Raw genomic sequence first — 111,342 nt, forward strand, 5'->3', positions numbered from 1 at the left:
TGTGCGCCCTGGGGCCCAGCCCGCGTCACCGCCGGCACCCGGCGGGGGCCGGCGGCGCCCGGGCGGCCCGGGCCGCCCTCGACGGCGTACGTGAGCTGTCGCTGATGCTGGCCGGTGCGCAACTCGGCATCACCCTGTGCACGCTGGGCCTCGGCGCCCTGGCCGAGCCGGCGATCGAGCGGCTGCTCAGTCCGCTGCTGCACGCGGTCGGCCTGCCGTACGGCGCCAGCCACGTGATCGCGTTGATCTTCGCGCTGAGCCTGGTCACCTTCCTGCACCTGGTGGTCGGTGAGATGGCGCCGAAGTCCTGGGCGATCACCCACCCGGAGCGCTCCGCGCTGCTGTTGGCCCTGCCGTTCCGGGCCTTCGCCCGGGTGGCCCGCCCGGTGCTGTCGGTGCTCAACGCGGTGGCCAACGCCATGCTGCGGCTGGTGAAGGTGAACCCGCAGGACCAGTTGGCCCAGGTGCACGGCCCGGACGAGCTGCGCATGCTGCTCGAACAGTCCCGGGAACACGGGCTGCTCGGTGCCGCCCAGCACGAACTGCTCACCAGCATGCTGGAGTTGCAGGGCACGACGGTCGCCCAGGTGATGGAACCGTTCGACCGGATGGTGACCGTGCGCCGGGACGATCCGGCGGGCCGCATCGAGCAGGTCAGCCGGGACAGCGGCCGGTCCCGGCTGGCGGTGCTGGACGCCGCCGGTGACGTCTGCGGTCTGGTGCACGTACGGGAGGCGGTGCGGGCCACCGCCGGTCGGCCCGGCGCCACCGCGGCGGACCTGATGAACGACGCCATCACGCTGCCCGACACCGCCACCGTGACCGAGGCGGTGGCCGTGATGCGGGCCCGCCAGTCCCAACTCGCCCTGGTCCGCAACGGCGGTGGCCCCACCCGGCCGGTCGGCTTCGTCGCACTGGAGGACCTGCTGGAGGAGGTCATCGGGGAGTTCGACGACGAGACCGATCCGATCCCGCGCGCGGTACGCCGGCTCAGGTAGGGGTAACGGGTGCGGCTGACGGGGGTGTCACCGGGATCGGGCGGAACGGGCCTGACGGTGCAGACCGCGCTGGCCAACCCGAGCACCCGTCCCGGCCTGCGCCTGCCGGGGCGGGTGAACCTCATCGCCGACTCCGTCGACGTACCGGTCCGGCACGTCCGGCTCGGCCTGGTCAGCACGGTCGAGCCGGACGACCCGGAGGCTTCCCGCCGGCTGGTGCAGTTCCATCAGGCCCAGGTGGCGGGCGCGATGGTGCTGCGGGCCGGACGAGCCCGGTCGATCCCGTTCGAGTTCCCGGTGCCGTGGGAGACGCCGGTGACCACGCTGGGTGGGGTGCCGTTGCTCAGCCTGCGGATGGGGCTGCGTACCGAGGTGGCGATCGACGCCACCCTGGACCAGGGTGCGATGGTGCCGGTTCTGGTCCATCCGCTGCCGACCCAGCAGCACATCCTGGCCGCCCTGGACACCCTCGGCTTCCGCGTCCGCCAGTCCGGCCTGGTCGACGGCCGGCTACCCGGCGTGGCGCAGGCCCTGCCCCTGCACCAGCGGTGGGGCTTCTGGGTCGGTCCGCTCTACGCCGGGCCGATCACCGAGCTGGAGGTGATCTTCGTGACCAACTCCGCCGGCCTGGAGGTGATCCTCTGGTGCGACCGGCGGCTGGCGCTGGCCGGAATCACCCACACCAGCATCAGCCGGTTCCGGATCTGGCACGTCGGCGTCGACCAGCGGGACTGGGTGAGCACCGTGGACGGGTGGCTGCGCGAGGCGATCAACCGGCACGCCGCCGCCGCGGCCCACGCCGACTGGTCGGCCCCCGTCCCCGAGTCGGCCCACGTCAGCCGTCCACCCGACCGGCCGCTGCCGCCCGGCCCGACAGTTGGTGGCGACGCGGGCGGCGCGGGTGTCGGCGGCGGTGAGGGCGGTGGTGGCGGTGGCACGTGAGGTCGCCGCCCATCCGCCACTCACCCCTGGGCGAGCTTGAGCCCGAAGCCGAGGAAGAGTGCACCCACCGCGCTCGTCGCGCCGGCCGCCAGCCGGCGACGCCGACTGAACTGGGCGGCCAGGAAGGTGCCCGCGAAGATCAACGCGGTCAGGTAGAGCGCGCTGGTCACCTGGGCGATCAGACCGAGCAACAGGAACGACAACGCCGGCCAGGGATAGGTCGGGTCGACGAACTGGATGAAGAACGAGACGAAGAACAGGATCGCCTTCGGGTTGAGCAGACTGATCACCAGGGCCTTGCGGAACGGGCTGCGCATCGCGGCCGGCTCCGCGGCGTCGATCAACCGCGGGGTGGCCGGGTCGTTGCGGTCCCGCCAGCGTCGCCACGCCCCGCGCAGCATGGTCAACCCCACATAGCCCAGGTACGCCGCGCCCGCGTACTTGATCACAAGGAAGATCGGCGGGTACGCCTTGAGCAGCGACGCCACTCCGGCGGCGGAGAGGAACATCAGGATCGCGTCACCGACCCAGACGCCGCTCGCCGCCTGGTAGCCGACGCCGACGCCACGCCGCGCGGCGGTGGAGAGGACGAACAACGAGTTGGGGCCGGGCAGCAGCACGATGGCCACGGTGCCCAGCACGTACGTCCAGAGGTCGGTGATTCCCAGCACGTCCGACATCATCGGGCCGACACGGGCTGGGCACGAAGCCTTTCCCGCAGGCTGACCTGTGCTTTCGGCCACTCGTCGACGGTCATCGAATACTGCACGGTGTCCCGCCAGGAGCCGTCCGGCCGCAACCGGTGCATCCGCAGCACTCCCTCCCGGGTCGCGCCGAGCCGCTCGATGGCGCGCTGCGACCGCTCGTTGCGGATGTCGGTGTGCCAGACCACCCGCACCGCGTCGAGTTCGTCGAAGGCGCGGGTGAGCAGCAGCAGCTTCGCCTCGGTGTTGATTCCGGTACGCCACCACGGCCGGCCGAGCATGGTGTGCCCGATCGTCACCGACCGACGCGCCGGATCGATCTCGTAGTACGAGGTGGAGCCGACCACCGCGCCGGTGGCCGCGCACCGTTGCACCCAGGCGACCCGGTGCTGGTCGGTGAGGGCCTCGGTGATCACCTCACGCACCTGTCCCGGCTCGGTCGGCAGCGGTCGGGTGAGGTGCCGCCAGACCTCGGCGTCGGCGGTGGCGGCGTACAACTCGTCGGTGTGCGCCAGGTCGAGCGGCTCCAGCAGCACGTGGGCGCCGCGCAGCACCGCCGGTTCGTGCCAGGGCGAGCGGCGCGGGCGCAGGTAGGCCGGCAGCGGCGCGGTGACCCCGGCGTCCGGCTCCGGCCGGCCGTGGGTCAGCCGCAGCGGCACCACCCCGGCCCAGTGCGCCAGGTCGAGATCGGCCGGGTCGTCGCGTACCCCGCCGGTGCGGGTGCGCAGCGACACCTCCGTCAGCGGCAACGCCAGCACGGCGGTCTCGGCCAACTCCCGCCGGCTGGGCGGTCGGCTGTCCGCCGCGCGGCCGGTGCCGACCTTCTCCACCAGGGCGGTCAGCACGTCGGCCTTCTCGATCTGGTCGGTGACCAGGTGTGCGGTGCCGTGCGCGACCACCGACCGGTAGTTGGCGCTGTGGTGGAACTGGGAGCGCCCGTAGACCAGCCCGTCGAGCAGGGTGACCGCGACGCACACCGCAAGGCCGTCGGCACGGGCCGCGAGCAGCGGCCGGCTGCCGGTGGAGCCGTGCAGGTAGAGCGTGTCGCCGACGCGCACGTGCAGGGTGGGCAGCACCCGGGGCTCACCGTTCACGGTGAACCCGAGCGCGCAGTGGTACGCCTCGTCGAGCACGGCGTGCGCGGCGGCGCGGTCGTAGCTCATCCGGTCCCGGGAACGGCTGGCGGTGGTACGGGTGGTCTGCGGATACATGCCTCGACCTTTGTTCTAGTACAATCTCATCTTTGTGTCAGCACGCTATCAGGTCACCGGTGCGACGGCCGTCGAGATTTCGGCCAGCATCGAATCCGCCATCCGCGACGCCGCCCTCGCCCCCGGCGACCCACTGCCACCGGTGCGCACGCTCGCCGCCGACCTGGCCGTCAGCCCCGCCACCGTCTCCCGTGCCTACGCCGAGCTGCGCCGTCGCGGACTCGTCGTCACCGCGGGCCGGCACGGCACCCGGGTACGCCCCCGCCCGCCGGTCGCCGCCCGCCGAGCCGCGTTGCGCCCGCCGCCCGCACCCGGCCTGCGTGACCTGTCCCGAGGTCAACCCGACCAGCGGCTGCTGCCGCCACTGCGTCGGCACCTGGCCGTCCTCGCCGACACCGTCGGCGACCCCGTGGGCTACCCCGACCTCGGTGTGCTGCCCGAGATGACCGAGGCGGCCGGGGCTCGACTGGCCGCCGACGGGGTACCGGCGCCCGGGCTGACCCTCACCGGCGGCGCACTGGACGGCATCGAGCGTCTGCTCGACGCGCACCTGCGCCACGGTGACGCGGTCGCCGTGGAGGATCCGGGCTGGGCCGGCCTGCTCGACCTGCTGGCCGCCCTCGGGCTACGGCCGATCGGCATGCCCGTCGACGACGACGGGCCGATCGTCGCGGGCGTCGCCGCCGCCCTCGACGCCGGAGCACGAGCGCTCATCGTGACCAGCCGGGCCCAGAATCCCACCGGCGCGGCGCTCTCCGCCGACCGGGCCGACGCCTTACGCGCCCTGCTCGCCGGCCGGGCCGACCTGCTGCTGATCGAGGACGACCACGCCGCCGAACTGGCTCGCGTACCGCTGCACCCGCTCGCCGGAGCCACCACCCACTGGGCCTTCCTCCGCTCGGTGAGCAAGCCCTTCGGCCCCGACCTGCGCCTGGCCGTGCTGGCCGGAGACGAGACCACGGTGGCGCGGGTGGCCGGCCGGGCGAGGGTCGGCACCGGCTGGGTCTCCACCGTGCTGCAACGGCTCGTGCTCTCGCTCTGGGCGGACCCGGAGACGACCGCCCTTGTCGACCGGGCGGCGCAGAGTTACGAACGACGGCGTCACGCCCTGGTCACCGCCCTCACCGACGGTGGTCTGCCCGCGCACGGCCGCACCGGCATCAACGTCTGGGTACCGGTGGACGACGAGACCAGCGCGCTGACCGTCCTGCGCGACGCCGGCTGGGTGGTCGCGCCGGGCGCGCTCTACCGGATCGCCGGCCCACCCGGACTGCGCATCACCGTCAGCGACCTGCACGAGGAGGAGATCCCGGCGCTCGCCGACACGGTCGCCCGCGCCGCCCGCCCCACCCCCTCACCGGGCTTCACCGCCTGACCCACCCCGCACACGGACGCTGACGCGCGGAGGCGGCCGCGGCAACTTCCCTGATGTTGCTGCCCTGGCCGGGTTCGAGGCGGCAACTTCCCCGATGTTGCTGCCCTGGCCGGGGGCGAAGGCGGGCTGGACCTGCCGTTCCTGGGTGTGGCTGCGCTGAGCGGGGGGCGGAAAAGATGGCCGACTCGCTTCTCGCTGGCTCGCGTGGGTCGCACCACACCGGGTAGAACAGTCGCCATGGCCGACACCGACACCGCACCCGGCGCACAGCGGTTCATTCCGCCGCAGGCCGACACCCTCGACGAGCTGCGGGCGGCCGCCACCGGCTGCCGGGGCTGCGAGCTGTACCGGGACGCCACACAGACCGTCTTCGGTCGGGGCGACGCCAGCGCCCGGGTGGTCTTCGTCGGTGAGCAGCCGGGCGACATGGAGGACCAGAAGGGGTTGCCCTTCGTCGGACCGGCCGGCCGGCTGCTCCGCAAGGCGGTCGACGACGCCGGCCTGGACCCTGGACACATCTACCTCACCAACGCGGTCAAGCACTTCCGCTTCGAGCTGCGCGGCAAGCGGCGCATCCACCAGACCCCCGACCGGGTGCACATCACCGCCTGCCGGCCCTGGCTGGTCGCCGAGTTCGCCCAGCTGGCCCCCGAGGTGATCGTGGTGCTCGGGGCGACCGCCGCGAAGGCGCTGCTCGGCCCGACGTTCCGGGTCACCCGTCAGCGCGGCGAGCTGCTGCCCTGGCCGGCCGCCGCCCAGCACCCCGAGGACTTCCACCAGGTGCCGGTCGACAACGCCGGCCACGCCGCCGACGCACCACCGGCCCAGCTGCTGGCCACCATCCATCCGTCCGCCGTGCTCCGGGCCGACAACCAGGACGTGGCGTACGACGGGCTGGTCGCCGACCTCACCGTCGTCTCCCGCGCGCTGACCGGCCGCCCCGGCCGCTGATCGTCCCCAGTGGAGATTGGCCGCGCTGCCGGCGGGGTAGAACCAGCAAATGGCAGGTGATCGGACCGGACCGGTGGCGTTCCGTCGCATCCCGCCGATCCTGCGGCTGGTGGTGCTGTGGGCAGCCGCCATTCCGCTCGCCGTCGGGTTCCGGCTGCTGTTCCGCGACCCCTTGGCCGAGGCGGTGCTCGCCGGTGCCATGTTCGTCCTGTTCCTGCTGCCAGTCTGGTTGTGGGTGTCGGTCCAGCCACAGTCGCGCGCGAAGCAGCCGACGTCGTCCGGTGCCGGGCCGGTGCCGGACGCGATCCGACGCCAGGACGAGCGCGACCGGTGCCGCGCGGACGAGCAGGCCCTGAACCGCGCCCTGCGGACGGGTGAACCACCCCAGGACGAGAGCCTCCGCGCCGAACTGCCGGCGTACCTCCGCTGGCGCGTCCGGGGCGCGGTGCTCGCGCTCGTCGCGGGCCTGCCACTGCTCGCCGGGTTGATCCTGCTCGGCTGGTACGGCGGGGCGGAGCGGGCCTGGCCGGTGATGTACGCCCTGTTCGTGCCACCGTTCGTCGGTTGGGCCGGCTGGGTGCTGGTCAGGGCTGGCCGCCTCGGCCGACGGTTGAACGGCGATCACCACCCGCACGACCCGGCAGGCCCGCAGCGACCGGAGGAGGCCGCTGGGCGGTCCGCATGAGCGGTGCCACACTTGCCGCCATGCAGCAGCACCTCTACCAGCCCGACCACGACGAGTTCCGGGACCTGTGCCGGCGCTTCCTGGACCGCGAGGCCGTGCCGCACCACGACCGCTGGGAGGCCGACGGCATCGTCGACCGCGAGGTGTGGCGGAAGGCCGGCGCCGCCGGACTGCTCGGGCCGGACGTCGACGAGACCTACGGCGGCGGCGGGCAGCGGGACTTCCGGTACAACGCCGTCCTGGTCGAGGAGATCGTCAACTCGGGCTGCTCCGGGCTCGGTTTCGGCCTGCACAACGACGTGGTCGCGCCGTACCTCACCGAGCTGACCACCGAGGAGCAGCGCCAGCGCTGGCTGCCCCGGTTCTGCTCCGGCGACCTCGTCACCGCCATCGCGATGAGCGAACCCGGCGCCGGCTCCGACCTGGCCGGCGTCCGCACCACCGCCGTCCGCGACGGCGACAGCTACCTGCTCAACGGGCAGAAGACGTTCATCACCAACGGTGAGCTGGCCGACCTGGTGATCGTGGTGGCCCGTACCGCCGACGAGGGCGCCCACGGCGTGAGCCTGATCGCGGTGGAGACCGGGACCGCCGGCTTCACCCGGGGCCGCCGGCTGGCCAAGGTCGGGCTGAAGGCCAACGACACCGCCGAACTCTTCTTCGACGACTGCCGGGTGCCGGTCGCCAACCTCCTCGGCACCGAGAACCACGGCTTCTACCACCTGATGGCCAACCTGCCCCGGGAACGGCTCAGCATCGCCGTCGCCGCGGTCGCCGCGGCCGAACGGCTGCTCGCCCTCACCCTCGAATACGCCCGCACCCGGGAGGCGTTCGGCCGGCCGATCGGGAAGTTCCAGCACAACCGGTTCCTCCTCGCCGAGCTGGACACCGAGGTCACCATCGCGCGGACCTTCGTCAACCACTGCGTGGCCGAGTTCAACGCCGGCCGGCTGTCGGTGACCGACGCGGCCAAGGCCAAGTGGTGGACCACGGAGTTGCAGAACCGGGTCGCCGACCGGTGCGTGCAGTTGCACGGCGGCTACGGCTTCATGGCGGAGTACCCGGTGGCGCGGGCCTGGCTGGACAGCCGGGTGCAGACCATCTACGGCGGCACCACGGAGATCATGAAGGAGATCATCGGCCGCGGCCTGGGGCTGTGACGAAAACCGGGCTGCCGACCGTCGGTCGGGTGCGAAAGGATGGTCACCCCTTACCAAGGAGCCTCCCGTTGGCCACTGACCTGACGACCACACCGGCGCACCCGGACGTCGCGCCCATCCAGCGGCGCACCCTGCGGCTGCTCTTCACCACCCAGGTCGTCGGCGGCATCGGCGTGACCATCGGCATCGCCGTCGGCGCCCTGCTCGCCGCCGAGATCGCCGGCACCGCGGTGGCCGGCCTGGCGCAGAGCGCCGCCGTGGTCGGTGCGGCCCTGCTCGCCGTCCCGGTCACCCGGATCATCACCGGGCACGGCCGCCGCCCCGGCCTGGCCGTCGCGTACCTGGTCGGGGCGTTGGGTGGGGTGCTTGTCGTGCTCGCCGCGGCGACCCGGTCGGTTCCGCTGCTCTTCCTCGGCATGCTCCTGTTCGGCGGCGGCTCCGCCGCCAACCTCCAGGCCCGCTACGCCGCTGTCGACCTCGCCGAACCGGACCGACGCGCCCGGCAACTGTCGCTGATCGTCTGGGCCACCACCATCGGCGCGGTGGCCGCCCCGAACTTCGCCGCCCTCGCCGACCGCACCACCAGCGGCTGGGGGCTGCCGGCACTGTCCGGCCCGTTCGCGTTCAGCGCCGTCGCGTTCGTGCTCGCCGCCGGCGTACTGCTGCTGTGGTTGCGGCCCGACCCGCTGCTCACCGCGCGCCGGCTCGTGGCGGCCCGGGCCGGCGCGTCCGAGCCGACCCCGCCCGCTCCGCCACCGGCACCCGCCGAGCCGGCCCAGGCGGCGTCCGCGCTCGCCCCGGCCGGCCCGATCCCGGCACCGGCGGCGCCGGCCCGGCGCGGCGGGGGCATGCGCGCCGCCTGGTCGGTGGTACGCGGCCGCCCGGCCGCCCGGCTCGGCGTGTCCGCCGTGGCCGTGGGCCACCTGGTGATGGTGGCGGTGATGGCGATGACCCCGGTGCACCTGCGGGAGTACTACGCCGTCGACGAGGTGCTGCCGGTGGTCGGGCTGGTGCTGAGCCTGCACATCGCCGGCATGTACGCGCTGGCACCCGTGGTCGGTTGGCTCGCCGACCGGTTCGGCCGCCGCCCGGTCATCCTCGGCGGGATCGCGACGCTGCTGGCCGCCTGCGCGGTCGCCGGCACCGCCGGGCACCACACGCCCCGGCTCACCATCGGGCTGATCCTGCTCGGGCTCGGCTGGTCGGCGACCATGGTGGCCGGCTCCACCCTGCTGTCGGAGTCGGTGCCGGACGAGGTGCGGCCCAGCGCCCAGGGGCTGTCCGACCTGCTCATGGGGCTGGCCGGCGCGTTGGCCGGAGCACTCAGCGGGTTTGTCATGCAACTCGCGGGCTATCCCGTGCTCACCCTGCTCGCCGCGGTCGCGGTGGCACCCCTGCTGGCGCTAGCGTTGCGTCCGGTGCCGGTGGGTGCACCGGACAGGAAGGACTGATCACGTGCGGCTGACCGACTTCTGGGCGCGCCTGGCCGAGGCGTTCGGGCCCGCGTACGCGGCCAGCATCGCCAGCGACCAGGTGCTGTCGGAACTCGGTGGGCGGACCATCGAACAGGCCCTCAAGGCCGGCGTGGAGACGCACGTGGTGTGGCGTGCCGTGGTCGCGGCCTACCCCGACCGGGTCCCCGCCCGGCTACGCTGAGCAGCTGATTCGTTACTTCCGCGTGTCTCTTGCCGAGTCGTACACCTGTTCGGCTATTGTCCACAGCGGGGTGCTCGTCCACAGGCCACGGCCAGTCGGCTGGTTTTCTGTCGGACCCAGCGCCTAGCGTGTCCCGCGTGACGCGAAGCTCAGGAAAGACGCCGGCGAAGGCAGGGGTGGCAACGATGGCGGCAGGACCTGACCGGGAGAAGGCGCTCGACCTTGCTCTCGCTCAGATCGACAAGCAGTTCGGCAAGGGTTCGGTGATGCGGCTGGGGGAGCGACCGGTCATCCAGACCTCGGTCATTCCGACCGGCTCCATCGCGCTCGACGTGGCGCTCGGCGTGGGCGGTCTGCCCCGTGGCCGGGTCGTCGAGGTGTACGGCCCGGAGAGCAGCGGTAAGACCACGGTCGCCCTGCACGCGGTGGCCAACGCCCAGCGGGCCGGCGGCATCGCCGCCTTCATCGACGCCGAGCACGCGCTCGACCCGGAGTACGCCAGGGCCCTCGGTGTCGACACCGACGCCCTGCTGGTCTCCCAGCCGGACACCGGCGAGCAGGCGTTGGAGATCGCGGACATGCTGGTCCGCTCCGGCGCGATCGACATCATCGTGATCGACTCGGTCGCCGCGCTGGTGCCGCGCGCCGAGATCGAGGGCGAGATGGGCGACAGCCACGTGGGTCTCCAGGCCCGGCTGATGAGCCAGGCGCTGCGGAAGATCACCGGCGTGCTCAACAACACCGGCACCACCGCGATCTTCATCAACCAGCTCCGCGAGAAGATCGGTGTCATGTTCGGCTGCATGTCGTACTCGACCCGGGTCACGCTGGCCGACGGCACGCAGGAGAAGATCGGCAAGATCGTCAACCAGCGGATGGATGTCGAGGTCCTCTCCTACAACCCGGACACCGACCGGGTGGAGCCGAAGCGGATCACCAACTGGTTCAACAACGGTCCGGCGGAGCAGTTCCTCCAGTTCACCGTCGCCAAGTCGGGTGGCAACGGGCGGGCACAGTTCGCCGCCACCGCCAACCACCTGGTACGCACGCCCGGCGGTTGGCGGGAGGCGGGCGAGTTGATCGCGGGTGACCGGGTGATGCTCGCCGAGTCACGCCGTCTCAGCGAGCAGCAGTGGCAGGTCGTGCTCGGCTCGCTGATGGGCGATGGTGCCCTGTCGCCGAACCGCCAGGACCGCTCCGGTGTCCGCTTCCGGCTCGGCCACGGCGCACAGCAGGTCGACTACCTCGACTGGAAGGTCTCACTGCTGGGCAACATCGGCCACTCCCGGCGCACCGACGCCCGGGGCGCTGCCTTCGTCGACTTCACTCCACTGCCGGAGTTGGGCGAGCTGCAGCGCGCGGTCTACCTGGGCGACGGCAAGAAGCACCTCAGCTGGGACTATCTCAAGGCGCTGACCCCGCTCGCCCTCGCCGTGTGGTACATGGACGATGGTTGCTTCACCGTCCGCTCCAAGGGCTTGCAGGAGCGCACGGCCGGTGGCTCCGGCCGGATCGAGATCTGCGTCGAGGCGATGGCGGAGGGCAGCCGGGATCGTCTGGTGGCGCATCTGCGCGACGCGTACGGCATGGATGTGAGGCTGCTCGCCCGGGGCGCTCGGCAGACGGCGTCGATCGTCTTCACCACCGAGTCGTCGGCGAGGTTCCAGGAACTGGTCGCCCCCTACGTGCCGGTGGCGATGGAGGCCAAGCTGCTGCCGCGCTTCCGTGGCCAGTGTGGCGTCGAGCCGCAGTTCGTGCCGGCGGAGCTGATGCCGGTGCCCGCCCGGATCGTCGATGTCCGGGTCAAGCCGAAGACCCGCTCGATGAACCGGTTCGACATCGAGGTCGAGGGCAACCACAACTACTTCGTCGACGGCGTCATGGTGCACAACAGCCCTGAGACCACCACCGGTGGGCGGGCGCTGAAGTTCTACGCCTCGGTCCGGCTCGACGTGCGGCGCATCGAGAGCCTGAAGGACGGCACCGACGTGGTCGGCAACCGCACCCGGGTCAAGGTCGTGAAGAACAAGGTCGCGTCCCCGTTCAAGCAGGCCGAGTTCGACATCATGTACGGCAAGGGCATCTCCCGTGAGGGTTCGCTGATCGACGTCGGTGTCGAGCAGTCGATCATCCGCAAGTCCGGCGCCTGGTACACCTACGAGGGCGACCAACTGGGCCAGGGCAAGGAGAAGGCCCGCGAGTTCCTCCGGGAGAACCCGGACGTGGCCGCCGAGATCGAGAAGAAGATCCTGGAGAAGCTCGGCGTCGGGGTCGGCGCGGGCGACGCCGCCGGTGGCCCGGAGCTGCCGCCGGTCGACTTCTGATCCTGAGTCGTGGCAGGACGACGTGCCCGCTCGGGGCGGGGCTGGGATGCCAGCCCGCCCCGCGCGGGTGACGCCACACCACGTCCCCGCCGGGGCCGCCGCGCCGCCGGAGGCCCCGCTGACCCGGGTGACCCGGCGTCGGCCGATTCTCCGGACGCGCCGGCATGGGATACCTCTCGGGGCGGGGCCGGTTCCGCCCGACGGGCCGGCGGTTCGGCACGCGACGGCGCGGCAGCCGCGCCTCGTGACGAGGCCGAGGTGGCTCGGGAGATCTGTCTGCGGCAGCTCGCGGTGCGCCCGCGTACCCGTGCCGAGCTGGCCACCGCGTTGGCACGGCGGGGCATCTCCGAGGAGACCGCCGACCAGGTCCTCGACCGGTACGACGAGGTCGGCATCATCGACGACGCCGCGTTCGCCCGAGCCTGGGTGAGCAGCCGGCACGCGGGCCGTGGGCTGGCGCGCCGGGCACTGGCCAACGAGCTGCGCCAGCGCGGCGTGGACGGCGACACGGCCAGCGAGGCGTTGGACGAGCTGGACGAGACCACCGAGGCGGAGACCGCCCGCGCGCTGGTGGAGCGGAAACTGCGGACCGCCCGGGGTGAGCCGGACGCGGTGTTCCGGCGGCTGGTCGGCATGCTGGCCCGCAAGGGCTACCCGGCCGGCGTGGCGATCCGGGCGGTGAAGGACGCGATCGCCGCGCAGAGCGCCGAGGCGGCCGAGTTCGCCGAGCAGATCGACGCCGACGCCCTCGCCGACGCCGAGGGTGAGATCGACCGCTGACCGCGCGTTCGTGCCGTCGTGCTGTCTCACCAATTGTGATCTCGCCCGGGCCGTGCCGGGGCCGCGGGCGATGCGACGAGCGCGGGTGCGACGCCCACCTCCGCGACGTGACCAGCCCCGATGAGTCAACTCGGCGTCGGTCGTTCGTCTTTTTTGCCCGCTGGCGTCCGAGTGTTCATTGGCGGAGGGTGACGAGTCAACTTCTCTCCGTCCGGGTGGTTTGATCATCTGTTCTTGACCGGAGGCCGGTTGAGACCTAGCCTCGCCATAAAGGCTCACATTGCCCGACCAAGCGCAGGCTAAGCGCACAACATAGATCCCGTAACAGAACAGCATCACTTTGGCCGGCACCTTCGGCCGCGTACGTCAGCTCCGGACGGGCCGGTCCGGGCTCGCGTGACACTGCACCCGGCCCGCCCACGGCCGTCAGGACGTCGGCGGAGGAAGCCAACCCACGGCCATGCGCTCCGGTCGGGCGTCCAGAGTCGCAGGAGCGTGCCCACCCGGCAGGCTGTTGCGGCGCGACGGTTCAGGGGAGGCGCGCCATGGCGAGGCGGCACAGGTTCACCGGAGTCCCGGCATGAGCGAGCGGAGCGGGCCGACCGTGAGGCTTTGTTCGGCGCTGCCCGCCAAGGGTGCGCGGCGGAACGGAGCGTCGGCATGAGCGCGGGGGCGGGTGCTCCCGGCGCGGCGGATTCCGGTGCCGGCGACGACGGTGAGCAGAGTCCCGGTCCAGCTGCCGTTGCCGTGGTGACCGGTGACGGCCCGGACGGAGCCGACCGGTGAGCGCCTTCGACGTCGTCATCCTGGTCGCCGTGCTGGTGCTGACCCTCGTGGTGCTCGGCGCGGTGCTGTTCGGGGTGCGGATGATGCGGGGGTTGATGACGCGTCCGGCACCGGAGGATCCGGCGTACGTCGCGGAGAAGGACCGGCAGGAGCAGTCGCTGGCCGCCCTGCGTACGGCCGCTGACGAGGTGAACAGCACCATCGACGTGGCGAAGTCCGCGGCGGCGGCGGCACGTGCCGAGGCGGCGGCGGCCAAGGCGGAGGCGAAGGCCGCGCGGGCGGAGGCGCGTCGGGTCCTCGACGACGCCCGTGCCGAGGCGGACACGGTGCTGGAACGGGCGCACAAGCAGGCCGAGGCGGACGCCGAGCAGTTGCGCACGGCGGCCCGGCGCAGCGGTGAACGGGAGGTGGCGGTGTTGGCCGCGACCACCCGGGAGCAGGCGGCCGAGGTGGAGCGGCGGGCGACCCGGATGGACGAGCGGGAGCGGCTGCACACCGAGGAGGTGGAGCGGCTCGCGGAGCGGGAACGCCAGCTCACCGCGGCCAACGCGGCGCTGGCGGCCCGTGAGGCGGCGCTTGTCGAGCGGGAGGCCGATCTCGCCGAGGTGGAGAACCAGCGGCGACGCGAGTTGGAGCGGGTCGCCGGGTTGACCGCGGACGCCGCGCGGGCCGAGTTGGTCGAGGCGATCGAGGGCCAGGCGAAGCGGGAGGCCGCGCTGCTGGTCCGGGACATCGAATCCGACGCGAGGTCGACCGCCGAGCAGCGGGCCCGGCACATCGTGGTCGACGCCATCCAACGGGTGGCCAGCGAGCAGACCGCCGAGAGCGTGGTCAGCGTGTTGCACCTGCCGGGCGACGAGATGAAGGGGCGGATCATCGGCCGGGAGGGCCGCAACATCCGCGCCTTCGAGTCGGTCACCGGGGTGAACCTGATCATCGACGACACTCCCGAGGCGGTGCTGCTGTCCTGCTTCGACCCGGTGCGCCGGGAGGTGGGCCGGTTGACGCTGGAGAAGCTGGTGCTGGACGGCCGGATCCACCCGCACCGCATCGAGGAGGTGCACGAGCTGGCCCGCCAGGAAGTCGACCAGCTCTGCCACCGGGCCGCCGAGGACGCCCTGGTGGAGGTCGGCATCACCGAGATCCACCCGGAGCTGGTCACGCTGCTGGGCCGGTTGCGCTACCGCACGTCGTACGGGCAGAACGTGCTCAAGCACCTGGTCGAGACCGCGCACATCGCCGGGGTGATGGCGGCCGAGCTGCGGCTGGACGTGCCGTTGATCAAGCGGTCGGCGTTCCTGCACGACATCGGCAAGGCGCTCACCCACGAGGTGGAGGGCAGCCACGCCATCATCGGGGCGGACGTGGCCCGTAAGTACGGGGAGAGTGAGGACGTGGTGCACGCCATCGAGGCGCACCACAACGAGGTGCCGCCGCAGACCGTGGAGGCGGTGCTGACCCAGGCCTCGGACGCCTGCTCGGGCGGGCGGCCGGGAGCGCGGCGGGAGAGCCTGGAGGCGTACGTCAAGCGACTGGAACGGATCGAGGAGATCGCCGCCGGCAAGGTCGGGGTGGAGAAGGTCTTCGCGATGCAGGCGGGCCGCGAGATCCGGGTGATGGTCAAGCCCGACGACGTCGACGACATCGGTGCGGCGGTGCTGGCCCGGGACGTGGCCAAGCAGGTCGAGGAGGAGCTGACCTATCCGGGTCAGATCCGGGTGACGGTGGTCCGCGAGTCCCGGGTCACCGAGATCGCCCGCTAGGTCTGAGGAAGGGCCCCTGCTCGACGCCTAGTGGCGAGCAGGGGCCCTTCCTTGACACCGCTCAGCCCTGCGGCTCGGAGACGGTGGCGCCGCCCTCGGGGGTGGAGTCCGCCGCCCCGGCCGGCGCGGTCTGCTTCGGCACCCGGAAGGCCCGGGCACCGGTGCGCCGGTCCAGCCAGCCGGCGAACCAGGTGAGCATCGAGTTGATCACGATGTAGATGACGGCGGCGACGATCGCGCAGGCGATGATGTTGCCGTAGTTGGCGGAGAGGTCGTTGACGCCGCGCTGGAGCAGCTCCGGGTAGGCCACGATGTAGCCGAGCGCGGTGTCCTTGAGCAGCACCACCAGTTGGCTGACGATGATCGGCAGCATGGCGCGGGCGGCCTGCGGGAGCAGGATCATCCGCATCACCTGGTTCTTGCGCATGCCGATCGCGTACGCCGCCTCGGACTGCCCGCCGGGCACGGCTCGGATGCCGGCCCGGAACGCCTCGGCGAGCACCGAGCCGTTGTAGAGGGTCAGGCCGATCACCACGGCCCAGAAGGCGGTGACCGGGCCCTGGATGAGGAACGGCACGCCGTAGAAGATGAAGAAGATCATCAGCAGCAGCGGTACCGCGCGGAAGAACTCCACCACCATGCCGGCCGGCACGCTGATCCACCAGCGGTCGGAGAGCCGGCCGAAGGCGAAGACGATGCCGAAGGCGAGCGACAGCGCCATGCCGACGCCGGCCGCCTTCAGGGTCGCCCACAGGCCCGGCAGGATGAACTGGGTCCAGGTGGCCGACCGGGTGAACGGCTCCCACAGCCGGGGCTCCCACTGGTTCGCCTGGTCGAACTTCGTGTAGATCCAGTAGAGCAGGGCGAGCAGCGCGACGCCGAAGACGACGCTGAGCACCGCGTTGCGTACCTTGGCCCGGGGCCCCGGGTGGTCGTAGAGGACGTTGCTGGTGCTCATCAGCGCTTCACCGCCAGTCGGTTGGCCAGCCAGCCGAAGAAGTAGCCGGTGGGGATGAGCAGTGCGGCGAACGTGCCGGCGAAGACCAGGAAGATCAGAATGACGGCGTTACCGTAGCTGTTGAGCAGGTCCTTCATGACGCTGGAGGCCTCGACGAGCCCGATGGTGCCGACGATCGTGGCGTTCTTGCAGAGCGCGATCAGGATGCTGCCGAAGGGCGCGATCACCGAGCGGGCGGCCTGCGGCAGCACCACGATCCGCAGCGTCTGTGCGAACGACAGCCCGATCGCCCGGGCCGCCTCGGCCTGGCCGGTCGGCACGGTGTTGATGCCCGAGCGCACCGCCTCGCAGACGAAGGCGGCGGTGTAGGTCGACAGGCCGATCACACCGAGCCAGTAGATGTTGACGTCGAGCTCCTGGGACAGGCTCAGCCCGAGGGTGGCGTACAGCCCGAAGTAGCAGAAGAAGACGACCAGGGTCAGCGGGGTGTTGCGGAAGATGTTGACCCAGGCCGCGCCGAAGCCGCGCAACACGGGTACGGGGGAGACCCGCATCGCGGCCAGCAGCACGCCGATGACCAGCGCGCAGACCGCGGACGCGCCGGTCAGCTTGAGGATCCAGACGAAGCCCGACACGAATGCGTCGAAGTTCTCCGGATCGGTGAATACGTCCATGCTTCGGCTCCCGGGGCACGTGATGAGGGCCGGTGACAGGCCGGAGCCGGCACCCGTTACGGGTGCCGGCTCCGGTACCGGTCAGACAGCGCCGCAGTGGGTCATCTTGGTGGTGTCCAGCTCGGGCGCGGGGGTGCCGCTCTTGCCCAGGGTGGCGTCCCAGGCGGCCTTGTAGCTGCCGTCCTCGGCGGCGGCCTTGAGGATCTCGTTGACCTTCTCGCAGCCGTCGGTGTCGTCCTTCTTCAGGCCGATGCCGTAGGGCTCGTCGGAGAAGGTGTTGCCGACCACCTTGAACTTGCCGGCGTACTGGTCCTGCGCGGCGTAGCCGGCGAGGATGATGTCGTCGGTGGTCACCGCGTCGACCTGGCCGTTCTCCAGCAGCGGCAGGCACTTCGAGTACGCGTCGAACTGCTGCAGCTTGGCGTCCGGGTAGTTCTCGGTGATCCGCTTGGCCGGCGTCGAGCCGGTCACCGAGCAGACCGTCTTACCCGCCAGCTGGTCCGGGCCGGTGAGCGTGGAGTCCGCCTTGACCAGCAGGTCCTGGCCGGCGATGTAGTACGGTCCGGCGAAGTTGACCTTCTGCTTGCGCTCGTCGTTGATGGTGTAGGTGGCCACCACCAGGTCGACGGTGCCCTGCTCGATGAAGGGCTCCCGGTTGGCCGACACGGTGGTCTTCCACTCGATGCCGCTCTCCTCGACGCCGAGGCCCTTCGCGATGATCTTCGCGATCTCGATGTCGAAGCCCTCGTACTGGCTGCCCGTCTGCAGACCCAGGCCAGGCTGGTCGGCCTTGACGCCGATGACCAGCTTGTCCTGGCTCTCCGCCTTGCCGACGATGCCACCGGCGCCCGTGCCGGAGCCGCCCTCGTCGCTGTCCCCGCCGCAGGCGGTCATCGCGACCGCGAGGCCGGCAACGGCGGCAACCGCCGCCATCCGCTTCATTCGCATACCTGATCTCCTTCTTCGACTGGAGCCGGCCGGGTCACGGCCCGCCCCACTACCGGACGCCTAGTGGGTGAGGATCTTGGAGAGGAAGTCCTTGGCGCGCTCGCTGCGCGGGTTCGCGAAGAACTCCGTCGGAGCGGCGTCCTCGACGAGCTTGCCGTCGGCCATGAAGATGACCCGGTTCGCGGCGTGCCGGGCGAAGCCCATCTCGTGGGTGACCACGACCATGGTCATGCCGTCGCGGGCCAGCGAGGTCATCACGTCCAGCACCTCGCCGACCATCTCCGGGTCCAGCGCGCTGGTGGGCTCGTCGAAGAGCATCGCCTTGGGCTGCATGGCCAGCGCGCGGGCGATCGCGGCGCGCTGCTGCTGGCCGCCGGAGAGCTGGGCCGGGTACTTGTCGGCCTGGTTGGCGATGCCGACCCGGTCGAGCAGGGCGAGACCTCGCTCGCGGGCCGCCGCCGGCTTCTCCTTGCGGACCTTGATCGGGCCGAGGGTGACGTTCTCCAGGATCGTCTTGTGCGCGAAGAGGTTGAACGACTGGAACACCATGCCGACCTCGCTGCGCAGTCTCGCCAGGGCCTTGCCCTCGGCCGGCAGCGCCTGCCCGTCGAAGGTGATGGTGCCGGAGTTGATCGGCTCCAGCCGGTTGATGGTGCGGCACAGGGTCGACTTGCCGGAGCCGGAGGGGCCGATCACCACGACCACCTCGCCCCGGCCCACCGACAGCGAGACGTCGTCGAGTACGTGCAGCGGCCCGAACCACTTGTTGACCGAGTCCAGCACGATGAGCGGTTCGCCCGTCGCCACGTCGTCTGTCCTCCTCGTCGCTGTCGGGAGTCGGTCGACCCCCGGTAGCGGCCACTGTAGGCGGGGTGAAGTGGCGGAACACAACTCAGATGGTCACGGAGCGGTAACACCATGGATGATCCGACTCCGGCGTCCGAATTTGACCCACCCGGCTGGCGTCCCGCCCCGGTGACGGAGATCATGAGGAGATGACCGAGCCCGTGCGGCTGACCCGGTACGCCCGTGGCGGCGGGTGCGCCTGCAAGATCCCGCCCGGCGAGCTGGAGGCGATGGTGGCCGGCCTCGGCCCCGCTGCCGGCACCGCCGACCTGCTGGTCGGGCTCGACCATGGCGACGACGCCGCGGTGGTGAGGCTGGACGAGCGCACCGGCCTGGTGACCACGGCGGACTTCTTCACACCGGTGGTCGACGACGCGTACGACTGGGGTCGGATCGCCGCCACCAACGCGCTGTCCGACGTGTACGCGATGGGCGGCGGCCCGCTGGTGGCGCTCAACCTGCTCTGCTGGCCGCGCGAGGTGCTGCCGCTGGAACTGGCCCGCGAGGTGTTGCGCGGTGGCCTGGACGTGGCCCGCGCGGCGGGCTGCCACCTGGCCGGCGGGCACAGCGTCGACGACGACGGCCCGAAGTACGGCCTGGCCGTGACCGGGCTGGTCCGGCCGGGCGAGATGATCACCCTGGACGCCGGGCGGGCCGGTCTGCCGCTGTCGCTCACCAAACCGCTCGGCGTCGGGGTGCTCAACACCCGCCACAAGAGCACCGGCGACAGCTTCCCGGCAGCGGTGGCGGCGATGACCACCCTCAATCGGGACGCCGCGCGGGCGGCGGTGGCGGCCGGGGTGCACTGCGGCACCGACGTGACCGGTTTCGGTCTGCTCGGGCACGCCTCGAAGCTGGCCCGGGCGAGCCGGGTCACGGTGGCGATCGACACCGCCCGGGTGCCGTATCTGGACGGTGCCCGGGAGGCGGTCCGGGACGGGTACGTCAGCGGTGGTTCCCGCCGCAACCTGGAGTGGGTGACCCCGTGGACGGACTTCGGCGCGGCGTCCGAGCAGGACGCGCTGTTGCTGGTCGACGCACAGACCTCGGGCGGGCTCCTGATCGCCGGGGAGATACCCGGCGCCCCGGTGATCGGTGAGCTGTTGCCCCCCGGCGAGCACCGGGTCGTCCTGCGCTGAACGCGGTGGTACGAGGTCGCGTGCCGCTGCGTGGGAACGCGCACCATACCCGATAAACTGTCATCTTCCCGCTACCTGGAGCGACGATGCTCTGGGAAATTTGGGCCAGAATGGTCACAGACCGGTAACTTGCCCCCGGCTGGGGGCAAATGCCCCCCACCATCGTCGTAAGGCCCGATCCGGAGGCCGGTGGGGACGAGCACAGCGAGGAGACGGCATGACCGAGCTGTGGAACTGGAGAATCGACCAGGTACGACCGGTGGAGGTCTACCCGGCGCTGGCCGACGCGCTCGGTCGGGTGGTGATGCCACTGGCGGTGGCTGATCCGCTGCGGCTGCCGACGTACGCGGTGGTCTGCGACGTCTGGCAGGCGCCGGGGGAGTTCGCCACGATCGTGGACTGCTACGGCGTACCGGACGAGCTGCCCGAGCTGCCCAGCATCGCGGCGCTGGCCCGGCTGCTCGGCCGCAACTGCCTGCTGCGGGACGACACGCTCGACGACACACGGCACCTGCTGGTCGCTCCCGACGGCAGCATCCGCCCGGTGCACTTCGACGTGCGGGAGACCGACGACGGCGAGGTGCTCAGCGACCGCCGGCTGTGCACCGAGGCGGACCCGCGCTGCCGGGGCTGGTCGCGCTGCCACCGCTCCCGCTGGGCGCCCGACTCGGTCAACCCCGCCCTGGCCGCCGCCTGACGAACACCGGTCGGCGGCCGGCTCTGCTCGTTTGCGTCCGATTCCTCGGACCCGGCTACGCTGTGCACGTCATGACTACCGCAGCGGCGGGCGGCCCGCGCACCTACCAGGTGCGCACCTACGGCTGCCAGATGAACGTGCACGACTCCGAGCGCATCTCCGGCCTGCTGGAGCAGGCGGGGTACGTCCGCGCGGGCGAGGCCGAGGACACCCCCGACGTGGTGGTGTTCAACACCTGCGCGGTCCGGGAGAACGCGGACAACCGGCTGTACGGCAACCTCGGTCACCTGCGTCCGGTCAAGAACCGGCACCCGGGGATGCAGATCGCCGTCGGTGGCTGCCTGGCCCAGAAGGACCGGGGCGACATCGTCCGCCGGGCACCCTGGGTGGACGTGGTCTTCGGTACTCACAACATCGGCTCGCTGCCGGTGCTGCTGGAGCGCGCCCGGCACAACGCCGCCGCCGAGGTGGAGATCCTCGAAGCCCTCGACGTCTTCCCGTCGACGCTGCCGACCCGCCGCGAGTCGACGTACGCCGGCTGGGTGTCGATCTCGGTGGGCTGCAACAACACCTGCACCTTCTGCATCGTGCCGTCGCTGCGCGGCCGGGAGAAGGACCGCCGCCCCGGCGACATTCTCAGCGAGGTACGCGCACTCGTCGACGAGGGCGTCCTGGAGGTGACCCTGCTCGGGCAGAACGTCAACTCCTACGGCGTCGAGTTCGGCGACCGGTACGCGTTCGGCAAGCTGCTGCGCGCCTGCGGTGAGATCGACGGGCTGGAGCGGGTCCGCTTCACCAGCCCGCACCCGAAGGACTTCACCGACGACGTGATCGCGGCGATGGCCGAGACCCCGAACGTCTGCCCCTCGCTGCACATGCCGTTGCAGTCCGGCTCGGACGACGTGCTGCGCGCGATGCGCCGCTCGTACCGGTCGGAGAAGTACCTGGGGATCATCGAGAAGGTCCGCGCCGCCATGCCCGACGCGGCGATCACCACCGACATCATCGTCGGCTTCCCCGGTGAGACCGAGGCGGACTTCGAGCGCACCCTGGACGTGGTCCGGGAGGCGCGGTTCGCCTCCGCCTTCACCTTCCAGTACTCCAAGCGCCCCGGCACGCCGGCCGCGAGCATGGACGGTCAGCTGCCCAAGCAGGTCGTGCAGGAGCGGTACGAGCGGCTGATCGCCTGCGTGGAGGAGATCACCTGGGCGGAGAACAAGAAGCTCGTCGGCGAGACCGTCGAGGTGCTGGTCGCCGTCGGTGAGGGCCGCAAGGACGAGCGGACCGGCCGGCTGTCGGGCCGGGCCCGCGACGGCCGCCTGGTGCACTTCGCCACCGGTGCTGCCGGCGAGCTGGGCGACGCCGGGTCGATCCGACCGGGCGACATCGTGCACACCACGATCACCTACGCCGCGCCGCACCACCTCAACGCCGACGGAGCGCCGCTGTCGCACCGCCGGACCCGGGCCGGTGACGCGGCCGAGGCGGGGCGTTCGCCGCGTACCCCCGGGGTGCTGCTCGGGCTGCCCACGATCGGCGCGCCGGCCCCGGTGCCCGCGCCGACGACCGGCTGCGCCGTCTCGCCCTGAGCTGGGTCGACGTTCCTCCAGGCTCGAGCACTCGCAGGCAGCCAATCGTTCTCGCCTGGATCCGCCGGTAGCTGCTGCGGTCGAACCCGCCACGCCGCCACCTCACCATCCCGTCCTGACTCGACGGTGCTGTTGCCTGCTTCGGTGTCAGATCTTGGTCGTTGTGGTCTGCCGAGTCGGTGCCGGCCGTATCGTGCTGGCCCGTGTGGAGGATCTTTTGACCCGCCCACGGTCGGCTGCCTCGGTTGCCCAGTGGGTGGAGGTGCACCGGCTGGCGGTGGCAGGCAGGGAGCCGGCGATCGCCCGGCATGTCGGGGACCGGGTGGCGAGGGTGTGGCTGCGCACGTCCCGGTTCGCCGATGTCGAGACCCTCGCGACCGCGACCCTGACCCTCGGCCCGGACGCCAGCGCCTGCTGTCACCTGGGGCGGGCCCAAGCCGCCACCGGGCGACCCGAGCCTGCCCTGAAAAGCTACGACCAGGCCCTACGCCTCTACCGCGAGGCCGACGACCCCGGCGATGAAGCCGCCACCCTGAACAACATCGGTGCCGTGTACGACGGGCTCGGGAATCGGCGGCGGGCCCTCAGCTACTACCTGGGGGCACTGTCCATCCAGCGGGTGATCGGCCACCGCAAGGGCGAAGCTGCCACCCTCACCAACATCGGCACCGTGTACCGCGGGCTCGAGGGCTGGCAGCAGGCCCTCACCTACTATCGGCAGGCCCTCCCCATCCTGCGGGAGGTCGGCGACCGGGCCGGCGAGGCCATCACCCTCAACAACATCGGCCACGCGTACGACGGGCTCAGGAATCGGCAGCAGGCCCTCACCTACTTCCAGCAGGCCCTCCCCATCCTGCGGGAGGTCGGCGACCGGGCCAGCGAAGCCGCCACCCTCACCAATATCGGTGCCGCGTACGACGGGCTCGAGGATCAGCGGCAGGCCCTCACCTACCTCCAACAGGCCCTGTCTATCCAGCGGGAGGTCGGCGACCGGGCCGGCGAAGCGGCCACCCTCAACAACATCGGCCACGCGTACGACGAGCTCGGGAATCGGCAGCAGGCCCTCACCTACCTCCAACAGGCCCTATCTATCCATCGCGAGATCGGCGACCGGGTCGGCGAAGCCACCGCCCTCTACAACATCAGTGCTATCCGGTCTCGGGAGGGCGATCTCGCTGGTGCGGAGGCTGTGCTCATTGAAGTTCTTGAGGTCTTCCGCGTAACTGATGATCGCGCATCCGCGGCCACGGCGAGCTTCACCATGGCCAGCGTGCTATGGCAGATGCAGCGAGTGGACGATGCCATCGAGTTCCAGCGCCGCGCGGTGGCGCTGGCCGAGCAGACGAGTCATCCGGATCGGAATCTGATGCGAGAGTTGCTCGCGCACCTTGAGCGGACAAGGAAGGGATAGCCGGTGGGAACTGCCGTACCTGAGGTGTCGGGGTCGGACGCCCCGGGCTGGGCTGCGGAGCTGCGCGGCGCTCTGGCCGCGAAGGCCGGGCCGGGTGACGAGATGTCGCCGGTTGAGGTGCGGCGTTTCGCAGAGCTGGAGATCGCGTTCCGGGAGGTTGAATCGCGGCAGGCTGAGGGCGGAAACCAGGATGAGTGAGCTGCCCACGTACGAGTTGACGGTTTTCGAGCAGACCTCCGACTATGCGGAGTTGCGCCTGTCGACCGGTGGAGGCCCACCGAAGACGCGTGGCCTGGACAGGGCGGCGATCGACCGGCTGATCGAGATTGTGGAACGCGACTACAGCCAGCATGCGAGAGCGCAGGAGGAGTTCGGCGCGCCGCAGCTACGTGATCTCGGCGCGAAACTGGCCACCTTCCTGGACGGCGATGAGCGGTGGCTGACCCCGGTCCTGGATCGTCCGCCCGGCATCACGCTGCGCATCACCGCTGCGGAACGGTTGCGGCATCTGCCCTGGGAACTGCTTGCCGCAGGCGGCTCGTATCTGACCGTCTCCACCAGCGCGCCGCTGCTACCGGTGCGGTCCATCGACACCAACGCGGCACTCAACGGTCAGGTCGAGCCCGCGAACCGACCGTTGCGGGTGCTGTTCATGGCCACCTCCCCCGAGGGTGTCGAGCCGGTGCTCGGCTACGAAGCGGAGGAAGCGGCCATCCTGGCTGCCACCTCCCGCACCGGAGCCGAGCTGGTGGTGGAGGAGAGCGGCACTCTGGAAGGTCTTGGTTTCGTCAGTTCCGACCACGGCGCGGGATACTTCGACGTCCTACATCTGAGCGGCCACGCCAACGTCGGCTCGGACGGCCAGCCTGTCTTCGTGGTGGAGAACGAATTCGGTGGGCGTGCCGATGCCACCGCTGACCAGATCGCCCAGGCGTTGGACGGTCGCTGGCCCCGCCTGGTCTTCGTCTCCGGCTGCCTGACCGCGAACGCCCCCGACTCCGGCGCGTTCCCGTCGATGAGCGAGAGCCTGGTCCGTGCGGGAGCCCCGGTCGTGTTGGGGTGGGCGCTGCCGGTCGGTGACGTCTCCGCGACCGAGTTCGCCGCCGAACTCTACCGCTCGCTGGCTGCCGGGCAGGCCCTCGACCGCGCCGTGGTCAAGGCTCGCCAGCATCTGTACGCGAACGAGCGCGGCAACTGGCATCTGCTGCGCGTCTACACCGACGGATCCCCGCTCGTCCCCATGGTCACGCCCCTGCACGAAAAGGGGCGTACCCGGATCCAGATCCGCCCCGCCGACCAGGAGTTCCTGGACCCGCAGACCCAAAGATCCCGGGTAGCTTCCCGCGCCGCGTTCGTCGGACGACGGCGGGTCATTCAGCGCTGCCTGCGTACTCTCAAACAACCGCAGGGTGGCGACGGCGCGGCGCAGGCTCTGGTCCTGGCCGGCATGGGTGGTCTCGGCAAGAGCAGCCTCGCCTCCCGGCTGCTGGACCGCATGTCCACCACACACCAGCGTGCCGTCTGGTACGGCTGCGTCGACCTGACCAAGCTCCGGGAACTCACCACCAAAATCGACTTCCCCAGCATCGAGCAGCAGATCGAGGCGACCAAGCTGCTCGACAACACCCACGCGCCCCTGCTCGTACGTCTGCGTCACCTGCTGCACGTCGACGGACCTCTCGGGCAGACGCCGTGCCTGTTCGTGTTCGACGAATTCGAGGACGGCAACCTCGACGAACGCGACGGGGGCTACGTGCTGTCCCCGGAGATGGCCGACATTCTCCCGGCCCTGCTGGCCGCCATCCGTGACACCGGCAGCCCGAGCCGGGTCATAATCACCAGCCGCTACCGCTTCCCACCACCCGCCGGCACCGTCTTCGAGTCTCTGGAAACCCTCACCGACACCGAGCAGGCCAAGAAACTCGTGAACCTGCCCAACCTGCGCCCCGACTCCCCGGTCGACCTCGACATCCGTCTGCGCGCCGTGGAGGCCGCGGCCGGCAACCCTCGCCTGCTCGACTGGCTCGACCTGATCGTCGCCGCCCCCGATCTCGACATCGACGGCCTCATCAGCGCCGTCGAGGCCGAAGCCGACCGATTCCGCCGGGAAACCATCCTCGCCAAGAATCTCCTCAGCTCTCAATCCGCCGAGTTGCAGAAGATGCTCGCCAGGGTCAACGTCGTCGAACTGCCCGTCCCCGCCGACACCGTCCTCGCCATCCACGACCACCCCGACGCCACCGATCACATCGAACGTGCCGTCCAACTCGGCCTGATGGAAGAAGGCACCGACCCGGAAACCCGCGAACCCCGCTACTACGTCTCCAACGTGCTGCGCCCCCTTATCCGCCCTCTCCTCACCGACGACGAATACATCCAGGCCTGCGCCGCCGCCGCGCGATCCCTCTACAAACTCTGGATCACCGACCCCGCCACGACCGAGCCCACCTCATGACCACCCTCGCCCAGTGGGTGGAGGTGCACCGGCTGGCGGCGGCTGGCCGGGAGCCGGTGATCGCCCGCTATGTCGGGGATCGAGTGGCGAGGGTGTGGCTGCGCACGTCCCGGTTCGCGGATGTCGAGGCCCTCGCGACCGCGACCCTGACCCTGGGCCCCGACGCCGCCGCCTGCTATCACCTGGGGTGGGCCCAATCCTTCACCGGGCGACCCGGGCCTGCCTTGGAAAGCTACGAGCAAGCCCTGCACCTGTATCGCGAGGCCGACGACCGTGCCGGCGAAGCCGCAACCCTCAACAACATCGGCCACGTGTACGACAGGCTGGGGGATCGGGAGCAGGCACTCACCTACTACTGGCGGGCCCTGCCCATCATGCGGGAGGTCGGTGACCGTGCTGGCGAAGCCGCAATCCTCAACAACATCGGCCACCTCTACGACAGGCTGGGGGATCGGGAGCAGGCAGGCACCTACTACTGGCGGGCCCTGCCCATCATGCGGGAGGTCGGTGACCGTGCTGGCGAAGCCGCAATCCTCACCAACATTGGCCACCTCTACGACAGGCTGGGGGATTGGGAGCAGGCACTCACCTACTACGGGCAGGCTCTACCCATCCGGCGGGAGGTCGGCGATCGCGCCGGCGAAGCCGCAACCCTCACCAACATTGGCCACGTGTACGACAGGCTGGGGGATTGGGAGCAGGCACTCACCTACTACGGGCAGGCCCTGCCCATCGCGCGGGAGGTCGGTGACTGTGCTGGCGAAGCCCCCATCCTCACCAACATCGGCGGTGTGTTCCACGGGCTGGGGGATCGGGAGCAGGCACTCATCTACTACCGGCAGGCCCTGCCCATCCAGCGGGAGGTTGGTGACCGTTTCAGCGAGGCTGTCACCCGATACAACATTGCGATGATCCATCGTGGTGAAGGGCGTCTCGACGAAGCGATCGGCGAACTCGAAGTCGTCGTCGATCTCGACCGCCAAGTGGGTCACCCTGACCTCGTATCGGACACTGCCATGCTCGAACAACTACGCCAAGAACGAGCAACCGCTCAGCGACCTGATCCGGGCCCCGACCAGGGCTGAGACGCCGTTGACGCTCAGGCGGTGAAGATGGGCGAACGCGGCACGGACAGCCGCAGATCAGGGGCGGGTGCCGGCCGTTCTGATGCCGCTGACGAAGGTGCCCCAGGCGGCAGGGGTGAAGCTCAGCGTCCCGGCAGCAGGGGCCTTGGAGTCGCTTACGTCGATAGCGGTGCCTCGGTCGCGGACCTCGACGCACTGGCCGTTGCTGCCGGAACGGCTCGACGTGCGCCAGACGTTACGCTCCATGCTCGCTCAGCTCCTTGACGAACTTCACCGACTCGGCCGGCGACCTCGCCAGCATCCTCAAATTGTCGTACGCCGCCGAAAGCCGCGCCAGGTCGCGGCTCGATTCGAGGAACAGCTCACCGGCCAGGGTCTCGATGTAACCCAACGGCGGGTCGTCGTGCTCGAAGCTGAGCAGGGCGAAGCCGGAGCTGTCCGCCAGGTGTGCGCCGGCTTCGAAGCAGAGCACCTGGATCGTGACATTGGGCAGTTGGCTCACCTTGACCAGGTGGTGCAGTTGCTCGCGCAGCACGTCCGGGCCGCCGACCTCGGTCCGCAGGGACGCCTCGGACAGGATGGCGTGCAGCCGCAGCGGGGTCGGCTGCCGGTGTAGCACCTCCTGGCGGGTCATCCGGGCAACGACCCGCTGCTCAACGGTTGCCGGGTCAGTCTCACGACCGATGATGTTGACCTCGCGGGCGTACCGCTCGGTCTGAAGTAGACCGGGCACGAGCATCGGCTCGAAGTTCTTGAGTTCGGCGGCTTCGGTCTCGTACGCCCGTACTCTCCTCGCCCAGATCATCCAACGCGGACCCGCAGCGCCCGACGTCGCGCGCCTGGCCACCATCGTCGGCCTGACCCGCTGCGGCCTGCCCATCGAACGCCCTGCTGATCATGAGGTTAGCGGCAGTTTTTGATCTCTATCAAGCCGCTAACCTCATGATCAACGCGTTTCGGAACCGGGCGGTCAGACCGAGATCCGACCGGCGCCCGCGCCGCCCGTCACGATCGACTTGACGTTGCTCGCGGTGTCCAGGGTGTACGAGTACGGGATGCCGGCGACGCTGCCGCCGGTCTGCCCGCTGCCCGAGTTGACGAAGTGGTTGTTGCGGGCCACCAGGGAGCCCGGGCCGGAGCTGCCCTCACCCAGGTGGTACGGGTCGGGGGTGTTCTCGAAGTAGTTGCCCTCGACCAGCACACCGGCGTTCATCGTGGACGCCACGCCGTAGCCGCGCACGTTGCTGTAGTAGTTGTTGTAGACGTGCACCGGGTTGCCGAAGCGGACCCGAGGGTGCCGCTGGTTGCTGCCGTCGAACCAGTTGTGGTGGTACGACACCCGCAGGTGGCCGACGTCCTGGCTGGCGTTGTCGTCGCTGTGCCCGAGCAGCATCGACTTGTCGTGACCGTAGACGCGGTTCCAGGACACGGTGATGAAGTCGGAGCCGCGCTTGATGTCGACCGCGCCGTCGTAGCCGGCGGTGAAGCTGTTGTGGTCGATCCAGATGTTGGTGGCCGACTCCTGGACGTTGATCGCGTCGTCGTCCCAGTTCCGGAAGGTCAGGTTCCGGATGATGACGTTGCGGTCACCGTTGATGTTGAAGCCGCAACCGGCGATCGTGGCACCGGAGTTGCCCAGGATCGTCTTGTTCGAGCGCACCCGCAGCATTCCGGAGCAGTTGATGGTGCCGGAGACCCGGATGACCGCCGCGCTGCTGGAGTTGAGCGCGCTGGTCAACGCCGAGGCGCTGGTGACGGTGGTGGTGCCGGCGTTGCCGCCGCCGGTGGTGCCGCCGTTCTGGGTGGCCCAGCCGACCAGCCCGGTCTGCGGGCCCGGGTTGGGCGGGGGCGGGGGAGGGGGCGTGGTGCCGCCGCCCAGCCGCACCAGTTGCCACCGCTGGTTGGCACCGTCCAGGTCGGCGTACTGGGAGATCATCGCCCCGTCGGCGGTGGACCAGCCCCACAGGTCGAGGGCCTTGTTGCTGTGCCGGTTGACGAACCGCACGTCGCCGTTGGTCGAGTCCGCGAGCCGCCAGTGCTGCTTGGTGTCGCTGCTCGCGGTGACCTGGGTGACCTGCACCCCGTCGTTGGAGTTGGGGATGGTGACGACCTTGCCGGAGTGCCGGTTGCGCAGCTGGTAGTAGCCGCTGCCCACGTCGACGAACTGGAACTGCTGGTTGTTGCCGTCGAGGCGGCTGAACTGCCGGATCTCGCCGCCGTCGGCGGTGGACCAGTTCCAGAGATCCATGGCCTTGCCGCTGTGGCGGTTGACGAACACGTAGTAGGCGCCGGTGTCGACGGTCGCCGCGGCGGCCGGGGCGACGCTCACCGCGACGGCGGCGGCGGGCAGCGCGACGACCGTCGCGGCCAGCACCGCCATCCGGCGCGTCAGGCGAGGCTTGACGTCTGCAAGCACGGTGGTTCTCTCCTCATCCTCGATGATTGGGACGGATCGGCTGACGCGTCGGCGCACCGGTGGACCGGCGGTCGGGACCGGCCGGGGACCGGTTGGTGACGTGGGCGGCCACGGCGGCTGCGGGGGTGGTGTTGGCCGTGGTGGACGCCCGGACGCGTCATCCGGTGCGGTCGGCAGGGGGTGCGCCACGGCGGTGGAGGCTGCCGTGCCCGGCGGCAGCGATGCCGTGGCGGTCGCAGGATGCGCCCTGCCGTGGGATGAACTGGTCGGAATGGCTCCCGTGCCTCGCCCCTTGCGAGGGCAAGCGCTTTCCCTCAGATAATCACAAATCGACGTCGATGTAAATGTCGTACGCTAACATCGCCGGGACCTGCGGAAACGACGATGCCCCCGGCCCCGTGAGGCGGCCGAGGGCATCGGACGTACGACTCAGCCGGCCTGCTCGGCCAACTGGAGGAACTGGCGCTTCGAGGCGAGCGCCTGCTCGGCCTCCTTGATCCGCCGGGTGTCGCCCGCGGCCTGCGCCCGGGCCAGCCGCTCCTCCGCCTCCACGACCTGCGCACGCATCTGGGCCAGCAGCGGATTGTCCTCCCGGCTGGTACGCCGCCAGGCCGAGTCCATCACCTCACGGACCTTCTCGTCGACCGCGCGCAACCGGCGCTCCAGCCCGGCGGCCGCCTCGCGCGGCACCCGACCGGCCTCGTGCCACTGTGCCTGGATGTCCCGCAGCTTCGCCTGGGCACCCTTCGGATCACCGTCCACGTCGAGCGCCTCGGCCTCGGCCAGCAGCGCCTGCTTGCGCTCCAGGTTGGCGCGCTGCTCGTTGTCCCGAGCCGAGAAGACCTCACTGCGCCGGCTGAAGAAGGAGTCCTGGGCGGCCCGGAACCGTTCCCAGAGCCGCTGCTCGGCCTCCTTCGACGCGCGCGGCGCCGCCTTCCACTGGGTCATCAGGTTCTTCAGGTGGTTGGCCGTCGCCGCCCAGTCGGTCGACTCGGCGACCTTCTCGGCCTCGGCGACCAGTTCCTCCTTGACCGTCTGCGCCTGCTTGCGCTGCGCGTCGAGGGAGGCGAAGTGGGCACCCCGGCGGCGGGTGAAGGCGTCCCGGGCGGCGGCGAAGCGCTTCCACAGCTCGCCGTCGGTCTTCTTGTCGACCCCCCGGATGGTCTTCCACTCGTCGAGGATCTCCTTGAGCCGGTCACCGGCGGTCTTCCAGCCGGTCGACTCGGCGGCCAGCTTCTCGGCCTCCTCCACCAGCGCGGTCTTGCGGGCCAGGGCCTCGACGCGGGCGGCCTCCTTCGCCGCCCGGGCCTCGCCGGCCTTCTCCTCGGCCACGGTGGCGAGCTTGTCCAGTCGGGCGGCCAGGGCGTCGATGTCGCCGACGACGTGGGCCTCGGCGAGGGAGGCACGGATCCGCCGGATGGTGGCGAGCGAGTGGTTGGCGTCCGCCGCACCGGAATTGAGCCGTGCCTCGGTCAGATCCACCTCGGTCACCAGGTCGGCGAAGCGGCGTGCGAAGTGTGCCAGCCCCTCCTCCGGTGCCCCTGCCTGCCAGGATCCGACCACCCGCTCGCCCTCGGCGGTCTTGACGTAAACGGTGCCGTCCGCGTCCACCCGTCCGAAGGCAGTCCAGTCGCTCATGTGCCCATCCTCGTTCTCCCGGCACCAGGGAGCAGCGTCCCGGGTGCCGCCACGGCGCAGCCAAGTTTCTCCGGGCATTGTCACAGGTGCGCCCCGGTCCGCGTCGAGCGCCTATCGCCGACCGTGACCATACGGTGTCCTAGGGGCTGTCTGCGCCATCCGACCGGCGTGCCGCTTTCGACCGTAAGGCGCGTCGTCGCTGCCGGGCGGCACGCGGGACCCGGCCGGACCGGGCCGCTACGGTTGCCTGGTGCCACTGGTCGCCGCCGCCGTCTGCCCCCACCCGCCGCTGCTCGTCCCCGAGATCGCCGGTGCCGCCGCGTCCGAGCTGGACGACCTACGGGCCGCCTGTGACCGCGCCGTCGCGCGGCTGCTCGACTCCGGAGCGCGGACCGTCGTGGTGATCGGGGCCGACGACCGCAGCGCCGACCTCGACGCGCCGTTCCGGGGCAGCTTCGCACCGTGGGGGGTGCCGCTGGAGGTCCGGCTCGGCGACCACCCCGACGGGCTGGTGGGCACCGACCGGCTCCCCCTCAGCCTGCTTGTCGGCGCCTGGCTGCTGGACCGGCAACCGACGGCCGGGACCCGTGGCACGGACTGGCGGATGACGACGGTCGGGGCCGACGAACCGGTCCGGACCTGCGTCGACCTCGGTGCCCGGCTCGGGCCGCCCGAGCCGTGGGCGCTGCTGGTGATGGGGGACGGCTCGGCCTGCCGGGGTGAGAAGGCACCCGGCTACGCCGATCCGCGCGCCGAGGCGTACGACGAGATGATCGCGCGGGCCCTGGCCGACGCGGACGGCGACGCCCTGCTCGGCCTCGACCCGGGCCGGTCGACGCAGCTCAGGGTCGCCGGCCGGGCGCCGTGGCAGGTACTCGCCGGTGCCGCGCGGGCGACGGGCGGCACCTGGCGCGGCGAGCTGGGCTACCACGCCGCGCCCTACGGGGTGGGCTACCTGGTGGCGAACTGGGAGCGGTCGTGACCGCCCCGGGCCCAGTGGTCGCGGTCGTCGGGCCCACGGCCGCCGGCAAGTCGGCCCTGAGCATCGCCTTGGCGCACGCGCTCGACGGCGAGGTGGTCAACGCCGACTCGATGCAGCTCTACCGGGGCATGGACATCGGCACGGCGAAGCTCACCGTCGCCGAACGCGACGGCGTGCCCCATCACCTGCTGGACATCTGGGAGGTCACCGAGCCGGCCAGCGTGGCGGAGTACCAGCGGCTGGCCCGGGCGGCGGTCGACGACGTGCTCGCCCGGGGCCGGGTGCCGCTGCTGGTCGGTGGGTCCGGACTCTACGTGCGGGCGGTGCTGGAACAGTTCGAGTTCCCCGGCACCGACCCCGCGCTGCGCGAGCGCCTGGAAGGCGAGCTGGCCGCGCTCGGACCGGCACCGCTGCACGCGCGACTGCGCGACCTCGACCCGGTCGCGGCCGCCGGGATCCTGCCCGGCAACGGCCGGCGCATCGTACGCGCGCTGGAGGTGATCGAGCTGACCGGCCGGCCGTTCACCGCGGCGTTGCCCGAGCCGACGCCCCACTATCCGGCGGTGCAGATCGGGGTGGACCTGGACACCGCCCGGCTCGACGAGCGGATCGCGCTGCGGGTCGACCGGATGTGGGCCGACGGGTTGGTCGCCGAGACCCGGGGGCTGGTCGAGCGCGGCCTGCCGCACGGGCGTACCGCGAGCCGGGCCCTCGGCTACCAGCAGGTGCTGCGTTTCCTGGCCGGCGAGCTGACCGAGACCGAGGCGTACGACGAGACGGTCCGGGCCACCCGGCGCTTCGTCCGCCGCCAGCGTTCCTGGTTCCGTCGCGATCCCCGGGTGCACTGGCTCGACTCGGCCGACCCGGAGCTGGTCTGGGCCGCGCTGCGGATCGTCGGCGGGACTGCGCGATGATGGGGTCGTGGAGTTCACCAAGGGGCACGGCACCGGCAACGACTTCGTCATCCTGCCCGACCCGGACGGCGCGCTCGACCTGACGCCCGAACTGGTCGCGGCGATCTGCGACCGGCGCCGCGGCCTCGGCGGGGACGGCGTGCTGCGGGTGGTCCGCGCCGCCAAGCACGCCGACGGCGCCGCCCTGGCCGGCGAGGCCGAGTGGTTCATGGACTACTGGAACTCCGACGGCTCCTTCGCCGAGATGTGCGGCAACGGCGCCCGGGTCTTCGTCCGGTACCTGCTGGCGACCGGGCTGGCCGTGCCGTCCGGCGACGCGCTGCCGGTGGCGACCAGGGCCGGCGTGGTGCGGGCCCGGGTCGACGGCGACGCCATCGCGGTCGAGATGCGACGACCCCGGCTGTACGACGCCTCCGCCGCCGCCCTGGGCGGGCTGACCCTGCCCGGCACGGCGGTGGACGTGGGCAATCCCCACCTGGTCTGCCCGCTACCCGCCGGGCTGGACCTGGCCGGGCTGGATCTGACCCGCGCCCCCGACGTCGACCCGGCGGTCTTTCCCAATGGTGTCAACGTCGAGTTCACCACCGCCGGTGCGCCGGTGGCCGGTGTCGACGCACACGTGCTGATGCGCGTCCACGAGCGTGGCTCCGCCGAGACGCTCTCCTGCGGCACCGGCGCCTGCGCCGTAGCCGCGGTGGCCCTACGCGACGCCGACCGCGAGACCGGAACGGTCGCCGTAGACGTTCCCGGCGGCCGCCTCACGGTGACCGTCACCCCCGACTCCAGCTGGCTCTCCGGCCCCGCCCTCCTCATCGCCACCGGCACCCTAACCCTCCCCACCTGACCCCACCTGACCCCCAACCCTGACCCGCGTTGATCATGAGGTTAGCGGCGGTTTGAAGATCGACAACTGCCGCTAACCTCATGATCAACGCGGGTGGTCCAACGCGCGGGTGGTCCAACGCGCGGGTGGGTCAACGCGCGGGGTGGGTCAGCGCGGGGGAGTGCGTCAGGGGGTGGCGGAGGCGGAGGCGGCGATCTCGGGGAGGTCGGCGGGGCCGGGGTCGGCGGCGGGGGGTGGGGTGACGGTGGGGTTCTGGGCGGCGGCGCGGACGGCGGCGGCGACCGCCGGAGCGACCCGGGAGTCGAAGACGCTGGGCACGATGACCGTCGGGTTGATTTTTTCCTCGCCGACCACGTCGGCGATGGCCCGGGCGGCGGCGATCGCCATCTCCTCGGTGAACTCCTCGGCGTGCGCGTCGAGCATGCCACGGAAGACGCCGGGGAAGGCGAGCACGTTGTTGATCTGGTTCGGCTGGTCGGAGCGGCCGGTGGCCACGACCGCGGCGTGCTTGCGCGCCTCCCGTGGGTCGACCTCCGGGTCCGGGTTCGCCAACGCGAACACGATCGCGTCCTTCGCCATGGTGGCGATGTCGTCGCCGGTGAGCAGGTTCGGGGCGCTCACCCCGATGAAGACGTCGGCGCCGGCCAGCGCGCCGGGCAGGTCACCCGAGTAGCCGTTGGCGTTGGTGTTCTCGGCCAGCCACCGCCAGGCCGGGTTGAGGTCGGCCTGGCCACGGTGCAGGGCACCCTGCCGGTCGTACGCGATGATGTCACCGACGCCCTGGCGCAGCAGCAGCTTCATGATCGCGGTGCCGGCGGCGCCCGCGCCGGAGACCACCACCCGGACGTCCGCCAGCTGCTTGCCCACGACGCGCAGCGCATTGGTCAACGCGGCCAGCACACAGATGGCGGTGCCGTGCTGATCGTCGTGGAAGACCGGGATGTCCAACGCCTCGCGCAACCGGGCCTCGATCTCGAAGCAACGCGGCGCGGCGATGTCCTCCAGGTTGATCCCGCCGTACGCCGGCGCGATCGCCTTGACGATGGTGACGATCTCGTCGGTGTCCTGCGTGTCCAGCACCACCGGCCAGGCATCCACCCCGCCGAAGCGCTTGAACAGCGCCGCCTTGCCCTCCATCACCGGCAGCGACGCGGCGGGACCGAGGTTGCCCAGCCCCAGCACGGCCGAGCCGTCACTGACCACCGCCACCGTGTTGCGCTTGATGGTCAGCCGGCGGGCGTCGGCGGGGTTGTCGGCGATCGCCTGGCACACCCGGGCCACCCCGGGGGTGTACGCCCGCGACAGCTCGTCCCGGTTGCGCAGCGCGACCTTCGGACTCACCTCGATCTTGCCGCCGAGGTGCAGCAGGAAGGTGCGGTCGGAAACCTTGCGGACGTCCACGCCGTCGAGCGCGCTGAGCGCGTCGACCACCTGGTCGGCGTGACCGGCGTCGGCGGTGTCGCAGGTCAGGTCGACGATCACGTTCGTCGGATCGGAGTCGACCACGTCCAGCGCGGTGACGATCGCCCCGGCCTCACCCACCGACGTGGTGAGCCGGCCGATCGAGGAGGCGTCGGCGGGCACGGCGATCCGGATCGTGATCGAAAATCCGGCACTGGGCAGTCGGGTGGTGGCCACGCAGGTCCCTCCGTCGGCGCTGAACGGCTCGTCCGCATTTCTACTCGCCCGCCGCCGGCCGCCGGCATCCGCCCCCGCTCCCGCCGGTTCACAGGTGGGCATATACCAGGTGCACCGGGCGTTGACACATGTCAGGATTACTCGGTACGTGCACAGAACGGACAGGAGAGATCGCTTGCGAGACCAGGAGACCTACGTTTCCATCCCCGACGACGAGCTCGACACCACCACCGGCGAGTACGAGCTCTCCGAACGGCAGGCGCTGCGACGGGTCCCCGGTCTCTCCACCGAGCTGACCGACGTCACCGAGGTCGAATACCGACAGCTCCGACTGGAGCGGGTGGTTCTGGTCGGCGTCTGGACCGACGGCACCCTCCTCGACGCGGAGAATTCCCTCACCGAGCTGGCCGCGCTGGCGGAGACCGCCGGCTCGCAGGTGCTCGAAGGGCTCATCCAGCGACGCAACCGTCCCGACCCGGCGACCTACATCGGTCGCGGCAAGGTCGACGACCTCAGCTCGGTGGTGCTGTCCGCCGGCGCCGACACGGTGATCTGCGACGGGGAGCTGTCCCCGTCCCAACTGCGCAACCTGGAGCAGCGCACCAAGGTCAAGGTGGTCGACCGCACCGCGCTGATCCTCGACATCTTCGCCCAGCACGCCAAGAGCAAGGAGGGCCGGGCCCAGGTCGAGCTGGCCCAGCTGGAATACCTCCTGCCCCGGCTGCGTGGCTGGGGCGAGACGCTGTCCCGGCAGACCGGTGGGTCGGGTCGGGGTGGCGGTGCCGGCGGCGGCGTCGGCGTCCGTGGTCCCGGTGAGACCAAGCTGGAGACCGACCGGCGGCGCATCCGCCACCGGATCGCCCGGCTGCGCCGGGAGATCAAGGCCATGCGGACGGTACGCGAGACCAAGCGCGCCCGCCGTACCCGCAACGCGGTGCCCGCGGTGGCGATCGCCGGCTACACCAACGCCGGCAAGTCCAGCCTGCTCAACCGCCTGACCGGGGCGGGCGTGTTGGTGGAGGACGCCCTGTTCGCCACGCTCGACCCGACCACCCGCCGGTCCACCACGTCCGACGGCCGGGTCTACACGCTGAGCGACACCGTTGGTTTCGTCCGGCACCTGCCGCACCAGATCGTCGAGGCGTTCCGGTCGACGCTCGAGGAGGTCGCCGAGGCGGATCTGGTCGTGCACGTGGTCGACGGCACCCACCCCGACCCGGAGGAGCAGGTCCGGGCCGTCCGCGAGGTGCTCGGTGAGGTCGGCGCCGACCGGCTGCCCGAGCTGCTGGTGGTCAACAAGACCGACGCGGCCGACGAGGAGACCCTGCTGCGGCTCAAGCGGCTCTGGCCCGACGCGGTCTTCGTCTCCGCACACAACGGCCGGGGCATCGACGACCTGCGCGAGACGATCGAGCGGCGGCTGCCCCGCCCCGCGGTCGAGCTGCGCGTGGTCCTGCCCTACGACCGAGGCGACCTGGTGGCCCGGCTGCACCGGCAGGGCGAGGTGCTCAGCACCGCCCACCTGCCGGACGGGACGATGCTGCACGTACGGGTCAACGAGGCGCTCGCGGCCGAACTGACCCCGTACCATGACACGGCGCAGGCGGCCCGTACCGCGCGGTGATCGCCCGCGGTGACCGGGCTGCCGCGTCACCCGACGGAAACCTGCGGCATGCGACACTTCTTTCATGCTCCGCACTGTTTCCTCCGTCACGGTTGCCCTCGGCCTGGCCGGGGTCACCGTGGCGGTCACCGGTGCCGCGCTCGCCGCGCCCGGCTCGACCCCCGCCAAGGCAGCGTCTTCCCTGGTGGCGGCCCCTCCGGCTGCGGTGGCGGGGCCGCCGGTCACCGCGGCGGGCAAGAAGCAGTGCTCGGTCACCGACTCGCGACTGCGTGAGCTGTCCGGCCTGGTGGCGACCAGGAACGGCTACATCGTCGTCAACGACAGCACCGAGCAGGACGACCGCAAGCGGGTGTTCTACCTCAACAAGGACTGCCAGGTCGTCCGCGAAGTGCCCTACTCGGGGGCGGGGCCGTTCGACACCGAGGATCTCGCGGTCGCCCCGGACGGCAAGACGCTGTGGATCGCCGACACCGGCGACAACGTGACAAGCCGCGAACGCCGTGAGCGGGTGGCGGTCTGGAGCATGCCGATCGGTGGTGGCAGCCAGCCGAAGCTGCACCGCCTGTCGTACCCGGACGGCAAGCCGCGCGATGCCGAGGCGCTGCTGATCGGCGACGACAAGCTACCGCTGATCATCACCAAGGTCACCGCTGGCAAGGCCGAGATCTTCACCCCGGACGGGCCACTGAAGACCGGCGACACCGAGCCCGTGCCGATGAAGAAGCTCGGCGACATCGAGCTGCCCAGGACGGACACCGAGAACCCGCTGAGCACCTTCGGGCGCGTCGCGATCACCGGTGCGGCCCGATCCCTGGACGGCTCACGGGTGGTGCTGCGCACCTACGCCGACGCCTTCGAGTACGACGTCGCCAACGGCGACGTCGTCACCGCCCTCACCACGACCACTCCCCGGGTCACCGCCCTGGCCGACCCGTTCGGCGAGGCGATCTCCTACTCGACCGACGGCAAGACGTTCCTGACCGTCTCCGACGCCGGTCACCTGGAGGACGAAGACCCCGTCAACATCCTCAGCTACACCCCCTCCACCGAGGGGCCGAAAGACCTGGCGAACGATCCCGACGCGGCGCAGAAGTCGGGTCAGTCGTTCCTCGACGGCCTGACCCCGACCGACATCATGTACCTGATCGCCGCGGTGGGTGTGCTCGGAGCCCTGCTGGTCGGCGCGGGCATCTTCGGCATCCTGCGCGCCCGCAAGCGCCCGGCACCGGCCGGTCGCAACCGCGACGGCGACGATGACCTGGACGCCGCGAAGCGCAAGGGGGACGGATTCGGCTCGGCCCAGGACCGGGGCCGGGGCGGGGTGTACGGCGGGGCAGCGGCCGGTGGCGTATACGGCGGATCTCCGGCCGGTGCAGGCCCGGGCGGCGTCTACGGTGGCGGCAATGGCCGGCCACCCGCCGGCAACGGTGCTCGCCCGGGGCAGGGCGGCGGAGGCGTCTACGGCGGCGGTGGAGCCCGGCCCGGTGGTGAGGGCGCTGCCGTCTACGGCGGCGGGCGCCCGGGCGGTGGTCGACCGGCCGGCGGCGGTGGACGCCCGGGCGGCGGCGTCTACGGCGGCGGCGGTGCCCGTGGTGGCGGGCAGCCCGGCACCGGCGGGCGAGCGGAGCCTCCCCGACGTGGCGGCCCGGCCGAGCCCGACTACCGGGGGCGGCGGACCGGGCGTTACCGGGAGGACGACGGCGAACCGTACGGCCAGGTGCGCGGCGGCCACTACGGCTACCGGGGCGACCGGTACTGATGTGACGGCCGGGTACCGAGCGTGGGTCGGTACCCGGTCCCGGTCGCCGATTCAGATGCGGCGCAGCACCGCGACCACCCGCCCCATGATGGTGGCGTCGTCGCCGGGGATCGGGTCGAAGGCCGGGTTCTGCGGCATCAGCCAGACGTGACCGTCACGCAGACGGTAGGTCTTCACGGTCGCCTCGCCGTCGAGCATGGCGGCGACGATCTCACCCGAATCCGCGTTCGGCTGCTGCCGGACGACCACCCAGTCGCCGTCGCAGATCGCCGCGTCGAGCATCGAGTCGCCCTTGACCTGGAGCATGAAGACCTCGCCCTCGCCGACCAGCTCACGCGGCAGCGGGAAGACGTCCTCCATCGACTGCTCGGCGAGGATCGGGCCACCGGCGGCGATCCGACCGAGCATCGGGACGTAGGCCGGCGTGGGACGTTGGGAGCGGCTCAGCTCGTCGTCGACGTCGTTCGGGGAGCGGACGTCGACGGCCCGGGGCCGGTTCGGGTCGCGCCGGAGGAAGCCCTTCTTCTCCAACTCCTTGAGCTGGTAGGCGACGCTCGACGGGGAAACCAGCCCGACCGCCTCGCCGATCTCGCGCACGCTCGGCGGGTAGCCGTGGCGTTCGACCCAGGTGCGGATGAAGTCGAGGATGCGTCGCTGCCGGGCGGTGAGGTCGACGGTCGCCGGGTCGGGGAAGCTGCTGACCACCGGGGTCACCGGACGCACGGTCGGCTGACCGGAACGGGCGCGGGTGACACTCCGGCGTCGGGCGGCCGGCGGACCCGCCTCGATGCTCTGCTGCGGGCTCTGTGGCCGGTTGGCCCGGTCCTCGGTCACGTCCGTCCTCCCTGGTCGGCGCTGAGTGCCTCGGCGGCTCGTGGTGCGCGCGGTGGTCTGCTGGCCGGCGGGTCGACCATGGTCACCTCCGGTTGTTCATGACCGTATAGGTGAGATCGGTCTTTTTCAAACATCTGTACGACCTTCGGTCGCGTGTCGATCCGGAAATCGGCGCGACGCCCGGGTCCTTCCTGATAAATAGTACGGGTGTTCGAGTGGCGGGGAATTGTCGATGCTCGCGCCGGGCCGGTGGTAACCGGCGTGGGCGGCGTCGCGTTGGGCCCTCCGGTTGGGCGGAACGCGGGATTCGGGTGACGCGCCGGACACGCCGACCAACTTGACCCCGGATCGTCGGCGGCCTACGGTCGACCCCTAGATGTAGTAGTCACATGGGCGTAAGTTGCCTACAGGTTGGGTTCGACTACCGACCGCACTCCCGTACCGCCGGGCCGGCGGCCATCCTGCGGAGATGGCGCCGGCTTACCGAGGCGTGCCCGGGGTGCGGGCGGGCGGGCGGCCCTGTGGTCGATCGAGGAGGTCGGGCGATGCGGTGTCCGTACTGCCGGCACGCCGACTCCCGGGTGGTCGACTCGCGGGAGGCCGACGACGGCCAACTGATCCGGCGGCGGCGGGCCTGCCCCGAGTGCGGCAAGCGGTTCACCACCGTCGAGGAGGCGGTGCTCGCCGTGGTCAAGCGCAGCGGCGTGACCGAGCCGTTCAGCCGGACGAAGATCATCGGCGGGGTGCGCAAGGCGTGCCAGGGCCGGCCGGTCGACGAGGACTCGATCGCGCTGCTGGCGCAGCGGGTCGAGGAGACCGTCCGGGCCAAGGGGGCCGCCGAGATCCCCAGCCACGAGGTGGGGCTGGCCATCCTGGGTCCACTACGGGACCTGGACGAGGTCGCCTACCTGCGGTTCGCCAGCGTCTACCGGTCGTTCGACTCGCTCGCCGACTTCGAGCGGGAGATCGACACGCTACGGGCCGCCGCGCGTGCCCGCGAGGCCGGTGCCGAGCCGGCCAGCGCGCCGTGAATTTCCAGCAGTACGCGCAGTGAATTCCAGAAGTACCAGTGACAGTCGGATCGCGCGGCGGGCCCGCGCGGACGAGGGGGCGGATGAGATGCCGGGGGACGGTGTGACGACAAGCAGGTCACGAAGCAAGGCGGGCGCGGGGCTCAAGGTCGAGCGGGTCTGGACGACCCCGGGGGTGCACCCGTACGACGAGGTCAGCTGGGAACGCCGCGACGTCGTGATGACGAACTGGCGGGACGGCTCGATCAACTTCGAGCAGCGGGGCGTGGAGTACCCGGAGAGTTGGAGCGTCAACGCGGCCAACATCGTGACCACCAAGTACTTCCGGGGCGCGGTGGGGACCCCGGAGCGCGAGTGGTCGCTCAAGCAGTTGATCGACCGGGTGGTCACCACCTACCGCACCGCCGGTGAGGAGTACGGCTACTTCGCCTCCCCGGCCGACGCCGAGGTGTTCGCGCACGAGCTGACCTGGATGCTGCTGCACCAGGTGTTCAGCTTCAACTCCCCGGTCTGGTTCAACGTCGGCACCCCCTCACCGCAGCAGGTATCCGCATGTTTCATCCTATCTGTGGATGATTCGATGGATTCCATCCTGGATTGGTACAAAGAGGAAGGGCTGATCTTCAAGGGCGGCTCCGGCTCCGGGGTCAACCTGTCCCGGATCCGCTCCTCCCGGGAACTGCTCTCCTCCGGCGGCACCGCCTCCGGCCCGGTCAGCTTCATGCGCGGCGCCGACGCCAGCGCCGGCACCATCAAGTCCGGCGGTGCCACCCGCCGCGCGGCCAAGATGGTCATCCTCGACGTCGACCACCCGGACATCGAGGAGTTCGTGGTCACCAAGGCGCGCGAGGAAGACAAGATCCGCGCGCTGCGCGACGCCGGGTTCGACATGGACCTGGGCGGCTCCGACATCGTCAGCGTGCAGTACCAGAACGCCAACAACTCGGTCCGGGTCTCCGACGAGTTCATGTCGGCGGTGGAGAACGGCGGCAGCTTCGACCTGCGGGGCCGGCTCGACGGCGCGGTGATCGACACCATCGACGCCAAGAACCTGTTCCGCACCATCTCCCAGGCCGCCTGGGAGTGCGCCGACCCGGGCCTGCAGTACGACGACACCATCAACGACTGGCACACCTGCCCGGAGACCGGCCGGATCACCGCGTCGAACCCGTGCTCGGAGTACCTGCACCTGGACAACTCCTCGTGCAACCTGGCCTCGCTGAACCTGATGAAGTTCCTCCGCGCCGACGGCGGCTTCGAGGTGGAGAAGTTCGTCAGGAGCGTCGAGCTGGTCATCACCGCGATGGACATCTCGATCTGCTTCGCCGACTTCCCGACCGAGAAGATCGGCGAGACCACCCGGGCGTACCGGCAGCTCGGCATCGGCTACGCCAACCTGGGTGCCCTGCTGATGGCCTCCGGCCTGCCGTACGACTCGGACCAGGGCCGCTCGCTGTCGGCCGCGATCACCTCGCTGATGACCGGCACGGCGTACCGCCGCTCGGCCGAGCTGGCCGGCATCGTCGGCGCGTACGACGGCTACGCCCGCAACGCGGAGCCGCACAAGCGGGTGATGCGCAAGCACGCCGCCGCCAACGACGAGATCAAGCCGACCGGCACGGTGGCCACCGCGCTGACCCGCGAGGCCACCAAGCAGTGGACCCTCGGCAACAAGATCGGTGAGAAGAACGGCTGGCGCAACTCCCAGGCCAGTGTGCTCGCGCCGACCGGCACCATCGGCTTGATGATGGACTGCGACACCACGGGCGTCGAGCCCGATCTGGCGCTTGTCAAGTTCAAGAAGCTGGTCGGCGGCGGCTCGATGCAGATCGTCAACCAGACCGTGCCGCGCGCCCTGCGTTCCCTCGGTTACCCGGAGGAGCAGGTCGAGGCGATCGTCGAGCACATCGCCGACCAGGGCCACGTGGTGGACGCCCCCGGCCTCAAGCCGGAGCACTACCCGGTCTTCGACTGCGCCATGGGTGAGCGGTCCATCGCGCCGATGGGGCACGTACGGATGATGGCCGCGGTCCAGCCGTTCATCTCCGGCGCCATCTCCAAGACGGTGAACATGCCGGAGCAGGCCACCGTCGAGGACGTCGAGAAGATCTACTTCGAGGGCTGGAAGCTCGGCCTCAAGGCCCTCGCGATCTACCGGGACAACTGCAAGGTCGGCCAGCCGCTGTCGGCGGCGAAGAAGAAGGCCGCCGAGCCGGAGCCGACCGTCACCGCGGTCGAGCCGGTGGTGGAGAAGGTCGTCGAGTACCGCCCGGTGCGCAAGCGGCTGCCGAAGAAGCGCCCGTCGGAGACCATCTCCTTCTCCGTGGGCGGCGCCGAGGGCTACCTCACCGCCTCGTCGTACCCGGACGACGGTCTCGGCGAGGTCTTCCTCAAGATGTCGAAGCAGGGCTCCACGCTGGCCGGGGTGATGGACGCCTTCTCGGTGGCCATCTCCATCGGCTTGCAGTACGGCGTGCCGCTGGAGACGTACGTCAGCAAGTTCACCAACATGCGCTTCGAGCCGGCCGGCATGACCGACGACCCGGACGTGCGGATGGCCGCCTCGGTGATGGACTACATCTTCCGTCGCCTGGCGCTGGACTTCCTGCCCTACGATCGCCGCGCCGAGCTGGGCATCTTCACCGCCAAGGAGCGGGCCGCCCAGCTCGCCGCCGAGGCCGAGGCCGAGGCGAACGGCACAGACCTGACCGCGATGGCCGCCTCCGCCCCGGTGGAGACCAGGCCGGAGGAGCCGAAGGCCGGCCCGGTCGCCCAGCCGGCCCAGGAACTCGCCGACGTCGCCGCGGTCAAGCCGGCACCGTCGGTCGGTTCCAGCACCGAACTGCTGGAGGCCGTGATCGGCAAGGCCGCCGACGCACCGCTCTGCTTCACCTGCGGTACGAAGATGCGCCCCGCCGGTAGCTGCTACGTCTGCGAGGGCTGCGGCTCCACCAGCGGCTGCAGCTGACCGGAGTACGCGACGAGCCCCGGGCGGATCACCGCCCGGGGCTCGTTCGTCTCTCGCAATCGTGGACCGAACCTGCCCCTCACGGGTTGGATTCGTCAGCGAGGTGGTTGCGCAGCTCGACGGCGAGGGCGTCCATGTCGGCCTCGGGGACACGCTCTCCGGGTGGCGCGTGGAGGTAGGCGAAGGCGCGCGGGCCACGGTGGTCGAGCGGGATGTCCGCCGGGCGCGGCACCACGTGGAAGTGGACGTGGGCGAAGCCGGCCTGTTCGGCGTACTGCATGACGTAGGTCTTGACGCAGCCGGTGACGGCGGTCAGCGCCCGGGAGAGCCGGACCTGCCAGGTGCCGAGGCTCGCCGCCTCGGCGTCGGTCAGTTCGGCGATCGAGGTGACGTGCCGGCGGGGGACGAGCACCAGCCAGCCGGGCAGCCGGCTGTCGAAGGCGTGCACCACCCGCCAGTGCTCATCGGCATCGACGCGCTCCCGTGGCGGCAACGCGTCGAACCGCTCCTCGCTGCGGCACACGTAGCAGTCCATCCCCGCACCGTACCGAGCGACAACCATGGGATCTTGGTGCGAAGCCGCCCTTCCGAGGGCGGTTTCGCACCAGGATTTCGTGCCGAGCGGAGGCGGAGCAGGTCCCGCAGCGACCAGCCGCCGGTCAGGCACCAGAGCGCGATGACCGGGTCGCAGATCGCGCAGCCGAAGGACGAGTCGTGGGCGAACGGGATGATCGGGTTGCCCTTCAGGTGGTGGACGACGTCCCAGCCGGTGTGCAGCAGCCAGCCGACACCGATCCACCGCCACGACTCCAGCCCCCGCAAGGCCACGTAGACCAGCACGGCCACGAACGGGAACTCCCACGCGCCGAGCCCACCACCGCTGAGGTACGCCGCGCCCGCTCCCGCGATCATGACGGCGTTGAGGCGGCGGCGGTGCGGTTCCCGGACCAGCGAGTTGAGGCAGACGTAGAGGACGCCGATGAGCAGCGGCACGACGATGTTCATGAGCGGTGAATCTAGGTATCGGCGGCGCTGGAGAGCAGGGGCCGGCGAGCCATCGACCGACGGGTTCTCGCCAGAATGGGCGGATGCACCGAGTGGTGGTGGTCGCGTACGACGGTGTGGTCCCGTTCGACCTGGCCGTGCCGGTCGAGGTGTTCGGCCGGGCCCGTGGGGCCGACGGCGGTGCCGCGTACCAGGTCCGGGTCTGTGGGGCGACCGGCGAGGTCCGGGCCGGTGCGCTCGGGCTGCGGGTGCCGTTCGACCTGTCCGCGATGGCCGAGGCGGACACGGTGGTCGTACCGGGAGTCGCCGACCTGGACGCGCCGGTGCCGGAGGCGGTCCGCGTGGCACTGGCCGACAGCCCGGCCCGGCTGCTCTCGATCTGCACCGGCGCCTTCGTGCTGGCCGCCGCCGGTCGGCTCGACGGCCGGCGGGCCACCACCCACTGGGCCGCCGCGGCCGAGCTGGCCCGCCGGTATCCGAGGGTCATCGTCGACCCGGGCGTGTTGTTCGTCGAGGACGCGCCGGTGTCGACCTCGGCCGGTGCCGCCGCCGGGCTCGACCTCTGCCTGCACGTGGTACGCCGCGACCACGGCGCCGCCGTCGCCGCCGAGACCGCCCGCAGCTGCGTGATGCCGCTGGAGCGGGCCGGCGGGCAGGCGCAGTTCATCGCGTACGAGCCGCCCGCGCCGGCCGGGCACAGCCTCGGACCGCTGCTGGCCTGGCTCACCGACAACCTGCACCGTCCGCTGACCCTGGCCGAGATCGCCGCGTACGCGATGATGAGCCCGAGATCGTTGAGCCGGCACTTCCGCGACCAGACCGGCACCACGCCGATGCGTTGGCTCAGCCGACACCGGGTCCGTCGGGCGCAGCACCTGCTGGAGCGTAGCGACCAGCCGGTCGAGCGGATCGGCGAGCTGGTCGGCTTCACGTCGCCGACGGCCTTCCGGGCATGTTTCCGGCAGCTTGTCGGCGTCAGCCCCCGCGACTACCGGGCAGCCTTCCCGCCCTCCGCCCCACACCCCGGCATCGCGCCCATAGCCCGGCAAGAAGCGGCTTTCTCTGCGCCCAGGTCACGGTGACATGCTCATGTCACCGTGCCATGCCGCTCTCACAGGTGACAGTGGCCGGACGCGGACGTCGTCAGCGGGGGAGGACCTCGTCGAGGCGGGTGGTGAGAAAGTCGCGTTCGGCGTCGTTGTCCACCAGGTCCAGGGCATCCCGGTAAGCTTCCGCCGCCTCGGCGTCGCGACCGAGCCGGCGCAGCAGGTCGGCCCGGATCGCCGGCAGGTAGTGGTAGCCCGCCAGGCGCGGATCCTGGGCCAGGGTGTCCACCTCGGCGAGCGCGGTCGCGGCCCCGTCCACCATCGACACCGCCACCGCCCGGTTGAGTCTGACCACCGGGGAGGGCCAGTGCGCCAGCAACGCGTCGTAGAGCCGGACGATCTGCGGCCAGTCGGTCGCCGGGTAGCTGGGCGCGAGGGCGTGCAGCGAGGCGATGGCAGCCTGGATCGCGTACCGGCCGGTGCGTCCGGTGCGGAACGCGTCGAGCACCAGGCGGTGCCCCTCGGCGATGGCGTCCCGGTGCCAACCGGAGCGGTCCTGGTCCTCCAGCCGCAGCAGCCGGCCCTCGGCGTCGGTGCGGGTGGCCCGGCGCGCGTCGGTGAGTAGCAGCAGCGCGAGCAGCCCGCGTACCTCCGGCTCGTCGGGCAGCAGGGCGGCCAGCATCCGGGCCAGGTGCAGCGCGCGGTCGGCCAGGTCGGCGCGGACCAGGTCGCCGCCGCTGGGCGCGGTGTGCCCGGTGGTGTAGAGCAGGTGTACGACGGTGAGCACCGCGTCGAGCCGATCGGGCAGTTCGACGGCCTCGGGGACCCGGTACGGGATCCGGGCGGCGGCGATCTTCTTCTTGGCGCGGGTGATCCGCGCCGCCATGGTCGGCTCGGGGACCAGGAAGGCGCTGGCGATGTCGGCGGTGCTCACCCCGCAGACCAGGCGCAGGGTCAGCGCCACCTGCGCCTCCCGGGCGAGCGCCGGATGGCAGCAGGTGAAGACCAGGCGCAGCCGGTCGTCCGGCACCGCCACCTCGTCCGGGACGTCCGGTTCCGCCTGGTCCGGTTCCACCAGCAGGGGCAGTTTCGCGCGGAGCACCTGCCGTCGGCGCAGCACGTCGAGGGCCTTGCGCCGGGCCGTGGCGGTGAGCCAGGCGCCGGGACGCTCCGGTACGCCGTCGCGGGCCCAGGCGCCGAGCGCGGCCACGTACGCCTCCTGGACGCTCTCCTCGGCGAGGTCGAAGTCACCGGCGACGCGCGCCGTGGCGGCGAGCACGAAGGTCCACTCACGGCGGTGTGCGTCCGCGACGGCCCGTTCGACCTCGGCAGCCGTGGCCGGCCCGACGCCGCGCTCGTCGGCGCTCACTCGGCTGGCGGCTCGAACAGCGGCCGGACCTCCACCCCGCCGTGAATGGTGGCCGGGTTCAGCTTGGCGATTCGCACCGCGGTATCCAGGTCGGGCGCCTCCAGGACGAAGAACCCGGCCACGACCTCCTTGGCCTCGATGAACGGGCCGTCGGTGACGAGGTCGCCGCGCACCGCGGTGGCGGTGGTGCTCGGTTGCAGGGCGAAACCCGTCACGATCTGCCCACCGAGTTCGGCCACCTGCGCGGGATACCGCTCCAGCAGGGCGACGTAGTCGGGGGTGAGGTCCATCGGGTCGGCCGGTGCCGGCGAGTAGATCAGGACTGCGTACTGGGCCATGGGATCTCCTTCATCGACTTGGTCCGCTGTCCCGCCGCTGGGCGGGGCCAGCACGGATGGACGCGATCGGGGAGAACCTAGACTGCCGGTGATGAGCGGAGAACGACGGCCCCTGGCGGCTCGGCCGCTGACCGAGCCGCACCCGTCCCGGCTGCCGTTCGACCACCCTGGCCGGCAGCGCATCCTCACCGAGCACGCCGCCGCCCTGGCCGCGGGCGACGCCGGCTATCCGGACCCGGAGACCGGGCTGTTCGTCCTCACGGCCGGCTTCCTGGCCCGTCGGGGCACCTGCTGCGGCCGGGGCTGTCGACACTGCCCGTACGTGGAGTGAGCTTGCCGTGCTCAGGCGGCGGCGACGAAGACGCGGGAGGCGATCTCGCGGGGCAGCCGGACGCTCTCACCGGAGCGGTCGATCGACACGGCGTCGCGTTCCTGCGCCACCGTCACCGTGGCACCCGGGTCGACGCCGGCCGCGTGCAGCTGTCGGAGCACCTCGGCGTCGGTCTGCACGCTCTCGCAGATCCGTCGCACGATGACCGTGCCGGTCAGACCGGGGAAGGCCAGGTTGCGCTCGACGTCCGTCGGCTCGGGCTCGAACTGGCCGGGCGAGCCCAGCTCGTCCAGCCCCGGGATCGGGTTGCCGTACGGCGACCGGGTCGGCCGGTTGAGCAGGTCGTAGACCCGCTTCTCGACCGCGTCGCTCATCACGTGCTCCCAGCGGCAGGCCTCCTCGTGGGCCTCCTCGTAGGGCATCCCGATCACGTTGACCAGCAGCAGCTCGGCGAGCCGGTGCTTGCGCATCACCGAGACGGCGGCGTTGCGCCCCTGGTCGGTGAGGCTGAGGTGCCGGTCACCTTCGACGGTGAGCAGTCCGTCGCGTTCCATCCGGGCAACGGTCTGACTGACCGTGGGGCCGCTCTGGCGCAGGCGTTCGGCGATCCGGGCGCGCAGCGGAGGCACGCCCTCCTCCTCGAGTTCGAGGATCGTACGCAGGTACATTTCGGTCGTATCGACCAGGTCGTGGGACTTCATGGTGTCAGCGGCCCTCCAGGCCTCGATGGTACCCTGCCGCACCCTGGAGGCCGGTTGCCGAACCGTCCGGCATGTCACTCGTGGTGTTGACTGGTGGCCATGCCCGCTAGCGAGGAACTTCTGGTCGAGGCCGAGCGGCTCGCCGCCGAACTCGACGGCACGGACCCGCCCACCCTGCTCGATGTGCGCTGGCGTCTGGTCGGGCCGCCCGGACGGGACGACTACCTGGCCGGGCATCTACCGGGCGCGGTCTTCGTCGACCTGGACACCGCGCTGTGCGGCGCTCCCGGCCCGGCCGGGCGGCACCCGCTGCCCGAACCGGTCGCGCTGGAGGCGGCGTTGCGGGCGGCCGGCGTCCGGGCCGGGCACCCGGTGGTGGTGTACGACGGCGGTGACGGGATGTCCGCGGCGCGGGCCTGGTGGACGCTGCGCTGGGCGGGGCACCGGGCGGTCCGGCTGCTGCACGGCGGCTACCCGGCCTGGACGGCGGCCGGCCTGCCGGTCAGCACCGACCGACCCGATCCGGTACCGGGCGACGTGACCGTCCGCCCGGGGGCCCTGCCGGTGCTGGACGCCACGGCCGCCGCCCGCCTGGCGGCCGGCGACGGCGTCCTGATCGATGTGCGGGCCGCGCCCCGCTACCGGGGCGAGCACGAGCCGATCGACCCGGTAGCCGGTCACATCCCCGGCGCGGTGAACCTGCCGGCGCCCGAGTACGTCACCGAGGGCCGCTTCCCGGCCGCCGAGGCCCTGCGGCACCGTTTCGCCGCCGTCGGCGTGGCCGCCGAGGCTCCCGTCGGGGCGTACTGCGGATCGGGGGTGACCGCAGCCCAGGCGGTGCTCGCGCTGCATCTGGCCGGCCGCACGGACGCCGCGCTCTACGTGGGCTCGTGGAGCAACTGGGTCGCCGACCCGGACCGACCGGCGGCCACCGACACCTGACCGTCCCCGACACCTGACGGCCGGGTCGCGGGTCCGGCGGCGTACCCGGGTCGCCGGCCCGGCCGCCGGGCCGCCGAACGGCCCTCGTGCGACCATGGGCAGATGTCCGACGACACGGTGGTGGTGTGGGACGAGTCGCTGCTCGGCTACGACCTCGGTGACCACCCGCTCGATCCGGTGCGGGTGGAGTTGACCATCGCCCTGGCCCGGGAGCTGGGCGTGCTGGAGCGGGCCGGGGTGCGCCTGGTGCCGCCGACACCGGCCGACGACACTCTGCTCACCCGGGTGCACGACCCGCGTTACCTGGACGCGGTCCGGATCGCGCCGCGCGATCCGCTCTTCGCCGGGTTCGGTCTGGGCACCTCGGACAATCCCGTCTTCGACCGGATGCACGAGTCCAGCGCGCTGGTCGCGGGGGCGAGCGTGATCGCGGCCGAGGCGGTGTGGCGGGGCACGGTCCGCCGGGCGGTGAACGTCGCCGGCGGTCTGCACCACGCGATGCCCGCCCGAGCGGCCGGGTTCTGTGTCTACAACGACCCGGCGGTGGCCATCGCGCGCCTGCTCGACCTGGGTGCCGAGCGCATCGCGTACGTCGACGTGGACGTGCACCACGGCGACGGGGTGCAGCAGATCTTCTGGGACGACCCCCGGGTGCTGACGGTCAGCCTGCACGAGACCCCGCTCGCGCTGTTCCCGGGCACCGGCTTCCCGGACGAGACCGGCGGCCCGAACGCAGCCGGCACCGCGGTCAACATTCCGTTGCCGCCCGGCATCGAGGACGCCGGTTGGCAGCGTGCCTTCCACGCGGTCGTGCCGTCGGTGCTGCGGGCGTTCCGCCCACAACTCCTGTTCACCCAGTGCGGGGCGGACGCCCACCGGGTCGACCCCCTCGCCGACCTGCACCTGTCCGTCGATGGGCAGCGCGCCACCTACCTGGCGTTGCGGGCGCTCGCCGACGAGCTGTGCGACGGGCGTTGGGTGGCCACCGGCGGTGGCGGGTACGCCCTGGTCGAGGTGGTGCCCCGGGCCTGGACGCACCTGCTGGCGGTGGCCACCGGCGCGCCGTTGGATCCGGCGACGCTGACCCCGCCGGCCTGGCGGGAACTGGCCGCCGCCCGCCGACCCGGCTTCGACGTGCCGCTGCGGATGACCGACGACGTCGACCCGGGGTACGAGCCGTGGCAGCCCACCGGGGAACCGAGTCCGGTCGACCGGGCGATCGCGGCGACCCGCAAGGCGGTCTTCCCGCTGCTCGGCCTCGACCCGCACGATCCGCGTGACTGACTGAGCCGGCCGGGGAGGGCCGTCCGAGGTGACCACTGCCGAACACGCCGTGGACGTGCTGCTCAGCGACGGCAGCACGGTCCAGTTGCGGCCGATCGACCCATCCGACGCGCCCGAGATCGTGGCGATGCACTCCCGCTTCTCCGAACGCACCCGCTATCTGCGCTACTTCTCGCCGTACCCCCGGATCCCGGAGCGGGACCTGCACCGCTTCGTCAACGTCGACCATCGGGACCGGGAGGCGTTCGTGGTGCTGGCCGGCGACCGGATAGTCGCCGTGGGCCGCTACGAACGGCTCGGCCCGGCCTCCCCCGACGCCGAGGTGGCCTTCGTGGTGGAGGACGCCTACCAGGGGCGGGGCATCGGCTCGGTGCTGATGGAGCATCTCGCCGACGCCGCCCGCCGGGCCGGGATCGTCAACTTCGTGGCCGAGGTGCTGCCGGCCAACGGGCAGATGCTGCGGGTGTTCGCCGACTTCGGGTACCAGATCCAGCGCCAGTTCGCCGACGGTGTGGTGCACCTGAGCTTCCCGATCGCGCCCACCGAGGCGACCCTGGAGGTGCAGCGCGGGCGGGAACACCGCACCGAGGCGCGGTCCATCGCCCGGCTGCTCGCCCCGCGTGGCGTCGCCGTCTACGGCGCCAGCGCCACCGGCCAGGGGGTGGGTGCGGCGGTGCTCGGGCATCTGCGCGACGGCGGGTTCACCGGGTCGGTGGTGCCGGTCCATCCGAGTGCGGCGCGGGTGGCCGGGCTGCCCGCGTACCCGTCGGCGGCCGATGCCGGGTTGCCGGTCGACCTGGCGGTGGTGGCGGTGCCCCCGGACGCCGCCGCCGCGGTGGTCGCCGACGCCGCGGCGGCCGGAGCGCACGGACTGGTGGTGATCTCCGCCGGCTTCGCCGAGGCCGGTGTCGAGGGCGCCGCCGCGCAGCGTGCGCTGGTCCGCGCGGCGCACGCGGCGGGCATGCGGGTGATCGGCCCGAACTGCCTGGGGGTGGCCAACACCGACCCGGGGGTACGCCTCAACGCCACCCTCGCCCCGCGCCTGCCGGTGCCGGGCCGGGTCGGCATCTTCAGCCAGTCCGGCGCGTTCGGCGTGGCGCTGCTGGCGGAGGCGGACCGGCGGGGGCTCGGCCTGTCCAGCTTCGTCTCGGCCGGGAACCGGGCCGACGTCTCCGGCAACGACCTGTTGCAGTACTGGCAGGACGACCCCGGCACCGACGTGATCATGTTGTACCTGGAGACCTTCGGTAACCCGCGCAAGTTCGCCCGGCTGGCCCGGCGCATCGGCCGGGACAAGCCGGTGGTGGCGCTGGCCTCACCGGCCCGTCCACCGGGGATGGGTGACGCCACCGGCCCGGACGCCACGGCCGTCAGCGCGTTGTTCGCCCAGTCCGGGGTGATCAGGGTGGACACCGTCGGCGAGTTGCTCGACGTCGGGGTGCTGCTGGCCAACCAGCCGCTGCCGGCCGGCGACCGGGTCGGCGTGGTCGGCAACTCCTCGGCGCTGACCGGGCTCGCGGCCACCGCCTGCGCGGCCCAGGGCCTCACCGTCGCCGACGGCTACCCGCGGGACGTGGGGCCGAGGGCGAGCACCGCCGAGTTCGCCGAGGCACTGGCCGGTGCCGCCGCCGACGATTCGGTCGACGCGCTGGTGGCGCTCTTCGCGCCGCCGTTGCCCGGCCAGTTCACCGGCACCGAGGCCGAAATCACCGCCGCCCTGCCCGCGGCGCTGTCCGGCGGCAAGCCCGCGGTGGCGACCTTCCTCGTCGGCCGTGCCCCGGCCGGGATGCCCTCGTACCCGAGCGTGGAGGAGGCGGTTCGGGCGCTGGCCCGGGTCACCGCGTACGCGCAGTGGCTGCGCCGGCCGACCGGAGTCCTGCCGGAGCTGTCCGGCGTCGACCCGGGTGCGGCACAGTCGGCGCTGCGGGCGGACGACACCGACGTGGCGGCGCTGCTGGCCGCGTACGGCATCGAGGTGGTCGAGTCGGTGCCGGCCGCCTCGGTCGACGAGGCTGTCGAGGCGGCCACCCGGCTCGGGTTCCCGGTGGCGCTCAAGGCCGCGGCGCCGGGGCTGCGGCACCGACTCGACCTCGGTGCGGTCCGCCTCGACCTGTCGGACGCCGCCGCCGTGCGCCGCGCCGGTTCGGAGCTGGCGGCGGCCTTCGGCGCGGAGGTCCTGGTGCAGCCGATGGTGCCACCCGGGGTGGCCTGTGTGGTGGAGCTGGTCGAGGATCCGGCGTTCGGGCCGGTGGTCGGGTTCGGGCTCGGCGGGGTCGCCACGGAACTGCTCGGCGACCGGGCGTGGCGGGCCGTGCCGTTGACCGACCGGGACGCTGCCGAGCTGGTCGACGCGCCCCGGGCGGCCCCGTTGCTCCGTGGTCATCGAGGGGCCGCGCCGGTCGACCGCGCCGCCCTGGCCGATCTGCTGCTGCGGGTCGGTCGTCTCGCCGACGACCAGCCCCGGGTCCGGGCGCTGACGCTGAACCCGGTGCTCGCCCGGCCCGACGGTCTGTCGGTGCTGCACGCGAGTGTCCGGATCGGCTCGGCCGACGTGCCGCGCCCCGACACCGGCCCCCGCCGGCTGTGAAGGGCGGTGGGTCAGGCTCGGCTGGAGATCTGCTGCACCGCCCAGGAGTTGCCGTCGGGGTCGGCGAAGAAGACGAAGCCGACGTTGTCCAGCGGGTCCGGCACCGGGCGCGGGTTCTCGCCGAGCACCCGGATCTCGCTCACCTCGACGCCGCGTTCGAGCAGCTCGGCGCGGGCCTTGCCGAGGTCCGGCACGACGAGTTGCAGGCCCTTCAGCGACCCCGGCGGCATCTGCGGCACGGCGCCCTTGCCGATGACGATCGAGCAGCCGGACCCGGGTGGGGTCAGCTGCACGATGCGGACGTCGTCGCTGATCACCGTGTCGTGGTCGACGGCGAAACCGAGCCGTTCGGCGTAGAACTCCTTGGCCCGGTCCACATCGGAGACCGGTACGACGACCACTTCCAGCGTCCAGTTCATTGCGGTCCTCCTGTTCTCGTCGCCAGCAGTTCGGCGAGTCGGGTGAAGCTCTCGGAGACCCCACGGACCATCGGGTACCGCAGGGCGGTGTCGCGTCCCTCGGGGGTGGCATAGCGCAGGGCGGTGGTGACGGTGGTCCGCCCGGCCAGTTCGGTGAACGTGTGGCTGACCAGGGTCTCGCCGGGGTACGACTGGTCGTCGAAGCGTTCGGTGCAGACGAGCCCGTGCGGTGGGTTGACCGTCCGGTAGACCCCGCGCTGGACCATCCGCTCCCCGTCGGGGCCCTGCGACTCGAAGCGCCACCGCCCGCCCACCCGCAGGTCCACCTCGCACCCGACCAACTGCCAGCCGCGTGCGCCGTACCAGCGGACGAGCAGCTCAGGACGGGTGAAGGCGGCGAACACGAGCCGCGCCGGTGCGTCGAAGACCCGGCTCAGCACGATCTCCCGATCGCCCGGCGTGTCGACCACCAGATGGTCGTCGATCACCGGGCCGTACCGCCGGCCCCGTCCCGGCCCTCCTCGGTCGAGCACAGCTCGTCGAGCAGGGCGTCGAGACGCTGATAGCGCTCGGCCCAGTGGTCGCGGTACGCGGCGAGCCAGGCGGTGGCCTCCCGCAGCGGCCCGGCTTCGAGGCGGCACGGGCGTCGTTGGGCGTCGCGTCCCCGGCTGACCAGCCCGGCACGTTCCAGCACCCGCAGGTGTTTGGAGACGGCCGGTTGACTCATCGCGAAGGGTACGGCGAGTTCGGTGACGGTGGCCTCGCCGGTGGCCAACCGGGCGAGGATGGCCCGCCGGGTCGGGTCGGCGAGGGCGGCGAAGGTGGCATCCAGGTCGGTGAGCACGTCATATAACCTTCCGGTTTGATAACCACAAGGTTTGTATCGGACAGTGCTCCTGCCGTCAAGTGGAAACAGCACATCGGCCCCCGGCGAACCGCCGGGGGCCGATGGCCGAACGCTCAGCTCAGCAGGCGTACGCCTCCAGTCGCTGCGCCCGCTCCGGTGCCCGCAGCTTGAGCAGCGTCACCTTCTCGATCTGCCGGATCCGTTCCCGGGAGAGGCCGAACTCGCGGCCGACCTCGTCCAGGGTGCGCTGCCGGCCGTCGTCGAGGCCGAACCGCAACCGGATCACGGCCTGCTCGCGCTGCGAGAGCGTGGCCAGCACGATGCTCACCTCGTTGCGCAGTTCGCCCTGGGTGGCGGCGTCCCCCGGACCGGCGGCCGGGTCGACGGCGGCGACGAAGTCACCGAGGGCGCTCTCACCGTCCTCGCCGACAGCCTGGTCCAGACTCACCGGCTCCCGGTCGTAGGAGATCAGCTCGATCACCTGGAACTCCGGCACGTCGAGCGCGCGGGCCACCTCGGCGACCGTGGGCTCCCGGCCCAGCGACACCGCCAGCTCCCGACGGGCGCGAACCATCCGGTTCACCTGCTCGACCATGTGGACCGGGATGCGGATGGTGCGGGCCTGGTCGGCCATGGCGCGGGTGATGGCCTGTCGGATCCACCAGGTGGCGTAGGTGGAGAACTTGTAGCCCTTGGTGTAGTCGAACTTCTCCACGGCCCGGATGAGGCCGAGGTTGCCTTCCTGGATGAGGTCGAGGAAGGCCATGCCCCGACCGGTGTACCGCTTGGCGATACTGACCACCAACCGCAGGTTCGCCTCCAGCAGGTGGTTCTTGGCCGCCCGGCCCTGCCGCGCGACGAGTTCCAGGTCGGCGCGCAGCTCCTCGGAGACCGGGGTGCAGGTGCTGAGCTTCTCCTCGGCGAACAGGCCGGCCTCGATCCGCTTCGCCAGGTCCACCTCCTGCACGGCGGTGAGCAACTTCGTCCGACCAATTCCGTTGAGGTATGCCCGGACCAGGTCGGTGGAGACGCCGCGCTCGTCGGTGGCGTCCAGGTCGGTCAGGGTGTCGACGCCGTGCTCCGCCTCGGTGCCGGCGTGCGTCCGGTGCTCCGTCATCTGCTGGGCCATCTCAGTCTCTCCCCGTGTCCACGTCCGTGCCGTGTCCGCCGGCCAGTCGCGCCGGTGACAAACAGCTTGGCGGTCGGGGCGTAAAACGGGAGTGAGGCGATCGGGGAACTGACAGTCTCCGAGTCGGCACTCGGTGGCTCGGCGGTTCGGCCGGTCGGGCTTGTCGGCGCCGGTTACCGTGCCAGCGGTCGGCCGTCGGGCCGGCGTACCGGCTCGGATGCGGGCGGTCGAGGGACGGAGGCAATCGTGGTGTTCAAACGGCTCATGCAGGCGATGGGAGTCGGTGGTCCGTCGGTGGAGACGGTGCTGTCGAATCCGAACTGCCGGCCGGGCGGCCACCTGGAGGGCAGCATCGCGGTCACCGGCGGCGACCACGGGGTCGACGTGTCCTACGTGGCACTGGGGCTGCTCACCCGGGTGGAGGTGGAGAGCGGCGACAACGAGTACACCACCAACCAGGAGTTTCAGCGTCAGCAGGTCACCGGCCCGTTCCGGCTGGAGGCGGGGCAGCGCTACGACGTCCCGTTCCGGTTCGAGGTGCCGTGGGAGACCCCGCTCACCGAGTTGTACGGGCAACACCTGCACGGCATGACGATGGGTCTGCGTACCGAACTGGAGGTCGCCCGCGCGGTCGACAAGGGCGACCTGGACGCGGTGGCGGTGCACCCGCTGCCGGCCCAGGAGCGACTGCTGGAGGCGCTGCTACGGCTCGGTTTCCGGTTCTCCCGTGCCGACGTGGAGCGCGGGCACATCTACGGCGTCCACCAGACGTTGCCGTTCTACCAGGAGATCGAGTTCTACCCGCCGCCCCAGTAGGCGGGCGCGATGAAGCAGCTGGAGGTCACCTTCGTCACCGACCCTCGGCAGGTGCAGGTGGTGTTGGAGCTGGACAAGCGGGGCGGACTGTTCACCGAGGGCCGCGACGTCTTCGGTCGCTTCGCCGTCGAGCACGCCTCGGCGGCCGACACCGACCTTGCCGCCCAGCTCGACGGCTGGCTGCGTCAGTCGCTGCAACGCCGCGGCCTCTTCGGCTGAACTCCGCGATCCCGCGCCGTACCTCAGTGCCAGTTGCTGATCTGCACGTCGTGCGGCGCGGGCTCGCCCTTACCGGTCTCGACCAGCCGCTTGAGACTCATCAGGTAGATCGCCCACTTGGTGCTGCAGTGGTACATGAACTCCACGGGCTCGCGCCAACCCTCGTGCCGGAACAGCACGATCGTGAAGTCGTCCTCCCGCCTCAGCTCGAAGCGGACCCGGGTGCCGATCCACTCCTCGGGGCCGTCGACGACCTCCCAGAGCACCAGCTCGGCCGGCCGGCTCTCCAGCACCTTCATGTCGAAGCCACCGGGGATGAACCGGAACCGGAGCACCCCGCCGACGTCGCCGTCGCCGCCCGTGTCCTCGGTCCACCAGTTCGCGAGCCCGTCGACAGTGGTCAGGGCCGTGTAGACGTCCTCGGGAGCGGACGTGACGCCGACCCGGTGCAGGATGTCCAACATCTCGATACCTCGTTTCTGGGTGATGACGCCCGGATATGGGCAGGCTGGATCGCGCCGCCACGGACGTGGCAGCGGTCGGGTGGGTGGGCGGGCTCAGCCCTGCTGGCCGCGCTGGATCGCCTCGGCGATCCGCTTGATCCGTCGCAACCGTGCGTCCCAGGTGGCGCCGACCGACGACAGTTGCGCAACCGCACGGGCGAGTTGTGCCTCGTCGACCTCGTAGCGGCGTTCGCGGCCGGACGGCGTGCCGTGGACCAGCCCGACCCGGCCGAGTACGCCGAGGTGTTTGGCGACCGCCTGCCGGGTGACCGGCAGCTGCTCGCTCAGCGTGGTCGCCGTGCCGCCGCCGTCGGCCAGCAGCAGGTCGAGCATCCGCCGCCGGGTCGGATCCCCGACGGCGGACCAGAGCTCGTCGTCGACGGCGACGCTCATCGAGTCGACACCAGACGTGCCACATACCCTTCGAGACGCGGCAGGAAGTGGTCCCAGCCGGTGACGTGATCGCGGTAGTGCTCTTCGAGCACGGCTGCTTGCCAGCCCCGCTCCCGGAACCCGGTCTCGGTGAGTCGCAGCAGTGTCCCGGTGCCCGACGGGACCAGGTCGAAGGTCACCAGGAGCGAGTTGGTCGGCGTCGCGACGGCGAGATCGTCGTACACCCACCGGAACGAGAAGCGCCGGGGCGGGTCGGCCGCCACCACGGTCAGTGGCACGACCTGGGTGTTCGGCGTGTCCCCGAAGGCGATCGTCCCGGTCGCGCCGGGGACCGGTTCGAGGTCCGCATCGTCCGGCCACCACTGCCGGAGGTGTTCGGGCGCGGTGACGACCTCGTAGACCACCTCGGGCGTGGCGTCGATGTGGATCTCGCGTTCGATGCTGCCGTACTCCATGCGCTCCTCCATACCTGCAACCGGTGGTTGCGTATGACTCTAGGAGGTGTCCGTGGAAGGCGCAACAATTAGTTGCACTACAGGTCGAGGAGGATGGTGCGGGGGCCGACGTTGACGCTCTCCACCAGCATGTGCGCGCGGAAGCGGCCGGTCTCGACCGTCGCGCCCCGCTCGCGCAGCGCCCGGATGGTCTCCTCGACGAGCGGTTCCGCCACCTCGGCCGGGGCGGCCGCGGTCCAGCTCGGGCGGCGGCCCTTGCGGGCGTCGCCGTAGAGAGTGAACTGGCTGACCACGAGGATCGGCGCGCCGATCTCCGCCGCCGACCGCTCGTCGTCCAGGATGCGCAGCTCATGCACCTTGCGGGCCATCGTTCGAGCGATCTCGGCCGTGTCGGTGTGGGTGACTCCGAGCAGCACCAGCAGCCCGTCGTCGACCGCGCCGACCACCTCGCCGCCGACGGTCACGCTGGCCCGGCCGACGGTCTGCACCAGGGCCCGCATCAGGCGACCACCGGCGCGCGACCGCTTGCCGACGGTGCGGACATCGGGCGGCTCACGGCTGCACCGGCGCGATGAAGCCGCGCTCCACCAGGTGTGCCACGATCGGCCCGGCCGCCTCGGCCAGTTCGTCGACGGCCACGTCGTGGGCGACGGCGAGCAGCGCCAACTGGTCCCGCAGCGGCAACCGCCCGTCGGCACCGCCCACCAGCGCGAGCACCAGGGGGTCGATCTCCTCGGTCCAGCGCAGTCCGTCGGGCAGGGCGAGCACCTGCCGGTCCACCCCCCACCCGTCTGCGCCCATCGTCGCCTCCTGGCGCAGTTGCAGCCCGTCGGCGGCGCGATACCGTGCGGCCAGCAGCCCGTCGGTGTCGCGGCCGCGCAGCCAGTCCTGCCGGTCGAACCAGTCGGCGATCTGATCGCCCATCGGTGGCTGCACCCGCTGGCGCAGGTCCTCCACCCGCAGCACCGGGTCGTCCCGGTCGCTGCGGCGCAGCGAGACGATGCCGAAGCCGATCGCCTCGACCTTGTGCGCGTCGAACCAGTCGAGCCAGTCGGCCATCCGCTGCGGGTCGGTGGCCTCCCCGACATCGGTCAACCACAGGTTGACGTACGCCATCGGGTCGGCGACCTCGCGCTGGATGACCCAGGCGTCCAGGCCGGTACCGGCGAACCAACCGGCGACCCGCTCGCCCCAGTCCTCGCCGGTGACGTGCACCCAGTTGGCGAGGTACTGCATGGTGCCGCCCTCGGTGAGCAGGCCCGGGGCGGCGGCGGCCAGCTCCGCGCCGATCGCGTCGCCGATCCGACCGGAGTCGCGGTAGACGTGGGTGGTCGTACCCGGCCCGACCACGAACGGCGGGTTGCTCACCACGAGGTCGAACCGCCGGCCGGCGACCGGGGCAACCAGGTCGCCGTGCAGCAACTCCCAGTCCTGACCGTTGAGGGCGGCGGTGGTGGCGGCGAAGCGCAGTGCCCGCCGGGACAGGTCGGTGGCGGTGACCCGCCGCGCGTGGGTGCCCAGGTGCAGTGCCTGCACGCCCGAGCCGGTACCCAGGTCCAGCGCGCTGTCCACCGGCCGTCGGACGGCTGCCCCGATCATCGTCTGGGTCGCACCGCCGATGCCGAGCACGTGTTCGGAGTGCAGCGGGCGGCCGGGGCGGGCGCTGGCCGGCACGTCCGCGAGCACCCACCAGTCGTCGCCGTACGGCTCCAGGTCCAGCCCCATCCGCAGCCCGTCGCCGTGCCGTTCGACGATCCCCGCGTCGAGCGCGTCGGTGAGTGGCAGCGGCGCCAGCGCGGCGGCCACCGCCGCCTCCGGCTCGGTCTGCTCGCAGATGAATACCCGGATCAGGGTCGCGAGGGGGTCCCGGTCGCCGGTTGCCCGCAGCGCGGCCCGGAAGTCGTTGCGGGCGACTCCGCCGGTCGCCTGCGGGCCGAGCCGGGCGGCGATGCCGTTGGCGGTGAAGCCCGCCCGGGTCAACGCGGTCCGCAGCGCTTCGATGCCGGCGGGGGAGAGCAGCATGTCATGTCCGTCCACACCGTCATCCTGCCTGGTGGCGTCGGGTCCGGAGACCACCGCCCGTGACATCGCAAGTTAAATCTACTGACATCTATGTCATATCCATCGATCTAACGCTAGCATTCCCGCCAACTCAGTCCAGGGTGCGGACCGCCCGGCCAGAAGCCCGGTCGGCCGCCCAGGTAAGGGAGGCACGATGTCCTCAGGGTCCACCGCGCGGCGGCAGCTCATCCGGGCGCTCGCCGTCGTCGCCACCGCGGCGGCCGTCTCGGCGGCCGGCACCACCGCGGCGGTCGCCGCACCCACCGGCGAGATCCGTGGCGCCGGCGCGTCGAACGCGGTCAGCGGTAGCTACCTGGTCGTCCTGCGCACCGACGCCGTCGGTGCCGCCGGTTCCTCGACGGCTCGCTCCGCCGTTCCGGACCGGGCCAGTGCCCTGGTCAAGCGGTACGGGGGCAGTGTCTCCGACACCTACAGCGCCGCGCTCACCGGTTTCGCGGCGAAGATGACCGCCGCCCAGGCGGCCCGGCTCGCCGCCAACCCGGCGGTTGCCTACGTGGAGCAGGACCAGGTGGTCACGATCCAGGCGACCCAGACCAACGCGACCTGGGGTCTGGACCGCATCGACCAGCGCAACCGGCCGCTGAGCACCACCTACACCTACCCGAACACCGCCTCGAACGTGCGGGCGTACATCATCGACACCGGAATCCGGACCTCCCACAGCCAGTTCGGCGGCCGGGCCACCTGGGGCACCAACACCGTGGACAGCAACAACACCGACTGCAACGGCCACGGCACCCACGTCGCCGGCACGGTCGGCGGTTCGACCCACGGTGTGGCCAAGGGGGTTCGCCTGATCGCGGTGAAGGTGCTCAACTGCTCCGGCGGTGGCACCACCACCAGCGTGGTCAACGGGGTGAACTGGGTGACCGCCAACGCGGTGAAGCCGGCCGTGGCGAACATGAGCCTGGGTGGCGGCGCCAGCACCTCCATCGACAACGCGGTGCGCAACTCGATCGCCTCCGGCGTCAGCTACGCGGTCGCGGCGGGCAACTCCAACGCCAACGCCTGCAACTACTCGCCGGCCCGGACCTCGACCGCGATCACCGTCGGCTCGACCACCAGCACCGACGCCCGGTCCTCCTTCTCCAACTACGGCTCCTGCGTGCACATCTTCGCGCCGGGTTCGAGCATCACGTCGGCCTGGCACACCAGCAACAGCGCCACCAACACCATCAGCGGCACCTCGATGGCCTCGCCGCACGTGGCCGGTGCCGCCGCGCTCGTGCTCGGTGCCAACCCGTCCTACTCGCCGGCCCAGGTCAAGAGCTACCTGGTCAACAACGCCACCACCGGCGTGGTGACCAGCCCGGGCAGCGGCTCGCCGAACCGCCTGCTGTTCGTGGTCAACTGACCCTCACCCGCACGATCGGCCCGGCGGACGGTGCGAACCGATCCGCCGGGCCGCGTCACGTCGTGCCCCGACCGGTCGGTCCGAGGTGGGTGTCAGCGCCCGTCCCGACCGGCGTACGGGCAGGATGAGGGCATGACGCTCGAGCTGCCCATCGACCCGCAGGCGAACCGGCTGCTGGCCCGCGATCCGCTGGCCCTGCTCGTCGGCATGGTTCTCGACCAGCAGGTCTCGATGGAGAAGGCTTTCTCCTCGCCGTACGTGCTGGCCCAGCGGCTCGGCCACGACCTGGACGCCCGGGAACTGGCCGGCTTCGATCCGGAGGCCCTGGTGGCCATCTTCGCCCAACCACCCGCGCTGCACCGCTTTCCCAAGGCGATGGCGGCCCGGGTGCAGGAGGTGTGCCGGGTGCTGGTCGAGCGCTACGACGGCGACGCCGCCCGGCTCTGGGCGGACCCGGCCGACGGCCGCGAGCTGCTCGGGCGGATCACCGCCCTGCCCGGATTCGGTCGGCAGAAGGCCCAGATCTTCCTCGCCCTGCTCGGCAAGCGGTTCGGGGTGCAACCGCCGGGTTGGCGGGAGGCTGCGGGCCACTACGGAGATCCGGACGCCCACCGGTCCGTCGCGGATGTGACCGATGCCGAGTCACTGCGCCTGGTTCGGGAGTACAAACAGCAGGTGAAGGCGGCGGCGAAGGCGAGCGCACGCGGGGACTGACCGGGCCGCCTCCGACGACGGCGGGGGGCGGTCGATGGCGCAGCGGGGCGGCGCGCTGCTGCGTGGTGGGCACGGAACAGCGCGGACCACCTTCCTGGAACTCTTTCTCGACCTGGCCTTCGTCTTCGCCTTCACCCGGGTCTCGGTCCGTTTCATCGATGAGGTCGAGCACGGGCTGACCGTGCTGGGCTTCCTGGAGACCCTGATCCTCTTCCTCGCCCTGTGGCACGTCTGGACACTGATCAACTGGGTCACCAGCCGGTACGAGCCGAACGCCCTGACGATCCAACTCGTCGTGGTCGGGACGATGTTCGGCAGCCTGGTGATGGCCGTCGCCGTACCCCGGGGGTTCGAGGAGCGGGCGTTGCCGTTCGTGGTGGCCTACCTGGTGACGGTGATCGCGCGACCGCTGATCATCGCCGCCGTGCTGGGTCGACATCCACGCCGTACCGTGCCGTGGCGGCTGGCCGCCTGGGCGACGCTGTCCGGCGCGTTCTGGCTGGCCGGTGCGCTCGGGCCCGCCGGCCTGCGGTTCGGGCTGTGGGCGCTGGCCATCAGCATCGACCTGACCGGTTACCTGCTGGGCTGGCCGGTGCCCGGCCTGGGACGGGCACCGGTGTCGGCCTGGCGGATCGCCGGCGAGCACATCGCGGAGCGCTACCAGCAGATCTTCCTCATCGCGCTGGGCGAGACGATCCTGGTCATCGGGATCAAGTACAGCGGCGAGGGGTTCGGCCAGCTCGCGGCGGCGGCCTTCACGGTCGCCTTCCTCACTACCGCGCTGCTCTGGCGGATCTACTTCCATCGGGCCGGTCACCTGCTCGTCGAGGCGCTGCGGCTGGCCCGGTCGCCCGGTCGGCTCGGTGCCTCCGCCTCCACCACGCACCTGGTCATGGTGCTCGGCGTGCTGCTCACCGGGGTGGGCTACGAGTTGGTCATCGTGAAACCGTTCGACCGGGTCGAGCCGGCGTGGCTGGTCTTCATCGTCGGCGGGCCGGCCCTGTTCCTGTTGGGGCGGGCCCGTTTCGAGTACGAGATCTTCGCCCGGGTCTCCCGCGCCCGGGTGCTGATGATGCTGGCGTTGCTCGGGTCCGCTCCGCTGCTCCTGCTCGGCACGCCGATGCTGGCGCTGTCCGTGGTCGCGGCCGGCCTGGCCGTGGTAGCCGTCGTGGACGGGTTGCGGGCTCGTGACCAGCCGATGGAGCCGTCGGCATCTCCGCTGGACCGTCCGGAGCCGGGTGATGCCAACTTCCCGACCTGACCCGCGCGCCACGGACGCCGCGTGGGTTCGGCGCGGGTCGCCGCAGGGGCTATGGTCCCGTCAGGCGGCGCTCGGATGGGCCAGCGAGGCGATGGCCCGCCGGACGTCGGCCAGCGAGACGGTCGCCGAGTCGTCCAGGTCGGCCAGGCCCGTCTCGATCCACTGCCGCATCAGCGTCGTCACGCCGATGCCCCGGGCGTCGGCGGCGGCCCGGACCCGTTCGTAGGTCTCCAGCGGCAGCCGGACGGATCGGCTGACCATCGGAGTCTCGGTGTCGGGGGTGGGCAGTCCCACCGCCTGGCTCTCGTCGATCAGATCGGTGATCCGGTCGCCGCCGCTGTGGAACTGCTTGATCGCGTCGTGACGGTTCATCGTCACCGCCTCCTCGTCTCCGGGGAATTCCGCACGGCCTCGTCGTAGCGTTTGGCCTCGACGTCGCTCAACTCGCGGGCGGAGAGGACGTCCCAGTCGTTGTCGGCACCGTCGGTCTCGGCCAGCAGCACCGCCACCCGGCGTCCGCGGCCGGTGGGGGCGTAGACCACCATCACGTCGTCGCCGAGGTGGCGGATCACCCGCCGGCCGCTGTGCAGCGCCTCCCAGACTTCCCCCGGCGTGACGTCGTAGACCCGCAGATTGGCCAGCGCCTCGTCGGTGAAGCTGAACCTGCTGCCCACGCCGCGAGCGTACCACGGCCGTAACACGGATTTCGGGGCCGACGAAGCTCGTCGCCCGCCCGGTCGGAGTGACAGGATGGAGTGCGACCCCTCCGGAGGAGGTACCACGGGTGAAGCGCCAGGCGTACCAGCCGATCCTCATCACCGACGCCGCCCGCAGCCAGGATGATCAACTGACCAGCCGGCAGCGGCGTTACGTCGTGATGATGGGTGTCCGCGTCGCCTGCGTGATCGTCGGCGCGATCCTGGTCGGGGTGCGGGCACCGCTGCTCTGGCTCTGGCTGCCGCTGGTCGCGCTGGGCATGGTGCTCATCCCGTGGCTCGCGGTACTGCTGGCCAACGACCGGCCGCCCAAGGAACGTCACCGCCTCGCCAACCGCTTCTCGTCGCGTTCGGCCACCGAGGCGGCACCGCCTCCGATGAGCCTCGCCGCCGAGGAGCGGCCGCACAAGATCATCGACGCGGAGCCCTGACCCGCCCGGCGCGGCTCAACGAACCGGTCGGGCCCCGACCTGCGCCACCGCCGCGGCACCGAGATCGACGGCCCGGGCCAGGGCGGCATCGGGCGCGGCCCCGGCCAGCCAGGCACGCAGCAGACCCGCCGCGAAGGCGTCACCCGCCCCGGTCACGTCCCGCACCGCCACCCGGTGCGCCGCCGAGGTGACGATCGTGGCGTCCCGATCGACCCAGACGGCGCCGGCCCCGCCGCGTTTGACCACCACCCGACGGGCCACGGAGAGCAGTGCCCGGCCCTGCGCCGCCGGCTCCAGTCCACCGGCCAGCACGGTGGCCTCGTCGACGTTGACCAGCAGCAGGTCGACCTCGCGTACCCAGGTCAGAAAGGCCGCCGGCCCGACCGCCCGCAGCGGTGCCGCGGAAGCCGCGTCGACGCTCGTGGTGAGACCGCGTTCGCGGGCGTCGGCCAGCGCACGCAGGCCGGCCGGTCGGGAGTCCGCGTCCAACAGCGTGTACCCGGACAGGTGCAGGTGCGTGGCGTCCGGCGCGTCGGACAGCGCCGCGTCCACGTGGTCGGGACGCAGCCGCACGTTCGCCCCACGCTCGGTGACCATGGTGCGCTCGTCGCCGGCGGTCAGCACGATCACCGTGCCGGTGGCGGAGCCGGCGATCTCGTCCACCGCGCAGTCAACTCCGGCCGCGGTCAGCTCCGCCACCCGGTCACGCCCGGCGCCGTCGTCGCCGACCGCGCCCACCAGGGTCACCGGTACGCCCTGGGTGGCCAGCCAGGCCGCGGTGTTGGCCGCCTGCCCACCACCGGTGGACCTGATCACCGCCGGGGTGTCGGAACCGGGCGCCAACGGTCCGGAGAGCACCGCCACCACGTCGGTGACCACGTCGCCGACGACCAGGACCCGTCCGGTACCGGCGCTGTCGTTCTCGGTCGCCCCGGTCACGCCGACGCGTCGACCCGGCGCTGGGCGGCGGCGACCGCGATCCGGGCGGCCAGGTCGGCGTTGCGCAGGATGATCCGGACGTTCACCGCCAGGCTGGCGCCCTGCGTCGCGGAGTGGAAGTGGGCCAGCAGGTACGGCGTGACGGCCTTGCCGGTCACCCCGTCGCGCTCCAGCCGGGCGAGACCCTCGGTGAGGGTACGGTCGTGCAGGTCCGGGTCGAGTTGCTCGTCGGTGGGCAGCGGGTTGGCGACGATCAGCCCGCCATGGTGTGCCCGGTGCCGCTCGCGGGCGGCCAGCACGTCGGCTACCCGTTCCGGGGAGTCGAGCGACCAGTCCAGGTCGAAGCCGCCGTCGGTGATGAAGAAGCCCGGAAACCGGCGGGTCCGGTAGCCGACCACGGCCACCCCGAGGGTCTCCAGCCGCTCCAGGGTCGCGCCCACGTCGAGGATCGACTTCACCCCGGCGCAGACCACCGCGATCGGCGTACGCGCCAGGGTGACCAGGTCGGCGGACTCGTCGAAGGTCTGCGCCGCCTCGCGGTGCACCCCGCCCAGCCCGCCGGTGGCGAACACGCCGATGCCTGCCGCGGCCGCCACGGCACTCGTCGCGGCCACGGTGGTGGCGCCGTCAGCGCCGGATGCGGCCGCCACCGCGAGGTCGCGTACGGAGAGCTTGGTCACCCCGTCGGCGGTGGCCAGCCGGGTCAGTTCGGCGTCGTCGAGCCCGACCACGAGTTCGCCGGCGACCATGCCGATGGTGGCCGGCACCGCGCCGGCGTCCCGGACGGCCTGTTCGATCTGCCGAGCCACCCGGAGGTTGTCCGGCCGGGGCAGGCCGTGCGAGACGATGGTGCTCTCCAGCGCGACCACGGGCCCCTGCTCGCGCAGGGCCCGGGCCACCTCGGTGCCGTAGCGAAGATGAAAGTCGGTCACAATCGCTCACCGTACGCCCGCCCTCCGGGTCACCTCAGGTGGACCGGGTGCGGGTGACCTGCCAGACTTGTCGGTTGGAGGTGCAGACGTGAGTACACAGATCCTCGAACGTCCCGAGCTGAAGGACGCCGACACCGGTCCGGAGATGTTCCACTACGTCCGGAAAGAAAAGATCGCCGAGAGTGCCGTCATGGGCACCTTCGTCGTCGCGCTGTGCGGGGAGACGTTTCCGGTGACGAAGACGCCCAAACCGGGTTCGCCGGTCTGCCCGAAGTGCAAGGAGATCTACGACTCGTACCGCGAGTGACGCCCTCGGTCCGCGCGGCGGCCCGCGTAACCTGCGGCGGTGACCACCTCCACCGCCCTTCTCCTGGCTGACCTGGCCGGAGTCGCGGTCTTCGCCGCCTCGGGCGCCTCCGCGGCGGTGGCCAAACGGCTCGACCTCTTCGGCGTGGTCTTCGTCGGCTTCGTCGCCGCCCTCGGCGGCGGGATCGTCCGGGACCTGGTCATCGACGAGGTTCCGCCGTTGGCCTTCGCCGACTGGCGTTACGCGGGTACCGCCGCCGTGACCGCCGCAGCGATCTTCTGGCTGCACCCACAGTTCGCCCGGCTGCGCACCACCGTCCTGGTGCTTGATGCGGCCGGGCTCGGCCTGTTCACCGTCGCCGGCACCCTCAAGGCCCTCGACGCCCAGGTCCCGGCGGTCGGTGCCTGTCTGATCGGCATGATCACCGCGATCGGTGGGGGACTCGTCCGCGACCTGCTCACCGGTGAGATTCCGGTGGTACTGCGGCGGGAGATCTACGCGGTCGCGTCGCTCGTCGGCTCGATCGTGGTGGTGCTCCTCCACGGCCTCGGGCACACCGGGCCGGTCCCGCTCACCGCCGCCGTGGTGCTGGTCTTCGGCGTACGCCTGGTGGCCCTGCGTCGGCGCTGGTCGGCTCCGGTGGCGACGGTGCGACCACCCCGCACCGGTCTGTCGGCGCCGCCGCCGGAGTGAGCCAGCAGTGGCGAACGGCACCCCGGTGACGGGTGTGGCGTCGCGTGGGCGGCCGGGCGGCTGCTGGTTATGCTGAGTCGGCCTTCGCGGCTCGGCTGCGCGGAGGCATTTTCGTGGGGCGACCGCCGTGCCCCCCGGTCCGGGCCCGCCGGCCCGCGGCCGGGACATCCCGTGGCCGGAGAGGAGCGAACGCGTGGCAGTCCGGACGCCGGCGCTCGACACGTTCCCGTCCCTTCGCGCCTGGCAGCGCAAGGCTCTGGTGGAGTACCTGCGCCGTCGGGCTGAGGACTTCACCGCGGTCGCCACCCCGGGGGCCGGGAAGACCACCTTCGCCCTGCGCATCGCCGCCGAACTGCTCGCCGACGGCAGCGTCGAGGCGGTCACGGTGGTCGCGCCGACCGAACACCTGAAGACCCAGTGGGCGGAGGCGGCGGCCCGGGTGGGCATCCAGCTCGACGCCGCCTTCCGCAACGCCGACCTGCACTCCTCGGCCGACTTCCACGGCGCCGTGGTCACCTACGCGCAGGTCGGCATGGCACCGCAGGTGCACCGGCGGCGCACCATGACCCGCCGGACCCTGGTCGTCCTCGACGAGATCCACCACGCCGGTGACTCGCGTACCTGGGGGGACGGGGTGAAGGCGGCCTTCGAGCCGGCGGTACGCCGGCTGATGCTCACCGGTACGCCCTTCCGGTCCGACGACAACCCCATCCCGTTCGTCAGCTACGAGCGGGGCGGCGACGGCCTGCTGCGTTCCCGGGCCGACTCGGTCTACGGCTACAGCGACGCGCTGCGCGACGGCGTGGTACGGCCGGTGCTGTTCCTGGCGTACTCGGGTGAGACCCGGTGGCGGACCAACGCCGGGGAGGAACTGGCGGCCCGGCTGGGCGAGCCGATGACGCAGGATCTCGTCGCCCAGGCGTGGCGTACCGCCCTGGACCCGGCGGGCGACTGGATGCCGCAGGTGCTCCGGGCGGCCGACGCTCGGCTGACCGTGCTACGGGAGGCGGGCATGCCCGACGCGGGCGGCCTTGTCATCGCCAGCGACCAGCAGACGGCCCGCTCGTACGCCAGGCTCATCGAGCAGGTGACGGGGGAGCGGGCGGCCGTGGTGCTCTCCGACGACGCGGGTGCCTCGACCCGGATCGCGACGTTCGCGGCGTCCGAGCAACGATGGCTGGTCGCGGTGCGAATGGTGTCCGAAGGCGTCGACATCCCTCGGCTGGCCGTCGGTGTGTACGCGACAAGTGCCAGCACCCCGTTGTACTTCGCGCAGGCGATCGGGCGCTTCGTCCGGGCCCGACGTCCGGGGGAGACCGCGTCGGTCTTCCTGCCCAGCGTGCCGCACCTGCTCGGGCTGGCCAGCGAGATGGAGGCCGAGCGGGACCACGTGCTCGGCAAACCCAAGGACCGCGAGGGCTTCGACGACGAGCTGCTGGACCGGGCCCAGCGCGACGAGCAGGCCAGCGGTGAACTGGAGAAGCGCTTCGCCGCGCTGTCCGCCACGGCGGAACTGGATCAGGTGATCTTCGACGGGGCCTCGTTCGGTACGGCGGCCCAGGCCGGCACTCCCGAGGAGGAGGAGTATCTCGGCCTGCCCGGTCTGCTCACCTCGGAACAGGTGGCGTCACTGCTCGCCAAGCGGCAGGCCGACCAGCTCGCTGCCCAGCGACGTCGGGCGACCGAGCGACGGACGGAATCCGCGGCGCCAGCGTCCGCTCCGCCGGCACCGATGAGCGCCGCCCAGCGCCGGGTGGCTCTACGCCGCCAGCTCAACGCCCTGGTCGCGGCCCAGCACCACCGCACCGGCCAGCCGCACGGCAAGATCCACGCTGAGCTGCGCCGCATCTGCGGCGGCCCACCCAGCGCCCAGGCCACCATCGAGCAACTGGAAGAACGCATAGCGACCGTCCAAACCCTCTAACCCCGCCCACCCCACCACCCCCACCCTCCCCGTGAGCACGGCCCGCGCCCCATCCGGCCCCGACGCCTTGATCAAGAGGTTTGCGTCATCGTGGGCACGGTTTCGTGACGCGAACCTCTTGGTCAACAAGGCTGGGTAGGGGTGCGGAGCATGAAAAGCCGGCCGGAGACACCCTGTGGGTGTCTCCGGCCGGCTTGTGTCGGGTCTGCTGAGGGCTTAGTTGGCCATCAGGTCAGCGCCGCGCCAGGTGAACTCCGGGTCCGTCGCGTACCGCACGGTGATCTTGACGAGATCCTCGGCGTACTTGTTGGCGTGGTGCCCACAGAACACCAGCTCACTGCCACCCGCCAGGGTGATCCGGAGCTTGCCGGCGGCATTGCAGCGGTCGCACCGTTCATCGGCGGCCGGGGGGCTCACCGTCTCGGGCGGCGGCGTGAGGGTCGGGGTCATCGCCTTCCTCCTCTGGTCGTCACCGATGAACACTCTCTTCGGTCTTGGTCACCTATCGTGCAACACCCTTGTCGGGCCTCGCCTTCCCTGTGTGCCCGCGGGGGACCGAGGTCACACCTGGCACGGACAGTGTGCCGTGCACCCAGGGTGCCACGTCAACGATCACATTCGTGCAACCACCTGATCACCATCCGACGTTGTACGCCAGGTGGTCAAAACGGCACGATCAGTTGACGGATGCTGATCAGTCGAGGTAGTCCCGGAGAACCTGGGATCGGGACGGATGCCGGAGCTTGGACATCGTCTTGGACTCGATCTGCCGGATCCGTTCGCGGGTCACTCCGTAGACCTGACCGATCTCGTCCAAGGTACGAGGTTGGCCGTCGGTCAGCCCGAACCGCAGACGCACCACACCCGCCTCACGCTCGGACAACGTCTGCAGCACCTGCTGGAGCTGATCCTGAAGCAGGGAGAACGAGACCGCGTCGACGGCGACCACCGCCTCCGAGTCCTCGATGAAGTCACCGAGCTGGCTGTCGCCCTCGTCACCGATGGTCTGGTCGAGCGAGATGGGCTCCCGGGCGTACTGCTGGATCTCCAGCACCTTCTCCGGTGTGATGTCCATCTCCTTGGCCAACTCCTCCGGCGTGGGCTCCCGGCCCAGATCCTGGAGCAGCTCGCGCTGTATCCGGCCCAGCTTGTTGATCACCTCGACCATGTGGACCGGGATGCGGATGGTGCGGGCCTGGTCGGCCATGGCGCGGGTGATGGCCTGTCGGATCCACCAGGTGGCGTAGGTGGAGAACTTGTAGCCCTTGGTGTAGTCGAACTTCTCCACGGCCCGGATGAGGCCGAGGTTGCCTTCCTGGATGAGGTCGAGGAACGCCATGCCCCGGCCCGTGTACCGCTTGGCCAGCGAGACGACCAGGCGGAGGTTCGCCTCGAGCAGGTGGTTCTTGGCCCGCTCACCGTCCCGGGAGATCCACAGCAGGTCGCGCTGCATGTCCCGGGCGAGCTTCTCCTCGCCCTCGTCGGCGGCCCGCAGCCGCTCGGCGGCGTAGAGCCCGGCCTCGATCCGCTTGGCCAGCTCCACCTCCTGCTCGGCGTTGAGCAGCGGGACCTTGCCGATCTGCTTGAGGTACGCCCGGACCGAGTCCGCCGAGGCGGTCAGCTCGGCGTCGCGACGCGCCTGCTTGAGCGCCTCGGACTCCTCGTCGTCCCACTCGAAGTCGTTGTCGGTGGCGGAGTTCGCCGCGTCGGCCGCGGCGGCCTGGGCCAGCTCCGCCGGCTCCTCGACCACCACGTCCTCGATCTCGGCGGCGAGTTCCTCGGGATTGACCTCGCCCTCGGCGGCCTCACCCTCGGCGGCGTTGGCCGGCTTCGCCGCGCCCGCCGCGGCGGCCACCGTCGCCTTGGTGGCCCGGGTGGACTTCTTGGCCGGCGCGACCGCCTTGGCGGCCACCGCCGCGGTGGTCCCGGCCGCCTTGCGCGAGGTCGCCTTCCGCGGTGCCGGTGCCGACGCCTCCTCGGCCGCGGGCGCCTGCTTCGGGGCGGGCGCGGCCGCCTTCTTGGTGGTCTTGGCGGTGGTGGCCCGGGACGCGGGGGTGGCGGACCGGGCGGCGGCGACCCGGCGGCGGGTGCTGGCCGAGCCGTCGACCACGACGGTCACGCCGGCCTCGGAGAGCGCCCGCAGGATCTTCTTGGCCTGGGCCGGAGTCACCTCGGCGGACTCGACGGTGCGCGCGAGCTGGGCCGACGTGAGCTGGCCGCCGGCGCTCTGCGCGTGGGCGATCAAGGTGTCGGTGAGCGAGCGAACGTCGGCGCCGGTCTGGCGGGGTTCTGTCACGAATGACCTTCCGGAGGCGAAGAGCGAGCACGGCCGGGTTCGTCCGACGCAGCGTAGGGCACCGTGCCGGGCGATGTGGTTGAGGAACCCCCGTGTCCCGGGCCGGCCGGCTGTCGGGCGGTCCGTGGCGCGTGGGCAGGGGTGAATTGTAACGCCGTCTGCGGCGATCATCCTGCGCCGCACGGCTGATCGGCGGTCGGGACCGCCGATTCGGTGCGCTTTTGGACTTTGTAAGGATGATACCCGCGCGGAAGCCGGATACCTGGCCGTGCGGGAAGGGAACGGATATGGAGCGCGCGGCGCCACCGCCACCGCAACTGCTGGAGATCGCGATCGAGGTGGCCCGGGGCGCGGCGGCCACCGCGTACCGGATGCGGACCGAAGGCGTCTCGGTCGCGGCGACCAAGAGCACCGTCACCGACGTGGTGACCGCGGCTGACCGGGCCGTGGAGCGCCAGATCACCGCCGAACTGCGCCGGCTGCGCCCGGACGACGCCGTGTTGGGCGAGGAGTACGGTGCCGCGGCCAGTGGCGACGGCCCGCGCGCCCGGGTGCGGTGGATCGTCGACCCGATCGACGGCACCGTCAACTACCTGTACGGCCTGACGCACTGCGCGGTGTCCATCGCCGCGGAGGTGGACGGCGAGGTGGTGGCGGGTGTGGTGTGCAACATCCACACCGGCGAGGAGTGGACCGCGACCGTCGGCGGGGGTGCCTGGCGGGCGGGTCGGCGGCTGCACTGCTCCACCGAGACCGATCTCGGTCAGGCGCTGGTCATCACCGGCTTCGGTTACGACGCGGCCCGCCGGGTTCACCAGGCCCGCGTCCTGACCGAGCTGATTCCGCACGTGCGCGACATCCGCCGTCTCGGCGCCGCGGCCGTCGACCTCTGCCTGGTCGCCGAGGGGCGGGCCGACGCCTACTACGAGAAGGGTCTGGCCGCCTGGGACCAGGCCGCCGGGGCGCTGGTGGCCACCGAGGCCGGTCTGCGGGTCGGCGGGCTCAAGGGGCTGGCCCCCGGGCCGGAGATGGTCGTCGCCGCCCCACCGGCGCTGTTCGACGCGTTGCACGACCGCCTGGCCGCCCTGGACGCCTCCGGCGGCCCCTGAGGCCGTGTGGTGCCCGTTCGGGCCGCTGGACGACCCTTCGGTCAGCCTTCGACCGGCATCGGGCAGGAACCGGGCGGGGCGACCGGGGCACCCAGGTCGCCCAGCGACTGGTTGACCTCGGTGATGGTGGCCAACTGCTGGAAGCTGCCGCCCAGCACGACGTCGACGATGTCGTCCTCGCGCTTGGGGTCGTACTCCAGTTCGGCGTCGCCGAGGAAGTACGCCCGCAGCAGGTGCGCCGAGCCGACTCCCTTCGGCCCGTAGCGCAGCACCGCCACGTCGTCGATCTTCTTCTTCTGGGTGGCTTCCTTCTGCACCTGGAAGTCCCGGTTGCGGAAGTCGCCCGCGACGTCGGCGGCCAGGCCGGGACGGTCCGTGCCGTTCAGCACGTTGATCTTGACGTCCTTGTGGTCGCGTAGGGTGACGTCGGCGCGCGGCCAGTCGTCCGGACAACCCGCACCGGCGCCGGCGTTGCTCTGGGTGTCCCTGACCAGGGCGACGACCACGAAGACCAGGGCGACCACCGCCAGTAAACCGACGACAACGAGTGCTCGCACTCGCGCAAAGCTCATCAGGTCACTCCCGGGCAGTGGTGGGTGGCGGCGGCCGACCATCGGGCCGTTCCGTCGGTCGTCGGGTACGCCGCTGAGGTTAACGGGTGTCCGACCGTCGCGTGGAAACAGTCCGACATGCCGGCGCGCCACCGGAGAACGGGGTAGTACTACCCCTATCTTCGTGTCGCCTGAGTCACATTGGGAACAACTTCCCGTGCAGGGGCGTACATCTCAGCCACGAGGGCGGTATACATGCCTCGCCCAAAGGGGGGGTAGGGTTCCGCGCTCGCGGGGGAGATCCTCTGGCGGTCTGGTCCGAGCGGTCGTCGGGTCAGGTGGCCGACACTAGCGGTAGCCGGCCAGCGGAACCGAAACAGCGTCGTCCGGCGTTACAACCGGAAGCGACAACATCGAAATGGGAGAGTGAAACCGATGGCCACCGACTACGACGCTCCGCGCCGCGACGAGGTCGACCTCGGCGAGGACAGCCTGGAAGAGCTCAAGGCCCGGCGCGTCGACTCGCAGTCGGGCGCCGTGGACGTCGACGAGGCCGAAGTGGCTGAGAGCTTCGAGCTGCCCGGGGCCGACCTTGCCGACGAGGAACTGACGGTCAAGGTGCTACCGATGCAGCAGGACGAGTTCCGCTGCGCCCGCTGCTTCCTGGTGCACCACCGCAGCCAGCTCGCGGTGGAACGCAACGGCGAGCTGATCTGCCGAGAGTGCGTCTGACCGCAGGGCGACGACCACGACCATGGCGGCGACTCCCAAGTGGAGTCGCCGCCGCCCGGCTCGGCGAGCGCGACGCCGCGCAACCTGGTTGACTCGATAGTCATGAGCGAGCGAATCGGCGGGCGCGGCGCCGTGGTGCGGTCATGAGCGAGGACAGCGAGCGCACCGAGGACCGGGACGAGTTGGGGAAGACCGTCGCGGCGCTGACCGCCGACGAGATCGAGCCGGCGAGACGGCGTCAACTGCTCACCCGGCTGGTCGGGCAGGCTCGGGCCCGGGGGATCGGCGACCTGTTCAAGCCGAGGGCCGCGCTGCGCTGGATGGTGGACACCGTCGCGGAGATCGCCCCGCACGTGCCGGTCCGGGACCTGGCCACCCTGCGCCGCCACTTCCCCGGGCTGTCGGACGAGGAACTGGCCGACCGGCTGGTCCGCAACGCGTCCCGGGCCACGGCGGGGGTCGGCGCGGCCGGCGGCGGAGCCTCGGCGGTGCAGTGGACCGTGACACCGACCCTGCTGTCCGCTCCGGTACTGCTCGCCGCCGAGACGGTCGCGGTGGTGGCGGTGGAGCTCAAGTTGACCGGTGAGCTGCACGAGATCTACGGCCTACCGCTGCCGGCCGGCGGCACCGAGCGGACGATCGCGTTGGTGCAGGCATGGGCCAGCCAGCGCGGCGTCAACCCGATGATGCCCGGCGTCGGCGTGGGCGCCGTGCTGGGTACGGCCGCCCGGAACGAACTGCGGGACACGCTGCTCAAGCGTTTCGGCCGCAACCTGACCACGCTCGGTCCCTTCCTCACCGGAGCCGCCGTGGCGAGCTACCTGAACCGGCGGGCGACCCGGACGCTGGCCGACCAGCTCCGCGCCGACCTGCGCCGGCAGCGGCACAGCCTGCCCGGTGCGTCGCCCACCCCGCCCGCCCTGCCCGAGTCGTCCTGACCGCCGGCAGCGCCCTCGGCGGACACCGCGCGGTCCGGTGACCGGTGGCGGATCGGATCAGCGGGTCGCGTCCCGCGCGGCCAGCAGCGCTTCGGCCAGCTCGACCGGGTGCCGGGAACTGACCACCCAGAACGGCGTGGGGTCGGCCGGGTCGTTCAGGACCACCTGGACGGCACCGGGGACCCACGGGCGCTGGACGACGAACGCCAGCGGATCGGCACCCACACCGAGCACCTCACGCCGCCCCGCGGCGTCCAGCGCGACGGCGTCCGCGACGAACCGGACGGGCAGCCGGGCGTCGTCGACCCGCAGCTCCGCGTCGGTCACCGCGACGCGGATCCGGCCCAACCACGCCAGCCCGGCGGCAGCGGCGGGCAGCAGCACCGCGAACGGCAGCCAGGCGCGCACACCGGCCGCGCCCATCCACACCTCCACCGCGAGCAGGGCGGCGGCCGCGAGCCCGGCGAGCCACAACCACCAGGGCAGCCGCAGACGCTCGGCGTACGCCGGGGGGGCCGAGACGGACGAAGGTGACGCTGACTGGCTCACTCGTGCCAGGGTACGGCGCGGCGGCCCTCGGGTACCGGGCAGGATGACAGGGTCACCCCCAGCGGAACGGACGAAAGAGGGACATCGTGACCGACGTGGTGCCCGTGCCGGTCCGGCGGCTCGATCCCGAGCTGCCGATGCCGGCGTACGCCCATCCCGGTGACGCCGGTGCCGATCTGGTGGCGGCCGCCGACGTGGAGCTGCCACCGGGCGGTCGGGCGTTGGTGCCGACCGGCGTGGCGATCGCCCTGCCCGAGGGGTACGTGGGCCTGGTCCATCCCCGATCGGGGCTCGCGGCCAGACTCGGCGTGACGGTGCTCAACGCGCCCGGTACGGTCGACGCCGGCTACCGGGGTGAGATCCTGGTCAACCTGATCAACCACGATCGGGCCGCGGCGGTGAGGATCGCCCGGGGTGACCGGATCGCGCAGCTGATCGTGCAGCGGGTGGAACGAGCGATCTTCCAGCCGGTGGCCGAGCTGCCCGCGTCCGGACGCGGGACCGGCGGGCACGGCTCCACCGGCGGGCACGCCGGCCTGGTACCGCCGCCGGCCACGGACGGCGCGAACGGAAAAGATGGCACCGTGAGTGCGAACAGCGGAGGTTGGACGCAGTGATCTTCTCCCGGAAGCGGGCCGCGGGACGGCACGCCCTTGACGAGCGGGCCACGAACCTGCCCGAGACCGAGGACGCCCCGTCGGTCCCGGCGGAGCCGGCGCGCGGGCCGTACGACGTCACCGAGGCCCCGGCCGAGGTGCAGCGGCTCGACCTGGGCAGCCTGCAGATCCCGGCGGTGCCCGAGGTCGAGGTGCGGGTGCAGGCCGACCAGCAGGGGGTGGTCCAGCAGGTCGTGCTGGTGCACGGCCAGAGTGCCCTGCAACTGGGTGTCTTCGCGGCTCCGCGGTCCGAGGGAATCTGGGACGAGGTACGTGAAGAGATCCGGCAGTCGCTGGTCGCCGACGGTGCCGCCGCGCAGGAGGCCACCGGCGAGTACGGCACCGAACTGCACGCCCGGGTACGCACCGAGGACGGCCTGACCGAGCTGCGGTTCGTCGGGATCGACGGCCCGCGCTGGATGGTTCGTGCGGTCTACCAGGGCGCGGCGGCCACCGATCCGTCCGCCGCGGGCCCGTTGGCCCGTTGCCTGGACGGACTGGTCGTCGACCGGGGGGTGGAGGCCAAGCCGGTGCGTGAGCCGCTCCCGCTGCGGCTGCCCCGGGAGGCGGGAGAGGCCGCGGCGGCCGGGCCCGCCGACGCCGCACCGACGCCCGGCAACCGCTGACCGGCCAGCAGCGGCCCCGCGCCGGTGCGGGTGCCCGGCCCGGCCGCAGGAGCGCTTCCGGTGCGCCGGAAACGACCTGTCCGGCGTACGCTGGCGGGTGCCGTCGCGGCAGTCGTCCGGCGGCGGTGGCTTCCGAGACCGGACAACCGGTGTGGAGAGGGTGACGCGGAGCACATGGCCACCGACGAGGGTCGGGGTTCGCTGCGGCGGATGTTGCGACGGCTGACCGCGAGCGAGGCCGAGATCGAGGCGCAGCAGCTGCAGCGGGAGAGTGCCCGCTGCGGCGCGATGCCGGTGTTGCAGTGCGGTCGGGGGCAGGTGGTGTCGGTCAGTGGCCGACTGCGTACCGTCGTCTACACCCCCCGGACGAACCTGCCGGCGCTGGAGGCGGATCTCTACGACGGCAGTGACGTCGTGACCCTGGTCTGGCTCGGGCGGCGGCACATCGTCGGCATCGAGCCGGGCCGGCACCTGACGGCCCGGGGGCGGGTCGCGGTGCGCGACGACCGCAAGGTGATCTACAACCCGTACTACGAGCTGGAGCCGTCGAAGTGAACCTGCGGGCGTTGCGGATGGACAGCGGGCGATGACGACCGGACAGCAGCCGGCGACCCAGCCGGAGACCGGGCCGGTGGACGAGGAGCGGCTGCCCACCGTCGCCGAGCAGATGGCCGACCAGCTCGGCGGTTGGCGAGGGCTTGCCGAGTCCAGCGTCCCGGTGGTGGTCTTCGTGATCGCCAACATCGTCACCGACCTGCGGCCAGCCGTGATCGCCTCGGTGGCGGTGGCGCTGCTGATCGGTGGGCTGCGGTTGGCTCAGCGCAGACCGGTGCGGCACGCGGTCAACGGGCTGTTCGGCATCGGGATCGGCGCCGCCATCGCCTGGCGTACCGGCGACGCGCGCGACTTCTACCTGCCGGGGATCCTCTACGGCATCGGCTACGGCCTGGCCCTGCTGCTGTCGGCGGTGATCCGGCAACCGCTGGTCGGCTGGATCTGGTCGGTGCTGGTGGCCAAGGGCAGCTCGCAGTGGCGCGACGACCCCCTGCTGGTGCGCACCTTCACCAGGCTGACCGTGCTGTGGGGCGTCGTCTGGCTGGCCAAGGTGGGCGTGCAGGCCGGCATCTACCTGGCGGCCCGCCGGTTCGACCAGCTCGGCGACGAGGCGGCCGCCGCCGACATGGAGACCGCCCTCGGGGTGGCGCGGCTGGCCCTGGGCTACCCGCCGTACGTGCTGCTGTTGCTGATCACGGTCTGGACGGTCCGGCGGGTGACCCGCGAGCACCGCACGGAGCCGCTGCCGAGCTGAGCGGCCCCGGCGGTCGGGGTGCCCGGGGCCCGGCGCGGTGGTCAGCGTGACTCGCGGGTGCGCTCGACGCTGTCCGGGCCGAGCACCACCGCCCGTACCGCGTCCTCCACCTCGGCGGTGCAGACGAAGACCAACTCGTCGCCGGCCTCGAGCGGGTCGTCCGGGCTGGGCACCAGGACGCGCTTGCCGCGCAGGATCGCCACCAGCGCGGCGTCCCGGGGCAGGGGCACCTCGCGCAGCGGGTGCCCGACGTAGGGCGCGGTCGGCGGCAGGGTGATCTCGACCAGGTTCGCCTCGCCCTGCCGGAACGTCATCAGCCGGACCAGGTCGCCGACGGTGACCGCCTCCTCGACCAGCGCGGCCATCACCCGGGGCTTGCTGACCGCCACGTCCACGCCCCACTGCTCGGTGAACAGCCACTCGTTCTCGGCCCGGTTGACCCGGGCGACCACCCGGGGCACCGCGAACTCGGTCTTGGCCAGCAGCGAGACCACCAGGTTCACCTTGTCGTCGCCGGTGGCCGCGACCACCACGTCGCAGCCGGCCAGCTCGGCCTCCTCCAGGCTGGCCAGCTCGCAGGCGTCGGCCAGCACCCATTCGGCGTCCGGCACCCGGGCCGGCCGGAGCATCCGGGGCTGCCGTTCGATGAGCATCACCTGGTGGCCGTTCTCGATCAGCTCCTGGGCGATGGAGCGGCCCACGTTGCCGGCGCCGGCGATAGCGACCCGCATGATCACTGACCCCCTTCCGGCGTCGCCGCCACGGATGTGACCGCCGCCACCATGTCGTCGGTGACCAGCATGAAGATCTGGTCACCCTCCTGCACCACGCTGGCCACCGTGGGCAGCGTGCCGATGCCGAAGCGGATCAGGTACGCCACCCGGGCGCCGGTCGCCTCCTCCAGCGCCCGCACCGGGCGGCCGATCCAGTCCTTGTGCACCGGCACCTCGACGATCGAGACGGTGCTCGTCGGGTCGCGGAAGATCTCCACGTTCCCTTCGGGCAGCAGGTGCCGCAGCATCCGGTCGGCCGTCCACCGGACGGTGGCCACGGTGGGGATGCCGAGTCGTTCGTAGACCTGCGCGCGGCGCTGGTCGTAGATGCGAGCCGCGACCCGGACCACACCGAAGGTCTCGCGGGCCAGCCGGGCCGAGATGATGTTGGAGTTGTCGCCGCTGGAGACGGCGGCGAAGGCGTCGGCCCGCTCGATGCCGGCCTGGCGCAACACGTCGCCGTCGAAGCCGGCCCCGGTGACCGTGACCCCGGCGAAGTCGGGCCGCAGCCGGCGGAAGGCGTCCGCGTCCTGGTCGATGACCGCCACCGAGTGTCCTCGGGCCTCCAGGTTGTGAGCCAGGGTCGAGCCGACCCGGCCACAACCCATGATCACGACATGCACGCTGCCTCCCACGGTGCCTACCGCTGCGCCTCGTCGCCTGCGAGCCTGCCACGTCCGGGCCGCGGCCGGGGACCGACGGTACTCCCGCCCCGGATACGCCCGTGACCGGCCACCCCACGTGCCCGTCGCCGGTGGCCGTACGCTTGGCCGTTGTGGCCCGATCCACCTCCCTGCTGAAGCGGCTGCTCGTCGGCCGGCCGTTCCGGTCCGACCGGCTCAAGCACACCCTCCTGCCGAAGCGCATCGCGCTGCCCGTCTTCGCCTCGGACGCGCTGTCGAGCGTGGCGTACGCGCCGGACGAGATCCTGCTGATGCTCTCCATCGCGGGCGCCTCGGCGTTCGTGTTCTCGCCGTGGGTCGCCCTCGGCGTGGTCGTGGTCATGCTGACCGTGGTGGCCAGCTACCGGCAGAACGTGCACGCGTACCCCTCGGGCGGCGGCGACTACGAGGTGGCGACGGTGAACCTCGGCCCGCGCGCCGGGGTGGGTGTGGCCAGTGCGCTGCTCGTCGACTACGTGCTGACCGTCGCGGTGTCGGTCTCGTCCGGGGTGGCAAACCTCGGCTCGGTGATCCCCTTCGTGGCGACCCACAAGGTGCTCATCGCGGTCTCCGCCGTGGTGCTGCTGACCGCGGTCAACCTGCGCGGGATCAAGGAGGCGGGCAGCGCGTTCGCCGTCCCGACGTACGGCTTCATGATCGTCATCATCGGCATGATCCTCACCGGGCTGGTCCGGGTCGTCGTGCTCGGCGAGGACCTGCGCGCCCCCAGCGCCGACCTGGTGATCGCCGCCGAGTGGCACGACACCACCGGCTGGGCGATGGCGTTCCTGCTGCTACGCAGCTTCTCCTCGGGCTGCGCCGCGCTGACCGGCGTGGAGGCGATCTCCAACGGAGTGCCGGCGTTCAAGGCGCCGAAGAGCCGCAACGCCGCCACCACCCTGCTGATGCTCGGCCTGGTCGCGGTGACCATGCTGGTCGGCATCGTCTGGCTGGCCCGGCTCACCGGGCTGCAGTTCGTCGAGGACCCCGCCCTGCAGATCGTCTCCGGCCCGGAGGGGTACGTGCAGAAGACGGTCACCGCGCAACTCGGTGAGACGATCTTCGGACCCGGGTCGGTGCTGCTGTTCCTGGTCGTCGGGGTGACCGCGACGATCCTGTTCGTGGCCGCCAACACGGCCTTCACCGGCTTTCCGGTGCTCGGCTCGATCCTCGCCCAGGACCGTTACCTGCCCCGCCAGCTGCACACCCGGGGTGACCGGCTCGCCTTCTCCAACGGGATCCTCTTCCTGGCCGGTTTCGCGATCCTGTTGATCATCGTCTTCCAGGCCGAGGTGACCAAGCTCATCCAGCTCTACATCGTGGGTGTCTTCGTCTCGTTCACCCTCTCCCAGGCCGGGATGATCCGGCACTGGAACCGGCTGCTGCGCACCGAGCGGGACCCGCAGGTGCGGCGTCGGATGCTCCGGTCCCGGGCGATCAACAGCTTCGGCATGGCGATGACCGCCACGGTGCTGGTGATCGTGCTGATCACCAAGTTCCTGCTCGGCGCCTGGATCGCCATCGTCGCGATGGGGCTGATCTACGTGTTGATGCTGGCCATCCGCCGACACTACGACCGGGTGGCCGTCGAACTCGCCCCCGACGACGGACGGCCGGTGCTGCCGGCCCGCAATCACGCGATCGTGCTGGTCAGCAAGCTGCACCAACCCACGTTGCGGGCGGTGGCGTACGCACAGGCCACCCGACCGGACACGCTCACCGCGGTGACCGTCAACGTCGACGACCACGACACCCGGCAGTTGCAGGCCGACTGGGACCGTCGCGGAGTGCCGATCCCGCTCACCGTGATCGACTCGCCGTACCGGGAGATCACCCGACCGATCCTGAACTACGTGGCCGGGGTCCGCCGGGAGTCGCCGCGCGACGTGGTCACGGTCTTCATCCCGGAGTACGTCGTGGGCCGCTGGTGGGAGAACCTGCTGCACAACCAGAGCGCGCTGCGGCTCAAGGGGCGGCTGCTGTTCGAGCCGGGCGTGATGGTGACGAGCGTGCCGTGGCAGCTCGCCTCGACGGCCGGCAAGGACCTCGAGCGGATGGACGCCACGCTCGGCCGTGGGCCGGTGCGTGGGCCTCGGGTGGCGCCACGCGCCACCCTGCCGCCGCCTGCCGAGCGCGAGCCGTCGGACGGGGAGGCCCGGTGAGCGGGCTGGAGGAGGCCGAGCGGGTCGAGTTGACCGTGGCGGCCGTCGCTCCCGGAGGGCACTGCGTGGCCCGGGTGGACGGCCAGGTGGTCTTCGTCCGGCACGCCCTGCCGGGTGAACGGGTGCTGGCCGAGGTGACCGAGGTGCACCGGGGTTTCGTCCGGGCCGACGCGGTCACCGTGCTGGAGGCGGCACCGGACCGGGTGGACCCGCCCTGCCCGTACGCCCGACCGGGTCGTTGTGGCGGCTGCGACCTCCAACATGTCGCCCCGGACGCGCAGCTGCGCTGGAAGGCGGCGGTGGTCCGGGAGCAGCTCGTCCGCCTCGGTGGGCTGGACGAGGCCGACTGCGACGCACTGGACCTGCGGGTGGCGGCGCTGCCTGGTGGTCCGCTCGGTTGGCGTTCCCGGGTCCGGTACGCGGTGGACGCGGCGGGTCGCGCCGGGCTGCTCAAGCACCGCTCCCACGAGGTGGTGCCGGTCGACCGCTGCCTGATCGCCCATCCGGCGATCCAGCAGCTGCCGGTGCTCACCTCCAGCGGGGCGAGCTGGCCGGACGCCGAGGCGGTGGAGACCGTCGCCACCACCGGCGGGGACGTGGCGGTGACCGCAGTGGCGGCCGGGGCCGGTCGGCGGGTCAGCGGCCCGGACCGGGTCCGGGAGCGGGCCGCCGGCCGCGACTGGGTACTGCCCGCCTCGTCGTTCTGGCAGGTGCACCCCGCCGCCGCGGACACCCTCGTCGACGCGGTGCTGGAGCTGGCCGACCCCCGGCCGGGGGAGCGGGCCTGGGATCTCTACGGTGGCGCCGGTCTGTTCGCTGCCGCGTTGGCCCCCCGGGTCGGCGAGACCGGGCGGGTCACCCTGGTCGAGGCGGCCGGTGACGGCGTCGCGGCGGCCCGGGAGAACCTGCGTGACCTGACCGCCGTCGAGGTGGTGGCGGCCCGGGTGGAGATCGCCCTGGCCCGTCGCCGGGTCACCGGGCCGGTCGACGTGGTGGTGCTCGACCCGCCCCGGACCGGTGCCGGGGCGCGGGTGGTACGCGACATGCTGGCCGCCCGGCCGCGGGCGGTGACCTACGTCGCCTGTGATCCGGCGGCGTTCGCGCGGGATCTGCGGGTCTTCACCGAGCTGGGGTGGCGGTTGGCGGCGTTGCGCGGGTACGACCTGTTCCCGATGACCCGGCACGTGGAACTGGTCGGGCTGCTGGTGCCGGCCTGACCGGCCCGGCCTGCGCCGGGTCGGGCTGCCACGGACCGCCGGGCAGCGGGGTCGCCACGCCGGCTACGGGTGCGGGGCTGACCAGGTGCTCAGGACCGGTGGCCGCCGCGCCGGGGCTGCGAGGTGGGCGAGGGCCGATAGACTCTGCGGTCATGAGTGTTGAAGAGGACACGGCCAACCACGGCCGGCTGCTGGCCACGGTGCACGGTCCCCAGGACGTCAAGCGGATGTCCGCCACCGAACTGGACATCCTCGCCGCCGAGATCCGCGACTTCCTGATCGCCAAGGTGTCGCGCACCGGTGGGCACATCGGGCCCAACCTGGGCGTGGTGGAACTCACCCTGGCCCTGCACCGGGTCTTCGACTCTCCCCGGGACCGGCTGCTGTTCGACACCGGCCACCAGGCGTACGTGCACAAGATCGTCACCGGCCGGCAGGGTGGGTTCGACCAGCTGCGCCAGCGTGGCGGGCTCTCCGGCTACCCCAACCAGGCCGAGAGCGAGCACGACCTCATCGAGAACTCGCACGCCTCGACCGCCCTGTCCTACGCCGACGGGCTGGCCAAGGCGTACGCGCTGCGTGGCGAGTCGCGCAGCGTCGTCGCCGTGGTGGGCGACGGGGCGTTGACCGGCGGCATGTGCTGGGAGGCGCTCAACAACATCGCCGCCACCGACAACCCGTTGGTCATCGTGGTCAACGACAACGGCCGCTCGTACGCGCCGACGATCGGTGGTCTGGCGCATCACCTCTCGACGCTGCGGCTCAACCCCGGCTACGAGAAGGTGCTGGACGCCGTCAAGGACGCCCTCGGCTCGACCCCGCTGGTCGGCAAGCCGATGTACGAGGTGCTGCACGCGGTCAAGAAGGGCATCAAGGACGCGGTCGCCCCGCAGGCGATGTTCGAGGATCTCGGCATCAAGTACGTCGGGCCGGTCGACGGGCATGACATCACCGCCGTCGAGACGGCCCTGCGGGCGGCGAAGAACTTCGGCGGTCCGGTGATCGTGCACGCGGTGACCCGCAAGGGCTACGGCTACCGCCCCGCCGAGGAGGACGAGGCGGACTGCTTCCACAGCCCCGGCGCCTTCGACATCACCGATGGCAAGGCCACCGCCGCGCCGTCGGTGAAGTGGACCCACGTCTTCGCCGACGAGCTGGTGGCGATCGCCGACGAGCGGCCCGACGTGGTGGGCATCACCGCGGCGATGGCCGAGCCGACCGGCATCGCGAAGCTGGCCCGCAAGTACCCGGAGCGCACCTACGACGTGGGCATCGCCGAGCAGCACGCCGCCACGTCGGCGGCGGGCCTGGCGCTCGGTGGCCTGCACCCGGTGGTGGCGGTCTACGCGACCTTCCTCAACCGGGCGTTCGACCAGGTCCTGCTGGACGTGGCGATGCACAAGCTGCCGGTCACCTTCGTGCTGGACCGGGCCGGGATCACCGGGCCCGACGGGCCGAGCCACTACGGCATCTGGGACATGTCGGTCTTCGGGGCGGTGCCGGGTCTGCGGATCGCGGCCCCCCGGGATGCCGCCACGCTGCGTGAGGAGCTGCGTGAGGCGGTCGCCGTCGACGACGGCCCGACGATCGTCCGCTTCCCGACCGGCGCGGTCGCCGCCGATCTGCCCGCGCTGCGGCGGGTCGGTCCGGTCGACGTGCTGGCGGAGTCGGCGCGTACCGACGTGCTGCTGGTCGCGGTGGGTGCCTTCGGTCAGCTTGGCGTGGACGTCGCCGCCCGGGTCGCCGAGCAGGGCTACGGGGTGACCGTGGTCGACCCACGCTGGGTCCGTCCGGTCCCGACGGAGCTGGTCGAGCTGGCCAGCGAGCACCGGCTGGTGGTGACCGTCGAGGACGGTGTCCGCTCCGGCGGGGTGGGCGACGCGCTCGCCCAGGCCATGCGCGACGCCGATGTCCGGGTGCCGCTGCGGGACCTGGGCGTATCGGCCGGCTGGCATCCGCACGGCTCGCGCGGCCAGCTCCTGACCGACCTCGGCCTGACCGCTCAGGACGTGGCCCGCGACGTGACCGGCTGGATCTCCCGCCTCGACACCGAACCGGTCGACCCGCGTCACCTGACCGCCAACCCCACCCCCAACTGACCGCGCCGGGCCCCGCCCGGATACCTCGCGCCGTTGATCATGAAGTTGTTGTCACCTTGTCGGCATCGCGCGACAACACCTTCATGATCAACCCGGGTGGCCGGGTGGCCGGGTGGCCGGGTGGCCGGGTGGCCGGGTGGCCGGGTGGCCGGGTGGCCGGGTGGCCGGGTGGCCGGGTGGCCGGGTGGCCGGGTGGCCGGGTGGCCGGGTGGGGCTAGCGGCGGGGGGAGCCGGCGGAGCGGTAGTGGGTTTTGTCGGCGGCGGCGAGGCTGAAGGTCTCGCGGCGCTCGGGGAGGCGAGCCACCACCAGGCCGGGGCGGTCGACCAGGCGGATCGTGTTGGGGGGCACCGAGAGCGCGGTGTCCTTGGTGGCGCGCCAGCTCAGCACGACCAGCGGCTGATCCGGCACCGGCAGCTCGTAGACCTGCAACGGGTTCGTGCGGTCGGCGGGGGAGAGCACCACCGCGCCGTCGTCGGCGGGCCGGTACACCACCGCGCTCATCGTGCCCTCGGCACTCTCCCAGGTGAGCTGCTCCAACTCGGCCGGCTCGCCCCCGTCGAGCGACAACTCGCCGAGCGTACGCACGGCGAGTTTCGCCATCGGCCAGGACGCCGGCACCGACTGCGGGACGTCCCGGTCGCCGACCCGTCGGTCGATGCTGCCGAAGGGGCCGTCCTCGCCGGCCAACAGGCAGGTGTCGAGGCCGGTCAGGGCGCGCCGGCCGGAGCCGCTCTCGTCGCGGACCAGCGGATATCGCGGGGCGGTGATGCCGGTGCCGAGGTCGAGCAGCCGGTCGGTGGCCCGACCCCGAGGCAACGACTCGGTGGACCGCAGGGTGGCGGTGACCGTCACCGCGCGACACCGGGGCACCTCGACGGGGCTGGTCAGGCCGTCGCGGTCGGAGACGATGGGACCGTTCGGCCCGACCAGCCGCCGGACGCGTTCGGAGGTCAGGTAGCGCCGCCCGCCGGCGGACTGGACCGGCAACACGTCGGAGTAGACCAGGTAGCCGGGGTCGGTGTACTCGGTGGCGTGACTGACCGTGTACCGGTCGCCGTCGCCGGTGAGCTGGAGCAGCCAGGACGCGGCCTCGCCGGGCACCGAGGCGGCGACCAGGGCCAGCGGACGGCCGTCCACCTCACCGGAGAAGAGAATGCCGGAGGAGGGTACGTGCACCCGGTCGTCCACGGGCGAGCGCCAGCCGCGTACCGCCTCGGTGACGGCGGCGGTCGCCGCGGTGTCCTCGGCCAGTGAGCCGCGTGGCGGCCACACCGTCAGGGCGCCGTCCATGCTGTCGTAGCCGACCCGCAGGTCCCGTGCCTGATGGTCGGCGACCGGCCCGCAGGCGGTGACCGCGATCAGCAGGGTGGACAGGCCGGTGGCGGTCAAGCCGCGCCAACGGGCTGGAGCCACCTGTCACGCCCCCGATCGGATCGCGTCGTCGTGTCGGAGGGCAATAGTACGAGATGTCCCGCCGATGCTTCGGGCCACCGTACGCTGCGTCGCGCGGTCACCACACCGGCCACAGGGGACACCGCGTCTGACTTGGGGCACTTACCCCACTCGGGTAGACTCCGCCGACTGTGACGCCTGCCGAGACCCGCGCCGCCGCGCTGCCGAGATCCGCCGACGTCGCCGACTCTCCGTCCGAAGTTGTCACCGTGGGTGACGGGGTGCGCAACGACGCCGATGCGGCCACCGCGCGCGCACCGGGTGCCGCACCCAGCGTCGAGCCGGCCACGGTCCAGGCCGTGGCGATCGACGCCACCGAGGCACCCGCCACCGGGGGCGGGGCGGACCGGCAACCGCCGGAGACCGCGCCAACCGACGGTACGCGGGGTGCCGACGGCGTCGACGCCGCTCCGGACCGCCGACGCCGGTTCCGGTGGACTCCCCGGCGACGGGACCTCGCCGTCTTCGGCGGATTCCTGGTGACCGCGCTCTGGGTGACCAGCCAGATCTGGATGGACCCGGCCGGGCGGGTGGCCTCGCTCTACAGCAGCGACCCGGCCCAGGTGCAGTTCTTCCTCGCCCACTCGGTACGAGTGGTCCTGCACGGTGAGTTCCCCTTCTTCACCGAGCAGTTCAACTACCCCGACGGGGTCAACCTGATGGCCAACACGGCCATCCTCGCCCTGGGCATCCCGATGGTGCCGGTGACCCTGCTGTTCGGACCGGCCGTGACCTTCGTGCTGCTGGTGACGCTCGGTCTGGCCGGGACCGCCTCGGCCTGGTACTTCGTGCTGTCCCGGCACGTGGTGAGCAACAGGTTCGCCGCGGTGGTGGGCGGCTGGTTCTGTGGCTTCTCACCGGCGATGCTGTCGCACGCCAGCTGGCATCCGAACATCATCAGTCAGTTCCTGCTGCCGTTCATCGTGTGGCGGGTCATGGTGATCACGAGGTCGACCCGACCGTACCGGGACGGCGCGCTGCTGGCCCTGCTGGTCACCGTGCAGGCGTTCATCAACGAGGAGATCCTGCTCTTCACCGCGATGGGCTGCGGGGTCTTCCTGATCGCGGTGCTCGTCCAGCGGCCCGGGCTCTGGTCGGCGGCCTGGCGGCCGTTGGCCAAGGCGCTGGCCACCTGCACGGTGATCGCCGGCTCGCTGCTGGCGTACCCGCTGTACATCCAGTTCGCCGGCCCGATGGCGTACCACGGGCTCAGTGACGCCGTGCGTGACTACGGCAACGACATCGCCGCCTACTTCGCCCCCGGTTCACCCACCATCGGCGGCAACCAGCGGGCGAACGTCAACCTCGCGCCGAACTACTCGGAGGAGAACGCGTTCTTCGGGTGGAGTCTGGCGCTGATCGCCGTCGGGATCGTGCTCTGGCTCCGGCGGGAGGTGCTGGTCCGGGCGCTCGCCGCGACCGCCGCGTGCTACGCCATCCTCTCCCTCGGCGAGCGGATCAGCTGGTGGGACCGGGAACTGGTCGTCGGTCCGTGGGAGTGGCTGGTCCGGTTGCCGCTGCTCGACGCGGTGGTGCCGACCCGGTTCGGCATGATCACCAGCGTGGTGGTGGCGATCCTGCTGGCCCTGGCCATCGAGCGGACCAGCACGCTGTCCATGGACCGACGGACCGTGCGTACGCTCACCGCCGCCGGTCTGGTGCTCGCGTTGCTGCCGATCACCCCCATGCCGCTGCCGATGACGTCCCGACCGCCGGTGCCGGATTTCATCACCTCCGACCGGTGGCGCGCCTACGTCGCGCCGGACCAGACCCTGGTGCCGATCCCGGTGCCGAGCATGGGCAACACCCACGGCATGCGCTGGGCCGCCGCCACCAACCTCGACTTCAAGATCCCCGGTGGCTACTTCCTCGCCCCCCGCAACGGCAACACCGGCGACCCCGGTCGCTTCGGTGGCCGACCCAGTGGCATCGGGAAGCTGCTGGAGGAGGTGGCCTCCACCGGCCGGACCCCTGAGCTGAACGACCGCCAGCGGCGCCGGTCCCTGGACGAGCTGAGGTACTGGCGGGCGGCGATCCTGGTGCTGCCGGTCCGGCAGCCGCACTCGGAGTCACTGCGGCAGACCGTCGAGCAACTGGTCGGGCCGGCCCGGCTCGAACTGGACGTCTGGGTGTGGGACGTACGCTCGCTCACCGACCCCCGGGCCTGATGTCGGTCGGTACGCTCGACCGGGAGGCGCCGGCCCGCCCCCGTCGCCGTTGGTGGCTCCGCCCGGGTACCCCTGACCTGGCGGTGGTGGTCGGCTACCTGGCGCTGGCCGGCTGGCTGACCAGTCGGCAGTGGGGCCGACCGGACCGGCTCTTCCACCAGGCCGGCGACCAGATCCTCTTCGAGTGGATGCTGGCTCACGCCGCCCGGGTCGTGTCCGGCCGCGCACATCCACTGTGGAGTGAAGCGCTCAACGCGCCCGACGGGGTGAACCTGATGGCCAACACCTCGGTGCTCGGCCTCGGCGTCCCGCTGGCCCCGGTCACCCTGCTGTTCGGCTCGCAGGCGGCGTTCGGGGTGGCGGTGGTCGGGTGCCTGGCCGGCACGGCCACCGCCTGGTACGTACTGCTGCGCCGCCGGTTGGTCGAATCCCGGCTGGCCGCCGCGGTCGGTGGGCTGGTCTGCGGTTTCGCGCCGGGCATGGTCGCGCAGGCCGGATCGCACCTGCACATGGCCGCCCAGTTCCTGGTGCCGGTGATCCTGGCACTGGTGTTCACCCCCGACCCCGCCGGTGCGAACGCGTCCTCGTCGGCCGCCTGGTCGCGGGTGTGGCGCCCCGGGGTGCTGCTCGGTCTGGTCGTGACCTACCAGGTATTCCTCGGCGAGGAGGTGCTGCTCCTGGTGGCGCTCGCCGCCGGCGTCCTCGTCGTCGGATACGCGTTGGCCGACCGGGCCGCCGCACGTCGGCTCGCCCCGGCCACGGCCGGCCGGATCGCGGTCGGCGCGGTGGTGGCGGCGGCGCTGCTGGCCTACCCGCTGTGGTTCCAGTTCTTCGGCCCCGGCCACTACCGGGGGATGCCGTTCCACGCGTACGGCTTCCAGCTGGACGCCGCGTCGTTCACCGCCACCGCCCGGCAGACCGTCTTCGGTGACCACCGCCTGCCGGCTCTGCTGGCACCCAACGCCACCGAGGAGAACTCCTTCTTCGGGCCGGGTCTGCTGGTGCTGGCCCTGGTCGTGACGGTGTGGCTGTGGCATCGCCCGCTGGTCCGGGCGCTGGCCGGCTGCGCAGTGGTGTTCGCCCTGCTCTCCCTCGGCCCCCGGATACGCCTCGACGGCGCGTTGACCGACCTGCCCGGCCCGTACCGGCTGATCGCCGAGCTGCCCCTGCTCGACCACGTGGTGCCGGCCCGGTTCGCGCTGGTCTGTGTGCCGGTGCTGGGTATCCTGCTGGCCCTCTCGGTGGACCGGGTGCGACGGCAGGCGATAAGCGCCGCGACGCGACGGGACGCGGTGCCGGTGCGGCTGCTCTGGGCCGGCGCGGTGGCCGCCGCGTTGCTGCCGCTGACCCCGACCCCGATCCGTACGGTCCCGGGCTGGCAGGTGCCGGCGTTCGTGGCGGAGGGCGCCTGGCGGGCCTACGTGCCGGCGGGGCGGACCGTGGTGGCCGTGCCACCGGTGACCAACGCGGGCCAGAGCCCGGCCATGCTCTGGTCCGCCCGCACCGACCTGGCCTTCACCGCACCGGGTGGATTCTTCATCGGCCCCCGTTCGCCGGACGATCCGGCGGCCCGGTGGGGCGCCCCGGACCGGCCCACGTCGCTGTTGCTGCGCCGGGTGGCCGACACCGGTGAGGTGCCGCCGATCAGCGACACCGACCGCCGGCAGGCGGTGGTCGATCTGAGGCACTGGCGGGCGGCCGTGGTGGTCCAGGGTGGGCTGCACCACGGTGACCCGGTGCGCCGGACGATGGAGGCGCTGCTCGGCCCGGCCCGGGAGATCGACGGTGCCCTCGTCTGGGATGTCCGACCTCTCGTGGGCTGACGCGTCCGCCGGAGGCCGCGGCGGCAGGTGGCACACTCGTCGGGGTGAACGACGTGGCCGCATCGCCGGCGGAGGGCGAGCTGGAGAGTGTCAGTCTGGTGGAGCTGGCCGTCGCCCGGCTGACCCGGGAGATCCTCAGCGGCCGGAGTGATCCCGGTGAACGGCTGGTGGAGGAGCAACTGACCCGGCGGCTCGGGATCAGCCGGGCGCCGCTGCGCGAGGCGTTGCGGCTGCTGGCGCAGCGGGGTCTGGTCGAGCACGTCCCACGCCGTGGGGTCCGGGTCGCCACCCTGTCCGATCGTGACGTGCGGGAGCTGTACGAGCTGCGTGACGTGCTGGAACGCTTCGCGGTGCGGTCGGCGATCCCGGTGCGTCGGGACACTGACCTGGCCGGACTGCGGGCGGCGCTGGACCAGATGCGGGGGGCGACCCGGGACGGCGATCGGCTGGCGGTCGCCGAGTCGCACCGGGCGTTCCACGTCGCGCTGGTGGCGCTGGCCGGCAATCGGCAGCTCTCCGCCGTGTACGACTCGATTCTGGTGAAGTTGCAGCTGTACATGGCGATCAACCTGCGCCGCGAGGCGGAGGTGGCGCAGCCGCAGGACGGCGTCCACCGGCACGAGCGGCTCTTCGAGGCGGTCGCCGCCGGTGACCCGGAGCTGGTGCTCGCCGTGCTGTCCGAGCACGGGGCGCGCTCGTATCTCGGCTAGCCGCACCGGCCGGCCGTCACGGCGTCGTTACCTGGCGCGCGCCCCCTGGAAACACAACTGTCGACAATCGACTGTATGCCAGAGCGGATCGGATCGATCTCGGAGCTGCGGTCGGCGTACCGCCACGGCGGCCTGACCCCCACCGAACTGGCGGAACAGGTCCTGGCCGGGCTGTCCGGAGCGGACGGCGGGCCGGTCTGGATCACCACTGTGCCGGCCGGCCAGCTCCTCGCCCGCGCCGAGCGGCTGGCCGCCACCGCCGACCCCGCGACCCTGCCGCTGTACGGGATACCGTTCGCGGTCAAGGACAACATCGACGTCGCCGGCATGACCACCACCGCCGGCTGCCCCGACTTCGGGTACTCCGCCGTCGAGGACGCGCCCGTGGTGCGCCGGCTGCTCGACGCCGGTGCCCTGCTCGTCGGCAAGACCAACCTCGACCAGTTCGCCACCGGCCTGACCGGGTCGCGTTCGCCGTACGGCAGCTGCGCGAGCGTCTTCGGTGGCGGGTTGATCTCCGGCGGTTCCAGCTCCGGCTCGGCCGTGGCGGTCGCCGCCGGCCAGGTCAGCTTCGCCCTGGGCACGGACACGGCCGGCTCCGGCCGGGTACCGGCGGCGCTGAACGGCATCGTCGGCCTCAAGCCCACCCGGGGCCTGCTCAGCACCGCCGGAGTGGTGCCCGCCTGCCGCTCGCTCGACTGCGTCTCGGTCTTCGCCACCGACGTCGCGGACGCGGTGGACGTGCTGCACGCCGCGCGTGGCGTCTCGGCGGCCGACCCGTGGGGGCGTCCGCTACCGGCGGAGCGGGTGGTGGCCCGCATGCCGGGCACGCTACGCCTCGGCGTGCCCCGGGCAGAAGACCTGGAGTTCTTCGGCGACGCCGGACAGGCGGTCCGGTTCGCCGCGGGCGTGCAGGCGCTACGGGGTCTGGTCGGCCAGGTCGGGTCGGTGCCGTTGCAGAGTTTCCTGGAGGCGGGCGAGCTGCTCTACCAGGGACCGTGGGTGGCCGAACGGCTCGCCGGGCTGGACGGCTTCCTGCGGGAACACCCCGAGGCGGTCCTGCCGGTGACCCGCGGCGTGCTGGAGACCGGCCGGCGTTACGACGCGATCGACGTCTTCCGGGGGCAGCACCGGTTGCGCGAGTTGCGGGCCCAGGTCGACCAGCTGTGGCACGAGGTCGACGTGCTGGTGGTGCCCACCGTCGGCACGACCTTCACGCTCGCCGAGGTCGCCGAGGACCCGATCGGCCGTAACACGGCGCTCGGCCGCTACACCCAGTTCGCCAACCTGCTCGACCTGGCGGCGGTGACCGTGCCCAACGGGTTCACCGCGGCGGGCCGGCCGGCGAGCCTGACCCTGCTCGGTCCCGCGTTCAGCGACACCACCATGGCCCGACTCGCCGCCGCCTTCACCACCGCCACCCGAACCGTCCCCGAGACCACCGCCCCCGCCGCCGCGCCGCCCGGGTCGGCGCAGACGCTGATCGCCGTCGTCGGCCGGCACCTGGCCGGCGAGTCCCGCAACGCGGAACTGACCGAGCGGGGCGCCACTCTCGCCGGTGCCGCCCGCACCGCGCCGCGTTACCGGCTCTACCGCCTGGAGACGGCCGACGGCGCGGGACTGCCCGGCCTGGTCCGGGTCGCCGAGGCCGACCCCGACGGCCACCCGATCGAGGTCGAGCTGTGGCGGCTGCCGGTGGCCGCCGTCGGCGAGGTGCTGGCCGGGGTGCCGGCCCCGCTGTCGCTGGGCTGGGTGCGGCTGCACGACGGGCGGGAGGTGCTCGGTTTCCTCTGCGAGGCGTACGCGGTCGATTCGGGAGCCGAGGACATCAGCGCCGCCGGCGGGTGGCGGGCCTACCGCCGGGCCGCGGCGCAGCGGAGTTGACAACCGGAGGAGGAGAGGATGGGCAGCATCGGGCCGGTTACGGCGAACCCCTACCCGTGGCCGTACGACGGCACGGCCGACACCGCGCGTACCGCACTGCTCTGCATCGACTGGCAGACCGACTTCTGCGGCCCGGGAGGCTACGTCGACGCGATGGGCTACGACATCGGCCTCACCCGGGCGGGGCTGCCGGCCACCGCCCGGCTGCTGGAGCACGCCCGGTCGCTCGGCATGCTCGTGGTGCACACCCGGGAGGGCCACGACCCCGACCTGTCCGACCTGCCGGCGAACAAGCGCTGGCGGTCGGCGCAGATCGGCGCCGAGATCGGCGCGGCGGGCCCCTGCGGACGGATCCTGGTCAAGGGTGAGCCCGGCTGGGAGATCGTGCCCGAGGTCGCCCCGGCGCCCGGCGAGGTGGTCGTCGACAAGCCCGGCAAGGGCGCCTTCTACGCCACGAACCTCGACCTGGTGCTGCGTACCCGGGGGATCACCCACCTGATCCTCACCGGCATCACCACCGACGTCTGCGTGCACACCACGATGCGCGAGGCGAACGACCGGGGCTACGAGTGCCTGATCCTCGCCGACTGCACCGGGGCCACCGACAAGGACAACCACGACGCCGCGCTGCACATGGTGACCATGCAGGGCGGCGTGTTCGGCTGCGTCGCCACCTCCGACGCCGTCATCGCCGCCACGACCAGATGAGGTGAGCCATGTTGACAGTTGCCGCGGCGCGGCCCTTCCCGTACACCTTCGACCCCGCGACCACCGCGCTGCTCGTCATCGACATGCAGCGCGACTTCCTGGAGCCCGGCGGCTTCGGCGAGAGCCTGGGCAACGACGTCGGTCAGCTACGGCGGACCATCGCGCCGCTGACGACGCTGCTGGCCGCCGCCCGTGCCGCCGGACTGACCATCGTGCACACCCGGGAGGGGCACCTGCCCGACCTCTCCGACTGCCCACCGGCCAAGCTCAACCGGGGCCTGCCGAGCAAGCGGATCGGCGACCCCGGGCCCAAGGGCCGGATCCTCGTGCGGGGTGAGTACGGCCACGACATCGTCGACGAACTGGCGCCGCTGCCCGGCGAGCCGGTGATCGACAAACCGGGCAAGGGCGCCTTCCACGCCACCGGGCTGGACGCCCTGCTCGCCGAGCGGACCATCCACAGCCTCCTGGTCACCGGCGTGACGACCGAGGTGTGCGTGCACACCACGGTCCGGGAGGCCAACGACCGTGGGTACGAGTGTCTCGTGCTCGCCGACTGCGTCGGGTCCTACTTCCCCGAGTTCCATCGGGTGGGGCTCGACATGATCGCCGCCCAGGGCGGCATCTTCGGGTGGGTCGCCGACTCGACGGACGTGCTCGCCGTGCTGCCCACCACCCCCGTGTTGCAATCCTCCTCCTGACCGGGAGCAGCCATGGTCCCCACCAGACCCTCCGTCGTGTCGCTGCCGTACTGGGTGCGCGGCGACACCAACGCGTTCTTCGGTTTCGGCGTCAACGTCCTGGTCAACGTGCTCACCCTGACCGGGCTCTGCCTCTTCGTGGTGAACCTGCCCGAGCGGGAGGTGTTCGGCACGATCCTGCCGGCCCTCGGCATCGCCCTGGTCGCGGGCAACATCTACTACACGCACCTGGCCCGTCGGCTGGCCCGGCGGGAGAACCGCTCCGACGTGACAGCCCTGCCGTACGGGCCGAGCGTGCCGCACATGTTCATCGTCATCTTCGTCATCATGCTGCCCATCTACCTCAGCACCGGTGACCCGGTGCGCGCCTGGGAGGCCGGGCTGGCCTGGGCCTTCATCATCGGCGTGATCGTGCTGATCGGCGCGTTCGTCGGCCCGTACATCCGTCGCTACACACCACGCGCGGCGCTGCTCGGCACCCTCGCCGGCATCTCCATCACCTTCATCTCGATGAACCCGGCCGGCCAGATGTGGCGGATGGCCTGGATCGCCCTGCCGGTGCTGGCCCTGCTGCTGATCGGCCTGCTGACCGACGTGAAACTGCCGTTCAACTTCCCGATCGGGCTGGCCGCCCTGCTGCTCGGTACGGCGATCGGCTGGCTCGGCGGGGCGATGTCGGTGCCGGACGTCACCGCGGCGGCCCGGGACATCGCGTTCGCCTTCCCCACCTTCCAGCTCGACCTGCTGCTGCGTGGGCTCTCCGACATGGCGCCGCTGCTGGCGACCGCGATCCCGCTCGGGGTCTACAACTTCACCGAGGCGATGACGAACGTGGAGAGCGCGGCCACCGCCGGGGACAACTACAACCTGCGCAGTGTGCTGCTCGCCGACGGGGCCGGCGCGGTCATCGGCTCCGCCCTCGGCTCGCCGTTCCCCCCGGCGGTCTACGTCGGCCATCCGGGCTGGAAGGCCGCCGGTGGGCGTACCGGCTACTCGATGGCGACCGGGATCGTCATCGCGCTGCTCTGCTTCCTCGGGATGTTCTCCCTGCTCGGTGCGATCTTCCCGACCGCCGCGATCGTGCCGATCCTGCTCTACATCGGGCTGCTGATCGGCGCCCAGGCGTTCCAGGCGACGCCCCGGGCACACGCCGCGGCCGTGGTGGCGGCCCTGATACCCAACATCGCGGCGTGGGCGACCGGGCAGATGAACAACGCCCTGGCGGCGGCCGGCACCACCGCCGCCGAGGTCGGCGACGAGGCGTTGGCCGGTGCCGGAGTGGTCTACGACGGCCTGCGCATCCTCGGCGAGGGCGCGATCCTCGCCGGTCTGGTGCTCGGCGCGATCGTCGCCTTCATCATCGACAAACGTTTCGTCCAGGCGGCCATCTTCGCCGCGTCGGGCGCGGTGCTCGCCTTCATCGGCCTGATCCACGGCGAGGAGGTGCAGTGGAACGCCAACGGCCAGGTGGCGCTCGGCTACCTCTTCGTCGCGGTGATCTGCGCGATCTTCGCGCTCGGCAAGCATCCGCCTCGGGTGCCCGAGCCGGAGGAGGCCGAACTGGACCGCCTGCACGGCGGGGACACCCCGGCACCCGCGACTCCCGCCGTCACCGGCCCGGCGGTGGCCACCGGCGCGCCGGCCGGCGGCGAGAAGCGCGAGCCGGCGGTGAACAACTGAGCTCCGGCCGGGCGGCGGTGCGGCCCGCACCAGCCCGCCGCCGCCCGGCCGGGTGCGACCACCCCACGTCCCACCCGCCGTCAGAAAGGACCCTCGCCGGATGGAGATCGACCGGACGGACGTGGTCGCCGAGGTGACGGCCGCCTTCGCCGGCTACGAGCGGGCGCTGGTGGCCGGCGACGTGGACCGGATCTGCGGATACTTCTGGGACTCCGGGGCCACCGTGCGCTTCGGCCTCGCCGACCACCAGTACGGGCTCGACGAGCAGCGCAAGTGGCGGGCCGCCCAACCTCCGCTGCCGCCGGGCCGCCGACTGGTCGACACGGTGGTCACCGCCTTCGGCGCGGACCTCGCGGTCGTCACGACCCGGTTCGGGTACGCCGGCGGCGCCACCACCGGCCGGCAGACCCAGACCTGGGTACGTCTACCGGAGGGCTGGCGCATCGTCACCGCCCACGTCTCCGAGCCGCTGCCGTCCGACCCGGGATGAGTACCTGTCAGACCCGGTCGCGTACGTCCCAGAGCCAGACGTCGTCGACCCGTTGCGGGGCGCCGAGCAGCGCGGTCAGCAGTTCCCGCAGCACCGGCTCGCGGGGATGCGCGCCGAGCACCACCACCGACGCCCGCCAGAAGCGCAGGTCCGCCACCGCCTGCCGGCGGTTCTCGTCGCTGATCTCGGGCAGCGCGCCAGCGTCCATGGTCTGGTAGATCAGGGTGCTGGTGGGCCGGTTCGGCGCGCCGAAGACACCCTCGCCGTCCTCGTTCGGGCCGATGAAGTAGCCGGCCGGGATCGGGAACTCGTGCCCGGTCAGCGCGCTCCACCGCAGCGTGGACAGGCCGTGCACGTTGCTGGGGATGGGCACCGGCACCAGTGTGCGACCGTCCGGCACGTACGGTCGCCAGGCCCCCGAGGTGATGAAGGTCGGCGGCGCGTCGATCGGCTCGGCCGGCAGCGGACGGGGCAGCAGCGGCAGCAGGGCGAGGGTGATCGCGGTGTACCCGACGACGTGCTGCCAGCGCAGTCGCCGCCGGTCGGTGGCCACGGACTGCGGGGCCCGGGGAGCCGGCACCGGTGACCGGTGGCTGCGGGCCACCGCGTCCCAGGCCAACGCCAGCAGCACGCCGAGCGCGGCGGTGGTCACCAGGGTCAGCCGGGTCGGCATCATCATCTCGACCAGTGGCAGGTCCGCCGGGATGTACGACCACGGGCCGGCGATCCCGGTCAGCTCGCCGTTGAACCGGATCTCCGGGCCGAGCGCGGCGACCGAGAAGACCACCACCAGCACGGCCAGGATCCGGGCCACCAACGAGCGGCGGACCAGCAGGACCAGGGCCACCACCGACAGCAGCACCAGCGGCCAGCCGAACCAGGTGTTCTGCTCGGTCATGCCGATGGTCGCCTCCACCGCCTCGTCACCGGCGATGGTGTCGCGGGGGAAAGTGACGAAGGCGACGATGTCCTCGCCCCAACTGTGGAACACCCCGCCCTGCAGCCCCCGGTAGGACTGCGGCCCGTTGAACTGGAACCAGATCGGGTAGGCGGTCAGCAGCAGCGCCACCGCACCGCCGAGGCCCAGCCCGGCCGCGAACGTGCCGGCCCGCGCCCACGCCACGCGCGGACGCATCGCCGCGTACGCGATCACGACGACCAGGCAGGCCAGCGCCGTGAGCAGCAGCATCTCCTCGTTGATGAAGATCTGGTACGCGACCAGCAGCCCCAGCACCAGCCCGTTGCGCCGCCACCGGCCCGGCTCGACCAGCCGGAACACCCGTACCACGATCAGTGGCAGCAGGAAGTTGGAGACGAAGTTGGGCTGGCCATTGGCGTGGTGCACGATGCCGGGCGCGAAGCCGAGGAAGGCGCCGCCGACGAAGGCCGCCGCCCGGGAGCGCACCAGGTGCCGCGACAGCATCCAGTACGACGTGCCGGCGGTGGCGGCCAACGCCCCACCCAGGTAGAGCGCGTACATGACCTGGGGCCCGAACAGCATGGTCAGGGGCGCCAACGGCAGGGTCACCCCGAGCAGCGAGGTGTTGGCCATCATGTTCACCCCGTCCGGGGCGTTCTGCCGGGCGGTGAAGAGCGGATTCTCCAGGTGCTGCACCGAGTACGCACCGTGTGCGAACAGCCACTCGAACCAGCTGTGGTCGGTGGGCAGGTGGGACGAGACCCGGTTGTTCACGTCCGCCCAGTAGTTCAGGCAGACGACGACGCCGAGCAGCACGTAGGCTCCGATGGCCAGCACATCGGCGCGTGTCGGCCGCCGCCGGGGACGGGTTGTCGTTGATCGCGTCTCGACGGTCTCGGAGACGGGGTTCAGCGAGGGATTCACCACCGGCACAGCCACGACGGGCCATCGTACAGGCGGAACCACGCCCGCCCGCCGCGCGTCTGGTGTGTGTCAGGGGAGGACAGGCGTGACGTTGATCGACCTCGGTGAGCTGACCGAGCCGACCGATCCGCCACCGCAGCGCCAGCGACCCGGTCCGGTCAACCGTCGGGTGGTGGCCGTCGTCGTGGCACTGGTCGCGCTGCTGACCCTGGCGGGCGGCGCGCCGCCGGCCGGGCGGATCCACGCGATCGTGCCCGCCGCCCTGGGCAGCGACCTGTTCCTCGCCGGGGATCAGATCGTCACCGTCGCCCCGGTGCCCGGAGTCACCGACGGCAGCCAGGAACTGCTCGTCTATCCGCGGCCGGGTCGCGCCACCGCCGACCCGCAGCGGCTGACGCCGCTGTGGCGGGCACCCGTGCCCCCGGGCAACCGGGTCTACCGGGTGCAGCCGGTCGACGACGCCGGCCTCCTGGTCGCCATGGGCCGGCCGGACATCCGCACCAGCGAGACCCTGCAACTCGACGCCCACACCGGCGAGGAACGCTGGCGGGTGCCCGGTATCGCGGTTCTCGACATGCCCGGCCGGGCGCTGCTGCGAACCTTCACCGACAGCGAGCCGACGGTGCTACGGGTGATCGAACTGGCCGACGCCCGCGAGGTGTGGTCCGTGTCGTTGTCGGCGGCCAGCGTCGACTACCAGCAGCGCGACGACGGGACGCTGGACAGCATCGTGGTCGCCACCGTCGACGGCGAGGTCCAGGTGATCGACCCGATGACCGGGACGGTGCGGCACCGCCTCCCTCCGTCGGACGACCGGCCGAGCAACTACCAGCAGGCCTGGGTGGCCGGCGACCTGGTGACGGTGGTACGCAACTCCAACACCGTCACCGCGCTCACCGCGGACGGACTGCTCCAGCGCTGGCAGGTGAGCCTGCCGACGGCGACCTACGTCACCGGGTGCGGGCCACTGCTCTGCGCCGGGTTGGCCGGCGGCGGGTTGCAGGTCCTCGACCGGACCACCGGCGCGATGCGCTGGAGCAGCAAGGACATTCTCAACATCGTCCTGATCGAGGACGGCAACGCCCTGGCGGTGGCCGGCAACGGCAACGAGCTGCTCACCCTCGACCTGGACACCGGTGCGACGCTGACCGAGCACGGGTCGTGGAACATGGTGGCCCGCTACGAGTACACGCCGGAGGTGCTCGTGGTGCGTCCGGTGGCCGAGGTGGGGCTGGTGCTGGCCCGGCTCGATCCCACCGGGGCACCGGCCCGCCGGCTCGACCTGCTGCCCGACGCCGGCGGTGACTGCCAGAGCCGGTACGACCTGCTCGGCTGCCGCCTGCACGACGGTGGCTACGGCATCTGGCAACTGCCCGACTGATCCCGCGCCGGGCGACCGGCTCGCGCCTGCGTCCCGGCCGGTGTGCCGGGCACCCGTCCCGGGCGGCTTGGTCGGCGGCGTTACGTTGTCGGTGGTCGGCGGGCGGAAAAGGGGCGGGCATGCGGGTACTGGTGGTCGAGGACGAGCGCAACCTCGCCGACGCGATAGCGCGGGGGCTACGCAAGCGGGGCATGGCGGTGGACGTCGCGTACGACGGCGACAGCGGCCACGAGATGGCCTTCGTGACCCGGTACGACGTGGTGGTGCTCGACCGTGACCTGCCCGGCCGGCACGGCGACCAGATCTGCGCGGAGCTGGCCGCGTCCGGTGAACTGACCCGGGTGTTGATGTTGACCGCCAGCGGCACGGTCGCCGACCGGGTCGAGGGTCTGCAACTGGGTGCCGACGACTATCTGCCGAAGCCGTTCGCCTTCGACGAACTGGTCGCCCGGGTGCAGGCACTGGGCCGTCGCGCCACCCCGGCGGCCCCGCCGGTGCTGGAGACCGCGGACCTGGTGGTGGACCCGGCCCGCCGCACCGCCACCCGGAACGGAGTGCCGGTCGAGCTGACCAACAAGGAGTTCGGCGTGCTCTGCGAGCTGCTCAAGGCCCGGGGTGCGGTGGTCTCCAGCGAGGAACTGCTGGAACGGGTCTGGGACGCCAACACCGATCCGTTCACCACGATCGTCCGGGTCACCGTGATGACGCTACGTCGCAAGCTCGGTGATCCACCGCTGATCGAGACCGTGGTCGGTGCCGGCTACCGGACGGCCGAGGTCGTGCAGTGACGGGCACCACGCGCCGCCGGCTGCCCGCGCTGCGGCGACCCGCCCTGCGGTTACGCCCCACGCTGCGGCTGCGGCTGACCCTGCTCAACGGCGTGCTGCTGGTCGGTGCCGGCGCGATCCTGGTGCTGCTGGCCTGGCTGCTGGTGCGGGACGCGTTGCGTCCCACCGACGAGCTGCTGCCCGGCACCGTCGTGGTGCTCGCCGACGGGAGCACCCTGGAGGCCGCCGCGTGGCAGCAGCGGCTCGTCGACGCGGCCTCCGGGGAACTGCTGGCCAAGGGGCTGGCCGCGCTGCTGGCGATCGGCATCGTCGGTGTGGTCGGGGCGTACGCGGTCGCCGGGCGCGCGTTGCGCCCGCTGCACCAGGTCACCGCCACCGCGCGCCGGCTCGGCGAGACCACGCTCGACCAGCGGATCGGCTACTCCGGGGCGGACGACGAGGTGGCCGAGCTGGCCGACACGTTCGACGCCATGCTGGACCGGATCGCCGCCGCTTTCGAGGCGCAGCGACGGTTCGTCGCCAACGCCTCGCACGAACTGCGCACGCCGCTGGCGGTGATGCGTACCGAAATCGACGTGACGCTCAGCGACGACGACGCGGACACGGCCGAGTACCGCCGGATGGCGACGGTGGTCCGCGACGCCTCCGAGCGTGCCAACGGGCTGGTCGACGCGTTGCTGGTGCTGGCGCGCAGCGAGGCGCAGGCCGGCCAACGGCTCGGCCGGCGCAGCGAGTTCGACCTGGCCGCCGGCACCGTCAACGCGCTGTCCGCCGTACGCCGGGAGGTGGAGCGGATCAAGCTGGCGGTCCAGACGTCGCTGGAGCCGGCACCGGTGGTGGGCGATCCCGGGCTGCTGGACCGACTCGCCGGCAACCTGATCGAGAACGCGGTCCGCTACAACCACCTGCACGGCCGGCTCTGGGTGCGCACCGGCTCGGACGGGCAGCGGTCCTGGCTGGTGGTCGGCAACACCGGCTTCGAGGTGGACCCGGCCGACGTGCCGGGGCTGTTCGAGCCCTTCCGGCGGGGCGGCCGGGAACGCACCGGGGCACGCGGCTCGGGCCTCGGCCTGTCCATCGTGCGCGCGGTCTGCGACGCGCACTGCGGCACGGTGACCGCCGTCGCGCAGCCCGGCGGCGGCCTGGAGGTGACCGTCAGCCTGCCGGCTGCCGAAGCCGCCCGGTGAGGCGCGGCGAGTACCGCCCAAGGCCCAGCAAGGGCGGGGTAGACTAACGTGCTAGCTAACCTGGGAGGTGGGGCATGTCGGCCGACGCTGTGCACTACAACATGCACGACGCCAAGACCCATCTGTCGCGCATCATCGAGCGTGTGGAACGCGGCGAGGAGGTCATCATCGACCGGGCGGGCACGCCGGTGGCGAAAGTCGTGCCGTTGGTGCGGCGGGTCAACCGCACCGCGATCGGCTCCCTCGCGGGGCAGGTGGATCTGTCGGGTGACTGGGACTCGCCCCAGACCAACGCGGCGATCGCCACCGATTTCGGTATCGGCGCATGAGCTTGCTGCTCGACACCCACGTCGCACTGTGGGCCATCGTCGGTGATGACACTCTTGACGCGGAGTTCCTCGAGCGGCTTCGCCACGACCCGGACATCTTCCTGTCTCCGGTCAGCCTGTGGGAGATCACCATCAAGCAGGCGGCCGGCAAACTCGCCGGACCGCCCGATCTCGCCGAGCGGGTACGGGACATGGGCTTTCGTGAACTGGCGGTGACCCACGGGCACGCGATCCTCGCCGGCCGTCTCCCACTGCATCACCGCGACCCCTTCGATCGGATGTTGGTGGCGCAAGCGACCGCCGAAGGCTTGACGCTGGCCTCCCGTGACGTGTCGATAGCGATGTACGACGTCGATCTCCTCAAGGTGTGACAGGGACGTCGTTGGAGCACGCGTCAGCCGTCGAGGCTGTCGGCGGATAGCCGCAACACCAACACGTCCATCGGCGTGCCCCACGGCAACGTCGACTTCGCCACCTGCATCCACCCGGCCCGCTCGTACATCCCTCGGGCGGCCGACTCCGGGTTGGCTGCCAGGGTCGCGACCGGCTCAGGCCGCCCGTCGAGCAGGCGTCGCATCAGCTCAGCACCGACACCTCGACGGCGGAACCGTGGATGGACGATCCATTCCATGACCGCGAGCTTGTCGGCGGCGTGGAGGTCGGTGGGCGGATTCCGGTCGGCGTTGCGCCACCACGCCCCGGCCGGCATCGTCCATCCGTACGCGGCTCCGGTCAACACATCACCCTGGTGGGCGGTGTGCAGGGTGAAGCCCTCGCGTTCGGCCTGCTCGGGTAGGCCGTCGCGGAAACCGGCCACCTCGTTTGGCCCCTCTTCGTAGGGAGGTTCGGCGTACACCACCGCGTACAGGTCGGCGAGGGCCTCCACCGAAGCGCTGGTAAGGCTGGTGTGCCGGGCGTAGGCGATGGCCATGACGGGCAGCCTATGCGCCGACGCGGGCGGTCAATTCCCCGTACGCGGGCTGCCGCCGCTCACCTGCCGGAACGGCGTCGCGCGTGACGTCCTCGTGTCGGTGGTCGCGATGAGCCGGCAGGTCGCCGCCGGACTGGTCCTGACGCAAGCGCACGTCTGCGACCACCGGCACCCGATTGCGGACGCCACCACTGCTGGGAGGCGTACGTGCTCGTCGCCGCCATCAGGGCGTGCCTGGCCGGCGCGCGGTGACCGAGGGGGAGGCAGGCGATCGGTTGCGGCTCGTCGTCGCGCCCGACCCTGACCGACACCGCCCGGACCGCCCTTCCTGGGACTGTGCCGGGTGCGACGACGCGTGGCCCTGCGGCACGGTTCGGGCTCACCTGCTGCACGCGTACGGTCCGGACGTGTCCGGCTTGTCGCTGGCGATGGCGACCCACTATTACGACGCCATCGCCGACCTGACCGACGTGTCGCCGCAGGAGCTGCACCTGCGGATCGTCGGCTGGGTGCGTCGCGGGCAGCCCATCGCGGCGACCCGGTGCATGGGATGCGTGCCGACGATCCTGCCCGGCATCGAGCACGACTGCGGCGGATCGAAGATCCGCACCGAAGAGGTGCGCTTCCGGTGCATCTGCCCGGAGCCCGAATGTTTGCGCAGGCAGGGGCGTGATCCTTCGGCCGGTTCGGCGGCCACACCCCGACCGCTACGGAGGCGACGGTGACGCGGTTGGTCGGCTGATGCCAGGGCCGGGTACGGGTTGTCCGTCAGATGCCTATTCGGCGTCACTCAGCTAGGACCGTCACAAGTAACTGACTGTGATACCAAACATTCTTATTGCCCGGTTTGAGGGGGAAGGTCCTTGCAATTTGTAACTTGCATTGCCCTGATTTAAGAGCTGCTATAGCTTGTCGTGAAGCAACTACCGGCTGGACGAGCTGTTACGGGGAGCTTCGTGCGCTATGCCATTGTGTGCTGTCCATGAGGGCGGCTGCTGTTGGACTATTTTGTCTTCTCCTGAGTTTGTACGCCACATGGGCGTTGGTTCGGGCGTCTCGCAGAGTCGACCGCGATTTGCGCATTCTCGCGTCGCTGCCGCCGAGTCGGCAGGACGATTCGGCGCCTGACAAGGACGATGAACTGAGGCAAGTCGCCTGATTCTATCCGCTGAGCGGTGCATTCCCGGTTTGGGTATGCGTCGCGCGGCACCCTGCGCTTTGTCGGCGATTTGAAGGTGGTTTTTCATTCGGCGGGATCGGCCCGCCGAATTTCATATTGGGAGGATGCGTGTTATCTCGTCAGGTAAGTCTCGGGGTGGCGTCGGTGTTCATCGCCGCGTCGACCCTGGTTGCGCTGCCGGTGCAGGCGGCGCCGGAGGCCGCGGTTCCGCCGTCCGCCGGAATTGAGCCGGTGGTGTCGCCGCAGTCGGGGCCGAACGTGTGGCTGTTCGACTCCGCGTCCCAGCCGGTGGCGCGGGCGATGGCGGCGGGGGCGGCACCGTCGGTGCCGAAGGGCACTGGGCCGGTGCGCAACGGTACGCAGTTGTCGTTCTCGTTGACCGACCGATTGCAGGCGAAGGTCAACGTCGGCTCCGGGAACCTGCTGTTGACCAGCACGGAGTTGACGCTGCCGGGGATCGCGGAGAACGTGACTCTCGGGGCGTCGTTCAACAGCCTGCTGTTGGGCAGCGACATCGCCAACGGGGCGCATGGCCCGGGGTGGCGTACCCGCTCCGGAGTGGATGTACGGCTGATTGAGGCCACCGACGACAACTCGGTGACCTACGTGGCCGCCGACGGGGTGGTCGGGAAGTTCACCGCGTCGGGCTCGGGCTACACCTCGCCGGGTGAGTTCAAGGCAAAGCTGGCCCGCAACGGCACGGGCTGGAAGCTGACCGAGAACGACAGCGGCAAGGAGTTGTTCTTCACCTCGGACGGGGTGCTGGACAAGACCGAGGACCGTAACGACAACGTGGTCGACTTCTCCTACAGCGGGGGGAAGATGTCGACAGTGACCTCGAACCGGGGGGTCGGGTCGGTGCGTACGGCAGCGGTGACCTACACCGGTGACCGGCTGACCCGTTACCGGCACACCGGCAGCGACGGCAACTGGCGCGACGTGTCGTACGTCTACGACGCCAACAACCGGCTGAAGACGATCCAGAGTGCGACCTGGCGCAAGGTGTCCTTCGAGTACGACACCGCCGGTGACCTGACGAAGATCCTCATGGAGGACGACACCGTCGTCACGATCACCTACGACGGGCAGCATCGGGTGACCTCGCTGACCCAGGTCACCGACAACGCCACGATGAAGGGCTCCACCACCCGCCTGGCCTACACCAGCTCCACGGTCACCGACGTGGCTGACCCCCGGCAGGATCTGTCGCTGCCGGTCACCTCGGTGCCGCACACCACCTACGAGCTGAACTCCAACAAGCGGGTCACGAAGGTCACCGACCCGGCCGGAAACAGCCGTAGCAAGACGTACACCCCGTTCAGCGACGTCGCGACGAGTGTCTCCGCCGAGGGCGGCACCACCACCAACACGCACGGTGCCAACAGCGGTCAGTCCCAGACGAAGTCCGAGTCGCCCACCGGTGCCAGCGCGTCGGCCGCGTACGCGAACACGGCGACCTCGACGAATCCGACAGCGAACTTCCAGCCGTCATCGTCGACCAACACGCAGGGCAACAGCTCTACTTACACGTACAACGGTGCCGGCAACAAGACCTCCAGCGAGGACGCCCTCGCCGCCGAGGCGAAGGTCGACTACAACAGCGACGGCACCGTCAAGTCGTCCACCGACCCCGGGAACGGCACCAACTCCACGACCTACAGCTATGACAGCGACAAGCAACTCAAGACGATGACGCCGCCGACCGGTAACAATCTGTCGGCGAAGACGTTCACCTACGACACCTACGGCCGGCTGCGCACCGAGACCGCAGGTGGTTGCACCACCACCTACGAATACAGCCTCGACGACCGGATGACGAAGACCAGCTATTCCGGCTGCGCCGCCACCGGCACAGTCACCTACGAGCACGGTGGCTCCGGGAACCTGCTGATCCGCACCGATGCCACGGGCACCACCATCTACCAGTACGACCAGCTCAACCGCCTGCGCAAGCGCACCGCCCCCGGCACCCCGGAGCAGACCTACCGCCCCGACGCCGCCGGCAACCTCGACGAACTCGTCGACGGGCGCGGCACCACGAAGTACTACTACAACACCCGCAACTGGCTGGTCCGGATGGACACCGCCGGCGGCACCCGCTACAACTTCGCCTACGACAAGGACGGCAACCGCACCAACATGTGGTTCGCCACAAATGACACCAACAGCACCTGGGCCCTGCGCGTCACCACCACGTACGACAAGTCCGACCGGCCCAAGCGCATCACCGCCACCCGCAACTCAGCCACCCCGGCCACCGTCTTCGACGTGACCTACTGCTACGCGAAGTACGTCTCCGGGCAGCCCTGCTCCACCGCCAAGGCCGACGACACCGGCCTACGGCAGTGGCAGAAGAACGAAGCCAGCGGGCAGGTCACCCAGTACACCTACGACAAGGGCGACCGACTCACCAAGGCCGCCAACCACCATGCCAAGACCTACGACTACACCTATGACACCAACGGCAACCGGGAGACCGTCAAGGTCGACGACACCACTACCCAGACCCTGACCTACAACAGCGCCAACCAGGTCACCACCACCAACAACACCTACGACACCCGCGGCAACCAGACCCGGACCAGCACGCCGGCGGTCAGCGGCATCGGCTACAACGCCGCCCGGCAGATGACCACTGCCACCACCACCGGCACCACCACCTACGGCTACGCCGGCACCGACCAGGTCGAACTCACCCGCGCCGGTGGCATCAACCTGACCTACGGGTACGAAGACCAGCACGGCATGCCGTGGCTCCAGTCCTGGAAGAACGGCGTCAACCTGAACGCCTACGTCGAACGCGACGGCCTCGGCACCCCGCTCGGCCTGCGCATCGGCACCACCGACCACGCCTTCGTCCTCGACGGCCTCGGCTCCGTCGTCGCCGCAGTCAAAGCCGACGGCTCACTGTCCGCCAACTACACCTACGACCCATACGGCAACACGCTGACCGCCTCGGAATCTGGCCTCGGGCAGGCCAACATCCTCCGATACGCTGGCGGCACCTACGATCCCGCAACCGGCTACACCAAGTTCGGCCAACGTTGGTACAACCCCACCCAAGGCCGCTTCACCCAGCAGGACAACCTCAGCTTCATCGGCAATCCGGGAAACGGCAACCGCTACGCTTATGCTGGTGCTAATCCGACTACCTTCATCGATCCCACAGGAATGGTAACCGAGGGTGAGTCGCTGAACGCGATGGGCATGATTATCGGAGGTGCGGTCGCGTTGGCGGTTGGCGGCCTTCTGACCGGCGGGTTCGGTGTTCCGGTGATCGTGGCATCGATGGTTGCTGGTTGTGCTGGTGGGATGACATCGAATGCCATATCCACGAATGGAGATGTGTCGGCGAGTGGTCTGGGTCTGACGTGCGCTGTAGGGGCCGTCATGGGCTTGGCTGGAGGTGTCTTCGTGAAGGGGGGTTTCAAGGGATGAGTGATTTCAGTACTGCTGATAAGAGCGATGCGCCGCGAGTTCTGGTCCCGGTGCTGCTGCTGCTATCGCTCTCGTGCATGGCTGCCTTCCTGGCTCTGATTGTCGTGCCGACCCGCGGTTGGATTGCGATCGCAATCGCGATCGCGGCGGTACTCGTCCTGCTAATAACGTGGAGGGCGCGACATGGCAGGTGGAACGTCCAGCCGCCGCGAAAAGGTACGCAGCAGCTGGTGTTCGCGGGCGGTGGTGGTCTAGTCCTGTGGTTGCTCGGTATGGTGATCGCCCTAAACCTTGACTTGACGGTGTCCCTGCCCGCGTTAATGCTACTGGGGGGTGGTTTAGCGCTGATGTTCGTCGCCGGTTTGGTGGGGCGGGGAACGCCGGGGTAGTTCAGGCGGTGACATCGCAAAGGGCTACCGACAGTGGTCGGGTCCACCACCAACTGCAAACCTGTTGAGGATGCGCGGAGGCAGTCGCCTCCGCGCATCCTTGCGCCGGCGGACCGCCGTTCAGGGAGCGGATGATGTCATCGGGGCTTTGGTCAGGTCGGCAAGGCGAACAGCCGCAGTTCGAAGGCAGAACTTGGTTTCGCCACTGTTCCACCCGGTGGTGCCCAAGCTAGGAGCCGATTTGAAGTGTGAAGGTGCCAAAGTCGTACTAGGCATCGCTGTGGCATGGATTCCTGCAGTAATCTACTTCCTGATTACGGGCAGCACTTTTTGGATGGGGGTTGTGGCTGGTGTCCCGGCCATGTTCACGATTGGCCTCGCCGCGTTCACTCTCGCTAAGCAGAGGCACCGTCGGAACGAGCAATTGGAAGTAGCCAGCTGGCTGGTGATCTCGGCCGGGGCTACCGGGCGGACCCTTCGGTGTGCCGGTTCTCCCAGGCTCACCAACTGCCGAGCCCTTGCCCCGAAAGAAGGGGCCCCTGGTGACCTGGCCGACGGTAACCCTGACCTCATATTGACAGTTGGTCAGGCTAGTGCTTCGTGGCGCGCTATAGGTTGCAGCCCGGGATTACTAGTGCAATGATCACGAGGTCAGCCCGATCAAGGAGGGGGGTGCGTCGATGTTCACCATGATGCTGTCCGCGCCCCGCCCTGTCGGCTGATCGCTCATCCTCGCGGGGCACCGGTGGCGGGACCGCTGTCCCGCCACTCAGCGGAGCAGACACGCCAGTTCCGACTGCCCCGACGTCCGTGCCCGCAGCGCCGCCTCCGACCCCGCCGTGCCGTGTCGCGCCTCTCGTAGGCTCGCCGGTCCCGGCGGTCCGCCGGCCGGTAACCGACAGGGCTGCGGCGTCGGTGGCGAAGACCACGAGGGACGACACATGAGCGCAAGGATCCACAACATCGGAATCGACTGTCACGACACGTACGCCCTGGCCGGTTTCTGGGCCCAGGTCTTCGAGTGCCCCCGCCAGCCGGACGACTTCCCGGGCGACCCGGAGGCCATGTTGCTGCCGCCGGGCGGTCCGGAGGTGCTGTTCCTGGCGGTACCCGAGGGCAAATCGGTGAAGAACCGGCTGCACCTCGACCTGGAACCCACCGACCGGACCCGGGACGAGGAGGTCGAGCGGCTGCTCGGCATCGGTGCCCGGCACGTTGCCGACCACATCGGGCCGACCGGTGCCGGTTGGGTGGTGCTCGCCGACCCGGAGGGCAACGAGTTCTGCGTACTGCGCAGCGCCGCCGAGAAGGCGGCGGCCCGGGCGGCGGCGGAGGGTACCGTCACGGACGGCTGAGCGAAGCGACACCGGGACATCGGAGCGGCGGCACCGCCGCCGCTCCGATGTCGGTCCTGCGCTACGAATCAGCGGCCGATGCCGTCCAAGGCGGCGACGTCCTCGGCGGACAGTGCGAGCCCCGCGCCGACGATGTTCTCCCGCAGGTGTGCCACCTTCGACGTGCCGGGAATCAGCAGGATGTTCGGTGCGCGTTGCAACAGCCAGGCGAGGGCGACGGACATCGGTGTCGACCCCGACCGGGCTGCTACGGCCGAGAGCGCCTCGGACTGCACCGGCGAGAAGCCGCCGAGCGGGAAGAACGGCACGTAGGCGATGCCGTCGGCGGCGAGTTGCTCGATGAGGCCGTCGTCGTGGCGGTGAGCGAGGTTGTACATGTTCTGCACGCACACCACCGGGGCGACGGCCCGGGCCTCGGCGACCTGCTCCGCGGTGACGTTGCTGACCCCGAGGTGACGGATCAGGCCCTGCTGCTGGAGCGCGGCGAGGGTCTCGAACGCCTCGGTGATCGAGCCGGGCTGGGGGCCTTCGGCGTCACCCATCCGCATGTTGACCAGGTCGAGGGTGTCGACCCCGAGGGAGCGCAGGTTCTGGTGGACCTGCCGGCGCAGGTCCTCGGGGCGGCGGGCCGTCGGCCAGCCGCCCTGTGCGTCCCGGTCCGCCCCCACCTTGGTGGCGATGAGCAACGACTCGGGATAGGGGTGCAGTGCTTCGCGGATCAGTTCGTTGGTGACGTGCGGTCCGTAGGCGTCGCTCGTGTCGATGTGGGTGATGCCCCGGTCGACGGCTTCGCGCAGCACGGCCAGTGCCCCGTCGCGGTCGGCGGGTGGCCCCATCACCCAGGGGCCGGCGAGTTGCATGGCGCCGTACCCGAACCGGGTGACGGTCCGGTCGCCGAGCATCCAGGTGCCGCCGGGAAGGGAAGGAGTAGGGGTGCTCATGGTGTGGCCCTCTTCGCTGCGGAGACGGTGGCATTTTCGCTTGCCTGCCCCAGTCTTGGAGAGGAACTTCCCGACGGGAAGTAGGCACCCTAAAGTGCGTAACCATCCAGCAGCGAGAGGGGCGCTCGATGGCGACGACGAAGGCGGCTCAGCGGCAGGCGCAGGCCAGGGTCGAATACAACGCGTTCCTCGCGGTCTGTCCCAGCCGCCAACTGCTCGACCGGATCTCGGACAAGTGGGTGATGCTGATCCTGTGCGCACTGGGGGGTGACGCGGCTCCGCAGGGTCCGGGAGCGCCGCGAGCGATGCGCTACTCCGAGCTTGCCCGCCTGTTGGCCGGCGTCAGTCAGAAGATGCTGACCCAGACCCTGCGTTCGCTGGAACGTGACGGGCTGCTCACCCGTACCGTGACGCCGACCGTCCCGGTCACCGTCACCTACGAGCTGACCGACCTCGGCTTGTCGCTGCACCGCACGACGCGCGAGATCAGGTACTGGGCTCAGGCCCACATGGGCGAGGTTCTCGCGCACCGCGACGACTACGACGCGTCGGCCTCCTGACGCGGCACCTGTCAGACTCGACCGACCCCGGCGCGCGACCGCGAAACGGCCGGCAACAGGGCTGGCGGGGTCTCCTCCGCAGCCCTGTTGCCGGCTGCGGTCAGTCCCGCTGCTGGATCTGGCTGCGGATGGTGACGAACTCGGCTTGGGCGTCGGCGCGGGACGAGAAGAACATCACGATCAGCCCGACGCTGCCCCGGTC

The 111,342-nt window shown here is 71.3% G+C and carries 105 protein-coding genes and 4 pseudogenes; 69 read left to right on the forward strand and 40 right to left on the reverse strand.

Annotated elements, in window-relative coordinates:
* Positions 1-8: 8 nt before the first annotated feature.
* Positions 9-998, forward strand: coding sequence for a hemolysin family protein (locus V5O40_RS08170; protein ID WP_332904995.1), 990 nt, complete (start codon positions 9-11; stop codon positions 996-998).
* 9 nt (positions 999-1,007) lie between these two features.
* Positions 1,008-1,940, forward strand: a complete 933-nt coding sequence (locus tag V5O40_RS08175) for a sporulation protein (protein ID WP_332904914.1) — start codon at positions 1,008-1,010, stop codon at positions 1,938-1,940.
* A 20-nt stretch (positions 1,941-1,960) separates the two neighbouring features.
* Here the strand turns inward: V5O40_RS08175 and leuE are convergent, their stop codons facing one another.
* Complete coding sequence (gene leuE, locus V5O40_RS08180) at positions 1,961-2,623, reverse strand: leucine efflux protein LeuE (protein WP_269739289.1); 663 nt, start codon at positions 2,621-2,623, stop codon at positions 1,961-1,963.
* Positions 2,620-3,855 (reverse strand): bifunctional pyridoxamine 5'-phosphate oxidase family protein/GNAT family N-acetyltransferase, encoded by a 1,236-nt coding sequence (locus V5O40_RS08185; RefSeq protein ID WP_332904915.1) that lies wholly within the window; start codon positions 3,853-3,855, stop codon positions 2,620-2,622. The genes leuE and V5O40_RS08185 overlap by 4 nt, the downstream gene beginning before the upstream one ends.
* 34 nt (positions 3,856-3,889) lie before the next feature.
* Between V5O40_RS08185 and V5O40_RS08190 the strand changes: the two genes are divergently transcribed.
* From V5O40_RS08190 to rny, 12 genes and pseudogenes are all read left to right on the forward strand, one after another.
* Entirely contained in the window at positions 3,890-5,230 is a 1,341-nt protein-coding gene (locus V5O40_RS08190) for an aminotransferase class I/II-fold pyridoxal phosphate-dependent enzyme (protein ID WP_332904916.1), read from the forward strand.
* A gap of 237 nt (positions 5,231-5,467) precedes the next feature.
* On the forward strand, positions 5,468-6,181 hold the full coding sequence (locus V5O40_RS08195) for a UdgX family uracil-DNA binding protein (RefSeq protein ID WP_332904917.1): 714 nt from the start codon (positions 5,468-5,470) through the stop codon (positions 6,179-6,181).
* A 49-nt stretch (positions 6,182-6,230) separates the two neighbouring features.
* A complete protein-coding gene (locus V5O40_RS08200; RefSeq protein WP_332904918.1) occupies positions 6,231-6,866 on the forward strand; it encodes a hypothetical protein in 636 nt (211 codons plus the stop codon).
* 20 nt (positions 6,867-6,886) lie between these two features.
* On the forward strand, positions 6,887-8,026 hold the full coding sequence (locus tag V5O40_RS08205; RefSeq protein WP_332904919.1) for an acyl-CoA dehydrogenase family protein: 1,140 nt from the start codon (positions 6,887-6,889) through the stop codon (positions 8,024-8,026).
* A gap of 68 nt (positions 8,027-8,094) precedes the next feature.
* On the forward strand, positions 8,095-9,477 hold the full coding sequence (locus tag V5O40_RS08210; RefSeq protein ID WP_332904920.1) for an MFS transporter: 1,383 nt from the start codon (positions 8,095-8,097) through the stop codon (positions 9,475-9,477).
* Between the two features lie 4 nt (positions 9,478-9,481).
* A complete protein-coding gene (locus tag V5O40_RS08215) occupies positions 9,482-9,682 on the forward strand; it encodes a DUF3046 domain-containing protein (RefSeq protein ID WP_093410215.1) in 201 nt (66 codons plus the stop codon).
* A gap of 185 nt (positions 9,683-9,867) precedes the next feature.
* A pseudogene (recA, locus tag V5O40_RS08220) lies at positions 9,868-10,719 on the forward strand (recombinase RecA); the annotation flags it as partial.
* A gap of 39 nt (positions 10,720-10,758) precedes the next feature.
* Positions 10,759-11,334, forward strand: a pseudogene (locus V5O40_RS08225) (LAGLIDADG endonuclease); the annotation flags it as partial.
* Positions 11,335-11,505: 171 nt separating this feature from the next.
* Positions 11,506-12,006, forward strand: a complete 501-nt coding sequence (locus V5O40_RS08230; RefSeq protein ID WP_269742610.1) for a hypothetical protein — start codon at positions 11,506-11,508, stop codon at positions 12,004-12,006.
* A 9-nt stretch (positions 12,007-12,015) separates the two neighbouring features.
* A complete protein-coding gene (locus V5O40_RS08235; RefSeq protein WP_332904921.1) occupies positions 12,016-12,786 on the forward strand; it encodes a regulatory protein RecX in 771 nt (256 codons plus the stop codon).
* Positions 12,787-13,446: 660 nt separating this feature from the next.
* Entirely contained in the window at positions 13,447-13,572 is a 126-nt protein-coding gene (locus V5O40_RS08240; protein ID WP_332904922.1) for a hypothetical protein, read from the forward strand.
* Entirely contained in the window at positions 13,569-15,335 is a 1,767-nt protein-coding gene (gene rny / locus V5O40_RS08245) for a ribonuclease Y (RefSeq protein WP_332904923.1), read from the forward strand. The genes V5O40_RS08240 and rny overlap by 4 nt, the downstream gene beginning before the upstream one ends.
* Before the next feature lie 61 nt (positions 15,336-15,396).
* Here rny and V5O40_RS08250 read toward each other — a convergent pair whose 3' ends face one another.
* From V5O40_RS08250 to V5O40_RS08265, 4 genes are all read right to left on the reverse strand, one after another.
* Positions 15,397-16,293, reverse strand: a complete 897-nt coding sequence (locus tag V5O40_RS08250; RefSeq protein WP_332904924.1) for an amino acid ABC transporter permease — start codon at positions 16,291-16,293, stop codon at positions 15,397-15,399.
* The gene (locus V5O40_RS08255) at positions 16,293-16,967 is read right to left on the reverse strand and encodes an amino acid ABC transporter permease (protein ID WP_269739276.1); all 675 of its coding nucleotides are present in this window, start codon (positions 16,965-16,967) and stop codon (positions 16,293-16,295) included. Before V5O40_RS08255 ends, V5O40_RS08250 begins: the two co-directional genes overlap by 1 nt.
* Before the next feature lie 81 nt (positions 16,968-17,048).
* Positions 17,049-17,915: a glutamate ABC transporter substrate-binding protein gene (locus V5O40_RS08260; protein WP_332904925.1), complete on the reverse strand. Its 867-nt coding sequence runs from the start codon at positions 17,913-17,915 to the stop codon at positions 17,049-17,051.
* A 60-nt stretch (positions 17,916-17,975) separates the two neighbouring features.
* A complete protein-coding gene (locus V5O40_RS08265; protein WP_269739274.1) occupies positions 17,976-18,722 on the reverse strand; it encodes an amino acid ABC transporter ATP-binding protein in 747 nt (248 codons plus the stop codon).
* 188 nt (positions 18,723-18,910) lie between these two features.
* On the opposite strand from V5O40_RS08265, the gene selD reads away from it, so the two are divergent.
* The 6 genes from selD (at position 18,911) to V5O40_RS08295 (ending at position 27,137) form a co-directional block, all read left to right on the forward strand.
* Positions 18,911-19,900 (forward strand): selenide, water dikinase SelD, encoded by a 990-nt coding sequence (selD, locus tag V5O40_RS08270; protein WP_332904926.1) that lies wholly within the window; start codon positions 18,911-18,913, stop codon positions 19,898-19,900.
* Between the two features lie 217 nt (positions 19,901-20,117).
* Positions 20,118-20,597 (forward strand): hypothetical protein, encoded by a 480-nt coding sequence (locus tag V5O40_RS08275; protein ID WP_093410236.1) that lies wholly within the window; start codon positions 20,118-20,120, stop codon positions 20,595-20,597.
* Between the two features lie 71 nt (positions 20,598-20,668).
* A complete protein-coding gene (miaB, locus tag V5O40_RS08280) occupies positions 20,669-22,186 on the forward strand; it encodes a tRNA (N6-isopentenyl adenosine(37)-C2)-methylthiotransferase MiaB (RefSeq protein ID WP_332904927.1) in 1,518 nt (505 codons plus the stop codon).
* 163 nt (positions 22,187-22,349) lie between these two features.
* Positions 22,350-23,597, forward strand: a complete 1,248-nt coding sequence (locus V5O40_RS08285; RefSeq protein ID WP_332904996.1) for a tetratricopeptide repeat protein — start codon at positions 22,350-22,352, stop codon at positions 23,595-23,597.
* 190 nt (positions 23,598-23,787) lie between these two features.
* Positions 23,788-26,052 (forward strand): CHAT domain-containing protein, encoded by a 2,265-nt coding sequence (locus V5O40_RS08290; protein WP_332904928.1) that lies wholly within the window; start codon positions 23,788-23,790, stop codon positions 26,050-26,052.
* Positions 26,049-27,137 carry a tetratricopeptide repeat protein gene (locus V5O40_RS08295; protein WP_332904929.1) on the forward strand — a complete coding sequence of 363 codons (1,089 nt, stop codon included), beginning with the start codon at positions 26,049-26,051 and terminating at the stop codon, positions 27,135-27,137. The genes V5O40_RS08290 and V5O40_RS08295 overlap by 4 nt, the downstream gene beginning before the upstream one ends.
* Positions 27,138-27,194: 57 nt before the next feature.
* On the opposite strand, the gene V5O40_RS08300 is transcribed toward V5O40_RS08295, so the two are convergent.
* From V5O40_RS08300 to V5O40_RS08315, 4 genes are all read right to left on the reverse strand, one after another.
* Positions 27,195-27,383 (reverse strand): DUF397 domain-containing protein, encoded by a 189-nt coding sequence (locus V5O40_RS08300; RefSeq protein ID WP_332904930.1) that lies wholly within the window; start codon positions 27,381-27,383, stop codon positions 27,195-27,197.
* A complete protein-coding gene (locus tag V5O40_RS08305; protein ID WP_332904931.1) occupies positions 27,373-27,942 on the reverse strand; it encodes a DUF5753 domain-containing protein in 570 nt (189 codons plus the stop codon). Before V5O40_RS08305 ends, V5O40_RS08300 begins: the two co-directional genes overlap by 11 nt.
* A 165-nt stretch (positions 27,943-28,107) precedes the next feature.
* A complete protein-coding gene (locus tag V5O40_RS08310) occupies positions 28,108-29,553 on the reverse strand; it encodes a pectate lyase family protein (RefSeq protein WP_332904932.1) in 1,446 nt (481 codons plus the stop codon).
* Positions 29,554-29,982: 429 nt separating this feature from the next.
* Positions 29,983-31,191 carry a DUF349 domain-containing protein gene (locus V5O40_RS08315; protein ID WP_332904933.1) on the reverse strand — a complete coding sequence of 403 codons (1,209 nt, stop codon included), beginning with the start codon at positions 31,189-31,191 and terminating at the stop codon, positions 29,983-29,985.
* A gap of 250 nt (positions 31,192-31,441) precedes the next feature.
* Here V5O40_RS08315 and V5O40_RS08320 point away from each other — a divergent pair, with 250 nt between their 5' ends.
* The 3 genes from V5O40_RS08320 to dapF are packed head-to-tail and all read left to right on the forward strand — an operon-like array spanning position 31,442 to position 33,931.
* Positions 31,442-32,173, forward strand: coding sequence for a class III extradiol dioxygenase subunit B-like domain-containing protein (locus V5O40_RS08320; protein ID WP_332904934.1), 732 nt, complete (start codon positions 31,442-31,444; stop codon positions 32,171-32,173).
* Complete coding sequence (gene miaA, locus V5O40_RS08325; RefSeq protein ID WP_408631839.1) at positions 32,056-33,087, forward strand: tRNA (adenosine(37)-N6)-dimethylallyltransferase MiaA; 1,032 nt, start codon at positions 32,056-32,058, stop codon at positions 33,085-33,087. The genes V5O40_RS08320 and miaA overlap by 118 nt, the downstream gene beginning before the upstream one ends.
* Before the next feature lie 7 nt (positions 33,088-33,094).
* Positions 33,095-33,931 (forward strand): diaminopimelate epimerase, encoded by an 837-nt coding sequence (gene dapF / locus V5O40_RS08330; protein ID WP_332904936.1) that lies wholly within the window; start codon positions 33,095-33,097, stop codon positions 33,929-33,931.
* Between the two features lie 165 nt (positions 33,932-34,096).
* Here dapF and V5O40_RS08335 read toward each other — a convergent pair whose 3' ends face one another.
* Positions 34,097-35,569, reverse strand: coding sequence for an NAD-dependent malic enzyme (locus V5O40_RS08335; RefSeq protein WP_332904937.1), 1,473 nt, complete (start codon positions 35,567-35,569; stop codon positions 34,097-34,099).
* A gap of 175 nt (positions 35,570-35,744) precedes the next feature.
* On the opposite strand from V5O40_RS08335, the gene hflX reads away from it, so the two are divergent.
* Together hflX and V5O40_RS08345 are read left to right on the forward strand one after the other, a co-directional pair.
* Positions 35,745-37,193: a GTPase HflX gene (gene hflX, locus V5O40_RS08340; RefSeq protein WP_332904938.1), complete on the forward strand. Its 1,449-nt coding sequence runs from the start codon at positions 35,745-35,747 to the stop codon at positions 37,191-37,193.
* Between the two features lie 64 nt (positions 37,194-37,257).
* Positions 37,258-38,952 (forward strand): beta-propeller fold lactonase family protein, encoded by a 1,695-nt coding sequence (locus V5O40_RS08345; RefSeq protein ID WP_332904939.1) that lies wholly within the window; start codon positions 37,258-37,260, stop codon positions 38,950-38,952.
* 51 nt (positions 38,953-39,003) lie between these two features.
* On the opposite strand, the gene lexA is transcribed toward V5O40_RS08345, so the two are convergent.
* The gene (gene lexA / locus V5O40_RS08350) at positions 39,004-39,786 is read right to left on the reverse strand and encodes a transcriptional repressor LexA (RefSeq protein ID WP_332904940.1); all 783 of its coding nucleotides are present in this window, start codon (positions 39,784-39,786) and stop codon (positions 39,004-39,006) included.
* Positions 39,787-40,331: 545 nt separating this feature from the next.
* Here lexA and nrdR point away from each other — a divergent pair.
* The gene (nrdR, locus tag V5O40_RS08355; RefSeq protein WP_332904941.1) at positions 40,332-40,817 is read left to right on the forward strand and encodes a transcriptional regulator NrdR; all 486 of its coding nucleotides are present in this window, start codon (positions 40,332-40,334) and stop codon (positions 40,815-40,817) included.
* A gap of 88 nt (positions 40,818-40,905) precedes the next feature.
* Positions 40,906-43,785: a vitamin B12-dependent ribonucleotide reductase gene (locus tag V5O40_RS08360; protein ID WP_332904942.1), complete on the forward strand. Its 2,880-nt coding sequence runs from the start codon at positions 40,906-40,908 to the stop codon at positions 43,783-43,785.
* A 79-nt stretch (positions 43,786-43,864) separates the two neighbouring features.
* Here V5O40_RS08360 and V5O40_RS08365 read toward each other — a convergent pair whose 3' ends face one another.
* Positions 43,865-44,320, reverse strand: coding sequence for an HIT family protein (locus tag V5O40_RS08365; protein WP_332904943.1), 456 nt, complete (start codon positions 44,318-44,320; stop codon positions 43,865-43,867).
* Positions 44,321-44,490: 170 nt separating this feature from the next.
* A pseudogene (locus V5O40_RS08370) lies at positions 44,491-44,790 on the reverse strand (DUF6010 family protein); the annotation flags it as partial.
* 83 nt (positions 44,791-44,873) lie between these two features.
* Here V5O40_RS08370 and V5O40_RS08375 point away from each other — a divergent pair.
* A complete protein-coding gene (locus tag V5O40_RS08375; protein ID WP_332904944.1) occupies positions 44,874-45,872 on the forward strand; it encodes a GlxA family transcriptional regulator in 999 nt (332 codons plus the stop codon).
* Positions 45,873-45,933: 61 nt separating this feature from the next.
* Here the strand turns inward: V5O40_RS08375 and V5O40_RS08380 are convergent, their stop codons facing one another.
* The gene (locus V5O40_RS08380; RefSeq protein ID WP_332904997.1) at positions 45,934-47,115 is read right to left on the reverse strand and encodes an RNA polymerase sigma factor; all 1,182 of its coding nucleotides are present in this window, start codon (positions 47,113-47,115) and stop codon (positions 45,934-45,936) included.
* Between the two features lie 86 nt (positions 47,116-47,201).
* Positions 47,202-47,543 (reverse strand): YciI family protein, encoded by a 342-nt coding sequence (locus V5O40_RS08385; protein WP_281580372.1) that lies wholly within the window; start codon positions 47,541-47,543, stop codon positions 47,202-47,204.
* A 91-nt stretch (positions 47,544-47,634) separates the two neighbouring features.
* Between V5O40_RS08385 and V5O40_RS08390 the strand changes: the two genes are divergently transcribed.
* Positions 47,635-47,874, forward strand: coding sequence for a DUF5522 domain-containing protein (locus V5O40_RS08390; RefSeq protein ID WP_332904945.1), 240 nt, complete (start codon positions 47,635-47,637; stop codon positions 47,872-47,874).
* 11 nt (positions 47,875-47,885) lie between these two features.
* Here V5O40_RS08390 and V5O40_RS08395 read toward each other — a convergent pair whose 3' ends face one another.
* Entirely contained in the window at positions 47,886-48,575 is a 690-nt protein-coding gene (locus V5O40_RS08395) for a metal-dependent transcriptional regulator (RefSeq protein ID WP_332904946.1), read from the reverse strand.
* A gap of 99 nt (positions 48,576-48,674) precedes the next feature.
* On the opposite strand from V5O40_RS08395, the gene V5O40_RS08400 reads away from it, so the two are divergent.
* From V5O40_RS08400 to V5O40_RS08410, 3 genes are all read left to right on the forward strand, one after another.
* Positions 48,675-49,517, forward strand: a complete 843-nt coding sequence (locus V5O40_RS08400) for a sulfurtransferase (protein WP_332904947.1) — start codon at positions 48,675-48,677, stop codon at positions 49,515-49,517.
* A gap of 102 nt (positions 49,518-49,619) precedes the next feature.
* A complete protein-coding gene (locus tag V5O40_RS08405; protein WP_332904948.1) occupies positions 49,620-50,801 on the forward strand; it encodes an acetoin utilization protein AcuC in 1,182 nt (393 codons plus the stop codon).
* 28 nt (positions 50,802-50,829) lie between these two features.
* Entirely contained in the window at positions 50,830-53,388 is a 2,559-nt protein-coding gene (locus V5O40_RS08410) for a bifunctional acetate--CoA ligase family protein/GNAT family N-acetyltransferase (protein WP_332904949.1), read from the forward strand.
* An 11-nt stretch (positions 53,389-53,399) separates the two neighbouring features.
* Here the strand turns inward: V5O40_RS08410 and V5O40_RS08415 are convergent, their stop codons facing one another.
* The 4 genes from V5O40_RS08415 to sigB all read right to left on the reverse strand — a co-directional run bounded on the left by V5O40_RS08415 (position 53,400) and on the right by sigB (position 55,783).
* Positions 53,400-53,807: a VOC family protein gene (locus V5O40_RS08415; RefSeq protein WP_332904950.1), complete on the reverse strand. Its 408-nt coding sequence runs from the start codon at positions 53,805-53,807 to the stop codon at positions 53,400-53,402.
* Positions 53,804-54,295, reverse strand: coding sequence for an SRPBCC family protein (locus tag V5O40_RS08420; RefSeq protein WP_332904951.1), 492 nt, complete (start codon positions 54,293-54,295; stop codon positions 53,804-53,806). Before V5O40_RS08420 ends, V5O40_RS08415 begins: the two co-directional genes overlap by 4 nt.
* The gene (locus V5O40_RS08425) at positions 54,292-54,651 is read right to left on the reverse strand and encodes an ArsR/SmtB family transcription factor (protein WP_332904952.1); all 360 of its coding nucleotides are present in this window, start codon (positions 54,649-54,651) and stop codon (positions 54,292-54,294) included. The genes V5O40_RS08420 and V5O40_RS08425 overlap by 4 nt, the downstream gene beginning before the upstream one ends.
* Before the next feature lie 121 nt (positions 54,652-54,772).
* Positions 54,773-55,783: an RNA polymerase sigma factor SigB gene (sigB, locus tag V5O40_RS08430; RefSeq protein WP_269739252.1), complete on the reverse strand. Its 1,011-nt coding sequence runs from the start codon at positions 55,781-55,783 to the stop codon at positions 54,773-54,775.
* A 246-nt stretch (positions 55,784-56,029) separates the two neighbouring features.
* On the opposite strand from sigB, the pseudogene V5O40_RS08435 reads away from it, so the two are divergent.
* Positions 56,030-56,818, forward strand: a pseudogene (locus V5O40_RS08435) (sporulation protein).
* Positions 56,819-56,841: 23 nt separating this feature from the next.
* Here the strand turns inward: V5O40_RS08435 and V5O40_RS08440 are convergent.
* The 5 genes from V5O40_RS08440 to V5O40_RS08460 form a co-directional block, all read right to left on the reverse strand.
* A complete protein-coding gene (locus V5O40_RS08440; RefSeq protein ID WP_332904953.1) occupies positions 56,842-57,282 on the reverse strand; it encodes an SRPBCC family protein in 441 nt (146 codons plus the stop codon).
* Between the two features lie 93 nt (positions 57,283-57,375).
* Positions 57,376-57,714 (reverse strand): ArsR/SmtB family transcription factor, encoded by a 339-nt coding sequence (locus V5O40_RS08445; protein WP_332904954.1) that lies wholly within the window; start codon positions 57,712-57,714, stop codon positions 57,376-57,378.
* Positions 57,711-58,169, reverse strand: a complete 459-nt coding sequence (locus V5O40_RS08450; RefSeq protein WP_332904955.1) for an SRPBCC family protein — start codon at positions 58,167-58,169, stop codon at positions 57,711-57,713. Before V5O40_RS08450 ends, V5O40_RS08445 begins: the two co-directional genes overlap by 4 nt.
* Positions 58,170-58,246: 77 nt before the next feature.
* Positions 58,247-58,669 (reverse strand): D-aminoacyl-tRNA deacylase, encoded by a 423-nt coding sequence (gene dtd, locus V5O40_RS08455; protein ID WP_332904956.1) that lies wholly within the window; start codon positions 58,667-58,669, stop codon positions 58,247-58,249.
* A gap of 52 nt (positions 58,670-58,721) precedes the next feature.
* Entirely contained in the window at positions 58,722-60,206 is a 1,485-nt protein-coding gene (locus tag V5O40_RS08460; RefSeq protein WP_332904957.1) for a DUF7782 domain-containing protein, read from the reverse strand.
* A gap of 178 nt (positions 60,207-60,384) precedes the next feature.
* On the opposite strand from V5O40_RS08460, the gene V5O40_RS08465 reads away from it, so the two are divergent.
* From V5O40_RS08465 to V5O40_RS08475, 3 genes are all read left to right on the forward strand, one after another.
* Positions 60,385-61,605, forward strand: a complete 1,221-nt coding sequence (locus tag V5O40_RS08465) for a S8 family peptidase (protein WP_408631840.1) — start codon at positions 60,385-60,387, stop codon at positions 61,603-61,605.
* 132 nt (positions 61,606-61,737) lie between these two features.
* Positions 61,738-62,319, forward strand: a complete 582-nt coding sequence (locus tag V5O40_RS08470) for an HhH-GPD-type base excision DNA repair protein (protein WP_332904958.1) — start codon at positions 61,738-61,740, stop codon at positions 62,317-62,319.
* 34 nt (positions 62,320-62,353) lie between these two features.
* Complete coding sequence (locus V5O40_RS08475) at positions 62,354-63,580, forward strand: low temperature requirement protein A (RefSeq protein ID WP_332904959.1); 1,227 nt, start codon at positions 62,354-62,356, stop codon at positions 63,578-63,580.
* 60 nt (positions 63,581-63,640) lie between these two features.
* Here the strand turns inward: V5O40_RS08475 and V5O40_RS08480 are convergent, their stop codons facing one another.
* Positions 63,641-63,952 carry a hypothetical protein gene (locus V5O40_RS08480; RefSeq protein WP_332904960.1) on the reverse strand — a complete coding sequence of 104 codons (312 nt, stop codon included), beginning with the start codon at positions 63,950-63,952 and terminating at the stop codon, positions 63,641-63,643.
* Positions 63,953-63,954: 2 nt separating this feature from the next.
* Entirely contained in the window at positions 63,955-64,254 is a 300-nt protein-coding gene (locus V5O40_RS08485; RefSeq protein WP_332904961.1) for a hypothetical protein, read from the reverse strand.
* A gap of 110 nt (positions 64,255-64,364) precedes the next feature.
* Here V5O40_RS08485 and V5O40_RS08490 point away from each other — a divergent pair, with 110 nt between their 5' ends.
* Positions 64,365-64,727, forward strand: a complete 363-nt coding sequence (locus tag V5O40_RS08490) for a DUF3099 domain-containing protein (RefSeq protein ID WP_210829230.1) — start codon at positions 64,365-64,367, stop codon at positions 64,725-64,727.
* 15 nt (positions 64,728-64,742) lie between these two features.
* Here V5O40_RS08490 and V5O40_RS08495 read toward each other — a convergent pair whose 3' ends face one another.
* Entirely contained in the window at positions 64,743-65,666 is a 924-nt protein-coding gene (locus V5O40_RS08495) for a carbohydrate kinase family protein (protein ID WP_332904962.1), read from the reverse strand.
* Entirely contained in the window at positions 65,663-66,598 is a 936-nt protein-coding gene (locus V5O40_RS08500; protein ID WP_332904963.1) for a pseudouridine-5'-phosphate glycosidase, read from the reverse strand. The genes V5O40_RS08495 and V5O40_RS08500 overlap by 4 nt, the downstream gene beginning before the upstream one ends.
* An 88-nt stretch (positions 66,599-66,686) precedes the next feature.
* On the opposite strand from V5O40_RS08500, the gene V5O40_RS08505 reads away from it, so the two are divergent.
* The 3 genes from V5O40_RS08505 to V5O40_RS08515 all read left to right on the forward strand — a co-directional run bounded on the left by V5O40_RS08505 (position 66,687) and on the right by V5O40_RS08515 (position 69,522).
* Positions 66,687-66,905 carry a DUF3039 domain-containing protein gene (locus V5O40_RS08505; protein ID WP_093410319.1) on the forward strand — a complete coding sequence of 73 codons (219 nt, stop codon included), beginning with the start codon at positions 66,687-66,689 and terminating at the stop codon, positions 66,903-66,905.
* A 39-nt stretch (positions 66,906-66,944) separates the two neighbouring features.
* Positions 66,945-67,598: a trimeric intracellular cation channel family protein gene (locus tag V5O40_RS08510; protein ID WP_332904964.1), complete on the forward strand. Its 654-nt coding sequence runs from the start codon at positions 66,945-66,947 to the stop codon at positions 67,596-67,598.
* 193 nt (positions 67,599-67,791) lie between these two features.
* Positions 67,792-69,522 (forward strand): DEAD/DEAH box helicase, encoded by a 1,731-nt coding sequence (locus tag V5O40_RS08515; RefSeq protein WP_332904965.1) that lies wholly within the window; start codon positions 67,792-67,794, stop codon positions 69,520-69,522.
* Between the two features lie 216 nt (positions 69,523-69,738).
* On the opposite strand, the gene V5O40_RS08520 is transcribed toward V5O40_RS08515, so the two are convergent.
* Complete coding sequence (locus tag V5O40_RS08520; RefSeq protein WP_093410327.1) at positions 69,739-69,972, reverse strand: DUF7455 domain-containing protein; 234 nt, start codon at positions 69,970-69,972, stop codon at positions 69,739-69,741.
* Positions 69,973-70,216: 244 nt separating this feature from the next.
* Positions 70,217-71,818: an RNA polymerase sigma factor gene (locus V5O40_RS08525; RefSeq protein ID WP_332904966.1), complete on the reverse strand. Its 1,602-nt coding sequence runs from the start codon at positions 71,816-71,818 to the stop codon at positions 70,217-70,219.
* 287 nt (positions 71,819-72,105) lie between these two features.
* Here V5O40_RS08525 and V5O40_RS08530 point away from each other — a divergent pair, with 287 nt between their 5' ends.
* Positions 72,106-72,927, forward strand: coding sequence for an inositol monophosphatase family protein (locus tag V5O40_RS08530; protein ID WP_332904967.1), 822 nt, complete (start codon positions 72,106-72,108; stop codon positions 72,925-72,927).
* Between the two features lie 41 nt (positions 72,928-72,968).
* On the opposite strand, the gene V5O40_RS08535 is transcribed toward V5O40_RS08530, so the two are convergent.
* Positions 72,969-73,484, reverse strand: coding sequence for a LytR C-terminal domain-containing protein (locus tag V5O40_RS08535; RefSeq protein WP_332904998.1), 516 nt, complete (start codon positions 73,482-73,484; stop codon positions 72,969-72,971).
* 429 nt (positions 73,485-73,913) lie between these two features.
* Here V5O40_RS08535 and V5O40_RS08540 point away from each other — a divergent pair, with 429 nt between their 5' ends.
* The gene (locus V5O40_RS08540) at positions 73,914-74,210 is read left to right on the forward strand and encodes a DUF4193 domain-containing protein (RefSeq protein WP_007075406.1); all 297 of its coding nucleotides are present in this window, start codon (positions 73,914-73,916) and stop codon (positions 74,208-74,210) included.
* A gap of 143 nt (positions 74,211-74,353) precedes the next feature.
* Positions 74,354-75,148 (forward strand): hypothetical protein, encoded by a 795-nt coding sequence (locus V5O40_RS08545; protein ID WP_281580380.1) that lies wholly within the window; start codon positions 74,354-74,356, stop codon positions 75,146-75,148.
* 57 nt (positions 75,149-75,205) lie between these two features.
* Here V5O40_RS08545 and V5O40_RS08550 read toward each other — a convergent pair whose 3' ends face one another.
* Positions 75,206-75,697 carry a DUF3093 domain-containing protein gene (locus V5O40_RS08550; protein WP_332904968.1) on the reverse strand — a complete coding sequence of 164 codons (492 nt, stop codon included), beginning with the start codon at positions 75,695-75,697 and terminating at the stop codon, positions 75,206-75,208.
* Positions 75,698-75,783: 86 nt separating this feature from the next.
* Here V5O40_RS08550 and dut point away from each other — a divergent pair, with 86 nt between their 5' ends.
* From dut to V5O40_RS08570, 4 genes are all read left to right on the forward strand, one after another.
* Positions 75,784-76,314, forward strand: a complete 531-nt coding sequence (dut, locus tag V5O40_RS08555) for a dUTP diphosphatase (protein ID WP_332904969.1) — start codon at positions 75,784-75,786, stop codon at positions 76,312-76,314.
* A complete protein-coding gene (locus V5O40_RS08560; protein ID WP_332904970.1) occupies positions 76,311-76,979 on the forward strand; it encodes a DUF3710 domain-containing protein in 669 nt (222 codons plus the stop codon). The genes dut and V5O40_RS08560 overlap by 4 nt, the downstream gene beginning before the upstream one ends.
* 174 nt (positions 76,980-77,153) lie before the next feature.
* Entirely contained in the window at positions 77,154-77,534 is a 381-nt protein-coding gene (locus V5O40_RS08565) for an OB-fold nucleic acid binding domain-containing protein (protein WP_269739233.1), read from the forward strand.
* Positions 77,535-77,565: 31 nt separating this feature from the next.
* Positions 77,566-78,288 carry a DUF3159 domain-containing protein gene (locus V5O40_RS08570; RefSeq protein WP_332904971.1) on the forward strand — a complete coding sequence of 241 codons (723 nt, stop codon included), beginning with the start codon at positions 77,566-77,568 and terminating at the stop codon, positions 78,286-78,288.
* A gap of 41 nt (positions 78,289-78,329) precedes the next feature.
* Here the strand turns inward: V5O40_RS08570 and V5O40_RS08575 are convergent, their stop codons facing one another.
* Together V5O40_RS08575 and V5O40_RS08580 are read right to left on the reverse strand one after the other, a co-directional pair.
* Positions 78,330-79,019: a potassium channel family protein gene (locus tag V5O40_RS08575; RefSeq protein WP_332904972.1), complete on the reverse strand. Its 690-nt coding sequence runs from the start codon at positions 79,017-79,019 to the stop codon at positions 78,330-78,332.
* A 2-nt stretch (positions 79,020-79,021) separates the two neighbouring features.
* Positions 79,022-79,684 carry a potassium channel family protein gene (locus tag V5O40_RS08580; protein WP_269739230.1) on the reverse strand — a complete coding sequence of 221 codons (663 nt, stop codon included), beginning with the start codon at positions 79,682-79,684 and terminating at the stop codon, positions 79,022-79,024.
* 152 nt (positions 79,685-79,836) lie between these two features.
* Here V5O40_RS08580 and V5O40_RS08585 point away from each other — a divergent pair, with 152 nt between their 5' ends.
* From V5O40_RS08585 to V5O40_RS08600, 4 genes are all read left to right on the forward strand, one after another.
* Positions 79,837-81,885, forward strand: coding sequence for an APC family permease (locus V5O40_RS08585; protein WP_332904973.1), 2,049 nt, complete (start codon positions 79,837-79,839; stop codon positions 81,883-81,885).
* The gene (locus V5O40_RS08590; protein ID WP_332904974.1) at positions 81,882-83,102 is read left to right on the forward strand and encodes a class I SAM-dependent RNA methyltransferase; all 1,221 of its coding nucleotides are present in this window, start codon (positions 81,882-81,884) and stop codon (positions 83,100-83,102) included. The genes V5O40_RS08585 and V5O40_RS08590 overlap by 4 nt, the downstream gene beginning before the upstream one ends.
* Positions 83,103-83,254: 152 nt before the next feature.
* Positions 83,255-85,201, forward strand: a complete 1,947-nt coding sequence (gene dxs, locus V5O40_RS08595) for a 1-deoxy-D-xylulose-5-phosphate synthase (RefSeq protein ID WP_332904975.1) — start codon at positions 83,255-83,257, stop codon at positions 85,199-85,201.
* Between the two features lie 56 nt (positions 85,202-85,257).
* Positions 85,258-85,419: a hypothetical protein gene (locus V5O40_RS08600; protein WP_332904976.1), complete on the forward strand. Its 162-nt coding sequence runs from the start codon at positions 85,258-85,260 to the stop codon at positions 85,417-85,419.
* On the opposite strand, the gene V5O40_RS08605 is transcribed toward V5O40_RS08600, so the two are convergent.
* On the reverse strand, positions 85,416-86,615 hold the full coding sequence (locus V5O40_RS08605) for a hypothetical protein (RefSeq protein ID WP_408631841.1): 1,200 nt from the start codon (positions 86,613-86,615) through the stop codon (positions 85,416-85,418). The two genes, V5O40_RS08600 and V5O40_RS08605, sit on opposite strands and share 4 nt — an antisense overlap.
* A 338-nt stretch (positions 86,616-86,953) precedes the next feature.
* Between V5O40_RS08605 and V5O40_RS08610 the strand changes: the two genes are divergently transcribed.
* The 8 genes from V5O40_RS08610 to hpxZ all read left to right on the forward strand — a co-directional run bounded on the left by V5O40_RS08610 (position 86,954) and on the right by hpxZ (position 96,818).
* Positions 86,954-88,822: a hypothetical protein gene (locus tag V5O40_RS08610; protein WP_408631842.1), complete on the forward strand. Its 1,869-nt coding sequence runs from the start codon at positions 86,954-86,956 to the stop codon at positions 88,820-88,822.
* Entirely contained in the window at positions 88,822-90,645 is a 1,824-nt protein-coding gene (locus tag V5O40_RS08615; RefSeq protein ID WP_332904977.1) for a hypothetical protein, read from the forward strand. Before V5O40_RS08610 ends, V5O40_RS08615 begins: the two co-directional genes overlap by 1 nt.
* A gap of 44 nt (positions 90,646-90,689) precedes the next feature.
* A complete protein-coding gene (locus V5O40_RS08620) occupies positions 90,690-91,355 on the forward strand; it encodes a GntR family transcriptional regulator (protein ID WP_332904978.1) in 666 nt (221 codons plus the stop codon).
* Between the two features lie 75 nt (positions 91,356-91,430).
* On the forward strand, positions 91,431-93,239 hold the full coding sequence (gene atzF, locus V5O40_RS08625; RefSeq protein WP_332904979.1) for an allophanate hydrolase: 1,809 nt from the start codon (positions 91,431-91,433) through the stop codon (positions 93,237-93,239).
* Positions 93,240-93,257: 18 nt separating this feature from the next.
* The gene (biuH, locus tag V5O40_RS08630; RefSeq protein ID WP_164445559.1) at positions 93,258-93,947 is read left to right on the forward strand and encodes a biuret amidohydrolase; all 690 of its coding nucleotides are present in this window, start codon (positions 93,258-93,260) and stop codon (positions 93,945-93,947) included.
* A gap of 8 nt (positions 93,948-93,955) precedes the next feature.
* A complete protein-coding gene (locus tag V5O40_RS08635) occupies positions 93,956-94,648 on the forward strand; it encodes a cysteine hydrolase family protein (RefSeq protein ID WP_332904980.1) in 693 nt (230 codons plus the stop codon).
* Positions 94,649-94,660: 12 nt separating this feature from the next.
* Positions 94,661-96,328 carry a permease family protein gene (locus tag V5O40_RS08640; RefSeq protein ID WP_332904981.1) on the forward strand — a complete coding sequence of 556 codons (1,668 nt, stop codon included), beginning with the start codon at positions 94,661-94,663 and terminating at the stop codon, positions 96,326-96,328.
* 100 nt (positions 96,329-96,428) lie between these two features.
* On the forward strand, positions 96,429-96,818 hold the full coding sequence (hpxZ, locus tag V5O40_RS08645; protein ID WP_332904982.1) for an oxalurate catabolism protein HpxZ: 390 nt from the start codon (positions 96,429-96,431) through the stop codon (positions 96,816-96,818).
* A 7-nt stretch (positions 96,819-96,825) separates the two neighbouring features.
* On the opposite strand, the gene V5O40_RS08650 is transcribed toward hpxZ, so the two are convergent.
* The gene (locus tag V5O40_RS08650) at positions 96,826-98,664 is read right to left on the reverse strand and encodes a hypothetical protein (protein ID WP_408631843.1); all 1,839 of its coding nucleotides are present in this window, start codon (positions 98,662-98,664) and stop codon (positions 96,826-96,828) included.
* A gap of 82 nt (positions 98,665-98,746) precedes the next feature.
* On the opposite strand from V5O40_RS08650, the gene V5O40_RS08655 reads away from it, so the two are divergent.
* The 5 genes from V5O40_RS08655 (at position 98,747) to V5O40_RS08675 (ending at position 102,717) form a co-directional block, all read left to right on the forward strand.
* On the forward strand, positions 98,747-100,042 hold the full coding sequence (locus tag V5O40_RS08655; RefSeq protein WP_332904983.1) for an outer membrane protein assembly factor BamB family protein: 1,296 nt from the start codon (positions 98,747-98,749) through the stop codon (positions 100,040-100,042).
* Between the two features lie 119 nt (positions 100,043-100,161).
* Positions 100,162-100,830, forward strand: coding sequence for a response regulator transcription factor (locus tag V5O40_RS08660; protein WP_332904984.1), 669 nt, complete (start codon positions 100,162-100,164; stop codon positions 100,828-100,830).
* Complete coding sequence (locus V5O40_RS08665; RefSeq protein WP_332904985.1) at positions 100,827-102,017, forward strand: sensor histidine kinase; 1,191 nt, start codon at positions 100,827-100,829, stop codon at positions 102,015-102,017. Before V5O40_RS08660 ends, V5O40_RS08665 begins: the two co-directional genes overlap by 4 nt.
* A gap of 74 nt (positions 102,018-102,091) precedes the next feature.
* Positions 102,092-102,346, forward strand: coding sequence for a type II toxin-antitoxin system Phd/YefM family antitoxin (locus V5O40_RS08670; RefSeq protein ID WP_332904986.1), 255 nt, complete (start codon positions 102,092-102,094; stop codon positions 102,344-102,346).
* Positions 102,343-102,717 (forward strand): type II toxin-antitoxin system VapC family toxin, encoded by a 375-nt coding sequence (locus tag V5O40_RS08675; protein ID WP_332904987.1) that lies wholly within the window; start codon positions 102,343-102,345, stop codon positions 102,715-102,717. The genes V5O40_RS08670 and V5O40_RS08675 overlap by 4 nt, the downstream gene beginning before the upstream one ends.
* A gap of 23 nt (positions 102,718-102,740) precedes the next feature.
* Here the strand turns inward: V5O40_RS08675 and V5O40_RS08680 are convergent, their stop codons facing one another.
* Positions 102,741-103,277: a GNAT family N-acetyltransferase gene (locus V5O40_RS08680; protein WP_332904988.1), complete on the reverse strand. Its 537-nt coding sequence runs from the start codon at positions 103,275-103,277 to the stop codon at positions 102,741-102,743.
* Positions 103,278-103,684: 407 nt separating this feature from the next.
* On the opposite strand from V5O40_RS08680, the gene V5O40_RS08685 reads away from it, so the two are divergent.
* From V5O40_RS08685 to V5O40_RS08700, 4 genes are all read left to right on the forward strand, one after another.
* On the forward strand, positions 103,685-104,002 hold the full coding sequence (locus V5O40_RS08685; RefSeq protein WP_332904989.1) for a hypothetical protein: 318 nt from the start codon (positions 103,685-103,687) through the stop codon (positions 104,000-104,002).
* Positions 104,003-104,601: 599 nt separating this feature from the next.
* Positions 104,602-107,895, forward strand: a complete 3,294-nt coding sequence (locus V5O40_RS08690; protein WP_332904990.1) for an RHS repeat-associated core domain-containing protein — start codon at positions 104,602-104,604, stop codon at positions 107,893-107,895.
* Positions 107,892-108,284 (forward strand): hypothetical protein, encoded by a 393-nt coding sequence (locus tag V5O40_RS08695; protein WP_332904991.1) that lies wholly within the window; start codon positions 107,892-107,894, stop codon positions 108,282-108,284. The genes V5O40_RS08690 and V5O40_RS08695 overlap by 4 nt, the downstream gene beginning before the upstream one ends.
* Positions 108,285-109,225: 941 nt before the next feature.
* The gene (locus tag V5O40_RS08700; protein WP_332904992.1) at positions 109,226-109,639 is read left to right on the forward strand and encodes a VOC family protein; all 414 of its coding nucleotides are present in this window, start codon (positions 109,226-109,228) and stop codon (positions 109,637-109,639) included.
* 68 nt (positions 109,640-109,707) lie between these two features.
* Here V5O40_RS08700 and V5O40_RS08705 read toward each other — a convergent pair whose 3' ends face one another.
* Positions 109,708-110,580 (reverse strand): aldo/keto reductase family oxidoreductase, encoded by an 873-nt coding sequence (locus V5O40_RS08705; RefSeq protein ID WP_332904993.1) that lies wholly within the window; start codon positions 110,578-110,580, stop codon positions 109,708-109,710.
* Between the two features lie 128 nt (positions 110,581-110,708).
* On the opposite strand from V5O40_RS08705, the gene V5O40_RS08710 reads away from it, so the two are divergent.
* A complete protein-coding gene (locus tag V5O40_RS08710) occupies positions 110,709-111,140 on the forward strand; it encodes a winged helix-turn-helix transcriptional regulator (RefSeq protein WP_332904994.1) in 432 nt (143 codons plus the stop codon).
* Positions 111,141-111,342 lie beyond the last annotated feature (202 nt).

It is taken from the genome of Micromonospora palythoicola, from assembly GCF_036689795.1.
Lineage (GTDB): Bacteria > Actinomycetota > Actinomycetes > Mycobacteriales > Micromonosporaceae > Micromonospora > Micromonospora palythoicola.

What these genes read in the sequence shown, in the direction of transcription:
- leuE (WP_269739289.1), bottom strand. Translation starts at nt 2,623, where the DNA reads ATGATGTCGGACGTGCTGGGAATCACCGACCTCTGGACGTACGTGCTG.
- V5O40_RS08185 (WP_332904915.1), bottom strand. Translation starts at nt 3,855, where the DNA reads ATGTATCCGCAGACCACCCGTACCACCGCCAGCCGTTCCCGGGACCGG.
- V5O40_RS08195 (WP_332904917.1), top strand. Translation starts at nt 5,468, where the DNA reads ATGGCCGACACCGACACCGCACCCGGCGCACAGCGGTTCATTCCGCCG.
- V5O40_RS08200 (WP_332904918.1), top strand. Translation starts at nt 6,231, where the DNA reads ATGGCAGGTGATCGGACCGGACCGGTGGCGTTCCGTCGCATCCCGCCG.
- V5O40_RS08205 (WP_332904919.1), top strand. Translation starts at nt 6,887, where the DNA reads ATGCAGCAGCACCTCTACCAGCCCGACCACGACGAGTTCCGGGACCTG.
- V5O40_RS08230 (WP_269742610.1), top strand. Translation starts at nt 11,506, where the DNA reads ATGAACCGGTTCGACATCGAGGTCGAGGGCAACCACAACTACTTCGTC.
- V5O40_RS08240 (WP_332904922.1), top strand. Translation starts at nt 13,447, where the DNA reads ATGAGCGCGGGGGCGGGTGCTCCCGGCGCGGCGGATTCCGGTGCCGGC.
- V5O40_RS08250 (WP_332904924.1), bottom strand. Translation starts at nt 16,293, where the DNA reads ATGAGCACCAGCAACGTCCTCTACGACCACCCGGGGCCCCGGGCCAAG.
- V5O40_RS08255 (WP_269739276.1), bottom strand. Translation starts at nt 16,967, where the DNA reads ATGGACGTATTCACCGATCCGGAGAACTTCGACGCATTCGTGTCGGGC.
- V5O40_RS08260 (WP_332904925.1), bottom strand. Translation starts at nt 17,915, where the DNA reads ATGCGAATGAAGCGGATGGCGGCGGTTGCCGCCGTTGCCGGCCTCGCG.
- selD (WP_332904926.1), top strand. Translation starts at nt 18,911, where the DNA reads ATGACCGAGCCCGTGCGGCTGACCCGGTACGCCCGTGGCGGCGGGTGC.
- V5O40_RS08275 (WP_093410236.1), top strand. Translation starts at nt 20,118, where the DNA reads ATGACCGAGCTGTGGAACTGGAGAATCGACCAGGTACGACCGGTGGAG.
- miaB (WP_332904927.1), top strand. Translation starts at nt 20,669, where the DNA reads ATGACTACCGCAGCGGCGGGCGGCCCGCGCACCTACCAGGTGCGCACC.
- V5O40_RS08290 (WP_332904928.1), top strand. Translation starts at nt 23,788, where the DNA reads ATGAGTGAGCTGCCCACGTACGAGTTGACGGTTTTCGAGCAGACCTCC.
- V5O40_RS08295 (WP_332904929.1), top strand. Translation starts at nt 26,049, where the DNA reads ATGACCACCCTCGCCCAGTGGGTGGAGGTGCACCGGCTGGCGGCGGCT.
- V5O40_RS08300 (WP_332904930.1), bottom strand. Translation starts at nt 27,383, where the DNA reads ATGGAGCGTAACGTCTGGCGCACGTCGAGCCGTTCCGGCAGCAACGGC.
- V5O40_RS08305 (WP_332904931.1), bottom strand. Translation starts at nt 27,942, where the DNA reads ATGATCTGGGCGAGGAGAGTACGGGCGTACGAGACCGAAGCCGCCGAA.
- V5O40_RS08315 (WP_332904933.1), bottom strand. Translation starts at nt 31,191, where the DNA reads ATGAGCGACTGGACTGCCTTCGGACGGGTGGACGCGGACGGCACCGTT.
- V5O40_RS08345 (WP_332904939.1), top strand. Translation starts at nt 37,258, where the DNA reads ATGCTCCGCACTGTTTCCTCCGTCACGGTTGCCCTCGGCCTGGCCGGG.
- nrdR (WP_332904941.1), top strand. Translation starts at nt 40,332, where the DNA reads ATGCGGTGTCCGTACTGCCGGCACGCCGACTCCCGGGTGGTCGACTCG.
- V5O40_RS08360 (WP_332904942.1), top strand. Translation starts at nt 40,906, where the DNA reads ATGCCGGGGGACGGTGTGACGACAAGCAGGTCACGAAGCAAGGCGGGC.
- V5O40_RS08365 (WP_332904943.1), bottom strand. Translation starts at nt 44,320, where the DNA reads ATGGACTGCTACGTGTGCCGCAGCGAGGAGCGGTTCGACGCGTTGCCG.
- V5O40_RS08375 (WP_332904944.1), top strand. Translation starts at nt 44,874, where the DNA reads ATGCACCGAGTGGTGGTGGTCGCGTACGACGGTGTGGTCCCGTTCGAC.
- V5O40_RS08385 (WP_281580372.1), bottom strand. Translation starts at nt 47,543, where the DNA reads ATGGCCCAGTACGCAGTCCTGATCTACTCGCCGGCACCGGCCGACCCG.
- V5O40_RS08390 (WP_332904945.1), top strand. Translation starts at nt 47,635, where the DNA reads ATGAGCGGAGAACGACGGCCCCTGGCGGCTCGGCCGCTGACCGAGCCG.
- V5O40_RS08395 (WP_332904946.1), bottom strand. Translation starts at nt 48,575, where the DNA reads ATGAAGTCCCACGACCTGGTCGATACGACCGAAATGTACCTGCGTACG.
- V5O40_RS08400 (WP_332904947.1), top strand. Translation starts at nt 48,675, where the DNA reads ATGCCCGCTAGCGAGGAACTTCTGGTCGAGGCCGAGCGGCTCGCCGCC.
- V5O40_RS08405 (WP_332904948.1), top strand. Translation starts at nt 49,620, where the DNA reads ATGTCCGACGACACGGTGGTGGTGTGGGACGAGTCGCTGCTCGGCTAC.
- V5O40_RS08415 (WP_332904950.1), bottom strand. Translation starts at nt 53,807, where the DNA reads ATGAACTGGACGCTGGAAGTGGTCGTCGTACCGGTCTCCGATGTGGAC.
- sigB (WP_269739252.1), bottom strand. Translation starts at nt 55,783, where the DNA reads ATGGCCCAGCAGATGACGGAGCACCGGACGCACGCCGGCACCGAGGCG.
- V5O40_RS08440 (WP_332904953.1), bottom strand. Translation starts at nt 57,282, where the DNA reads ATGTTGGACATCCTGCACCGGGTCGGCGTCACGTCCGCTCCCGAGGAC.
- V5O40_RS08445 (WP_332904954.1), bottom strand. Translation starts at nt 57,714, where the DNA reads ATGAGCGTCGCCGTCGACGACGAGCTCTGGTCCGCCGTCGGGGATCCG.
- V5O40_RS08450 (WP_332904955.1), bottom strand. Translation starts at nt 58,169, where the DNA reads ATGGAGTACGGCAGCATCGAACGCGAGATCCACATCGACGCCACGCCC.
- dtd (WP_332904956.1), bottom strand. Translation starts at nt 58,669, where the DNA reads ATGCGGGCCCTGGTGCAGACCGTCGGCCGGGCCAGCGTGACCGTCGGC.
- V5O40_RS08465 (WP_408631840.1), top strand. Translation starts at nt 60,385, where the DNA reads ATGTCCTCAGGGTCCACCGCGCGGCGGCAGCTCATCCGGGCGCTCGCC.
- V5O40_RS08470 (WP_332904958.1), top strand. Translation starts at nt 61,738, where the DNA reads ATGACGCTCGAGCTGCCCATCGACCCGCAGGCGAACCGGCTGCTGGCC.
- V5O40_RS08475 (WP_332904959.1), top strand. Translation starts at nt 62,354, where the DNA reads ATGGCGCAGCGGGGCGGCGCGCTGCTGCGTGGTGGGCACGGAACAGCG.
- V5O40_RS08480 (WP_332904960.1), bottom strand. Translation starts at nt 63,952, where the DNA reads ATGAACCGTCACGACGCGATCAAGCAGTTCCACAGCGGCGGCGACCGG.
- V5O40_RS08520 (WP_093410327.1), bottom strand. Translation starts at nt 69,972, where the DNA reads ATGACCCCGACCCTCACGCCGCCGCCCGAGACGGTGAGCCCCCCGGCC.
- V5O40_RS08530 (WP_332904967.1), top strand. Translation starts at nt 72,106, where the DNA reads ATGGAGCGCGCGGCGCCACCGCCACCGCAACTGCTGGAGATCGCGATC.
- V5O40_RS08540 (WP_007075406.1), top strand. Translation starts at nt 73,914, where the DNA reads ATGGCCACCGACTACGACGCTCCGCGCCGCGACGAGGTCGACCTCGGC.
- V5O40_RS08545 (WP_281580380.1), top strand. Translation starts at nt 74,354, where the DNA reads ATGAGCGAGGACAGCGAGCGCACCGAGGACCGGGACGAGTTGGGGAAG.
- V5O40_RS08565 (WP_269739233.1), top strand. Translation starts at nt 77,154, where the DNA reads ATGGCCACCGACGAGGGTCGGGGTTCGCTGCGGCGGATGTTGCGACGG.
- V5O40_RS08570 (WP_332904971.1), top strand. Translation starts at nt 77,566, where the DNA reads ATGACGACCGGACAGCAGCCGGCGACCCAGCCGGAGACCGGGCCGGTG.
- V5O40_RS08575 (WP_332904972.1), bottom strand. Translation starts at nt 79,019, where the DNA reads ATGCGGGTCGCTATCGCCGGCGCCGGCAACGTGGGCCGCTCCATCGCC.
- dxs (WP_332904975.1), top strand. Translation starts at nt 83,255, where the DNA reads ATGAGTGTTGAAGAGGACACGGCCAACCACGGCCGGCTGCTGGCCACG.
- V5O40_RS08615 (WP_332904977.1), top strand. Translation starts at nt 88,822, where the DNA reads ATGTCGGTCGGTACGCTCGACCGGGAGGCGCCGGCCCGCCCCCGTCGC.
- atzF (WP_332904979.1), top strand. Translation starts at nt 91,431, where the DNA reads ATGCCAGAGCGGATCGGATCGATCTCGGAGCTGCGGTCGGCGTACCGC.
- biuH (WP_164445559.1), top strand. Translation starts at nt 93,258, where the DNA reads ATGGGCAGCATCGGGCCGGTTACGGCGAACCCCTACCCGTGGCCGTAC.
- V5O40_RS08635 (WP_332904980.1), top strand. Translation starts at nt 93,956, where the DNA reads ATGTTGACAGTTGCCGCGGCGCGGCCCTTCCCGTACACCTTCGACCCC.
- V5O40_RS08640 (WP_332904981.1), top strand. Translation starts at nt 94,661, where the DNA reads ATGGTCCCCACCAGACCCTCCGTCGTGTCGCTGCCGTACTGGGTGCGC.
- hpxZ (WP_332904982.1), top strand. Translation starts at nt 96,429, where the DNA reads ATGGAGATCGACCGGACGGACGTGGTCGCCGAGGTGACGGCCGCCTTC.
- V5O40_RS08660 (WP_332904984.1), top strand. Translation starts at nt 100,162, where the DNA reads ATGCGGGTACTGGTGGTCGAGGACGAGCGCAACCTCGCCGACGCGATA.
- V5O40_RS08670 (WP_332904986.1), top strand. Translation starts at nt 102,092, where the DNA reads ATGTCGGCCGACGCTGTGCACTACAACATGCACGACGCCAAGACCCAT.
- V5O40_RS08675 (WP_332904987.1), top strand. Translation starts at nt 102,343, where the DNA reads ATGAGCTTGCTGCTCGACACCCACGTCGCACTGTGGGCCATCGTCGGT.
- V5O40_RS08680 (WP_332904988.1), bottom strand. Translation starts at nt 103,277, where the DNA reads ATGGCCATCGCCTACGCCCGGCACACCAGCCTTACCAGCGCTTCGGTG.
- V5O40_RS08695 (WP_332904991.1), top strand. Translation starts at nt 107,892, where the DNA reads ATGAGTGATTTCAGTACTGCTGATAAGAGCGATGCGCCGCGAGTTCTG.
- V5O40_RS08700 (WP_332904992.1), top strand. Translation starts at nt 109,226, where the DNA reads ATGAGCGCAAGGATCCACAACATCGGAATCGACTGTCACGACACGTAC.
- V5O40_RS08705 (WP_332904993.1), bottom strand. Translation starts at nt 110,580, where the DNA reads ATGAGCACCCCTACTCCTTCCCTTCCCGGCGGCACCTGGATGCTCGGC.
- V5O40_RS08710 (WP_332904994.1), top strand. Translation starts at nt 110,709, where the DNA reads ATGGCGACGACGAAGGCGGCTCAGCGGCAGGCGCAGGCCAGGGTCGAA.